This is a genomic window from Pseudomonas sp. NFPP12 (assembly GCF_900103205.1).
GTDB classification, from domain to species: Bacteria; Pseudomonadota; Gammaproteobacteria; order Pseudomonadales; family Pseudomonadaceae; genus Aquipseudomonas; species Aquipseudomonas protegens.
This window is the reverse complement of sequence record NZ_FMWW01000001.1, coordinates 1,475,519-1,586,298: the sequence shown is the minus strand read 5'-3', so window position 1 is coordinate 1,586,298 and position 110,780 is coordinate 1,475,519. Positions and strand designations below refer to the sequence as shown.

The window sequence follows — 110,780 nt, the reverse complement described above, 5'->3', positions numbered from 1 at the left end:
TCGCCCGGGTTGACGTCGGCACCGGCCTGCAACAGCGCACTCACCGCATCGGCCTGACCTTCGGAGGCGAACCACAGCAATTGCGGATAGCGACGCTTCTGGCCGTCCAGGGCATGCACGGTGATCACCCGGTCGGGGCGCTTCAGGTCCACCTTGATCCGGGCGATCTCGGCAGGGTCGAAAGCCAGGAAGGGCCGCTCCACCTGCAGTTCCTGGCGCTCGGCCTGGGGGAACAAACCCTGCGGCGGGAACAGCCGTGCGAAGACCTGTTTCAACTGAATGATTTCCCAGTCACTGATCACCGGGCCCTGCTCCATGCCCAGGGTGCTGAACAGTCCCAGCACCACGGCCTGATGTTTCATGCGCTTGAGCAGGATCTTGTCCTCCAGCGCCGCCGCCAGGCTCAGGGCTTCCTCCAGCAGGCCGAGCTGCAAGGGCCCGGCGCGATACAGGGCCGCGTCCAGGGCCTTGGCGTAATGCCGCAGGGCGGCAGGGAAGTTGCCCGAGAGCAACTGCCAGCGGCCCTCGTACCAGGCACTGAAATAGCCGGTGCGGTGATCTTCGTCATAACGGGTTTGCAGGGTGATGAAGTCGTCCAGCATCTGCCGGGTTCGGGCCTGGCAGGTACTGTCCTTGTCTCGGCTCGGGTCAAGGTGTTCGCTCAGCCATCGGGCCCCGGGTTTGAGGATGTTCAGGCGCTGGCCGGCCGCCAGATTCAGGCGCCGCAGCGCCTGCCGGCCGCTGTCCGGGGTGGGCATCAGCAACAGGGCCTGCAATACCGGCTGGCGAAAAGCTCCGCGCCCGGCGCCGAGCAGCTGTTGATCGAGGTAGCCAAGGGCCCGGCCAATCACCAGCCAGCGCCCCAGGTTGCGCACCAGCAGGGGCGGGCTGGCGGCCTGTTCCAGGGTCTTGAGCAGGACCTTGAGGCTCGACAGGTCGGCCAGCCGCGTGCCGTTGTGCCAGCGGGCCAGTTGGTCACGGGCATCCTTGCTCTCGGGATACAGGCGCTGGGCCAGTTGCTGGAGCGAGTCGCCACTGTGCTGCTGATACCACTGCAAGACCTGCCCGAAGGCCGTCTGGTCCGGGTCCAGAAGTTGCCCCAGGTTCGGGCCGCCGAAGCGTTGCTGCAGTTGCTGGAGGAAGCCGCCGACCAGGCCGGCATAGTGTTCGACCAGTGCCGGTAATGCCTGCTCGCGGCTCAGGCTATCGAGCTCCACGTTCTTGATCAGATCCAGGTAGTGCGCCTGCAGATAATCGATGAAGGCTTCCACGTACTGGGCGAACTCGCAGTCCAGCTGGGCCAGGGGTTCGATCAGCAGGTCACGCTTGATCGCGGGAAACAGGCTCCAGTCGTGATCGCTGTCTGCCAGCCTGGCCAGTTGCTTGCGCCGCGTTGGGTCGCTGGCCTTGGTATCGAACGCGGCGGTCAGCAGTTGGTAGCACTCACCCAGGCTGGGAAAGGGGGAACGGGCTATCGGCATTCGAGCCTCCGCAGCATCATTTTGAAGTTTTGCAGTGCCCGGCAGTCGCTGGGTGTGCAGGGCACAGGGATCGAGCCCTTGCCTGGGGCAGTGAGCTTCCCATGGCATTTGCCATGATGGAACAGCCAGCCCAGACGTAATTGCTGGCGGACCAGCCGGGCGATGTCCTTGTCATTGCTGTAATGGGTCATGTCGGCCTCCTGGCCTGACCCCACCGGCGAAGGCCGGTGGGGCGCGAGAGGATCAAGGATTGGCGTTTTTTGCCGCGGCGCGTTCGGCCCGGGCAGCGAAGCTGTCCGCCGCCACCTGGCCGTTGCCGGCCTTGGCGGTGGTGCTGGCGATACGCGAAGCTGCCGGCTGGTTCATCGGCGAGGGCTTGGCAGAAGGGGCTTTTTTAGCCATGTGAGTCATCTCCTTTAGGTACCGCCGGAAGTGGCAGTGAGGCGATAGTACTCAGGCAGTGAATGATGGGCGGCGGCGCCGGTGGCGCAAAAAAAACGAAAAATACTTACCCCCAGGCACGGCCCGCCAGAGGGGCGTTGCAGTGGCATGGAGCAGGACCGGACGCGTGGCGAACGGTACCGATCGGGTAAAAAAAAGCCGCGCTCCCAGGCAGGGAACGCGGCGTTGTTCAAGGCGGCAGGGCAGGGCTCAGTTGACCACGCGGTAGCACGGTACGTAGGCGGCGCCGCCGGGCAGCTTCATGCGGTGCTGCTCGACGAAGGCTTTGAGCAACTGGTCCAGGGGCTGCATGATCGCCGGGTCGCCGTGGATGCTGTACGGGCCCTTCTGCTCGATCAGGCGAATGCCCTGGTCCTTGACGTTGCCGGCGACGATGCCGGAGAACGCACGACGCAGGTTGGCCGCCAGTTCGTGGGGCGCCAGGGCATGGCTCAGTTGCAGGTTGGCCATATTCTCGTGGGTAGGATCGAAGGGACGTTGCAGGCTCTCGTCGATCTTCAGCAGCCAGTTGAAGTGGAAGGCGTCGTTGCGTTCGCGGCGGAACTGCTTGACGGTCTTGAGCCCCTCGGTCATCTGCCGCGCCACTTCCGGCGGGTTGTTGATGATGATCTGGTAGTGCTGGCGCGCCGCTTCGCCCAGGGTTGCCAGGACGAAGGCGTTGAGCTGCTCCAGGTAGGGCGCCGCGCTCTTGGGGCCGGTGAGGATCACCGGGAAGGGCAGGTCGCGGTTGTCCGGGTGCATCAGGATGCCCAGCAGGTAGAGGAACTCTTCCGCGGTGCCGGCGCCGCCGGGGAAGATGATGATGCCGTGGCCGACGCGGACGAAGGCTTCCAGGCGCTTCTCGATGTCCGGCAGGATCACCAGCTCGTTGACGATGGGGTTCGGCGCCTCGGCGGCGATGATCCCCGGCTCGGTCAGGCCCAGGTAGCGGCTGCCGCTCATGCGCTGCTTGGCGTGGGCGATGGTGGCGCCCTTCATCGGGCCCTTCATCACGCCCGGGCCGCAGCCGGTGCAGATGTCCAGTTTGCGCAGGCCCAGCTCGTGGCCGACCTTCTTGGTGTACTTGTATTCCTCGGTATTGATCGAGTGGCCTCCCCAGCACACCACCATCTTGGGCTCGACGCCGGGGCGCAGGGTGCGGGCGTTGCGCAGCAGGTGGAAGACGTAGTCGGTGATGCCCTGGGAGCTGTCCAGGTCAATGCGCTGGCTGTCCAGTTCGTTCTCGGTGTAGACGATGTCGCGCAGGGCGCTGAAGAGCATTTCCCGGGTGCTGGCGATCATCTCGCCATCAACGAAGGCATCGGCTGGCGCGTTCAGCAGTTCCAGGCGTACGCCGCGATCCTGCTGGTGAATGCGCACTTCGAAATCGTGGTAGGCGTCGAGGATGGTCTTGGCGTTGTCGACGTGGGCGCCAGTATTGAGGATGGCCAGGGCGCACTGGCGGAACAGGGTATAGATGCTGCCGGAACCGGCGGCGCTGAGCTGTTGCACTTCACGTTGCGAGAGGGTCTCCAGGCTGCCTTTCGGGCTCACCGAAGCATTGATCACTTGTCTTTGCGGCATTCATCCATTTCCTGAAAGCGACGCCACCGCGCCGTGTACGGCCAGTGGCGAAAAAATAGCGGGGCAGTGAACAGAGCCACCGGTACGGGGCTTGGTTTCCAGCGGCAGGGCAAGAAAGCAAACGTCGTCGCGAGATTGTTCGCTGCTTGAATCTACCTCATGCGGGCCCGCCGTGGCGGGAAAAATGACGATCCGCCCTGGTCGTGACGGATTTTTCACCGGCCTTCAGCACAGGCTGGCCCGGGTCGGGTCCAGCACCGGCGCAGCCCCGGCCAGGGCCAGGCGCTCCATCAGGGCCGGGTAGCCCTCGGCCTGGCCCCAGGCGTGTTCGGCCAGGGTCAGGCCGATGATCTGCAGAAATCCGAAGCGCCCGCTCAGCAATTGCCGGGGGCCGGCAAAACCCGGCGCGGTGATGAACAGCAGTGCCTGCAACAGGCTGTCGCCGCCATTGATCGGTTCGCCGGTACGCATGCGGTCCCATTCGCCCAACGGCGGCTGCTCGCCAAAACGGCCGGCGGCCAGCAGCAACTGGTAGGCGCAGAAATTGCGTAACAGGCGCAGGGCCCAGGGTGACTGTTCGCGGGTTTCCAGCAGCAGTTCGTGGCCCATGCCGGATTCGCCATCGGCATCGGGCCGGGCATCTTCCCAGGCATTGGACAGGCCCGAAGTGACGTATAGCCAACTGCTGCGCCTGGCATTGGGCGGTGATTCGAAGACCCCGTGGGTGAGCCAGCGCGGATCGACGTCGTGCTGGCCAAAGACCTGGCTGAACAGCGCCATGTCCAGGGGATAGATGCCCGGGCCCAGTGCGCCGAACAGCGCCGGGTAGATCTGTTCTTCACGTTGCGCCCAGGCGGCTTCGAGCCATGAAGAGTCGGGGGATTGCGGCATGTGAGAGCGTCCTTGAACAGAAGCAGCGGCCCGGCTTGAGCCGCCAGGGAATCAGGCAAAAGCCTGGCGCAATAGTTCCGGCAGCAACTGCCCGGCCTTGCCCTCCAGGCTGTATTCCTCGGCGCCGGTGCAAGCCTGGGGCTGGGGGTTGATATGCACCACGCAGGCGCCGTGCTGCAGCGCCAGTTGGGGAATTCGCGCCGCCGGCTGGACCAGCCCGGAGGTGCCCACCGACAGCAGCAGGTCGCATGCTTCGGCGGCGTTGAAGGCGGCCTTGAGGGTCGCCTGGGGCAGGGGTTCGCCGAACCACACCACCCCGGGGCGGATCTTGCCGTTGCAACCGGTGCAGCGCGGCGGCTCCAGGCTGGCGCCCTGTTCCGGCAAGTTCGGCAAGGGCAGTTGGCCCTTGAACGGGCGGTTGCAGGCAAAGCACTTGGGGGTGTGCAGGCTGCCGTGCAAGTGCAGCACCGAGGGGCTGCCGGCGCGTTCGTGCAGGTCGTCGACGTTCTGGGTGATCAGGGTCAGGCGCGGCACCCGCCGGGCCAGTTCGGCCAGGGCCAGATGGGCTGGATTGGGCTGGGCCTGGAGCACTTTCTGGCGTCGCCATTCATACCAGCCCCAGACCAGCGCCGGGTCTTCGCGAAAGGCTTGCACAGTGGCCAGGCGCGCCGGGTCGAAGTGTTCCCACAGGCCGGTCAGGGCGTCACGAAAGGTCGGGATGCCGCTTTCCGCCGAGACCCCGGCACCGCTGAATACCACCACATGCCGGGCCTGGGCCAGGCGCTTGGGATCGAACTGCATGGTTGAAGATGTTCCTGCCGTGGGTGAAAGAACGGGGCGCCCGCTTCCGCGTGCGGATCGGACCGGTACTAAAAAACGCGCCAGCCTTGCAGCGTAAATGAATTTATCGTCAAGGCGCCGCTCATAACTCTTGTCAGCGGTCCTGTGTGTAGCCGCCTCAATCCGTCAGGGAGTGTCACCCTCATGAACCCAGCCACGCCAGTCAATCCCGGCGCCCAATCCCGTTTGATCCTGGTGGTGGAGGATGAGCCGACGGTGCTGGAGTTTCTCTGCGAGATCCTGCAGGACGAAGGGTTTGCCACCCAGGCGATGGACAGCGCGGATCGGGCCTGGGAATTCCTGCAGGAACAGGCCGCGGACGTGGCCCTGCTACTGACCGATATCACCATGCCCGGCACCCTCAATGGCGCGAGCCTGAGCAATTTGTGCGGCGAGCGCTGGCCGCAGTTGCCGATCGTGGTCATGTCGGGTTTCGAGACCCCCGAGAGTTCCGGGGTGCGTTATCCGGTGTCCTTCATCCGCAAGCCCTGGACCATCGGGCAGATCCTCGACTGCGTGGAAGGCGCGCTGAAATCGGCCCAGGGTTGAGGCGTGGCGCCTCACCCCGGCCAATCGCCGGTGTTACTCCTTGACGCTCATGAACTCCTTGGCCCAGACGATGTACTCCTCGGGCTGGGTGTAGGTGTGGGCCAGTTCGGTGGCGCTCAGGTCCGACGCCTGGGTGAAGATCTGCCGCTGCTCGCGCAGGCAGTCGTAGGTGGCCTTGATCGCGGCGAAGTAGGCGGCATGACCGTCCACGGCGATCTTCACGCCCAGCTCGGCCAGGCGCGCATCGTCCCGTAGCGCCGGGTTGCCGTAGGTCACCAGCATCAGCGGCACGCTCAGGTGCTCGGAGATCTGTTCCAGCTGTTCGAAATCACGGATGCCCACCATGCAGATGGCGTCGGCGCCGGCACGCTCGTACTGCTGGGTACGGCTGATGATTTCCTGCACCGGAAGGATGCCGGCGTTGGTCCGGGCGATGATCGCCAGTTCCGGATCAACCCGGGCTTCCAGGGCGGCGCGGATCTTGCCGACGCCTTCGGCCACCGAGATGAGATCGGTGGATTTGCGCCCGAACTGGGCCGGCAGCAGGGTGTCTTCGATGGTCAGCGCGGCAATGCCGGCGCGTTCCAGTTCGACCACGGTGCGCATCACGTTCAGCGCGTTGCCATAGCCGTGGTCGGCGTCGGCGATGACCGGCAACTGCGCCACGCGGCCGATGCGGGTGGCCTGTTCGGCGAATTCACTGAGGGTGATCAGGGCGAAGTCGGGGGCCGCCAGCACTTGCAGCGAGGCCACCGAGCCGCCGAGGATGCCCACTTCGAAACCCAGGTCGGCGGCGATACGGGCAGACATCGGGTCGAATACGGAAGCGGTGTGGTAGCAGGAGTTGGAAGCGATCAGTTCACGGAAACCGCGGCGCAAATCTTGATGGGAAAGCCTGGACATAACAGCTCCGAGATAGGATCGAGAGATCGACCTTGAGGTCGAGTCAAATTTTGCAATCAGTTCCCTTGGCGAGCCGGGGAAAGAGCGGCTCACAGCGAAACGTTAGTTGGGCAGATGAAGATGAAACAAGGTGGGTAGCAAGGCGTCTTTATCCCGTTCGGTTGCGCGAACCGACGGGTTTATTATGCGAGGCCGACATAGCAGGACGAGGCTATCACGCTCCAGGGCCGTAGATGATGAGGATTTTGCATAGCATTATGCCGGACCGGCATTGGCATTTTTTTCTAACTGAATATTACAAGCACTTGCCAGGGGCGTTTCGGGGGCATGTCGAAGGTTGGCGGGGGCTTGTCGAGCGCTGGCAAATCCACCAAGCTGCCGCGCCTCGAATGGCAGCGTTCACGCTGCGCAACGGCTTAGTTCAAGGATGCAGGCAATGGCGCTCAGGGTGTTGGTGGTGGGTGGTTATGGCAATTTCGGCAGCATCGTCTGCCGCTATCTGATCCATACCCCTGGGGTGCATCTGCTGATTTCGGGGCGCGACCCGCACAAGCTCGCGGCCAAGGTTCAGGCCTTGCAGGCTGAAGGCGGGCAGCCCTGCGAAGGCTGGTGCGGCGATGCCATGGGGCCGCAATGGGCGCCGGCGCTCAAGGCCCTTAAGGTGCACTGGGTGATCCATACCGGCGGGCCGTTCCAGGGCCAGTCCTACGCGGTGGCCCGGGGCTGCATCGAGGCCGGGGTCAACTACTGCGACCTGGCCGACTGTCGCCAGTTCGTGCGCGGCATTGGCACTCTGGATGAGGCCGCCCGGGCCGCCGGGGTGACGCTGCTCAGCGGCTGCAGCTCGGTGCCGACCCTGTCGGCGGCGATGATCGATGAACACCGTGAGCGTTTTTCCCGCATCGAGCGCATCGAGCACGGCATTTCCTCCTCGGCGAAGATGCCCGGCCTGTCCACCATCCAGGGCGTGCTGGCCTATGCCGGCAAACCCATCCTGCAACTCAAGGACGGCCGGCCGCACCCGGTGATCGGCTGGCAGGGCCTGACCCTGCGCAAGCTGCCCAGGCTGGGCACGCGGCTGGTGGCCAATGTCGATGTGCCGGACCTGGATCTGTTCGCCGAGCGCTACGGTGCCCACACCCTGAGCTTCCAGGCCGGCGCCGGGCTGAAGGTCGCCGGGCTGGCCAATGCGCTGCTGGCCCAGGCGGTGAAGCTCGGCCTGGTGCGCGACCCGGCGCCCTGGGCGGCGCGCCTGCATCGCTGCGGCACCTGGTTCGAAGGTTTCGGAGATGGGCTCAGTGCCCTGTACATCGATGTGCACGGCCTGGGCCAGGACGGCCAGCCACTGTCGATGAGCGTGCAGCTCACCGCAACCCATGACCACGGGCCGGAGATTCCCAGCTGCGCGGCGGTGGCGGTGGTGCACAAGCTGCTCGCCGGCCATGCGCCGGCCCCGGGGGCCCGGTCTAGTGCCGGCGAGGTCAGCGTGGAGGAGTACCTGCGGGCGATCGACGATCCGGATCACCTGCAACTGCAAGTGAGTTTCTCGCGCCCGCCGGTTTAACCCCCGGTCACCACAGCAGCGGCTTGGCGAAGTCTTTCCAGAACAGCCAGCGCTGCACTTCAAGGTGCTCGCCGGTGCCGATCTGCCAGTCCGGGCGCCCGGCGTCCAGGTCAAGCTTGACGATGATCCCGGCATAGGTGGCGGCCACCAGGGTCTTGCCATCGGGGCTGATGTCCATGGCGGTGAGGGTCGAGCCGATATAGTGCTGCCAGCGTTCCTCGCCGTTTTCGCTGAAGGCCCGCAGGTAGCCGTAGGCGTCGCCGATGATGAATTCGTCGCCCCGTGACGCCGCGGCATACACCCGGGCACCTTCCTGCAGCACCGGGGTGCGCGCATCGTCACTGTAGAAATCGGTGGACAGCCCTGGCAGGTCGGCCACCGCCACTCCCACGCTGGCGCCGCCATAGAAGTGGCAGGCGTTGAGCAGCAGGCGATCGCCGCGCTGGTTGAAATGGGCGAAATGCGGGTACTCGCTGGCGGGGCCGATCTGCGCTACCCGTTGCAACCTTGCATCGAACACCAGGTGCGAGCTGCTTTGCTCGCCCACGGCGATCCACTGGCCATCGGGCGACACCGCGCCATGCTCCATGCTCAGGCCGATGCCCAGGTCCTCGGGGGCGACGCCATCGGCCAGCTCTTGCTGCAGGTCTTCCAGGCTCGGCAGCAGGCGCGTGGCGCCCTCGGCCTGCAGGACGAAGATACCGTCGGAGCTCACCAGCAGTACCCGGCGCCCGTCGGGGAAGGGCATCAGGCTGCTGGGGCAGCAGCGCCCGGTGTCTTCAAGCGCCACCCCCGCCGGCAGGTTCGCGTGGGGATCGGGCCAGGCAAAACTTGCCACCTCTGGCCCGTTCCAGCCGTCGGTGAGCTGGATGCCGTCAGCCCGGGCCCAAGCGAAATAGCGCCGCTGGGGGCACATGCCGAAGCCTTCCACCTGCTCCAGGGTCTGGATCCTTGCGTCGTCGATATGCACCACCTCGCCAGCCTCGTAAGGTGCGCCGATGCGCGCCAGCAGGCTGCCGTCCGGCAACAGGGCCAGGGTCGGAATCATCCGTCCCTGGCTTTCCAGGCGTGGCGACAATGGGAAGTGCGCCGGCGGCCAGTCCTGGCGGAATGCCTGGCGCCGGGCTGCGTCGTAGGGCTCCTGGTTGCTCGCTTCCAGGGCCGCCTGCCAGTCTGGCAGCAGGTGCTCGGTATTGGGCAAGTGCGGTTCCTTCAAGCCCTTCCAACCGTCGCGGTTGCCGGTCTCGACATAGCGATTGATGTCGCGGGCATAGGTCAGCACGGCTTGCTGCCATTGCTCTTGCGGGGAGTGGTTCGAATTCGACTGGGACATGCGCGCAGGACTCCTTGTGGCGCTGGGAAAGGCGTAGCAGACCGGGGGATGGACCGGAAAAGCGCGCAGTTTATCCCTCGGGAGCGAGTTTTTTTCAGGTTTTTCCAGGGCTGCCGTTCAAGGCGCGTAGGTACTGACCCGGTTGCGCCCGGCGCGCTTGGAGGCGTACAGCGCCTGGTCGGCCCACTCGATCAGGCAGCGATGATCCCGGGCCGGACGGTCGAGGCAGGCGATGCCCAGGCTGATGGTGAAGGCGATGGCCTGGCCGTTGTGGATCACCTCCTGCTCTTCCACCGACTGGCGCAAGCGCTCGGCCAGGGTGCGGGCCCCGGCAAGGTCGGTGTGGGGCAGGAGAATGGCGAACTCCTCGCCGCCATAGCGCCCGGCCACATCGCTGTCGCGCACATGCTGGTGGATCAGCTCGGAGACGCGCTTGATCACTGCATCGCCGGCCTGGTGCCCATGGCGGTCGTTGATCGACTTGAAGTGATCGATGTCCAGCATCAGCAGGGCGATGCTGCTGCCGTGGCGGCTGTATTCGAACTGCAGGCGCTGCTCCCAGTGGCCGCGGTTGTAGAGCTGGGTCAGGTGGTCGGTGCGCGACAGGTGCTGCAACTGCTGGTTGGCCTTCTGCAAGGCCAGGCTGTTGATTGCCACGTCGGTCAGGTCGTAGATCACCAGGCAGACGTGGTGGATCTCGCTGTTGGAGGAACGCAGCGGCAGCAGGGTGGTGTTCTGGTACATGAACTCGCCCTGGCCGGTGATCGGCTGGTAGTTGTTGAAATGCACCAGGTACGGCCGCTGCTTCCAGATGGTGAAGGCCGGCGTGCCGAGGGCCACCACGCGCCCCACCTTGCGGGTGAACCAGGGTCGCTCGACCTCGGGGAACAGCTCGAAGAACGACTGGTCGATGGCCTGCTTGGAGGGCACCCCGGAGCGGTTCTCCATGAAGCTGTTCCACACCTGGACCCGGCACTCCAGGTCGAGCACGACGATACCCACGTCGATGCTCTGGACCACCGCCAGCAACCAGTGCAATTCACTGAAATCCATTCTCTTGGGCATGGCTCAACTCATCAGGTAGGCGAGCTTCTGTTCCAGCAAGGCCATGGAGCCTTCGGTGAACAACAGCAACAGGTCGAAGTGGATGTTCTGTTCTTCCAGGCTGTAGCTGATCTCCACCGCCTGGGTCTTTTTCCAGCGCTGCTGGTTGAGCACGATCAGCTCGTCGATGGTGGTGTGTTCCCCCAGTACCTGGGGATGGCCCACGGAAAAGAACACGTCCAGCTGGTCGGCGATGCTGCTCAGGCAGGCGCCGATCAGCACGCTGGAGAGGTCGATCAGCACTTCCATTTCCTGGTAGGGGTCGGTGCCTTGCTCTATCAACTGGGCGATGTCGGCCACTTCGGAGTCGTAGAACATCAACAAGGCTTCGCCGGCGATGCCGCTGCCGATGTAGCTCTGGCAGATGGCGGTCAATTGCCGGGCGCGGTTGGCATCGGCCAGCAGCATCTGCAACTCGCCGGCTTCCAGCACATTGACGTGGGGAATCGGCAGGTGCACGAAGACATCCAGGACCTTGGCGATCAGTGCCGCGGCGTAGCCCATGGAAACGTTGACGGTTTCCCGGAAGGCGTCGCGAAAGGTCACCACCGGTGCTGGCGAAGGGGCTGCCAGTGGCTTGGCGTCCGTGCTGTCCAGCAGTTGCAGTTCGTTGAGCAGGGCGCGCAGTTGCTGGGGGTCGAAGGGCTTCTTGAGGAAGGCCCGGGCGCCCAGCTCGCGGGTGCGGCGCACGGCTTCTTCTTGAATGTCGCCAGAGATGACAATGATCTGCGCCTCGATGCCTTCTTCCTGCACCGCACTCAAGACCTGGTAGCCGTCCATCACGGGCATGGTCAGGTCCAGCAGCGCCACCTTGCCCAGCCCGCGGCGCAGGGCTTCCAGGCCTTCGCGCCCGTTGCAGGCCTGGGTCACGGACACCCGCCACTCGCTGGGCAAGGTCCGCAGCACCTGCTTGCGGGCCATGCTCGAGTCATCGCAGATGAGGAGGGGGATCATCGGTATCGGACGCTCATTCGAAAAAACCCGTAAGGGATAGTGTTCGGTAATAGGGCGAGTTGCCGCTTTATAGTTGTGCTGTATCGGGCTGTCCGTGCCGCGCCGCACTATAGTTCCCTCGGCAATAAAAGAACAAGTAGTGATGGCTTCGGTTATTTGCTCCAGATCATTGTCTGCTGCAATTCAAGCAGGCCTGGGCATGTAACTTAGAGTTGTTGCAGGGCAGCAGTTAAAAGGCCGCGGCGGCCCGTGATGTGGGCTGTGGCAATAAACTGAGAGGCCTCTGTAAGCCTTGATATAGACCGATTTTTCTATCGGGGTAGGGGATTCGCGCCTGTTTTCTGACGTTTGAAAAATGACACTTGAGGCATAAGTTTCAAACTTTCGGAATCTTCTTGTTGATTGTTGCCGTAGGTTCTGCGAGTGGTTCGTTTCAATGGTTGTTAAGAGCGCTGGAATTGTGTGGGTTGAATGTGTCGTGCAGCGGTTCTTATAAACAACCCAGGGCCGCTGTTGTATTGATTCGAATATTAAAGAGTGGGCGCAAGGCTGTTGGAACGAGTGCGGCAGGAGCGTAGTTGTCGGCTGCGCTCCTGCCGCATGTGCAACAAAACCTTACCGCGAACCTGGTTGTGCCGACCGCTCGAAGGGCGCCAGCCCCGGTCGTGCGCGGCCTGTGGCAAGCCGATGACCAGCGCGGCGCCGTGGGCAAAAAAATGTCAGATTTTGAGTCCCGGCCTGGACCTTTTCCCGCAATGCGCAATCATTAGTGCGTGGAAAACATAAGGAGAGACGCATGTTCATTCGGTCATTGACCTTCGCTACTCTGCTCGCTGTTGCCGGCCCTGTCCTGGCGGCCGACAACGACGGCCCATTGACCCAGGACCTGGGCAAGTCACGGCCACTGATCGTGATTGCCCCCAGCACCGTGGACCCGACCCTGGTGAGCCTGAAGAAGTCCCTGGAAGAGCCGGCCACCCGTCAAGCCTTCAACGAACGCAACATGGTCCTGTACACGGTGATCAACACCATCGGCCAGCGCGATGGCAAGGACATCGACCCGCAATCCACCATGGCCCTGATCCGCAGCCTCAAGCTGGGCGCCGGGGCGCAGACCAAGGTGATCCTGGTGGGCAAGGACGGCGAGAAGAAGCTGGAGCACTCCGGGGCCATCGAGCTCAAGGAAGTCTTCAGTGCCGTCGACCAGTTGCCGGCGGCGGAGAAACAGGCCGCAGCGCCGGCTCCGGCCCCCGAGCCGGAGGCCAAGCCGGCCAATGCCAAGGCCGGCAAGGCGGCCAAGCCCGCCGCAGCGCCCAAGGCGCTGGACGACTGAAGCCCATGGGCGGAGGCCGGGGCAGGCGCTGACCGCCCCGGTGCCTGCCGACTGCATTGCCCCGCCTCGCCCAGGCTAGAGCGCCTCCAGGGTCTGACGCAGCCCATCGACGATCATCTCCACTTCCTGCCCATCGATCACCAAGGGTGGCAGCAGGCGGATGGTGGTGCCCCGGGTGACATTGATCAGCAGCCCGTGGTCACGGGCGGCGACCTGCACCAGCTCTCGGGCCGGCTGCCGCAGTTCGATACCCACCATCAGCCCCAGTCCGCGAATCTCCCGCACCGCCGGATGCGCCGCCAGTTCCTCGCGCAGCCGCCGCAGCAGTTGGGCACCGCGCTGTTCGGCGTTGGCCAGCAACTGCTGATCCTCGATGACGTCCAGTACGGTGCAGGCCGCGCGGCAGGCCAGGGGGTTGCCGCCGAAAGTGCTGCCGTGGCTGCCCGGGGTAAACACCTGGGCAGCCTTGCCCCGGGCCAGGCAGGCGCCGATGGGAATGCCGTTGCCCAGGCCCTTGGCCAGGGTCATCACATCCGGCACCACGTCTTCGTGCTGGCAGGCAAACCAGCGCCCGGTGCGGCCGATGCCGCTCTGGATCTCGTCGAGCATCAGCAGCCAGTTGCGCCGGGTGCACAGCTCGCGCACGGCCTTGAGGTAGCCGGGTGGGGCCAGCTGGATGCCGCTTTCCCCCTGGATCGGCTCCATCAATACGGCACAGATGCGTGGAGCATGCTCGGCGACGGCCGATTCCAGGGCGGCCAGATCGCCGAAGCGCACCTTGAGAAAACCGTCTGGCAACTGGCCGTAGCCCAGGCGCACTGCCGGGCCGTCGCTGGCGGCCAGGGTGGCCAGGGTCCGGCCATGAAAGGCGTTTTCCATGACCACCACCAGGGGCTGCTCGATGCCTTTGTGCCAGGCGTGCAGGCGTGCCAGCTTGAGGGCGGTCTCGTTGGCCTCGGCCCCGGAATTGTTGAAGAACGCCCGGTCCATGCCGCTCAACCGGGTCAGCTTGGCGGCCAGTTGCTGCTGCCAGTGGATGTCGTAGAGGTTGGAGCTGTGCAGCAGCAGGCCGGCCTGTTCGCTGATGGCGCCGACCAGCCGTGGGTGGCTGTGGCCGATGCCGGTCACCGCGACCCCGGCGATGGCGTCCAGGTATTCTCGCCCGGCCTGGTCCCAGAGACGGCTGCCCAGGCCTTTGCAGAAGCTCAGCGCGAGGGGTTGGTAGGTGCTCATCAGGCAGGCGGCGGTCATGGCGGGCGGCTCCATCTTGGGGGTGTGCTATCAGTATCGTTAGCCACTCAGGCTAGATAAACTCGCTATTTCTTTAATCATCTTGAAGTCAGGATTGATAATGGATCTGTTCCAGGCAATGTCGGTGTACGTCAAGGTGGTGGAGGCGGGGAACATGACCGCCGCGGCCCGGGAGTGCGGCATGTCCACCACCATGGTGGGCAATCACCTGCGGGCCCTGGAGCAGCGCCTCGGGGTGCGTCTGCTCAACCGCACGACACGGCGCCAGCGGCTTACCGATTTTGGCCGTGACTACTACCAGCGCTGCCTGGCGGTGCTGGGGCTGGTGGCGGATTCCGAGCGCCTGGCGGAGCAGGCCCAGGGCGAACCCACCGGCACCTTGCGCATCACCGCCCCCCTGACCTTCGGCACAGAACGGCTGGCACCAGCGCTGGACGAGTTCCGCCAGCGCTGCCCCCAGGTCAAGGTCGAGCTGACCCTGGCCAACCAGCGCTTCGACCTGACCGATGGCACCTTCGATGTGGCGGTGCGCCTGGGCAACCTGGACAACGCCTCGCTGATTGCCCGGCGCCTGCAGGACTACACCCTGACGATCTGCGCTGCGCCGGAGTATCTGGAACGCTGCGGCACGCCCCAGGTCCCCGAGGACCTGCAGCGGCACAACTGTCTGGCATTCGCCTATCCGGCCGGTGATGAGTGGAGCGCCACCGCCACCCTGTGGCCGTTGCGCGGGCCTGAAGGCGATGTGCAGATTCCGGTGTCGGGATCGTTGCTGGCCAACACCTCGTCCGGCCTGCATCGTGCGGCGCGGGGTGGCCTGGGGCTGGTGATGATGCCCGATGCGCTGGTGGAGGAAGACCTGCAGCAGGGCCGGCTGGTACCGGTGCTGCAGGACTATCAGTTGCCCTTTCGGACGATGCACCTGCTCTATGCCCAGGACCGCTATCGCCTGCCCAAGCTGCGCAGCTTTGTCGACTTTGCCCTGGAGAAATGGGGGCGTCAGGCCGACTCGCTGGCCAGCAGCATCATCGCCGCCGACAGCGTGTGACCATCGGTGATCTGGCCGGCGGCGATCATTGCCAGCAACTCCTGGCGGCTGGCCCACAGCACATCGTCCACTTCACCATCGGTGGCGGCGGCCTGCTGCTCGGCGATCTGCACCTGGCACACCGCCACGGCGCTGGCGATCAGCGAGGTGTTGCTGTGCAGCAGCCCCAGCTGGCGTACCTCTGAGGCTTGCCAGCCGGTTTCCTCCAGCAGTTCCCGGGCCGCCGCGTCGCAGGCGCTTTCACCGGCATCGATGGCGCCCCGGGGAAACTCGATGGACTGGCCACCGATGGCCCGGCGCCGCAGGTTGACCAGCATCAGTCGGCCATCGGCCAGGGTCGGCACGGCCACGACGCCGTTCACCGCCTGGGCTTCCTTGATGATGAAGTAGCCGTTTTCACGGACCACCTTGAAGTACGGGGTTTCCAGCAGGCACTGGGTGTCGGGGGTGGAACTCATGGGGGCTATCACTCCAGGAAACAACGATCGAACAAATACAGCTCGGCGGGCTTGAGCTGCTCCACGGTGGCCTGGGGCCGGCCGCCGTCGCCGCTCTTCTTGCGCCCGGTGTCGCGCAGGTAGCCGGCCTCGCTCATCTTCAGCAGGCGCTGGCGGATACTGGTCTTGAGTACCGGGCGTTGCAGCACCAGGGAGAAGATGCTCACCGCCTCGGGGGCGCTGAACTCGTTGCCGAGAAACATCAGCGGCAGGCTGCTGTACAGGGATTTGGAAAACAGCCGCTCGTGCACCTGGGCTACCAGGGCGTTGTGGTCGAAGGGCAGCTTGAAGGCACCGCTGGCCACCTCGCCGAGGGCGAAGAAGCCCTGTTGCGCGGCGGGCTCCATCGGCTCGCTGAGGATCCCCAGGTAGAAGGTCGAGGACGACCAGCAGCGCGGGTCGCGAAAGGCGTCGCCCACGGTGCCCACTTGTTCCAGCCAGGCAAGGGGCATGTCCACCTTGCTCGAACGGCGCAGGCGCTCCACCGCGTCGTTCAGGCTACGGTCCTCGACATCGCCGTTGACCACGATACCCGGTAGCGCCCAGTGCCCGGCAAAGGGCTCGGCGTCGCGTTGATGGAGGAGAATCTCCAATTCGCCGTGTTCGCGGTTGTAGCGCAGCAGGCACAGGTCGATGGTGTGCAGGTAGGCGCTGGGGAGGGTGGTGCGGTCGTGCATATCAACTTCCGTGGACGGCGTAGAGGCCGTAGTTTAGCGGATTCATTCCCGGGGCCAGCCATTGCCTGGGCGGCGTTTCGCCACGGGCCAGGCATTGGCGCAACACGCTGCTGCGCACCCCGGGCTGCTCTTCGATGCAGAGGATGGAAAAGCGCCGCAGCAGTTCCTCGCCGCGATGGAACCTGGGCAACTGGCGCGCCACGTCTTCGCCCACCACCAGGGCGATGCGTTTGCCGTCCAGGGCCAGGTCGTCGGCCAGGCGTTGCAACAGGGTGAAGCTGTAGACCGGACCCGGGTCGGCCAGGGCCAGTTGCCGTTCCAGGCGGCTGACCGCCAGCTCGGCGTCGCACTCTGGCTGCAGGTGCGCGGTGATTGCCTGCAACCAGCTGGCGCGCTGCTCGAAGTCGGCCATGCGCTTGCCGTCCGGGTGGCGGAAGCTGGGCACTACCAGTACCCGGCGGGCATGGCGGGCGGCTTCGAGCATCACCTGGGCGTGCCCGGCGTGGGGCGGGTTGAAGGCGCCGCCATAGAGGGCCAGTTCAAACATCTGCTTTTCCTCGGTTGGTACATGACGTGTACCTTAGCATCGCTTTTGTCAGTGGGAAATAATCTTCTGCACCTTATGTGTGCATGTTTATTGAATTTGGTTCGAGAAAAATAAAACCTGCAGGGTCTTGATATGAAAGTACATGACATGTACTTTGTGCTCCATGCAGAGGAGAGACCCAGCATGAACAGCCAAACGATGAAGACCGCTTCCTTCGATGTCGATGCGCAAAAGAGCTTCACCCCGCTGTGCCCGGACGAGTTGCCCGTGGCTGAAGGCGACCGCATCGGCGGCGAGCTGAATTTCATGGCGACCCTGGCCAGCCTGCGTATCGGCAGCAAGGACGCCCACAGCCCCCAGGCGCCCTGGGTGGTGGCCGGGCACGCCCAGATGCTCCAGCCCACGGGCCTTGAACATGCCGATCTGACCTGGGTCAGCCACTGCGTTCCGGGCACTGAAGGCTTCACCCTTTTGGACGAACTGCCTGCGCCCTATGACTACGACTACTTCGTGTGGAAGGGCGTGGAGCCGGACCTGCACCCCTACGGCGCCTGCTACCACGACCTGCACGGCAAGCTGTCCACCGGGGTCATCGAGTACCTCAAGGGCCAGGGCGTACAGCAAGTCATAGTCGGCGGCCTGGCGTTGGATTTCTGCGTCAAGACCACTGCCCTGCAACTGGCCGCTGCCGGTTTCAAGGTGCTCATTCACCTGCCGGCGTGCCGGGCCATCAGCGCCGAGGGCGCTACCCAAGCCATCGCCGACATGCAACAAGCGGGCATCACGGTTGCCGCGACCCGCGAAGAAACCGCCAGATTGGCCAAGGTTTGAGGAGTCACCATGGAAAGTGCATTTGACCGCAACAACGGCGTGATCCAGAGCCTGCTGGACACCGACTACTACACCTTCACCATGATGCAGGCGGTGTTGCACCAGCACCCCAATGTGGACGTGGAATACCAGTTCATCGTTCGTTCCAGAGAGTCCCTGGTGCACCTGATCCCCGAGATCCGCCAGGAGCTGGAAAAGCTTGCCGGCCTGCAGATGCGCGAAGGCGAACAGCGCTTTTTGTTCAGCAAGCGCTTTCGTGAATACCTGACCCCAGACTTCGAACAGTTCCTCGGCCTGTTCCGCTTCAACCTGCGCTACATCCACGTGGCGGCGGTCGACGGCCAACTGAGCATCCGCGTCCGTGGCCCGATGCTGCACTGCATCATGTTCGAACAGCCGGTGCTGGCCATGGTCAGTGAGCTGCGCAACCGCGACAAGTACCCGGAGGTAGAGCTTGAAGACGTCACCCGCCGGCTCTACCAGAAGTTCGAATGGCTGGAGAAAAACGCCAGCCGCGACGAGCTTGCCGAGTTCCGCGTTTCGGATTTCTCTACCCGCCGGCGCCTGTCGTTCAAGGCCCAGCGCGAAGTGGTGAAGATCATGCGCAGCGATTTCCCCGGGGTCTTCGTCGGCACCAGCAATGCGCACCTGGCCTATGAGTTCGACCTGCCGCTGATCGGCACCATGGCCCATCAATGGCTGATGGTGCACCAGCAACTGGGGCGGCTGCGCGAGAGCCAGAACGCGGCCCTGGAGAACTGGGTGCACGAGTACCGCGGGCGCCTGGGCATTGCCCTGACCGACTGCATCAGCACCGATTTCTTCCTCAAGGACTTCGACCTGTACTTCGCCAAGCTCTACGACGGCCTGCGCCAGGATTCCGGTGACCCGATCCTCTGGGCCGACAAGGTCCTGGCCCGCTACCGCGAACTGGGCATCGATCCACGGACCAAGGACCTGATGTTCTCCGATGGCCTGAACTTCGAGAAATGCCTGCCGATCCTGCGCCACGTGCGTGGCCAGGCCCGCTTCGGTTTCGGCATGGGCACCAGCCTGGCCTGCGATGTGGAGGGCGTGGAGCCGCTGAGCATCGTGATGAAGCTGGTGCGGGTGCATGGCGAACCGGTGGTGAAGTTCTCCGACGACCCGATCAAGAACGTCTGCGAAGACCCGTCGTTCCTCCGGTACGCGGCCCAGGTGTTCAACGTCGATCTTGCCCACTCGCCCCTGGAGGCCTGACATGAGCAATTCAACCCAAGCACGCATCGCCCGGGAACTGGGCATCGACCGGCAACTGGTTCGCGGTGGCGAGGCCGCCGAGATCGCCCGGCGTGTGGCCTTTATCCAGCAGGTACTGCGCGACTCCGGCTGCAGCACCCTGGTACTGGGTATCAGTGGCGGGGTGGATTCCCTGACTGCCGGCCGCCTGTGCCAGTTGGCGGTGGAGCAGATGCGCGCCGCGGGGCAGGAGGCCCGTTTCATCGCCATGCGCCTGCCTTATCGGCAACAGGCGGATGAAAGTGATGCCCAGGCTTGCCTGGACTTCATTGGCCCGGACGCGGTGAGCACTTGCAACATTGCCGACAGCGTCGAGGGCCTGATGGACCGGGTGCGGATCGACGGCCTGCAGCCTTCGCCGGCCCTCACGGACTTCGTCAAGGGCAACGTCAAGGCCCGGGCGCGGATGCTGGCCCAGTACGCGGTGGCCAACTTCAGCAACGGCCTGGTGGTGGGTACCGACCACGGCGCCGAGGCTCTGATGGGTTTCTTCACCAAGTACGGCGACGGCGCCTGCGACCTGGCCCCGCTGTCGGGGCTGACCAAGACCCAGGTGCGGCTGCTGGCCGAGGCCCTCGGCGCGCCAAGGCATCTGGTGTACAAGGCGCCCACCGCGGACCTGGAGGAACTGGCGCCGGGCAAGCTGGACGAAACGGCTTACGGTTGCAGCTACGCAGAAATTGACGCTTACCTGATGGGCGAGCCCGTTACCGACGCGGTGCGCCAGTTGATCGAGCGTGCCTACCTGCGCACTGCCCACAAACGCGCCTTGCCACGGACCCCGGCGATAGCTGGCCTGTAGCAACGGACTTGTGTTGTCCGCCGAATCGCCTTCGCCGGCAAGCCGGCTCCTACAGGCAGCGCTGCACTCAATACCGTAGGAGCCAGCTTGCTGGCGGAGGGGCCCGGAGCAGCACCGCCACCCTTTGAGCGTTCAATCCGGCCATCTGCGCAACGCCTCACGGCATTCTTCGGTCAGCTCCGGCATATGCTCCCGTACCTGCGACCAACCCAATATCTCCAGCGCCTCGCGGGCGCCTTCTCGCAGCGGTCGCCATTGCGGGTGTTCGAAGCCGTTGTCTTCCAGGGTCAGGCCGTAAGCTTCCCGACACAGTGCTTCACAGCCGCTTAACAGTGCTTGCAAGCGCGGCAGCAAGTGCGGCGCCAGATGCAGCGGAAACTGCTTCACAAAACCAGCGAGATAGTCCAGATAGCCAGACCACAGATTGCACTCGGCACAGCAACCGACCTCCACCCGTTGTCGCTTGGCGTCCAGGGCGAGAAATTCCAGGGCCACGCCCAGTTCTCCCAACAGGATGATCCTTCGGTATTCGTCCTGGCCGTACCAGGTCCAGACGTTCGAGGCGAGGGGGGAGGTGCAGCGCGACGGTGCTTCACTCATGCTGTCCGCCTTTATCCTGCGTTGTCGGTGCGGGCTGCCAGCCCTCGGGCCAGCGGTCGCTGAACGAATGGCTGTGCGGCATCAGCGCCGGGTCGCGGTTGTCATCGAAGCAGCCCAGGAGCAAGGCAATGGTCGGCTGATCATCGATGGCCCCCAGGGAGCTGCCGCAAGCCCGGCAGAAGGCCCGGCTCGAAGAGTCCGACGACCTGAAGGTCGCCGGTGCGCCGCCAGGGCCGGTCCAGGTCACCCGTTCTCGGGGGAATTCGACCCACGCCAGCGTCAGCGCGCCACTGTGGCGCTGGCACAGTTTGCACGAGCAGGTATGGGGATTGGCGGCAGGCCCCTGGGCCTCGAAGCGAATCTGCCCGCACAGGCAGCCGCCCTGGTACAGGCTGGCAGTCATCAGCGTGGGTTCTCCTGAGGAATCAAACGGTCCTTTTCCAAATCGCGCAGCAGTTCATCGAGCATCTCTCTGCGGCTTTCGATCTGCACCGGCGGTACATACCAGGCCGCCACACTATAGCCTTCACGACGGTAGTTGTAGGTCTTGAGCAGTTGGCCGTCCTTGAGCAGGCTGCCGCGCAAGTTGCTCTGGTAGGAGTAGGGCATGGGGAAGGTCAGCAGGGTGATGGCATTCAACGCGCCAAGCAGTCCCGCACTTTTGCCTCCAGGCTCGCTGATCAGGAGGCTGTAGCCGCTGCGACTGTAGCCACCATCGAGAAAGGAGAAGGCTCCGGTTTGACGCAGGGCAGCGATGGTTTCCCGTTGCTCCTGTTCGTCGAAGCGACTTTTCACCGGGCCCAGGTCCAGGGTCAGCGGTACATAGGGATGTTGACTGCGGTAGTCCAGCGGCGCCATTCGGGTGCCACAACCGGTGATGATCAGTACGCTGCACAGCAGGGTGGTCCAACTTATGGTGTTCATTGGGCCTGACTCGCGGTTGGCAACAGTTGATCCTGACGCAGATCGCCAGCAAAGGCACGGGCGATGCGCTGGATATTCTGCTCTTGCATTTCACCGCCCTGATCCAGCAGCCAGGTGTATTTATGCGTCAGGTTGCGATAGCTGTAGCGCTTGAGGAGCTTGCCCTCGTGCAGCAGGCTGATGTCGGTGTGGGTGTCGATGCCATTGGAGAGCGGCATCAGGAACAGAGTGGCGGCACTGAGGAAGATCAACGGCATTGGCGGCATGTCCCGCTCGGACTTGAATTGAATGCGGGCGCTGTAGTCGCCAGCTTGTCCGGCGCCGGTCTGGACATCTTCGAACACCCCGGTGGCACGCAAGGCGTTACGTAACTCAGCGGCGCGCAATGGGTCATCGACCATCACATGCAGGGGCATCAAATAGGCTTGGCCATCTGTCAGCGGACGGTCCGGCAAGGTGTCGGTTGCCGTGCAGCCCGCGAGCAGCAGAAGGGCGCAAAGGGTCAAGCAGGATTTCATGGATGATTCTCCGCAGTGGCGTTGGCTGGGCTGGTTTGCTTGTCGACGGGAAGGATGAAGGGCTTGGCCTTGTCCAGATCCAGCGGCATCCATTGCAGGTCCGGCAGCCCCGGCACCTGGCGCTGGGCAATCACGGCGTCACGGGGCATTTGATTGCTCCAGGCAAAGAAGCACTGGGTCACTTGGCTGCAGACCGAGCGAAACTCGCCGATGTAATATGCCTTGCCCGCCTCCAGGCGCAGCGGCAGTACGAACTCTTCGCGCGCTTCCTGGGATTGCAGGCGTGAGCCGAGCCCCGGGGTGTAGACCATGGACCAGAACTGGAAGTTGTAGAACTCGTAATCGCCCGGTTTGAGCGGCATGACAAATACACTGGCTGCGGCGCGGGGTTCATGGATGTCCTCTGGCGTTGGCCGTGGGTCGCCCTCCCAGAGTGCCGCGGCGCCATTGATTGAGCCGCGCTTGCGAATCAGCAGGCGCAGGTTGGTGGCGGCACCGCCGCCGCCCAGGTACTGCGGGCCAATAGCGCCCACCAGATAGGTCGTGGGTTCGTTGGCTGCGGGTTGCAGAGGGGCGCTGACGATGGCGGCGGGTTGGCTGATGCAGCCAGAAACTATGCTGGTGGCCAGCAGCAAGGACGAAGCCTTGATTACGCGGAACATGGGGAACCCTGAAAGTGACTTTGGACAAGGCGCAGGCAGGGAGGCATGAGTGTCTGTACATGGCCTTCCCTGGCGCCGCTCGTGAGCGGCGCGATGGTACGAGAACCTTAGGGCTTTGTGTAGCGCGTTACCCGGAATGACCTGCCCGGCAGCGCTATTGACCGAACCCCGGCGCTGCCTCTTCGACCTTTCTTTTGTACTGCACCTTGGCCTGGTCGGGGTTGCAGGACAGCAGGGCATCGACCTGGACAAAACCCTTGGACAGCACCTGCCTTTCTCGCCACAGGTTGCCGCACGCGCCGAATACCCCGGCGCTGAGCAGCCAGCCCAGGGCGAACCCGTGGTGGCCGGCGCCTGTATCAGGGATCAGCAGGATCAGGCCCAGGGCAGCCAGGGTGAGGCCGGTCACCCAGTACAGGCTGACGCAGTACGACCAGAGTACGGTGAGAAAGCAGGCGGCAAAATTGAAGCCGATGGCCACGGCTTCCAGTTCGCCCTGGGGGTTGCGATAGAGGCGGTAGAGGCGTTTGTGTTGTTCCTCTAGGTCCTGGTTGATCCGCTTCTCACGCTCGGCGATCTGGATTTTCTCCGTAGCGCTGAGGTCGCTGTCATCGAAGATTTCCTTGAAGGTTTCTTCCAGAAGGTAATAGCCGGTGTAGGCGCTGGAGCGGCCGGTGAGGTACAGGGCGTCGACGTGATAGCGGCGGTTGAGCTTCAACTGGGTGTCGCCACTGAAGAAGCTGCAGGCCGAGGTCTGGATGTGCAACCAATGCTTGCCAAAGCTGTATTCGATATAGGGCTTGCCGCCGTTCCGAACCCAGCGGCGGTCGAAGTAGCCTTCCAGTTGCTCCACTTTCACGCCCGTGATGTCGGTCCTGGGTTGCGCCTGGGCGTTGAGCCACTTGGCGGTGCACCAGCCACCGACCATCAGGCAGAGGAAGGTGCACAGGATGACCTTGGCGAACAGCGGGCCATCCAGCAGGCAGATGAGGATGAGGCAGGGGAGCAGCAGGATGCCCGAGAGGACGCAGGTGGTTTCAACATCAGCCTTCCAGGCGCGGGTGAGGTCTTGATTGATGCGGTCGATTCTTTCCTGGTCGAGGACTCGGATAACGGCGGTCTCGCTGGGCCCAAGCCTCAGGCTTGGGCGGGTCTTTACAAGACGAAGCACAGGGACCGCCCGCGGGTTCGGGGCGGTCCATGCCTTCGAGGGGCGGGCAGCCTACTGAACAAAGGGCCGGCTCATCAAGCTTTGCTGGAGCCTCGGCTGCCGCCCGACTCGCGTCGTGCCCTCAGCGCAATTTCTCCAGCATCTGGTAGTACCACATGCCCGCCGCCAGCATCGGGTTGCCCAACTGGTCGCCGAAGGGCACGCGGATGTGCTGGCAGGCGGCGAAGGTGTCGTAGTGGCCGAGGTGGCCGGTCAGGGCCTGGGCCATGATCTCGCCCATGATGTGGGTGGTGGCCACGCCATGCCCGGAGTAGCCCTGGCAGTACCAGACGTTGTCCGAGAGCTTGCCCAGCTGCGGGATGCGGTTGATCACGATGCCCATGGCGCAGCTCCACTGGAAATCGATGCCTACGCCCTTGAGCGCCGGGAAGGTGCGTTCGATGCACGGGCGCAGTTCGCCGGCGATGTCCCGCGAGTCCTTGCCGCTGTAGTTGGCGCCACCGCCGAACAGCAGGCGGCCGTCGGCGGTCATGCGGTAGTAGTCGAGCACGAAGCGGCAGTCGTAGACCGCCAGGTCCTCGGGGTTGAGGCGCTTGGCCAGGTCGCCCAGGGGCTCGGTGGTGACGATGCCGCCCATGGCGGGGAAGATCTTGCCCTTGAGTTTCTTCGGTTCCAGCTTGTGGTACACATCGCCCGCCAGCAGCACTTGCCGGGCATCGATGCGGCCCTGGGCAGTGACCACCGCCGGGCGCTCGCCGTGGATGATCTCCAGCACTTCGCTGTGTTCGAAAATCAGCGCCCCCAGGCTTTCGGCAGCCCGGGCTTCGCCGATGCACAGGTTCAACGGATGCAGGTGCAGGTTGCGGGTGTTCTTGATGGCGCCGTGGTAGAGCTCGCTTTCCAGCAGCCCGCGGACCTGGGCCCGGTCCAGCAGGCTGACCTCGTCGCCCATGCCGCGGCGCACCGCTTCTTCGTAGTCGGCGCGCAGGCCCGGCAGGTGGCTGGGCTTGTAGGCCGCGTGCAGGTGGCCGTGCTTGAGGTCGCAGGTAATGGCGTATTTTTCCACTCGCTGCTGGATGATCTGGTGCCCGCGCCAGCGCAGGTGCCAGATGAAGTCGTCGACTTCCTCGCCCAGGTGGCGGCGCATCTGCTTGCGCATGGCTTCGTCGCCGGAGAGGCTGCCGGTGACCTGGCCGCCATTGCGCCCGGTGGCGCCCCAGCCGATCTTGTGGCTTTCGACGATGGCGACTTTCAGGCCGCGCTCGGCCAGTTCCACCGCGCTGGCGACGCCGGTGAAGCCGCCGCCGATGATCACCACATCCACTTGATGAGTGCCTTGCAGGGTCGGGTAGTGGGTTTCCTGGTTCAGGGTGGCGCTGTAGTAGCTGGGGCAGCGCTCGGCTGCCGGGGTCCGCGGATCGAAGGCGGCTGTCATGGGGAGAACCTCGCAAAAAAGTGAGCCGGGCCGCTGCGGGCAGGGCTTTGAAATCGGTCGATGGGCCGGCGGGTCCGGCATGCAATGGATGCGCCTGAGCCCTGCGCGGCAGATCGGCAACGGACCTCAGGCCTGGGTCAGGTACCAGCGCCAGTCCTGCTCGCCGACTTCGGCCATGAACTGGCGGTACTCGGCACGCTTGACCGCCAGGTACACACCGAGGAATTCGGAGCCCAGGGCATCCCGTGCCCAGGCCGATTGCTCCAGGGCCACCAGCGAGGTCAGCCAGTCGGTGGGCAGCAGTTTGGTGGCCTGGGCGTAGCCATTGCCCTGTACCGGCTCGCCGGGGTCGAGGTTTTCCCGCAGGCCGCGATGGATGCCGGCGAGAATCGCCGCCGCTGCCAGGTAGGGGTTGGCGTCGGCACCGCAGATGCGGTGCTCGATGTGCCGGCTATTGGCCGGGCCGCCGGGCACCCGCAGGCTCACGGTGCGGTTGTCGACGCCCCAGGTGGGGGCCAGGGGCGCGTAGCTGTTGCTCTGGAAACGCCGGTAGGAGTTGGCGTTGGGGCAGAACAGCAGCAGCGACTCCAGCAGGGACGCGAGCATGCCGCCCACCGCCTGGCGCAACAGCGGGGTGCCGGCCGGGTCTTGGCTGGCGAACAGGTTGCGGCCCGCGGCGTCGGCGATGCTCACGTGCATGTGCATGCCGGTGCCGGCCAGGTGATCGAAAGGCTTGGCCATGAAGGTGGCCTGCATCCCGTGCTTGTGGGCCACGGCTTTGACCAGGCGCTTGTAGCGCACGGCCTGGTCCATGGCTTCCAGGGCGTCGCCGTGTTCCAGGGTGATCTCCACTTGCCCGGGGGCGTATTCGGAGATCGCCGTGCGCGCCGGAATGCCTTGCAGCTTGCAGGCGGCGTAGAGGTCGGCGAGGAACGGTTCGATCTGCTCCAGCTCGCGCAGGCCGTAGACCTGGGTGCTGCGCGGGCGACCGCCGTCGGCATCCAGCGCGGGTTGCGGCCGGCCGTTGCCGTCGCGCTTGGCGTCCAGCAGGTAGAACTCCAGCTCGCAGGCCATCACCGGGTGGTAACCCTCGGCCTTGAGGCCGTCGATCACCTTGATCAGCAGGTGGCGCGGGTCGGCGATGCTGGCGGGCAGGCCCTCCTGCGGGTGCATGCTGACCTGCACCGCGGCGGTAGGGATCTGCCGCCAGGGCAGGCGTACCAGGCTGCCGGCCAGGGGGTAGGCACGGCAGTCGATATCGCCCACATCCCAGACCAGGCCGGAGTTCTCCACGTCGTCGCCGTTGAGGGTCAGGCCAAGGATGGTGCTGGGCAGGGGCCGGCCGCTTTCGTACACCGCCAGCAGTTCTTCGCGGTGCAACAGCTTGCCCCGGGGCACGCCGTTGGCGTCGAGAATGAACAGCTCGATCATGTCGATATCGGGGTTGGCGGCGAGGAAACTCCGGGCTTCGTCTAGGGCTGCAAAATTCATGTTTGGACTCGCTTGGCGCCCGTGGGGCGCGCAGGTTTTCAGGTCCTGCAACGACGCCGCGCACGGGCCGGTTGCAAGGGCAGAAATCAGGTCTGGAAGGGACCACGCAGAAGCGCGATCAGGCCAGCGGCGAGTGATCCGGAGGGCGTGAGGAATGGCGCAGGCGGGAACGGCACAGGGCCATGGGCAGGTTGACCAGAAGCTTCATGGGCAGGGCCTGTCCAGGAAGAGAAAACCGATGACGCCAGCGCGCACCTCATGCACCTCACAAGGGCGTTGGGCAGGGTGCCGCGGGGAGTGGCAGGGCAGTGCGATACGAGCGTCGACAAGCGTACCACCGCCAAGGCGCGGGGCCGTGGAGCGGGTGCAGGCCAATCCGTGGAACGGGCTCTGGGGATGCATCTGCCGGGTGATCTCGCTGTCGAGTTCGGGGTGATTATTCTTGGTTTACACCGGGCGCTGGAGGATGCGAACTGCTGTGGCGAGCCTCCAGGGCGGATCAATACTGCAAGAAAGCGCAGGCCAATGTAAGGGGGGTAAAGGGCGCAAGCCCCTTGGCGAGAGGCTTGCGTTCATGATGAAAGCCACGTGCTAGAGCGGCGCGTCCCGGCTGCCAGGCGTGTCTGATTTTTTTTACAGAGCCTTAGTACAGGCCCGGCAGCAGGCGCCAGCTGCGGGCGCGATAGGCCTCGTATTCCTCGCCGAAATGCTTGAGCAACAAGGCCTCCTCGGCATGAATTCGCGCGATCAGCGGGACCAGGGTCAGTGCTGCCAGCAACAACCCCAGCCCCGAGCGAAACGCCAGGGCCCAACCCAGGGCATTCACCAGCAGGCCCAGGTAGCTGGGGTTGCGCAGGTGGCGGTAGAGGCCGTCCACCACCAGGTGGTGGTTGGGCTGGATCGCCACCAGCCCGCTGAAGCGCCGGCCGAGGATGAACACCGGCCACAGCCGCAGCCCGCCGCCGAGGATGAACAGCAAGGCCCCGAGCCAGCGCAGGCCTTCGCCGCCGAAGGTGCAGAAATCGATGCGGTCGCTGTAGGCCGGGACGAAGCCGCTCAACAGGCCGATCACCCCGAACACCGGCAGTACCCAGCGGTTGCCCTGGTCTTCCTGCTCGCCGCTGCTCAGGTTGACTTCGCTGTACAGCGCGGCGACCACCATCAGCAGGGTGGCGATGGCGATCAGGGTCAACTGTGGATGGCCGAAGAAGGCGGAGAAACCGCCCATGCCCCAGATCGCCAGGCCCAGGTAGGCGAGGGCACCGAGGATGCTGGAAACGGCCAGCCTGAGGGAGATTTTCATGATGCGCTGCGCCAGTAGCGGGAACCTGTGTTGAGTGTAGGAGCCCGCCTGCGGGTGAAGGCGTACGTTCGTCCGCTGAAAGGTTCAGCCCGCGGTTTTCTGGGTCAGGTGCCCCGCCAGAAAGTCGATGAAGGCCCGGGTCTTCTGCGGCACCCGCCGCGCCGAGGGGTAGACCACGTTGATGCTGATGGGCGGCGCCTGCCATTCGCAGAGCACCGGCACCAGGCGCCCGGCCGCCAGGGCGTCCTCGACGATGAAATCCGGCAGCAGGGCGATGCCCATGCCGGCCTCGGCGGCCTGAGCCAGCAGGTCGCCGTTGTTGGCGTGCAGCGGTCCGGTGACATGCACCCGCTGCACGTCACTGCCGTTGCTCAATTGCAGGCTGACGCCGCTTTGCAGGTAGCCGTAGTTCAGGCACTGGTGGCTGCTCAGGTCCTTGGGCTGGCGCGGGATGCCGGCCCGGGCCAGGTAGGTGGGGGAGGCCACCATGATCCGCGGTGCCGGTGCCAGCTGGCGGGCCACCATGGACGAGTCCGGCAGGCTGGCAATGCGCAGGGTGACATCGAAGCCGCCGCGCAGCGGGTCCACCTGCTGGTCGCTGAGCACCAGTTGCAACTCGATCAGCGGATGCTGTTCGTGGAACAGCGGCACCAGCGGCCCAAGCCGACGCAGACCGAAGGACATCGGTGCATTGACTCGCAGCACTCCGCGCAACTCGGCGATGCCATCGCGCGCGCGCTGTTCGGCCTCGTCCACCGTGGCCAGCACTTCCCGAACGCTTTCGTAGTACTCGGCGCCGGCTTCGGTCAGGCGCAGGCTGCGGGTGGTGCGTTGCAGCAGTTGCACGCCGATGGCCTCTTCCAGCGCCTGGATCTGTTTGCTGACCTTGGAACGGGGCACGTCCATGGCGCGGGCGGCTGCGGCAAAGCCGTTTTCGTCGACGGTGACGACGAAGGCGCGCATGCATTCGATACGGTCCATGATTGTCCCTATTTTAGAATCAATGATTCTCGATTTTAGGTAATTGTTCCTTTTTCTGCCAGGCCCTAGATTAGCCACCAAGCCGGACGCCACGGGGCGCAAGCAGCGCCATCAGCCGGTCATGTTCGACCCTCACTCTCTGACTGCAAAAGGAACGCGCCATGTCCATTCGTGAATTGCTCAACCCGACCAACTCCGCCCTGATCCTCATCGACCACCAGCCGCAGATGGCCTTCGGCGTGCAATCGATCGATCGCCAGACCCTGAAGAACAACACCGTGGCCCTGGCCAAGGCGGCCAGGATCTTCAACGTGCCGAGCATCCTCACCTCGGTGGAGACCGAAAGCTTCAGCGGCTACATCTGGCCGGAACTGCTGGCGGTGTTTCCCGGCCAGCAGCCCATCGAGCGCACGTCGATGAACTCCTGGGAAGACCGCAAGCTGGTGGACGCGGTGAAGGCCACCGGGCGCAAGAAACTGGTGATGGCGGCGCTGTGGACCGAGGTCTGCCTGACCTTCCCGGCGCTGGAGGCCATGGCCGAAGGTTACGAGGTGTACATCGTCACCGACGCTTCTGGCGGCACCAGCCAGGAGGCCCACGACATGGCCGTGCAGCGGATGATCCAGGCCGGCGCGGTACCGGTGACCTGGCAGCAGGTGCTGCTGGAGTACCAGCGCGACTGGGCGCACAAGGACAGCTACGACGCGGTCATGGGCCTGGTACTGGAACACAGTGGTGCCTACGGCATGGGCGTGGACTACGCCTACAGCATGGTGCACAAGGCCCCGCAACGTCAGCTGTAGGCGCCGCCTGGCCGGCGAATGCGATCGCACCGACCGCTTCGCTGGCAAGCCAGCGCTTACGGGCCTTAACTGTGATGCGCAAATGCATCTCCTCGCAGACCCTGGAGCCTTCTGATGAACATCGAACTCACCGACGGTGTCGTGACCCTGCTGGTCCGTCACCGGATCAAGCAGGGCCAGGATCAGGCCTATGAAACCTGGCTGCGGCAGATCATCGCCAAGGCCCGCAGCTATCCGGGGCACCTGGGCATCGACGTGGTGCGTGGCCACAGCGGCGGCCTCGGGTTGTTCACCAGCGTGCTGCGCTTTGCCAGCACCGAACAGTTGCAGCACTGGCTGGATTCCGCCGACCGCCGCGAGCTGGTGCAACAGGCCCAGCACCTGCTGGCCGACGGTGACCAGACCGAAATCAACGCCGATCGCGAATTCTGGTTCACCCCCCAGGACGGCGGTGCACCGACCCCGCCACCGCGCTGGAAACAGGCGTGTGTGACCTTCCTGGTGATCCTGCCGCTGAGCTTCCTGGTGCCGCAATTGTGGAAGCCGCTATTCGCCCAACTGCCCTGGCTTGGCGGCTATGTGCCGGCCACGGTGCTGATCACCCTGAGCATCGTGCTGCTGGTGGTCTACGTCTTCATGCCCCGGGTCACGCGCCTGTTCAGCCGCTGGCTGCAGCCGCGCAATGCGGCCTGATTCCTTCCCGACCTTCGTTTGGAGCAATGCCATGAAACCCGATGCAATTGCCGACCTGATTCTGTTCAACGGCCGCCTGCACACCGTGGACCGGGCCAAACCCCGGGCCAGCGCGGTGGCGATCAAGGACGGGCGCTTCATCGCCGTGGGCAATGACGCCCAGGCCATGGCCCTGCGCGGTGCCGGCACCCAGGTCATCGACCTTATGGGGCGCACGGTGATCCCCGGGCTCAATGACTCGCACTTGCACCTGATCCGCGGCGGCCTGAACTACAACCTGGAGCTGCGCTGGGAAGGCGTGCCGTCCCTGGCCGACGCCCTGCGCTTGCTCAAGGAACAGGCCCTGCGTACCCCGGCGCCGCAGTGGGTACGGGTGGTGGGCGGCTGGAACGAATTCCAGTTTGCCGAGAAACGCATGCCGACCCTGGAAGAGCTGAACCAGGCGGCGCCGGATACCCCGGTGTTCGTCCTGCACCTGTATGACCGCGCCTTGCTCAACCGCGCCGCGCTGCGAGTGGTGGGCTACGACCGCAACACGCCGAACCCGCCGGGGGGCGAGATCGTCCGCGATGGCAACGGCAACCCCACCGGCATGCTGATCGCCCGCCCTAATGCGATGATTCTGTACGCGACCCTGGCCAAGGGGCCCAAGCTGCCGTTGGAGTACCAGGTCAACTCGACCCGCCAGTTCATGCGCGAGCTCAACCGCCTGGGGGTCACCAGCGCTATTGATGCCGGCGGCGGCTTCCAGAACTACCCCGACGACTATCAGGTGATCAACCAGTTGGCGGCCCAGCAGCAACTGACCGTGCGCATCGCCTACAACCTGTTTACCCAGAAGCCCAAGGAAGAACTGGCGGACTTCAAGCACTGGACCTCCAGCGTCACCTACGGCCAGGGCGACGACTTCCTGCGGCACAACGGGGCAGGGGAGATGCTGGTGTTTTCCGCTGCGGATTTCGAGGACTTCCTCGAACCGCGTCCCGACCTGCCGCAGAGCATGGAGCAGGAGCTGGAACCGGTGGTGCGCCACCTGGTGGAGCAACGCTGGCCGTTCCGCCTGCACGCCACCTACGATGAATCCATCTCGCGGATGCTCGATGTGTTCGAGAAGGTCGACCGCGACATTCCCTTCAACGGCCTGCCGTGGTTCTTCGATCATGCGGAAACCATCAGCCCGAAGAACATCGAACGGGTGAGGGCCCTGGGCGGCGGCATCGCGATCCAGGACCGCATGGCCTTCCAGGGCGAGTACTTCGTCGAGCGCTACGGCGCCAAGGCCGCCGAAATGACCCCGCCGATCCAGCGCATGCTCGCCGAAGGCATTCCGGTGGGCGCCGGCACCGACGCCACCCGAGTCTCCAGCTACAACCCCTGGACCTCGCTGTACTGGATGGTCAGTGGCCGGACTGTCGGCGGGCTGGAGCTGTACCCCCAGGGCTTGAGCCGCGATACCGCGCTGGAGCTCTACACCCACGGCAGCGCCTGGTTCTCCTCGGAACAGGGCAAGAAGGGCCAGCTCAAGGTCGGGCAACTGGCGGACCTGGTGGCCCTGTCGGCGGACTACTTCAGCGTCGAGGAAGAGGCGATCAAGTGGATCGAGTCCCTGCTCACCGTAGTGGATGGCAAGGTGGTGCATGCCGCCGGTGACTTCGACCAACTCGCCCCACCGAGCCTGCCGGTGACCCCGGACTGGTCGCCGGTGGCCAAGGTGCCGGGTCATTGGAAACCCGGCGCACCGTTGCAGAACCAGGTGCACCAGTGCAGCGGACCGTGCGCGGTGCATGCCCACGGGCACCAGAAAGCGCGCATGTCCAATGTACCGGTGAGTGACTTCCAGGGGTTCTGGGGAGCGTTTGGGTGTTCGTGTTTTGCGTTCTGAGCTGTAGGAGCTGGCTTGCCAGCGAAGGCGGTTTCAAGGCTAACACCGCTTTCGCTGGCAAGCCGGCTCCTATGGGTTTGAAATTGGCTTCAATAAAAATGGGCGCTCATGAAGAGCGCCCATTCAATTGTTTAAACAACTAGTTGTTGATTAACGAATTGATCGTGTTACTTAGCAGAACCGATCAATAACCCGAACTTCCGATTTATCCCGCAGCGATTGCCATTCGGCTTTCAGGGTCTCCAGGACCCGGCCGATGAAGTCCTTGTCGGCGGCGGCTTTCTTGCCGACGTAGCCCTGGCCGCGGCGGTACATCTTCAGGCGGGCCGCGAGGTCCCGGTTGTTCTGGTCGAACTCTGCTTCATGGCTATGGGGCGACAGGCAGTCGATATGCACTTGGCCCGACTTGGCGATCCACAGGATGTGGCTGTCGTGGCTGTCTTTCTGTGCGGCGAACATACGTGCCAATTCATCAATAGTGGGTTGGTTATTAAGATTCATTTGTAGCCCCCTTGACCATTTATCGATCTATCTAAGTTGATTCGCTAATTCATCTTGCTACGTCGGTAAGTTGAACCCTGATACCGGAAACAGGGCGACAGAGGGTGTCTGTCGGATACAGATAAGGCCCAGAGCCTGATGCGTGTAGTTGCCTTGATTAACTGCTACGCAATAGCGTCACAACGAAGAGAAGCAGCGTAAACCTGGATGAAGCTGCCGACATTCCCACCATCGGCCACAAGCATCTTGAAGAGTTTTCGCCGGCTTCCCGTCTTGGTACTGGACGGTCAATGCCAGGTCAGTTTCATCAATCTGCCTTGTGGGCAGTACACATCCGGGTCACAGCTCGGCGGTCAGACGAGCTTGCTCATAACACCTTTGCCTCGTCCCCCGATCGGGGAGACGTCTGCATCATGCAAGGCCGAAATCCTCTCGTCAACGGTTTTGTAGTGAAAATTTTCAGGCACTACATATTGTCTGACAAAAGCCGAAAAGCCATCATCCGGCCCCCCCAACGCAGGGCTGGGCAGGTAGAATCGGCGCCTTGAAATGTTCTGAGGTTGCAGCGGTGGATGTACAACAAGGCTTCGTCCTGACTCGGCACTGGCGCGATACGCCGGCGGGCACGCAAGTCGATTTCTGGCTGGCCACCGACCAGGGGCCGCGCCAGATCCGCCTGCCGTTGCAGACTTCCGTGGCCTTTATCCCGGCGGCGCAGCGGGCCCAGGCCGAGCGCTTGCTGACCGACGACCCGGATGTGCAACTGCGCCCCTTGCAGCTGCGTGACTTCCACCAGCGTCCGGTGTTGGGCCTGTACTGCCCGCAGCACAATCAGCTGATGCGCCTGGAGAAGACCTTGCGGCGCGCCGGGGTGGAGGTATTCGAAGCCGATGTGCGGCCGCCCGAGCGCTACCTGATGGAGCGCTTCATCACCGCGCCGGTGTCCTTCGGCGGCCAGCCCGGCCCCGATGGCTTGTTGCTGGAGGCGCAGATGAAGCCGGCGCCAAACTACCGGCCGAGCCTCAAGCTGGTGTCCCTGGACATCGAGACCAGCGAGCGCGGCGAGTTGTATTCCATTGCCCTGGAAGGTTGCGGCCAGCGCCAGGTGTACATGCTCGGCAAGGCCCGGGACGACGACAGTGCGGTGGATTTCGACCTGGAGTTCTGCGCCAGCCGCGAGCAGTTGCTGGAGAGGCTCAACCAGTGGCTGGCCGAGCATGACCCCGACGCGATCATCGGCTGGAACCTGGTGCAGTTCGACCTGCGCGTACTCCACGAACATGCCCGGCGCCTGGCGGTGCCGCTGCGCCTGGGGCGTGGTGGCGAGGAAATGCAGTGGCGCGAGCACGGCAGCCGTACCCACTATTTCGCCTCGGCCGCCGGCCGCCTGATCATCGATGGCATCGAGGCATTGCGTTCGGCGACCTGGAGCTTCCCTTCCTTCAGCCTGGAAAACGTCGCCCAGACCCTGCTGGGGGAGGGCAAGTCGATCGACAACCCCTACCAGCGCATGGACGAGATCAACCGCATGTTTGCCGAGGACAAGCCGGCCCTGGCCCGCTACAACCTCAAGGACTGCGAGCTGGTGACGCGGATCTTCGCCAAGACCGAGTTGCTGACCTTTCTTCTGGAACGGGCCACGGTCACCGGCCTGCCCGCCGACCGCAGCGGCGGTTCGGTGGCGGCCTTTACCCACCTGTACATGCCGCTGATGCATCGCCAGGGCTTTGTCGCCCCCAACCTGGGCGAGCTGCCGCCCCAGGCCAGCCCCGGCGGTTTCGTCATGGATTCGCGGCCCGGGCTCTACGAGTCGGTGCTGGTGCTGGACTACAAGAGCCTGTATCCGTCGATCATCCGCAGTTTCCTGATCGACCCGGTGGGGCTGGTGGAAGGCCTGCGCCAACCGGACGAGCAGCATTCGGTAGCGGGCTTTCGCGGCGCGCGTTTCTCCCGCACCCGGCATTGCCTGCCATCGATCGTGACCCGGGTCGCCGAGGGCCGGGAAGTGGCCAAGCGCGAGCACAACGCGCCGCTGTCCCAGGCCCTGAAGATCATCATGAACGCCTTCTACGGCGTGCTGGGTTCCAGCGGTTGTCGCTTCTTCGACCCGCGCCTGGCGTCCTCCATCACCCTGCGTGGCCACGAGATCATGGCCCGTACCCGGCAGTTGATCGAAGCCCAGGGGCATCAGGTGATCTACGGCGACACCGATTCCACCTTCGTCTGGCTCGGCGGCCTGCATGACGAGGAACAGGCAGCCCTGATCGGCCGTGCCCTGGTGGCCCACGTCAACCAGTGGTGGCGTGATCACCTGCAGCAGCAATACGGCCTGGAAAGCGCCCTGGAGTTGCAGTTCGAAACCCACTACAAACGCTTTCTGATGCCCACCATCCGTGGCGCCGAGGAGGGCAGCAAGAAGCGCTACGCCGGCCTGGTGCAGCGCGCCGATGGCAGCCAGGAGATGGTCTACAAGGGCCTGGAGACGGTGCGCACCGACTGGTCGCCCCTGGCCCGGGAATTCCAGCAGGAGCTGTACCAGCGCATCTTCCACCGCCAGCCCTACCAGGACTATGTGCGCGACTACGTGCAACGCACCCTGGCCGGGCAACTGGATGACCTGTTGATCTACCGCAAGCGCCTGCGCCGCCCCCTGGACGACTACGAGCGCAACGTGCCGCCCCATGTCCGCGCGGCGCGCCTGGCGGACGAATACAACCGCGAGCAGGGCCGCCCATTGCAGTACCAGAACGGCGGCTGGATCAGCTACGTCATCACCCTGGCCGGCCCCGAGCCCCTGGAAAACCGCCGCGCGGCCATCGACTACGAGCACTACCTGACCCGTCAGTTGCAACCGGTGGCGGACGCCATCCTGCCGTTCGTGCAGGACGATTTCAGCACCCTGGTGGGTGGGCAGATGGGCCTGTTCTGAAGCGCTTCAATCCACCACGAACAGCTTGGCCCCCACGGCGGTGAAGGAGCGGTGCGGCTCGGCGTTGTCCGCCACCTGGTAGCTCATGCCCGGGGTCAGGACGAACCGCCGGCCGTCCTCCAGCTCGGTGTGCAGCTCGCCTTCCAGGCACAACAGGATGTGGCCCTTGGAGCACCAGTGGTCGGCCAGGTAGCCGGGGCTGTACTCCACCATGCGCACGCGAATTTCACCGAACTGCCGGGTGCGCCAGAAGGCGCTGCCGGTTTCGCCGCGATGCTCGGTGGGTTCGATGCTCGACCAGTCGGTGGTGGCGAAGGGAATTGCGCTGATGTGCATGCACGGCTCTTGAGGTTGTGAGGCAAAAGGGGAGAGGGCTCAGTCGTCCACGGCTTCGCAGAGACCACTGGCGCCATGCTTGTCGGTGTACTTGACGGTCACCGATTCGTCGTCCTCGACGCTGATGGACAGGCTGATTTCTGCCGTCTTGACCTGGAAATGCCGGTCATCCACGGCACTGTTCTTGACTGCTTTGCCGTTGATGTAAACCGGGCCGCCCTGGTCGGCGCTGACTGCCAGATTGCCCGGGCAGGAGACGTTGAACAGTGGAATGCCTTCGGCGTGGGCCGAGCCGGCAAGGATCAGCAAGGTGCCCAGAAACAGGATTTTGCGCATCACAGACTCCTATCCAAAGAGGGCCGCGGGGCCCCGGTGCGGTGTTTAGCCTATCCCTTGGCGCCCCCTCGTGCGAGTGGAAAATTTACCCCGTGCCAGAGCGTTCCGGGAGCTTTGTAGGACAAAAAAAACCGTGGACTCACGGCTGACGGATATGTCAGGTTTCCAGCGCCTCAATGGGCGAGTGATAGGACGATCTCGCAGGCGGGGTCGCAGCTGTCCTATCGGATTTTTTGTCTGGAACAAGGACGTAGCAATGTCAAAAGCACTCTCGGAAGCAGTCGGCAACGGCATCGATTCGGCCGCTCAGGCCAGCCATGCCTACCAGCAAGTTCTGGCCTTCAGCCACCTGTATGACCGTGGCGGCAGCGAGCTGGTGAACGGCAAGCCATCCTTCACCGCCGACCAGGCGGCGGATTCGATCCTGCGCAAAGGCCTGTCCTGGCACGACCAGAACGGCGACGGCAAGATCGACCTGAGCTACAGCTTCCTCACCGAAAAACCGGCCAACTACAACCCGGCCCTGGGTAGCTTCAGCGAGTTCAGCGCACTGCAAAAAGCCCAGGCGCTGCTGTCCCTGCAATCCTGGGCGGACGTGGCCAACGTGACCTTCACTGAAGCGGCCAAGGGTGGCGACGGCCACATGAGCTTCGGCAACTACAGTGTCAGCACCGGCGGCGCGGCCTTTGCCTACCTGCCTTCCGGCAGCAGCTACGATGGCCAGTCCTGGTACCTGATCAACGACCAGTACCGGGTCAACGAAACCCCGGGCAACGGCAACTACGGCCGCCAGACCCTGACCCACGAAATCGGCCACAGCCTGGGCCTGTCCCACCCGGGCGTGTACAACGCCGGCAGCGGCAGCCCGACCTACAACGACGTGACCTACGCCCAGGACACCCGCGGCTACAGCCTGATGAGCTACTGGAGTGAGAGCAACACCGGGCAGGACTTCAGCAAGGACGGCGGCGGTGCCTACGCCTCGGCGCCGTTGCTGGACGATATCGTCGCGGTGCAGAAACTCTATGGCGCCAACCTGGAAACCCGTGCCGACGACACTGTCTACGGCTTCAACTCCAACACCGGTCGGGACTTCTACAGCGCCCACAGCGCTTCGGACAAGCTGGTGTTCGCGGTCTGGGACGGCGGCGGCAACGATACCCTGGATTTCTCGGGTTTCACCCAGAACCAGAAGATCAATCTCAATGAAGGGGGCTTCTCCGATGTCGGCGGCCTGGTGGGCAACGTGTCCATCGCCCATGGCGTGACGGTGGAAAACGCCATCGGCGGCTCGGGCAATGACCTGCTGATCGGCAACGCTGCGGCGAACATCCTCGAAGGCGGTGCCGGCAACGACATCATCTATGGCGGTGGCGGTGGCGACACCCTGTGGGGTGGGGCGGGGGCTGATACCTTCGTCTACGGCGCGGCCGCGGATTCGACCTTCGACGCCCCGGACTGGATCATGGATTTCGTCAGCGGCGAGGACAAGATCGACCTCACCGGAATCCCGCAATTCGCCTCCGGTGGTGCCACCCTGAACTTCGTCAGCGGCTTCACCGGGCATGCCGGCGACGCGATCCTCACCTACTACGCCGAAACCAACCAGACCAGCCTGATGATCGACCTGACCGGTCATGGCGCGGTGGACTTCGCCGTGGGTACCGTGGGCCAGGCGGCGGTCACCGACATCATCGCCTGATCGACCCTGGGTAACGGGAGCGGCGCCTCAAGGTGCCGCTCTTTGGCGAATTTCAGTCACCACCCCCGCCGCCACAACCTCCGCCCCCGCAGCCACTGCTGTCGCCCCCGCCACCATCGCTGCCGCCACTGTCGCCATCACCGCCGAAACGCGAGCTGTCGCTGTCGCTGCTGCTGCCGGAAGAGTCGCTGTCCAGGGAGCTGCTGTGCAGCTCGCTGCCGCAGTGCACCAGGGTGGCGCTGCCGCCGTTGTCGGTCAGGCGGCGCAGGGACTGGCAGTCGGCGACGTAGTGAAAGCCCCCGGCAATCTTCAGCTTGGCGTCCAGGGCGAACAGCAGTGGCAGGCGGCTGGGCTGGGCCGGGTTGATGTTCTCTTCCAGGCAGGCCTGGCGCCAGACCCGGCGCAGGCCGTTGTCGCTTTGTTGCGCGGCGTTCTGGCCGAGCACCGCCGCCGGGGTGTGGTGGAGGAACTGGCCGAAGGCCTGGTTGCAGAACTGCTGGTAGTCCCGGGTATGCAAGATGAATTCGTGCCACAGGTCGTCCACCACCTGGGACGGCATCGACACGTAGCGCTGGCCGCTCTTGAGGTAGGCGAGAAAGAACTGGCGCAAGCCCTGGGCCACCAGCTGGCAGTCCTTGAGGTTCAGGTGCGGGTGCTGGGTGCGCAGGGGCTCGAACAAGCGCGGCGGCAGGGTGAAGTTGCGGATGTGGGCTTCCCGACGCAAAGCCGTGAGGGCTTTCTGACGGCGCCAGAACACCAGGATCAGGGCCAGGGCCACCGCTGCGGGCAAGATCAACAGCATGTTCGGTCTCCGCCGGAAAAAGTGCCGAGACAGTGGCGCAATGCGGCGTTTTATTCAAGCCATCGCCGTGCGCCTGCTGCCGGTGGTGGGGATCGGGGACACAGGCCGGGAAAAGTCCATCAGGGCCAACCAGCGCTTCTATCTTCTGCTTATTGCCGGACCACGACTTGGCTGGCCAGGGTTTACACACCACACGGAAGTCACCCCATGAAAGCACGCAGAACCCCCATTGCCGTTGCCATCGGCCTCGCCGGCCTGTGCCTGTTGCCCACGGTGCAGGCCGACCAGGGCAGCGACACGGTGGCCCGCCTCAACCAGTTGTACAACGACACTCGCCAGGATTGCGGCGGCCCGTCGAAACCGGCATTCCTGTGTTCCGGGGTGCTGTTTCGCGCCACCTGGCCGTCCACCGACTACCAGTTCTACAGCATCAGCCCGAAAAGCCAGGCCAGCGGCGGCGTATCGGCGTCCTACCTGCGCAAGGATTCGAAGTTCCGCAAGCTGGCCTACGGACTGCAGAGCGGCTTCATCTTCGACACCATCTTCGGCAACCCCAAGGATCACCAGGACTATGCGGTGCTCTGTTCCTTCCCCATCGACGCCGCCACCGACGACCGCGGGCAGCAGGGCTGCACCGACTCGCGGCGCACCCCGGGCAATGTCGAGAAGTACTGCCACGAGATCGGTGTGACCACCGCCGAGCAATGGGGCGCCAACTACCGACAGAACCGTGGCGACCACTCGCGCCAGTGTTCCTTCGATGTACGTGACGAACGCAACAGCGCCGCCGGCCCGGCGTTCTACCAGAGCATCCGCTCCATGGCGCAGATCGCCGCAGAATCCTTCGGCACTCAGAATGAGCTGCGCCTGGCCAAGTGGGAGGAAAAACCGCCGCAATCGCCCTCGATCCTGGCCCTGTTCTACACCGAGGATGGCGGCCTGGAAGGTGCGCGGCTGAACCAGATCCAGTGGTACAAGGCCGTGCAGCAGTACCTGCCGGTGATCAACATGAAGCTGCCGCAGACACCGGCGCAGGACGCGAGTTTCGTCTACGACAACAAGAAGCAGGTGATCTACCCGATCACCGAGAAGAACAGCTGCGATCGCTATGTGCAGAGTGCGGTGTGGATCGAACGTGATGACCCGGGCTTCGGCAAGAAAGTCATGACCCTGGAAGTCACGCCCACCGATTGCGGGCGCAACGTCAAGGACAACCAGACCAACAACTTCTTCAACGAACTGGCCAGCGACCACTACCTGGACGCCCAGTGGAAGAACAACCCGGATAACCGCGACAGCAGCGTGGGCAGCATGCGCCGGCAACTGGTCTGCCACTTCAACATCGCCCGCAACAAGCCGGAGTGGAACCTGGAGCCTTCACGGCCCTACACCTCCAACGAAGACTCCATCGCCAAGGGCTGCAACAACACCTGAGGCCCGCAAGACCGCCCCCGTCGGCAAGCCCGAGCACGCTGCTCAGTTGTGGTTGATGTCGACGTCCCGGGTTTCCCGCAGGCATAACAACCCCACCACCAGGCTGACCCCGGTAATCAGCACCGGGTACCACAGGCCATAGAAGATATCGCCGGTGTAGACCACCAGAGCAAAGGACACGGTCGGCAGGAAACCGCCGAACCAGCCGTTGCCGATGTGGTAGGGCAGGGACATGGAGGTGTAGCGGATACGGGTCGGGAACAGTTCCACCATCAGCGCCGCCAGCGGGCCGTAGCACATGGCGGCAATCAGGATCAGCGCGACGATCAGCACCACCACCATGGTCTTGTTGACGTTCTGGCTGTCGGCCTGCTGCGGATAACCGGCCAGGGTCACTGCGCCGCGCAGGGCGGCCTCGTCGAAGCCGTTGATCTTCACATCACCGACGCTGACCTGCACCGGGCTGCCGGCGGGGGCGGCGATGCTGCTGTAGGGCAGGCCCTGCTTCACCAGGAAGGTCTTGACCTTGTCGCAGGGGCTGTCGAAGCGCGCCTTGCCCACCGGGTCGAACTGGAAGGTGCAGGTGGCCGGGTCGGCGGTGACGCTGATGGGCGCCTGGCGGCTGGCCTGGTCGATGGCCGGGTTGGCGTAGTGGGCCAGGGCCTTGAAGATCGGGAAGTACAGCAGCGTGGCCAGCAGCAGGCCGAGCATCAGCACTGGCTTGCGGCCGATCTTGTCCGAGAGCCAGCCAAAGAAGATGAACATCGGCGCGCCGATCACCACGCTGATGATCAGCAGGCTGTTGGCCAGGGCCGGGTCCATCTTGAGGAACTGGGTGAGAAAGAACAAAACGTAGAACTGCGCGGCATAGAAGGTCACCGCCTGCCCGGCATTGATGCTGAACAGGGCGATCAGCACCACCTTGAGGTTTTCCCACTTGCCGAAGGATTCGCGGATCGGCGCCTTGCTGGCGCGGCCTTCCTCTTTCATTTTCAGGAAGGCCGGCGATTCGTGCAGGCTCATGCGGATCCAGGTGGAGATGCCCAGCAGCACGATGGACAGCAGGAACGGCAGGCGCCAGCCCCAGACCTCGAACTGGTCGCCGGTGAAGTAACGGCAGGCCAGCACCACTAGCAGCGACAGCAGCAGGCCCAGGGTCGCGGTGGACTGGATCCAGCTGGTGTGCAGGCCGCGCTTGCCCTGGGGCGCGTGCTCGGCCACGTAGGTGGCGGCGCCGCCGTACTCGCCGCCCAGGGCCAGGCCCTGGAGCATGCGCAGGGCCACCAGGATGATCGGCGCGGCGATGCCGATGCTGGCGTAGTTGGGCAACAGGCCCACGGCGAAGGTCGCGACGCCCATGAGGATGATGGTGGCAAGGAAGGTGTACTTGCGCCCGATCATGTCCCCCAGGCGGCCGAACACCAGGGCGCCGAAGGGGCGCACCACGAAGCCGGCGGCAAAGGCCATCAGGGCGAAGATGAAGGCCGTGGTGTCGTTGACCCCGGCGAAGAACTGCTTGCTGATCACCGCCGCCAGGGCGCCGTAGAGGAAAAAGTCGTACCACTCGAACACCGTGCCGAGGGACGACGCGAAGATGACCTTCTGGCTGCCCTTGGCAGTGGAGTCCTGCAGGGGCGCGTTCAGGGGCTGTGCGTGTTCTGACATAGGGGGCTTCCTTACAGTGATTATTGTTGTTGTTCCACTGCCGACGCCGTTTCCGGCGCCGCTGTTGCAGATTCACCGCGACTGCACGATGAACCCTCGTTTCCCTCATCCGTAGGAGCTGGCTTGCCAGCGAAGAGGCCCGTGAGCCAGGTGCCGGCCTTGGGGGTTCCTTCGCCGGCAAGCCGGCTCCTGCGCTCATGCCGGGGTGGCGGGCTCCTTGTGCTGGACGGTGCTCCTGGGGACGCTGGCAAGGATCAGTTCAGCGGCCTTTTCAGCGATCATCAAGGTCGGTGAGCAGGTATTGCCCGAGGTGATGCGCGGCATGATCGAGGCATCGGCGATGCGCAGCCCCGCAATGCCGTGCACCCGCAGTTGTGCGTCCACCACCGCCTGGGCATCGCTGCCCATGCGGCAGGTGCCCACCGGATGGAAGATGGTGGTGCCGATGCGGGCCGCGGCCTCATGCAGTTGCTCGGTGCTTTGCAGCTCGGGGCCGGGCAGGTATTCGCTGGGCTTGAAGGGTTGCAGGGCCGGGGCGCTGACGATGCGTCGCGTCAGGCGGATGGCGTCGGCGGCGACCCTCAGGTCCTCGGGGTGGCTCAGGTAGTTGGGCTGGATCAGCGGCGCATCGCCGGCCTCTACGGAACGGATCTCGACCCGGCCACGGCTCTGCGGGCGCAGGTCGCAGACCGAGGCGGTAAAGGCCGGGAAGGCGTGCAGCGGTTCGCCGAAACGCTCCAGGGACAGCGGCTGCACGTGGTACTCCAGGTTGGCCCGGGTCTGTTCCGGGCCCGAGCGGGCAAAGGCGCCGAGCTGGCTGGGGGCCATGGACAGCGGACCGCTGCGGTCATACAGGTAGCGCAGGCCCATGCCCATCTTGCCCCACAGGCTGCCCGCGATCTGGTTCAGGGTGCGGGCGTTCTCCAGCTTGTAGATCAGGCGCAGTTGCAGGTGGTCCTGCAGGTTGCCGCCCACCCCGGGCAGGGCATGGCTGACGCCGATCCCCAAGCGTTGCAGGAGCGGCGCCGGGCCGATCCCCGAGCGCTGCAGGATGCTCGGCGAGCCGACGGAGCCGGCGCAGAGGATGATCTCGCGGCGCGCCTTGAAGTTCTCCAGGCGCCCCTGGCAACTGGCCCGCACCGCTGTGGCGCGGCCGTCCTCGAGGATCAGCCGCTGCACCTCGATGCCGGTCAGCACCACCAGATTCGGGCGCTGGGCGATGGGTTTGAGAAAGGCCTTGGCGGCGTTCCAGCGCACCCCGGCCTTCTGGTTGACCTGGAAGTAGCCGCAGCCTTCGTTGTCGCCGCCGTTGAAGTCGTCGATGTTGCGAATGCCGCTCTGCTCGGCAGCGCTGCGAAAGGCATCGAGGATCGGCCACGACAGGCGCTGGCGCTCGACCCGCCATTCACCGGCGGCGCCGTGCAGTTCGCTGCCGCCGGCAAAGTGGTTCTCGCTTTTCTTGAACAGCGGCAGCACCTGGTCCCAGCCCCAGCCCGGGTTGCCTTCAGCGGCCCAGCTGTCGTAGTCGGCAGCCTGGCCGCGCATGTAGATCATGCCGTTGATCGACGAGCAGCCTCCCAGCACCTTGCCCCGCGGGTAGCTCAGGCTGCGGCCCTGCAGGCCGGGCTCGGCCTCGGTCTTGAAGCACCAGTCGGTGCGCGGGTTGCCGATGCAGAACAGGTAGCCCACGGGGATGTGGATCCAGGGATAGTTGTCGCGGCCACCGGCTTCCAGCAGCAGCACACGGTGCTGGGGATTGGCCGACAGGCGATTGGCCAGAAGACAGCCGGCGGGGCCGGCGCCGACCACGATGTAGTCGTAGGCGTCAAAGGCAGGGAGCATCCTTAACCTCGTTTTTCGTTCTTATTGGGAGCCATCCTAGTTGTTAGCTTTCGTTAAAAGAATGTTAGTTTTTACCCACCCGCTGTGTGTTTTCTAACAGCGTTGGCCTTCGACTCCGGCAAGGAAACCTCATGTTCGACTGGAATGACCTGCGCTTCTTTCTTGAGCTGCAACGCAGCGGCCGCCTGCTGACCGCCGCGCGACGGCTGAACACCACCCACGCCACGGTGGCCCGGCACATCGAGGCGGTGGAGAAGGCCCTGGGCGCCGCGCTGTTCGTCCAGCACGCCCAGGGCTACGAGCTGACCCCAGCCGGCGAAGCGCTGCTCAAGCACGCCGAGGCCATGGAAAACGTCGCCTTGCTGGTGCAGGAAGAGATCACCCAGTCCAGCGCGCCCCTGGGCAAGATCCGTGTGGGGGTCACCGAGGGACTGGGGGTGAAGTTTCTCGCCAGCCGCATGGTTGGGCTGTTCGAGCGGTATCCGGGGCTGGAAGTGGAACTGGTGGCGGTGCCGCGCTTTGTCAGCATTCTCAACCGTGAGGCGGAGATCAGCATCCACCTGGAGCGCCCCAGCGCCGACATGCTGGTGACCCGCAAGCTCACCGACTACCGCCTGGCGCTGTACGCCAGCCAGGCCTACCTGGACCGCGCGCCGCCCTTGCGCAGCCGCGAGGACCTGGGCCGGCATGCCTGGATCGGCTACGTCGATGATCTCTTGTTCAGCCAGGAGCTGATGTTCCTCAACAGCTTCTGCCGCAACCCCCAGGTGGTGTTCCACAGCACCAGTGTCATTGCCCAGCAGGAAGCGGCCCGTTCCGGCCTGGGGATCGCCGTGCTGCCGTGCTACATGGCCGCCGCCGACCCGCAACTGGTGCCGCTGCTGCCGGCGGAAAGCATCCAGCGCGCCTACTGGATCAGCACCCGCCGCGAGCTGCACAAGTCGGTGCGGCTGCGGGTGGTCTGGGATTACCTGGTGGAGCAGTGTGCGGCGCAGCAGCAGGTGCTGCTGGGGCCTGGGATCTAGCCTGGTTCAGAGGATCGGCCCGCAATGGACCGAGCTGCGGATCGGTGCCCCGGGCGTGATATCGACGAAGCGCGAGCCGTAGGACACTGGGTTCAGCGGGCCACCGTCCAGGCCCATGCCGAGGCCACCGGCGCTGCGGGTTTCGCCTTCCTGCATCAGTGGATCAAGGCATGCGCGCCAGTCCAGCAGGCGCAGGGTCACAGCCTGGCGGCGTTCCAGGTCGCCGGCCAGCAAGGGGCTGGAGCGGTGCCACAGGTACTTGCTGAACAGCAGGGCGTCGCCGGGTTCGAACGAGTCTTCGATGCGCTGTGCTTCGAAGCTGTCGGTGAGCATCCCGGGCGTGCAGTAGGTCTGGTGCAGGTGCGCGGAAAATTCGGCCACCGACTCGCCCCGTGCCAGTTTGCCTGCCAGCAGGCGCGAGAACTGAAAATTCTCCTGGGCCGAGAATTGCGACAGGGGCACCCAGGCCATGCCGCCACCTTGCACTTCGGGGCGGATCGGCTGCAACGGCATCCACAGGCTGAAGGCCGGGTCCTGGGGGCGGATGTAGCGAAAGTTCAGCGAGTCGTAGTGCCAGGCAAAGCCCGAGCGTCCCACCCCCAGCTCGAAACTCTGGGCCTCGCTCATGATCAGGCGGCAGCCGCTGAGGCGGGTCAGCACCTGGGCGAAGGCCGGTTGCCGGTAGAGGCGCTCGAGGATGCCGACCTGGGTCACCCGGTGGGTCAGGCGACTGAAACCGTCGCCATGGGCCGAGGTGCCCGAGGAGGTCGGGCGCAGTTGGCTGTTGGCCTGCTCGCGCAGTTGCAGGATGGCCGCAGGCGTCAACAACCCCCGCAGCTTGATGAAGCCACGCTCCTTGAAATGCCGTAGATCGTCCTGGCCCAGGCGTAGCGGGTTGACCAGGGCAGGGGTGGTGTCAGGCAGGACCGGTGGCAGGTTCACGGGGGTATTCCATTACCAGGGGACAAGGCCCTTGAGTATGGACAGTGCGCGCTGGGGCGGCAGGCTGGATTCGACCTTGAGCAACGCCTTTGCGACATCGGGCAGGGAGGACGGCGCCTTAGTCGTCAGGCCGGATGTAGCGGTCCCGGGCCTGGAGGGTCGGTGCCACCACGGCGCTTGTCAACGAGCCGGCCTGGTGCCGGGGCTGCCGGCAGGCTCGCGGACCGCTTGCTGGCGAGTTCCCAGCAACAGCCCCATGGCCAGCAGGCTGGCGCAACCGGCCAGGGCCATGGCCAGGCCAAATCCGCTGGTCATGGCGGCGCCATAGAGGTCGGCGAACAGCGGGTCGTGCAGCGGCAGGCGGTGTTCGGTCACCGCTTGCCGGGCCAGTTCGGCGGCGCCGTCGAACCCGGCCGCGGCGCCGGATTCGCTGAGCACTTGCACTGCCCGGGCGCTCATCAGGCTGCCGAGCAGGGCGATGCCGACGCTCATGCCGGTCTGGCGCAGGGCGTTCATGCTGGCCGAGGCGATGCCGGCGCGCTCTGCCGGTGCGCAGGCCATCACCACCAGCCCGGTGGCCGGCACCGCCAGGCCCATGCCCAGCCCCAGCAGACAGAACAGCGAACCCACCAACCAGTAGGGCGTGTGGGCATCGAAGCCGGCCATGGCGCTCATGGCCAGGCCTACCAGGCCATAGCCGCCAACCATCAGCCAGGGCAGGGGAATGCGCTGGTGCAAGCGGCCAAAGAACATCGATACAACACCTGTGACCACGAACTGCGGAAGCATGCGCAGGCCGGTGTCGGCGGCGGACCAGCCCTGGATCTGCTGCAGGAAGATCGAGAAGAAGAACAGGCTGCTGTAGCAGGAAAACCCGAGGATGAACGAGGCCAGGTTGGCCACCGCAAAGGGCCGCTGGCGAAACAGGGCGACGGGCACCAGGGGCCGCTGCACTCGACGCTCGACCTGGATCAGGGCCAGTAGCGCCAGCGTCGCCAGCAGCAATGAGGTGAGCGCCTCGCGGCTGCCGAAACCGTCCTCGCCAGCGACGATCAGGCCGTAGGTCAGGGCCCCGAGGCAGAGCACGCTGAGGATCTGGCCCAGGGGGTCGAGCGCGGCGTGCTGGGGGTGCTTGCGCTCGCTGATGCCCCAGCCGCCCAGGGCCAGGGCCAGCAGGCCGATGGGCAGGTTGATCAGGAAAATGCTCTGCCAGCCCAGGTGCTCCAGCAACAGACCACCCAGCAGCGGGCCGAGGATCAGGGCCAGGGCACTGAAGGCCGACCAGCCGCCGATCACGTGGGCCCGTTGCCGAGGCTCGGGAAAGGCGTGGCTGAGGATCGGCATCGCCCCGGGAATCAGCAGGGCCCCGGCCAGCCCCTGCACTGCGCGCCCGGCCAGCAGCAGCGAAAGCTCCTGGGCCAGCGCGCACAGCGCCGAGCCGAGGCAGAACAGCAGCACACCGATCAGCCAGCAGCGCTTGTGGCCGTAGCGATCCCCCAGGGGGCCTGCCGAGAGCATGAACGCCGAGAGGCAGATGGCGTAGGCATTGACCACCCATTGCAGGCCGCCCAGGTCGGTGGCCAGGGCCTGCTGCAAGGTTGGCAGGGCGACGTTGACGATGCTGATGTCGAGGGACGCCAGGAAGGTCCCGAGGTAGGCGGCGGCGACCAGGGCCGGGCGACGATAGCGCTGCATGGTGTATCTCCCGCAAGGTCTGGAATGGGCTTGCAGGGCGAGCATAGTATTTCGACTGACCGTCGGTCAATGGAGAATGAAAAAGATTCTCAACTCTCTTTTCCTCCACAAATCCCCTAGAATGGCGGCCTTTGTCGAACAGCCCGGATTCGTTCATGAGTGTCAAAACCTCCCCGGTTGCCAAGCGCGCTGCCCAGCCGCGGCCGCGCACCAAACCGGCCGAAGTGCGCCTGGAAGAGCTGATGGCCGCCGCCCAAGACCTGTTCCTCAGCCAGGGCGTGGAAGCCACCACCATCAGCGAGATCGTCGAGCGCGCCGAGGTGGCCAAGGGCACCTTCTATCACTACTTCCAATCCAAGAACGACATGCTGGTGGCCCTGGGGCAACGCTATACCCAGCACTACCTGCAGCGCCTGGAGCAGGCGGTGGCGGCCTGCCCCGAGGACGACTGGGTGGCGCAGCTCAGCAGCTGGATCCGCACCAGCGTGCAGGCCTACCTCGACACCTACCGCCTGCACGACATCGTCTACCCCAACCACCATCATCACGACCGCGGCAACCCGGAAAAGAACGCGATCCTCGAGCAGTTGCTGGGCCTTCTCGAAGGCGGCCAGCGCGCCGGCTGCTGGTCCCTGGCCCAGCCAGGGGTGATTGCTTCGCTGATCTACGCCGGGGTGCATGGCGCCACCGACGATGTGATCGCCGCCGGCGAGGACGATGGCCGGGCCCTGGCCGAGGCCATTGTCCAGGCGTGCCTGCGCATGCTGGGCCTGCCTCCTTCTTGATGTTTCCACGGGTAGAAGGAACGACCCTGCAATGAAAAAGATCAACCTCATTCTCGGCGCCGCGCTGGCGCTGTACCTGGCGTACCAGGCCTATGGCTCGTTCTACTACGGCACGCCGTATCAGGGCCGCGACTACAGCGCCGACCAGGCCTTCTACTACCAGAAGTACCGCTTGTTCAGCTGGCGCACCTGGATTCCCACCATGACCATGCCCGGCGATGGCGACAGCTCGCGCTACAGCGTTGGCGGCTACCTGCGGGTGTTCAAGGCCGACGGCACGCTGGTAGGGCAGTCCTATGACGGCTGCATCGCGGTGGTGGAAGTGTTCTGGTACGACGACGCAGTGGGCGGCTTCGGCTGCAGCGAGCACTTGATCGCGCTGCCCACGAAGGCCACGACGGGCTGAGCGCCCAGTCGCGGTTTGCGGGCCCTGTCGATCGCTTCAGGCCCCGGCCTTCCACAAGCCGAACTTGCCCGCCAGATCCAGCTTGGGATCACGCACCCGGGTCAGGTTGATCGCGGCGCCGGACCAGCCGCCCTCCATCTCTTCAGTCAGGTGGTATTTCAACAGGTTGTACTGGATCGCCGTCCCCCCCAGTTGCTGGTAGCCGATGCGTGAGGTCACCGCCTCCAGCAAGCTGGAAATCAGGTATTGCAGCGGCGTTTCGTAGGCCTTGATGGCGATGCCGTAGTCGAAGCTCTCAGCGTTGCTTTCGCGAAAGCAACCGAAGAATTCCTGCTTGCTCATGCTGCTGGACATGGCCGTGTTGTAGCTCTGGCGACAGGCCTCCAGGTCGGCGGCGCCGGGCCGAGGCAGGGCCAGGTGGTTGTTGAGGTTCTTCAGGGTCACACAGCCCTGGGTGGCAATGACCTCGGGCATCAGGGTCACGTCCAGTTCACCGGCACGGTCGGGGATGTTGTGCCAGGCGTTCAGGCTGTTGCGCAAAAGCTCCAGGCTGCTGCCGGGGTAACCTCGATACCCGTACACATAGGCTGGCGGCAGCACCAGGCCCATGACCGAATTCATCTGCGACACCGTCAGGTTCTGATAGTCGCGTCCATAGATGCGGGCGCTGTACTCGTCCAGGGAGTGGCGCAGCACCGAGGGCTTGAGGTTGCGCACCGACTTGCCGTTCTCCAGCGCCTCGAACAGGCTCTTCTCGTTGAGTTGGGACTTGACCTCCACGGTGGCGATCACCCCTTCGATCAGGTACACGTCCGCCGAGCCGAAGGTACGCAGCGTGGGGAAGTCGTTGCGGTAGATGATCAGGTCGATCTGCTTGGAGATGCTCCCTTCGGAGTCGATGATCTGCCCGGCACCGATGCTGATGTTGCTCGGCAGAAAGCGCTTGAGGACGTCACGGATGAAACTCTCCCGGGCGTCACCGAGGACGCCGGAGTGGCTGGCGATGGTGCTGCTGACGCTGAAGCTGCTTTCCAGGACCCGGGCGATGGATTTCGCCCATTTGCTGATGATTGCCATGGGGCTTCCTTGGGGATCAGGGGACGAGCAAGTCGAAATGGTCTGTGGCCAGGGGTTCGCCGTTGACCAGCAATCGCACGCCGTGGCGCCCCGGATAGTGGCGGCGGGTGGTCAGTTCGCGGATCTGCTGGCTGCGGCCAAGCTCCACCTGGGCCAGGCCTTGCAGGGTGAAGGTCTTGAGCTTGAACACCTTGCTCGCGGTGGCGCCGGAGGCCTTGACGTAGTCGATGGCGTAATCCACCACCAGGCGCTGTTCGTGCGAGCAGGTGGAGACCAGGGTCAGGGACAGGTTGAGGCTGTCCCCCAGGCGCAATTGCCCGGGGGCCACCTGGAAGCGGCAAACCTGGACCTCGGCCCGGGCCCCGGCGCCGATCAGCGCCAGGGCCCGGCGGTCGCCCTGCTTGATCAGGCTGCGCAAGGCATGACGGGCGATCCAGGCACTGTGCGGCTGCTCCAGGGGCCAGCCTTCAAGACGTTCCAAGACCCACTGCGGGTGCTCTTTGGTGATGTCGTTGAGGTGGTTGGCCACCGACTTGCGCACGTACAGGCTGGGGTCATTGCGCAGGCGTTCGAGGATCGGCGCCGCCAGTTGCGGGTCGGCCTGCAACTGTTCCAGGCGGAACGACCAGGGCAGGCGCGGGCGGCTGCCTTCGCTGGCCAGGCGGCGTACGTGTTCATCGCTGTCCGTGGCCCACTCGTGCATCACGGCCAGCGTGCGCTGGCAGTCCTGGCGCAAGAAGTGGCGCACGGCGAACTCCGATGAGCCGAAGCCGGTGAAATACTTCAGCGCCGCCATGGACAGCTCGAAGTCATGCAGGCCGTAGCTGGCCACGTAGTGGGGCAGGAAGATGCACACGAAGCGGCTGTTCAGGCGCGGCGCCAGGGCTTTCAGCAGCTCCAGGCTGCTGGGGTAGTCCAGGTCCAGCACCTGGTGCAGGCTCTCGCTGACCCGGGCCAGGCGCTGCATCAGCGACAGCTCGGCGAGGCCGTGGCCGGCCCGTTGCAGGAACCCCTGGCGGTCGAAGGCCGGATGCACCGTGTGCATGGCGTCGGCGATATGCATCAGGCGCTGCTGGTTGAAGATTTCCTTGAGGGCGGGGGCTTGCTCTTGGGTAGAACTCATGGGGCGTATCCATTCAAAGCCGGGGCGGCGTCCACTCTACACGCCCTCTGCTGACAGAATCTGTCGGTAGCCGCCGGAGGGCGTGTTGCGTCATGCAGATCGTTTTCCGGTGTTGCTGAGGCCGCCTTCGCCGGCAAGCCGGCTCCTACGGTGTGTCGTGCCGGGCCTGTAGGAGCTGGCTTGCCAGCGAAGGGTACACCACGGCCCTCAGATCATTCCCCGGCGTCCTTGAGACCGCCTTCGCCGGCAAGCCGACTCCTGCGAGGTGGCGCAGGGCCTGGCGCCTCAGCGCATCGGCGGCAGCGGGCTTTCGATCTGTTCGTCCTGTTCGTCGGCTTCGAACAGCCGGGCCAGTTCGGCGCGGGCTTCCTGGGCGCTTTGCAGGACCTTGGCGGCGTCGTCGTAGACGGCATGCTGGGCCGCCAGCAGTTGTTCGTCGTGCTGGGTGAAACGCTGGATCCGCGAATCGGCCTGGGCCTGGCTCAAGCCCAGCCCCACCAGGGTGCGGCGGCTCATTTCCAGGCTGGAATAGTAGGTCTCCCGCACCGCCTGGGCCCCCAGGTCCACCAGCCGGTGCACGTGCTGGCGGTTGCGCGCCCGGGCGATGATCTTCAGGTGCGGGTAGAGCCGGCTGACCTGCTCGGCGGTCTTGATATTGGTTTCCGGGTCGTCGGTGGCAATGACGAAGTACTCCGCTTCGCCGACCTTGGCCGCGCTGAGGATCTCCGGGCGCAACGGGTCGCCGTAGAACACCGGCATGCCGCCGAAACTGCGGATCAGTTCGATGGTTTCCACCGAGGTGTCCAGGGCCACGAAGGGCACTTTCTGTGCCCGCAGGATACGCGCCACGATCTGCCCCATGCGGCCCATGCCGGCAATTACCACCCGCGGCCCGTCGGAATCGATCCGGCGGTACTCGGCGGGCATTTCCACCGGCTTGGCCTTGGGTTTCAGCCAGCGGGTGCAGGCCAGCAACAGCAGTGGGGTGAGGGCCATGGACAGGGTGATGGTCAGCACCAGCAGGTCATACAGGCGGGGCTCGAACAGGCCCTGGTCGCGACCGATCTTGAACACCACGAAAGCGAACTCGCCGCCCGCCGCCAGCACCACCCCGAGGCGCACCGCACTCTCGCGTCCCAGGCCACCGGCCAGGCGCCCGACCACGAACAGCAGCGGCAGCTTGAGGGCGATCAGCAGCAGGGTCAGGCCCAGCACCGCGATGGGCGCGCTGAGCAGCAGGCTGATATTGGTGCCCATGCCGACGCTGATGAAGAACAGCCCCAGCAGCAGGCCCTTGAAGGGTTCGATCTGCGCTTCCAGCTCGTGGCGGTATTCCGAGTCCGCCAGCAGCAGGCCGGCGAGGAAGGCGCCCAGGGCCATGGACACGCCCACCAGGTCCATCAGCCAGGCGGTGCCGATCACCACCAGCAAGGCAGTGGCGGTGGAGACTTCCGGCAAGCGGGTCTTGGCCACGATGCGAAACACCGGGCGCAGCAGGTAGCGCCCGCCCACCACCACCACGGCGATGCTGCCCAGCACTTGCAGGCCGTGGCGCAGGTCCTCGGCGCTGCTGGTGTGGTGATCGCCACCGGCCAGCACCGGGACCATGGCGATCAGTGGAATGGCGGCGATGTCCTGGAACAGCAGGATGGCGAAGGCCATGCGCCCATGAGGGCTGTTCAGCTCCTTGCGTTCGGCCAGGCTTTGCAGGCCCAGGGCGGTGGACGACAGGGCCAGGCCCAGGCCCAGGACAATGGCACTGTTGAGCGACTGGCCGAACAGAAACAGCGCCACCACGCCGATCAGCATCCCGGTCAGCAGCACCTGGGCCAGGCCGACGCCGAACACCGCCTTGCGCATCACCCACAGGCGCTTGGGCGACAGCTCCAGGCCGATGATGAACAACAGCAGCACCACCCCCAGTTCGGAGATATGGCTGACGCTCTGGGGGTTGCCCACCAGGCCCAGCACCGAGGGGCCGATCAGCACCCCGGCCAGCAGGTAGCCGAGCACGGCCCCCAGTTGCAGGCGCTTGGCCAGGGGCACGATGAGCACGGCGGCGCAGAGGAACACGACGGCGGCTTGTAGCAGGTTGCCTTCATGGGGCATGGGCAGGACTCCAGGTAAAACGCTGCGCGGAAGGTTCCATGGCTGATGATAGACAGCCATCGGTGACGCTTTCAGCGGCGGTTGATCGCCGCGATGATCGGCGCAAAAAAATGAATGCAGGACAAAGGCCGTGGCCGGGTTTGCGGTCCTTCAGAGCAGGTCGCGCCAAAGGCTGTGGGCCCCCTGGGTGTCAGATGGCAATTGGTTGAGCAGGGCAGTGGCGTCATCGCCCTGGTTGTAGAAAACCACAAAGTCGCCGCTGTCGAAGTCGATCCGGAAACCGCAGAGAAAGGTGCGTCCCAGTTCTGGCCAGTTGTCGAACAGCCCCTGCACCCGAACGATCAATGCGCCCTGCAGGTGGCTGGCCGCCAGCCTGGGCAAGAGGTCGCGGGCCTCCCACGCACAGCGCACGCCGGCCTCGAGTTCAAAGCCCTCAGGCAGGCGCATGGGCCTTTGTGCGGCGCCGACGCTTTCCCCGTCAGCGAGCAGGAACAGGCTGACCTGGCTGCCGTCCTGGCCATCCAGTTGCAGGGCGCCACAGTCATCGGTCAGCACCTGCCCGTTGTACAGATACTGGGCGTGGGTCAGTGCCTGCAGGCGCCGGCCCAGCAGACTGGCGGCGGCCTGGAGGTGCTCGGGTTGTGCGGCGGGATTCAGGCGTGGATCGTCAGGCACGTGGGATTCCTACAGGGGGGCAAAGCGCCCATCCCACTGCGGGTCCAGGCGCTGGATGCGCGCAGCCAGCGGTGGGTGGGTGGCCATAAGGCGGCCCAGGCGCAGTTTCACCCCCTGGTGAAAATACAGGTGGCTGTACTGCGCGGCGGCGAAGGCGCGCAGGCGCGAACCGGCGCTGCTGCCGCCGATCTTTTTCAGGGCGCCGGCAATGCCCTGGGGGTTGCGGGTGAACTGCACCGCCGAGGCATCGGCGAGAAACTCGCGCTGGCGGCAGATGGCGGCCTTGATCAGGTTGCCCAGCAGGCTGCCCAGGGAGCCGAAGACCAGCAGGGCCAGGCCCAGCACGGCGAAGATGATCTGCCAGAAGAAGCGGTGGCGGTCGCTGCCCAGGTGCTGCTTTTCAGCCTGGTGCAGCACCGCGATGCCCGCCAGGCTGAACACCAGTAGGCCGTGGATCACGGCCAGCAAGCGGGTGTTGAGGCGCATGTCGCCGTTGTGAATGTGGCTGAACTCATGGGCCACCATGCCCTGCAACTCGTCGCGGTCCAGGTGGATGAGGGCTCCGCGGGTGATGCCGAGCACGGCCTGCTGTGGGGTCAGTCCGGCGGCGAAGGCGTTGATTGCGTCTTCCGGCAGCACATACACCGCAGGCATGGTGGCGCCCGAGGCCAGGGCCATTTCCTCGACGATATTGAGCAGGCGCTGTTCCTCGCTGCCCCGGGGCGAATCGTTGATCAGGCGCCCCCCCAGGTGCTCGGCGATCACCTTGCCGCCGGCCCGCAGGCGCCAGGTCTTGTACCAACTGCCCAGCAGCACCACCAGCAGCATCAGCAGCGCCACGACGGCCACTGCGGTCCAGCTCAAGACCTTGGGCTGCTTGTATTCCTGGCTCAGCTCGCGCCATGCAAGGCCCAGCCCCAGGCTGCTGAGGCTGACCAGGGTGGCTACCGCCAGGATCATCAACAGCACCAGCTTGAGGGTGTGGCGCCGGGCTCGGGCCTGGTGTTGAAAGAACTTCATGCAGGTTTCCGGGGGCAGGTGCAGTTACTGGAAGGAGACTTTGCTGGCGTCTTGAATGCGCGCGCTGTCGGCAAATTGCAGCAGGGCGGCATCGGCCCGGTGGCCGAACAGCCCGGCGAAAAACAGTGCCGGCACCCGCTGCTTGCACAGGTTGTAGTCGGTCACTGCATCGTTGAAGGCCTGGCGCGCGTAGGCGACCTTGTTCTCGGTGCTGGTGAGCTCTTCGCTGAGTTGCGCCATGTTCTGCGAGGCCTTGAGTTCCGGGTAGGCCTCCAGGCTCAGGTGCAGGCGGTCGAGGACCTGGTCCAGGGCACCCTGGTCCTGGCCCAGGCGGGCGATGCGTGCGCTGTCGCCGGGTTGCGCGGCGGCGGCTTGCAGGCTATCCCGCGCGCTATTGCGCGCCTCGGCCAGGGCAGTCAGGGTCTGGCGCTCGTGCTGCAGGTAGCCCTTGACGGTTTCCAGCAGGTTGGGGATCAGGTCGTAGCGGCGCTTGAGTTGCACCTCGATCTGGGCGAAGGCATTGCGCAGACGGGTACGCCGGGTGGTCAGGCGGTTGTAGAGGCTGACCAGGTACAGCGCCAGAGCGGCGAGCAGCACCAGGGCGACGATATCGGCGGTGGCCATGGGATGTCCTTATCGAGTGAGGCGTGGGGGCGGCAATGGTAACGGAATCTTCCTGTTCGGTGACACACCTTCGCTGGCGACTCGTCAATGATTGCCAAGGGCCGGCAATTCTGCGAAAAAGCGCTCGGCTTGCGCGGGGGCCGAAGGGCACCGCTGCCTTTTATTCAATGAACCAGGGACAGGTGATGGACAAGATCATGCTCAGGTTGACGGTGGTGGACGACTATCCGCCGGTGGCCAGCGAAGGGGTCTGGGCCGAACGCCAGCCCGATGGCCTGTACCGTATCGCCAACCTTCCGTTCTACTCCCAGGATGCCTGTTACGAGGACGACGTCGAAGTCCAGGAGGAGGCCGATGGCCTGAAGTGGTTCAGGCGGGTCGGGCGCAGCAGTGGCAACAGCACGTTGCGCCTGGTGTTCTTTGACGTTGGCAGGGCCCGGACCCCCGAGGTGCTGGCGCGGATCAACGCCCTGGGCTGCAGCTGGGAGGGCATGAGCAAGGCGTTCTTTGCTGTCAATGTGCCTGCCTCGGTGTCGCTGGACAGCGTGCTGGAGTACCTGCAGGAGTGCTTTGAGCAGGGTTGGCTGGATTATGAAAGCGGGCTGTTGCGCCAGTGACCGCGAATAAGGAGCAAGGAGCGATGAGTTTGAAATTTCATGCCACTGGCTACAGTGCCTGCACTGAAGACGAGGTGCAGATCCTGGGCTTTGCCGACGACGGGCAGCAGCCCGAGCACTACCTGCTGTTGCAGCGCGCCGAATGCTTTGACGAGCAGGACCGGCAGTTGGGCATGGATACTTACCATGTGGAACTGGGCGGCCAGGCAGTGTCCGGCTATGGCGGCATCCGCCAGGTGCTGCTGGCCCCGGGCCGCCTGACCCTGCATTTTGGCGATTCCCAGGCCTGGTGCCGGGGCTTGCCCAGCCTTGAGATCAGCTGGAAGCCGGGGCTCGCCAGCGTCGAGGAGGTCGCGATGGCGCTGGGGGCGATCTTTCTCGATACCGATACCCTGATCGAGGTGGCGCCACAGTGATTGCCAAGCCGGGGCAATTCTGCGAAAAAGCGCGCCGCAGTCCCGTGACGGGGCAATGCTTGAACGGGAGTGAACCATGAGCGACGAATTGCAGGTCATCGATATCCAGCCGGGCGACGGCAAGGCTGTGGTCAAGGGCGCCTTGATCACCACCCAGTACCGGGGCTTTCTGGAGGACGGCAGCAGCTTCGACTCCTCCTATGATCGTGGCAAGCCGTTCCAGTGCGTGATCGGCACCGGCCGGGTGATCAAGGGCTGGGACCAGGGCCTGATGGGCATGCAGGTGGGCGGCAAGCGCAAGCTGCTGGTGCCGGCGCACCTGGGTTATGGCGAGCGTTCCATGGGCGCCATCCCGCCCAATTCCAACCTGATCTTCGAGATCGAGTTGCTGGAAGTGCTGACCCGGGACGATTGAAGGCTTGAGGAGCGAGGGGCCGATGCGTGCCAATAAAGCCTGCCCGGTGGTGCTGCGCCATTCCACCGAGCTGGAGATCCTGGCTTTCCGCCATCCGCTGGCCGGCCTGCAACTTGTCAAGGGCACGGTGGAGGCGGGGGAGTCCACGGCTACTGCAGCCGTTCGCGAGCTGGCGGAAGAGGCCGGTGTCCAGGCCGGGGAAAGCGGTTTCCTGGGGCTCTGGCATTCGGGTTTCTGCGGCCAGGTGTGGGCTTTCCATGAATGCCGGGTGCCAGCGCCGTTGCCGGAAAGCTGGAGCCATTTCACCGCGGATGACGGCGGCCATCGGTTCGAGTTTTTCTGGCAGCCCCTGGCCAGCCTGCCGTCGGAGCAATGGCACCCGCTGTTCCAGGGCGCCCTGGGATTCCTGCGCCAATGCCTGCTGGGCGAAGGCGCCGAGGCCTAGGCAGCGGCTTATTGCCCGAGACGGTAGTGGTTGTTGCCGCTGCGCTTGGCCTCGTACATCGCCTGGTCGGCGACGTGCAGCAACTGGTCTATGCGCCCGCCATGGTCGGGAAACATCGCCACTCCCAGGCTGCTGCCGATGCTGTGGCGATGGCTGTCCACTTCCACCGGCGGCGACAGCTGGCTGAAGATCTGCTCGCCGATGCGCCGGGCCTCTTCGGCCAGGTCGAGCCCCGGGGCCAGGCCTTCGAGAATCACCACGAATTCGTCGCCGCCGATACGCGCCACGGTGTCGCTGGCCCGCAGGATGCCTTGCAGGCGCTGGGCGGTAGCGCTCAGCACCTGGTCCCCGGCGGCATGGCCGTACTGGTCGTTGATCGCCTTGAAGCCATTGAGGTCGACGAACACCAGGGCCACCCGGGTCTGGTCGTGACGGGCCTGTTCCAGGGCCCGGGACAGGCGCTGTTCGAGCATCAACCGGTTGGGCAGCCCGGTCAGCCGGTCGAAATGAGCCAGTTGCTGCAACTGGCTGGTGGAGACCTTTTCGTCGGTGATGTCGCGCACCACACCCATCATCTTGATGGTGGCGTCGTGCACGTTCTTCACCACATTGCCGGTTTCCCGCAGCCAGTGGACGCTGCCATCGGGCCACACCACGCGGTACTCCTCATCATGGTTCTCGCCCGTCTCCAGGCAGCGCAGCTCGCCGGCGCGGACCCGTTCCCGGTCCTCGGGGTGCACGCAGGAACAGAACAGCTCGTAGGAGGGCACTACCTGGCCAACCTGGAAGCCGAACATGCCGTAGATCGCCTCCGACCAGTACAGGCGCTGGGTATCGACCTCCCAGTCCCAGGTGCCGATCCGCGCAAAATACTGGCTGCGCTTGAACCGTTCGGCGTCGTCGGGTCGACCTTCGGCGAGCCGTCGATAGACCTGCAACTGGGCCTGGGCCCGGCGTTCACGGCGCCATAGCCACAGCGCCAGCAGCACCAGCAGGAAGATCACGCACAGCAGGGACCAGACGGCAATCATCGGAGACTGGACAACATGGAAAGGCAGGGTCCTGAGGGGGAGAGTGGCACTTGGCTATGTTAATCCACCGCATCGGTTGCGCCGCAGCTTTTTTCGCTTGCCGGGCAGGGCGTTTGTGCGAATGACCGGACTGCCTTGATCAAGTCCAGCGCCGCGGTGCTGCTCGATGCCAGCGATGAGCAGGTGGCCGGGCAGATCCGCGCATCGGTGGAAGGGCCGGGGGATGCCAGTATCGTCGACCTGCACGTGTGGCAGGTGGGGCCCGGGGCCCGGGCGGCGATTGTCAGTGTGGTGGCCCGGGCCTCGCTCAGTGCCGAGACCGTGCGTGCGCGCCTGGCCGCGCTGCCCGGGCTGTCGCACCTGACCCTGGAATTGCGCAGCGTCTGAAGCCGGGCGCCTCAGGTGGCGCCCGGGCGGTACAGTTCCAGCAGCGAATAGGCCAGCCCCACCACGGCCACTGCCAGCAGCACCAGGCTCGACACCCCCGTCACCAGGCGCTTGTACTTCAGCGAGAAGCCCTGTCGCGCCACCAGGATATAGGCCCCCAGCACCGCCAGGTCGATCAGTACCCAGACCAGGGTCAGCAGCAGTGCGCTGTGTTCGAAGGTGCGGCCGACCTGGATGAACTGGGGGAAGAACGAGACAAAGAAGATGATGTCCTTGGGGTTGCCGATGCCCACCACAAAGCCGGTTGCCAGGCCCCTGCCGCGTCCGGCCAGGTTTTTTTCCGGTGCTTGTGCAGCGGGTTGGGCGGCGGCCTCGCGCAACCCCTGCACGGCCAGCCAGGCAATGAAGCAGCAGCCCAGCACGCTGATCCAGTGGATCAGCCGTGGGTCCAGGGCCAGCCCGCCGGAGAGCATCAGCACCGCCAGCAGGGCCAGCAGCAACGACGCCGCGTTGGTGCCCAGGGCGGTCAGCAGCGCCTGGCGCGGGCCGGCGTTCATGCTGGTGCTGACGATCAGCGCCACCACCGGCCCCGGGGTCGCCACCAGCATCAGCACGCTCAGGGTATAGGCCAGCAATAACGACATGTTCACATCCACCCGGCAACTCCTCGATCAATGGCAAAGGCCCTAGCCTGAAGGCTTGAGCCTGCGTTGAAAAACGCAAAAAGCTGTGACCTACTATGATTTTTAATCATGCTGAGTGCTTGCCGATGGTCGAGTCCCTGCCGCCGCTCTATGCCTTGCGCGCCTTTGAAGTGGCGGCCCGTTCCAGCTCCTTCACCCGGGCCGCAGAGGAGCTGTCCCTGACCCAAAGCGCCATCAGCCGGCATATCCGCACCCTGGAAAGCCAGTTCGGCTGCCGCCTGTTCGAGCGCCACGGCCCCAGGTTGGTACTCACTGACGTCGGGCAGCGCCTGGCCCGGGAGCTCAAGGCGGGGTTCCGGATCATCGAGGACGCCTGTCTGCCGCTGCGCAGCGGCAGTGGACAATTACGCCTCAAGGCCCCTTCGACACTGACCATGCGTTGGCTGCTGCGGGCCCTGGACCAGCTCAAGCACCAGCAGCCGTCGCTGGCGGTGCAACTGGCCAGCGTGTGGATGGATTTCGATCATGTGGATTTTCATGCCGAGCCCTATGACTGCGCGATTCTGCTGGGCAACGGGCAGTTCGGCGCCGGGGTCGAGGCCTGCAAGCTGTTCGATGAGTGGCTGATTCCCATCGGCCCTCCGGAGGCTGTGGATGCGCCGCCCTGGACCCTGGAACGGCTCAGGGAGGCGCCACTGATCCACCCTTCGGCGGACCGCCGCGACTGGCGGCGCTGGCTACAGGCCCAGGGCCTGCTGGGGCAGGTACGGCTGGACCGGGGCAACGTCTTCGACACCCTGGACCAGGCGATCTGCGCGGCCATGCGTGGCCACGGGCTGTCCATCGCCGACCTGTACCTGGTGGCCGAGGATATCCGCCAGGGCCTGGTCAGCCTGCCGTTTCCCCGTGCGCTGGCCTCGGGGGACGGCTATTACCTGGTGTGGCTGCGGGACAGCCCGCGCCGGGAACAGATCGACGGCCTGCGCGCCTTTCTGCTGGAGCAAGTGGTATCCATCGATGACCTTGAACTGGCTGACCTGACGCCTGGCGCGGGCTGATGGCGGGGCCGCTTCAACGGCGCAGCATGACCCAGTCGCGGTGCAGGTCGGCGCCGCAGGGGAACAGGGTTTCGCCGACCCTCACAAAGCCGTTGCGCTGGTAGAAACGGATCGCCCGGGCATTGTGTTCGTTGACGGTCAGGCGCAGGGGGCCGGGTTGTTGTGCCAGGGTCTGTGCCAGCAGGAACTGGGCGGCGCCACTGCCATGGTGGGCGGCATCCAGGTAGCAACGGGTCAGCTCGGCGATGCCGTCGGCACCGGCCACCCCGAGGTCCTGCGGGTGCAGGTTGACCAGGCTGTAGCCGATGACCCGGTTGTCATCGAGCAGCACCCGCAACTGTTTGCCGGGGGCTTCCAGCAGTGCGCTGAAATGTTCGGGCAGCAGGTTTTCCTGGATAAAGGCCTCGATCTCCGTTGCCGGGGTGTCCGGCGGGCAGGCGAGGGCAAAGGTCTGGCGGGCGATCTGGCTCAGGCGCTGGGTGTCGTCTTGCTGTGCGTTGCGCAAACATAGCGGCATGGCTCTGCTCCCTGAAGAAAAACGCCAGCATAGCCGGCCTGCGCGCGCTTCACTGGCCAGTCAGCCGGTTGCCACAGGATCACACCGCCCCTGTAGGAGCTGGATTGCCAGCGAAAGGGCCCGCAAGACCGCCTTCGCCGGCCAGCCGGCGGCTACAGGATGATGTAGTCGTTGTGCTGCACGATGCCCTGGTGAGGGCCCTTCACCAGGTGCACGTAGCGGCCGTCCGCCAGGTCGATGGGCAGGCAGTCGTCGACGTCCAGCAGGGCATCGGTGTGGGATTTGTGCCAGTGGGCAAGCATCTGCTGCTTGCCTTTGGCCTTGGCCTGCGCCTTGTCCCGGGCCACCACCAGCAGGTAACGGTGGGCTTCGCCGAAGGTCGCTGCTTCATAGCCGCCCAGGTTGATGAAGTACAGGCGCGGCGCATCCGCCGCCGGGGCCAGGGCGCTGAGTTCGAGCCTGTAGTCGTCGATACCGTCCACCCGCATCCATGAGTCGATGTGCAACCCCGCCGGGCTGCCGAACCAGCCTTCGCGCAGTTGCGGGTAGGCCGCTTCGAGGCTGTCGGCGACCACGAACTGCACATCATGGACTTCGATTTTCGCTCTGGGGTGCTTGCCCCCCAGCATCACCACAAACAGCATGCAGGCTCCTTGTTCCGGGCTAGGTGGTGGCGCGTGCCGCCACCGCGGGCGCACGTTTTACCTCAAGCCGGGCGCCGGGCCAAGGCCAACGGTGTCAGCGGCCATGCAACCGGCGGCTGTCCGCAGGGGCCTGGCAACGCTCTTGCAGTCCATAGTCGCGCAGCACCGTCGCCACCCGAAGCCGGTAGTCGGCAAATACCTCACCGCGGCCCCGGGCCTGCGCCTGGCGGTGGCATTCCAGGTTGCGCCACTGGGCCACGGCCTGCTCGTCACGCCAGAACGACAGGGACAGCAGTTTTTCCGGCTGGGCCAGGCTCTGGAAACGTTCGATGGAGATGAAACCGTCGATCTCCTCCAGCTGGTTTTTCAGCCCGGCCGCCAGCTCCAGGTAGGCGTCGCGCTGGCCCGAAGCTGGCAGTACTTCGAAGATCACCGCGATCATTGTTCGGCCTCCCCGCGGTCGCTGAACAGCGGAATGCGCCCGTTGACCGAGGCCTGGTACTGCCAGTCCAGGGCCAGTGCATCCAGGCCGGGGCCTTGCAGCAGGGCGTGCAACAGGCACCGGACTATGCCCAGGGCCAGCTCCCGGCCAGGGCAGCGGTGGGCTCCGGCGCCGAAGCTGAAGCCCTGATGCGCCGGGTTGCTGCCGGTAATGGCGGCTAGCGCCGGGTCCTGGTTGGCCGCGGCCAGCAGCACCAGAATGGTTTCGCCGGCTTGCAGTTCCACGCCGTGCACGGTGCAGGGTGCGGTGACGAAGCGCCGGGTGTTCTGCACCGGCGGGTCCAGGCGCTGGCGCTCCAGCAGCCAGTCGCCCAGCAGGCCCGGTTCCTGGCGCAGGCGCTGCTGCATGGCCGGTGCAGCCAGCAGGGCGACCAGGCTGTTGCCGACCAGGCCGGCGCAGGCGTCATGGGTCTGCGCCAGCAGGCCCGCCAGATTGGCCCGCAGGTCCGCTGGAGCAAGCTCACCACTGCGGTCGAGAATCTGCCGCAGCAGCGGGCTGTGTTGCGGGGCCTGCACCAGGGCCTGCATCTGCGCGTCCAGCTCCAGTGCTGCCCGGTCGGCGGCCTGCAATCGGGGCTGATCGCTCAGGGGCGAGAAGCAGGCGACGAATTCCCCGGTGCGCCGGGCGAGTGTTTCGCACTGTCCGGCGGGTACGCCAAGCAGGCTGGCCAGCAACGCCACCGGCAGTACGAACTGCCAGCGTTGCAGGTCGGCGGCGCAGGCCGGAGCCACGAGGGCCGGTTGCCACCTGGCCAGATGGGCCTCCAACCCGGCGGTACAGAGACCCTGCAAGGCCGGCTCGATGGCCGTACGCGGGCAACGCTGGCGCGGGCCATCGTTCATCCGCATCAGGCGGCCGAACAGTTGCCCGGCCGGCCTTCCGGCAATTGCCTGGGGTACCGGCTCGGTACTGGGGCGCACCTGGCAGGCCGGGTGGTCGAGCACCGCTGCCACCGCCGCGGCGCTGCTGGCGACCCATAGCCTGAGGGCGCAATCGTAGGTCAGGCCGCCCCGGGCGCGGAGGCGGGTGTAGTAGAAGTACGGGTCTGAGTGAGTAGCAGCGCTGATCGCGTCCATGATTTATCTCTTTGTTCTGCAGATATCCAGGCTGCTACTATCCTGACCCTTTCGAAGACACGATTCGTCAGGGAGCGAAATATGAATGTAGTGCAGAACGACATAGGGGTATCCCAAGTGGCGGCGGCCATCGCCGAGCCGGCGCGCACCCGCATGCTCTGTGCGCTGATGGACGGCCACGCACGCACCAGCACCGAGCTGGCGGCGATTGCCGAGGTCAGCACCTCTACCGCCAGCGCCCATCTGGCCAAGCTCAAGGAGGCGGGGCTATTGCGGGTGCAGGTCCAGGGCCGGCACCGTTACTACTGCCTCGGCGACCCGCTGGTGGCCCAGGCCCTGGAGGCGCTGATGGTGATCGGCCAGGGCCGCGCACCCAGCTTCACCCCGCGCACCCCGGACCGCCTGCAGTTCGCTCGTACCTGCTACGACCACCTGGCGGGCACCCTGGGGGTGCAGTTGCACGACCGGATGTTCGAGGCCGGCTGGCTGCTGGCGGCCGAGGAGGGCGAGGCCTACCGGGTCAGCGACAGCGGCGAAGAGTTTTTCCGCAGCCTGGGGATCGAGGTGGCCGGGCTCAAGGCCTTGCGTCGACGCTTTGCCTGCCCGTGCCTGGACTGGAGCATGCGCCGTCCGCACCTGGGGGGCGCCCTGGGGGCGGCGCTGTTGCAGGCCTTGCTGGAGCGCAAATGGCTGATCCGGGACCTGGACAGCCGCGCCCTGAGCCTGACCGGCACCGGCGGACGCTACATCAGCAAGCGCTTTGGCATGGCCCTGATCCAGCCGGCCCGGCCGCTGTCGTCCTCGGCCGTCATTGAATTGCAACGCCTCGGCGGCTGAAGCCTGCAAGCTCCAGTTCGAGAGCCCGGGCCGTGCATCATTCGGGCTGCAGGGCATCGAGCAGGTCGCGATCGAGCCCCAGCATGGCCTGTTCCAGGCGAGCCAGTGCGGCCTTGATCTCGGTGCTGGCGGCCCCCTGCAGGCAGGCTCGCTCCAGGTATTCGCATTCCTGGATCAGTACCTGCGCCTTGATGATTTGCGCCGCGCCGCGAATCCGGTGGGCCAGGTCGGCAACCCCCTGGTGGGTCTCGCTGGCCAGCTGCTCGCGGATGTCCATGAGGTCTTTCTGGTTGCTCTGGTGCAAGCCGCGCAGTACTCGCTGGATGACCTTGGGGTCGCCATTGGTGAGGTAGTCGAGCTGCTGGATGTCGTAGCGCTCGCGGGGGGGCTGCGATTGCACGCGGGGCAGGGCGGCCAGGGAGCGCAGGCGCAGATCGAGGTCGGGTAGGGCGATGGGCTTGAACAGGCAGCCGTTCATTCCGGCATCGCGGCAGCGCTGTTCCTCTTCGGGCTGGACATTGGCGGTAAAGCCGAGGATGTGCACGGGCGCGCTCTGCTGTTCGCGTTCGCTCGCGCGAATATGCCGGGCCAGTTGATAGCCGCTCATGACCGGCATGTTGCAGTCGGTGATGACCAGGTCGAAGCGCTCCTCTCGCCAGATCTTGAACGCCTCGGCGCCATTGCTCGCCTGGCTCAACGAGTAGCCGAGGTACTTCAACTGCTCGCAGAGCAACTGCCGGTTGGCCTGGCTGTCATCCACCACCAGGATGTGCAGCGCCTGCCGCGCGGCGACCGCTGGCGCGGCAGGCGGGAGCACGGTGGGGGCCTGCGGCAGAGCGGGCAGGCGGCTCAGGCGCAGTTGCACCCGCACCTCGGTGCCCAGCCCGGGCTGGCTGTGCAGGGTCAGGGTGCCGCCCATCATTTCGCACAGGGTGCGACAGATCATCAGCCCCAGGCCAGTGCCGGAACGGGCATCCTGATGCTGCCCGAGCACCTGGCTGAAAGGCTTGAACAGCTGTTGCAGATCGTCGGCGGCGATGCCGATGCCGCTGTCCTTGACCGTCAGCAGCAACGCCAGGTACTCCGGTTCGCTGGGCCCGGTTGCCAGGCGCACCTGTACACCGCCTTGCTGGGTGAACTTGATGGCATTGCTGATCAGGTTGGAGAGGATCTGCTTGAAACGCAGTGGATCCACCAGCACGTCGTCACCGGCGTGGCTGTCCAGCTCCAATTCCAGGCGCAGGCCCTTTTGCCGGGCCAGGCCGTCGAAGACCCGGAACACCGGCTCCGCCAGCCCCCGCAGGTTGGCCCGCTCCGGGCTCAGGCTCAGGTGGCCGCTCTCGATCCGGGCGATGTCGAGGATATCGCCGATCAGTTCCAGCAGGGTTTGCGCCGAACTGTAGGCCACCTCGATCGAGGGCCGGTCGAACTGGCCCTGATCGGCGCGCTTGAGCGCCAGTTCGAGCATGCCCAGCACCGCGCTCATGGGCGTGCGGATCTCATGGCTCATGGTGGCCAGGAAGGTGGTCTTGGCCCGGTTGGCCTTGTCTGCCTCATCCTTGGCCTGGGTCAGCTCTTGCAGCAGTTGCTGGCGTTCGCTGATGTCCAGCCAGCCGCCGATGATGCCCTGGATTTCGCCCTCGGCATTTCGATAGGGCAGCATCCAGTGGTAGATCCGCATCTCCTGGCCGCGGATATGCACCGTACGGTCGATCAGCAAGGGCGGGCCGCCGTCGAAGATGCTTTGGAAGTCCTTGGAGAACTGCTCGGCTTCGGGCACCGCCAATTGTTCGAGATCGGTCCCCAGCATGCTCTGGCGATCGGTGCCCATGCTCTTCAGGTAGCTGTCGTTGCAGATCACCAGGCGCCGCTTCAGGTCGCGCACGTAGATCGGGTTGGGCGTGCCGTTGATCAGTGCGTCCATGAAGCGCAACTGATCGTTGAGGGCGTGTTCGGCCTTTTCGCGCTGGCGAACCTGGCGTCGCATGGCGTAGCCCCAGGCCAGGGAGATCAGTAACAGGAGTATCGAACCGGCCCCGGCCAGGTAGAGGGTGGTGCGGTAGTCGCGCCAGGAGGGCGGGGCGACGGCGGCCTTGGAGCGCCAGCGATTGTTGAGCTCGGTAATGGCGTCGGGCGAGATGCTGCGCAGGGACTTGTCGATGATGCTGAACAACTCCAGCTGGTCACGGCGCACGGCAAAGGATTCATTGAGCAACGGCAGGTCGAGGGCTGGCCTGACCTTGAGCTGGTCCTCCTTGATGCGCGGCAGGTTGAAGCTGACGGCGATTTCCGCCTGCACCGTGCCGTCTGCCTTTTGGTCGCGCAGCAGCGACAGGGCTTCGAAGTTGGTCTGCACCTCTTTGATGCGGATCTGTGGATAGCGCTGGTGCAGCTGCGATACCAGGGCATGGCCGCTGCCGATCAGCAGGGTCTTGCCGGCCATGTCTTCGAGGCTTTTCGGCGCATCCGCGGCGTCGCTGGTGACCAGCATGTAGGGCCCGACCAGATAGGGCCGGGTGAATTGCAGGTAGGTTTCGCGCTCTGGGGTGCGCGCCCGGTCGGCAACCATCTGCACCTGGCCGTTGCGCACGGCCTCGTTGAGGTCCTTGAAGCTGGGCAGCGCCGTGATGTCGAAGCTCAGCCCGGTCTTGGCCTCCAGCATGGTCAGCAGGTCGGCGGTAATGCCCAGGTAATTGCCGTTGGCGTCGAAGTAGGACATTGGCGGCAGGTAGCGGTGAATGCCAATGCGCACCACCGGGTTTTTTTCGATCCAGCGCTGTTCCTCGACCGTCAGGCTGGTCTTCTCCATGCTCAGCAGCAGGCGGTCGCCCCAGCGATTGCGGATGCTGGTGCCCTGTTCCTTGTGGACCGCTTGCAACGCGTTGTCGAGCAGATGCTGCAAGCGTTGGTTGTCGGGGGCCACTGCAAAGCTGAAGCCGCTGGTGCTGGCCGGGCCGCTGTAGATGATCCGCAGGTAGTCGCTGTAGTTGCGCGAGATCAGAAACTGTGCCAGCACTGCGTCGCCAAGCAGCATGTCGGCATCGCCGAAGGCTACCGCGGCCATGGCCGCATCGGCACTGGCGTAGCTTTCGATCCGAGCCTTGGGGTACATGGCCTGGGCCACGGGCAGGCTGATACTGTCCAGGGAAATGGCCAGCCTGTACCCCTGCAAACCGTTTTTCAGCGACGGTGAATCCCCCAGGCGAGCGACCAGTGTCGGGCGATTGGCCAGATAGATCTGGCTGCGCAACAGTTGACGTCGCTCGGCCTCGCCCTGGGTGACGCTGCCCATGAAGTCGATCTCGCCCTTGGCCAGGGCGCTGAACACCTGCTCGCGGGTGGCATAGGCGCGAACGCTGATCTTCACGCCCAGGGCATCGCCCAGCAGGCCGGCATAGTCGGCGGTGATGCCTTCGTATTCCTTGGCTTCGTTGACCATTTCCAGCGGTGGCAGGTTTTGCTGCGAGGTGCCCAGAACCAGTTCACGCTTGTGGCGCAGCCATTGCCAATCGTCGCCGCTCAATGGCAGTGGCTGGTGGTGGGGAGATTCATAGTTGAGCAGTTGCAAGGAGGGCGCGGGGTCGGCCATCGCCGGGAGGCATGTCAGCCACATCAGCATGGGCAGGATGAAGCGAGGCATCGGGGCTCCTGAACGAATTACGGCACACGGGTGAGTCGAGAAGGAGTGGCAGGCTGTGTGGCCCGCCATACAAGGGCCTACCGTCAATGCTGGACGTTAGTGTAGATCACGGGAGGGCGCAGAAAAGCGGCCCATTTTCCTGGGTTGCCGGGGCTTGGGCAAGTGCGCTGCCGGGCGGTGGTCGGGCGTCCCTGGATCAGGGCTAGTGGCGGCCCGTCCTCAAGCCCGGGGCTGGACGCGTGTGGCAATAGTGGTAAAGCTGTGCGTCCTTCAACGTTGGCAGGGCCTTGCATGCTCATCGTTTTCAGCGGCTTGCCGGGCACCGGCAAGACCACCATCGCCCGTACCCTGGCGCCACACCTGGCGGCCACCTACCTGCGCATCGACAGCATCGAACAGGGCCTGCGTGACGCTGGCCTGGCGCAGGTGGGCAAGGCCGGCTACCAGATTGCCCTGCAACTGGCCGAGGCCAACCTGGCCCTGGGCAACCGGGTACTGGCCGACTGCGTCAATCCGGTGCAGGAAAGCCGCCAGGCCTGGCAGGCTCTGGCCAGCAGACAGGGGGTGAGGCTGCTGGAGATCGAGGTGGTGTGCTCCGATCTTGCGGAGCATCGGCGCCGGGTCGAGACCCGCCAGTTGGACGTGCCGGGCCTGCGCCCGCCCAGCTGGCAATCGGTGCTCGAGCATGACTATCAGCCCTGGGCGAGCTCGCCGCTGCGCCTGGACACCGCGCAGCTCTCACCGCAGCAGGCGCTGGCCCTGATTCTGGCGTGCCTGCCGGGCGCCTGAGGTTGCCGGGGGCAGCGGCGCCAAGTCTTTGAACCTTGATGGTGCGCTGATGGTCAGTGCTCAGGGCCCCGCGATGGCGCCTCAAGGCCGCGCTGTGGGGCGGCATTGGCCGGAAAACTCCCGATAACGGGGCAAAACATTCAGCGCGGGGGCTTTGTGCACCGATTCTGTTCGCGCAGAGCCGCGAACGGCGCCGGCTACGCTGCTGGGGCTTTGCTGCTGGGTGTTCTCCAGGTTTCTTTGTGTCTCTTTTTTGAATCTATTTGTCGCTAAACGGTCATTTTTGCCACGGGCCACCTCCGGGGCGGCGCACCGTGCATTTGCGGCATAGCGATTGCTATCACTCTTTCAGGGGGGCTGGGCCCCTCACGCTCGAAGCCGGGTCACGCACACACAGGGTTCAAATAAAAAGCCGTTCACGTCACGGCAAGGAGTTGGCTATGTCCCGCGCTTTCTTTGATGAAATGTATGCTGCCGATGGCGTCTGCCGGCCTCACTACCAGGGGTTTGCCCGCTGGCTGGCGGACACTCCTCTGGAACTTTTGGACCAGCGCCGGCGCGAAGCCGACCTGCTGTTCCACCGCGCCGGTATCACCTTCACCCTGTACGGCGACGAGCAGGGCACCGAGCGCCTGATTCCCTTCGACATCATTCCCCGCAGCATCAAGGCCAGCGAATGGCGCACCGTGGAGCGCGGCTGCATCCAGCGGGTGCAGGCGCTGAACCTGTTCCTCGCCGACCTCTATCACGGCCAGCGGATTCTCAAGGAAGGCATCATCCCCGCCGAACAGGTGCTGGCCAACGAGGGCTACCAGGTGGCGATGCAGGGACTGGACCTGCACCGCGGCATCTATGCCCATATCGCCGGGGTCGACCTGGTGCGCGACGGCGACGGCAGCTACTACGTGCTCGAAGACAACCTGCGCACCCCCAGCGGTGTCAGCTACATGCTCGAAGACCGCAAGATGATGATGCGCCTGTTCCCCGAACTGTTCGCCGCCCAGCGCATCGCGCCCATCGACCATTACCCGAACCTGCTGCTGGACACCCTGAAAAGCTCCAGCCCCCTGGATAACCCGACCGTGGTGGTGCTGACCCCGGGGCGCTTCAACAGTGCCTATTTCGAACATGCGTTCCTGGCCCGGGAGATGGGCGTGGAACTGGTGGAAGGCGCCGATCTGTTCGTGCGTGACGACCGGGTGTACATGCGCACCACCGCCGGTGCCCAGGCGGTGGACGTGATCTACCGACGCCTGGATGACGCCTACCTGGACCCGCTGTCGTTCAACCCCGATTCCATGCTCGGGGTGCCCGGGCTGATCGCCGCCTACCGCTGCGGCAACGTGGTGCTGGCCAATGCCGTGGGCACCGGGGTGGCCGACGACAAGTCGATCTACCCCTATGTGGACGAGATGATCCGCTTTTACCTCAGCGAGGAACCGATCCTCAAGAACGTGCCCACCTGGCAGTGCCGCAAGCCCGCCGAACTGTCCCACGTGCTGGCCAACCTGGCGCAGTTGGTGGTCAAGGAAACCCAGGGTTCCGGCGGCTACGGCATGCTGGTGGGGCCGGCGGCGACGGCGGCGCAGATCGAGGAATTCCGCGTGCGGATCAAGGCCCGGCCCGAGGCCTATATCGCCCAGCCGACCCTGTCGCTGTCCACCTGCCCGACCTTTGTCGAAAGCGGCATCGCGCCGCGGCATATCGACCTGCGGCCGTTCGTGCTTTCGGGCCGGGAAACCCGCCTGGTGCCCGGCGGCCTGACCCGGGTCGCGTTGCGCGAGGGCTCGCTGGTGGTCAACTCGTCCCAGGGCGGCGGGACCAAAGACACCTGGGTGGTGGAGGACTGAACCATGCTTTCAAGAACCGCAGCCGATCTGTACTGGATGTCCCGCTACCTGGAGCGTGCCGAGAACCTGGCACGCATGCTCGAAGTCAGTTACTCGCTGTCGTTGATGCCCCAGGCCGGGCGCGGCGACGGCCAGGCCGAACTGGCCATGTCGCTGCTGGCCGCCGGCACCCTGGACGATTACCACCAGCGCCACGGCGAACTCAACAGCGAGCGCATGCTGCATTTCTTCGCCCTCGACGAGAGCAACCCGGGCAGCATCTACTGCTGCCTGCGCGCGGCACGCAGCAATGCCCACGCGGTGCGCGGGCGGATCACCGCCGACATGTGGGAAAACATCAACGCCACCTGGCTGGAGATGCGCAACATCGCCCGCAACGGCCTGGGGCGCTATGGCATCAGCCAGTTCTGCGAGTGGGTCAAGGAGCGTTCGCACCTGTTCCGCGGCGCTACCGCCGGCACCATCATGCGCAACGATGCCTATCGCTTCATCCGCCTGGGAACCTTTATCGAACGCGCCGACAACACCCTGCGCCTGCTGGATGCGCGCTATGAAATGTTCGGCGAGGAGTCCGAGGAGGTCAGCGACGATTCGGCCCGCGGCTACTACCAGTGGAGCGCCTTGCTCCGCGCCTTGTCCTCCTTCGAGGCGTTCAACGAGATCTACCGCAATGCCCCGGGGGCCGAGCAGGTGTCCGAAATGCTGCTGCTGCGCGCCGATGTGCCGCGCTCGCTGCACGCCTGCGTCGAGGCGCTGGACCAGATCCTCGCCGCCCTGCCGGGGGACAACGGCCGCCCGGCCCAGCGCCTGGCCGCCGAGCTGAATGCGCGGCTGCGCTACACCGGGATCAACGAGATTCTCGACTCCGGGCTGCACCAGTGGCTGACCGACTGCATCGCTCAGATCCGCCACCTGGGGCAAACCGTGCACGAGTCCTATCTGGAGGTGGTATGAAACTGTCCATTCGTCACGACACGACCTACAGCTACACCGATGAAGTCTGCACCAGCATCCAGTTCCTGCGCCTGACGCCCCAGAACAGCCTGCGCCAGCAGATCCTCCAATGGCACCTGGAGCTGCCGCGGCGGGTGCGTGCCCAGCGCGATCCCTACGGCAACATCCTCCACGTCATGACCCTGGACGAGCCCCACGGCGCGATCGTCCTCAGCGCTTTCGGCGAAGTGCAGATCGACCCGCTGCGCGAAGTGGAGGGCGACAGCCAGTCGCCGCTGCCGTTCCTGCGCAGCAGCCACCTGAGCAAGGCCGACCCGGCCCTGAGCGACTTTGCCCGACAGCATTGTGGCGAGCGCCGCGATCGCGCCGCGCTGATCGAGCTGATGCAGGCCCTGGCCGAGCACATGCCCTACAGCCCTGGCGCCACCGGGGTCGGCAGCACCGGCGCGCAAGCCTTTGCCGGCGGCGCCGGCGTCTGCCAGGACCACACCCATGCGTTCCTGGCCTGCGCCCGCAGCCTGGGCATACCGGCGCGCTACGTGTCCGGCTACCTGTGCACCGAGGACCAGAGCCACCTGGCCAGCCATGCCTGGGCCGAAGCCTGGCTGGATGACGGCTGGTACAGCTTCGACGTGACCAACCGCCTGGACCGCCCCGAGCGCCACCTGAAACTGGCGGTGGGCCTGGATTATCTGGACGCCTGCCCGGTACGCGGCATGCGTCGCGGTGGCGGGGCGGAGCAGATGCACGCGCAGGTGCAGGTCAGTTCCATGATGCAGGTGCAGCATCAATAGGCGCGCCGGGCTCAGTCGCGCCCCATGGCTTGGCGGCGGTATTCATCCGGGGTGGTGCCCATCATCCGCCGGAACATGCTGATAAAGGCCGAGGCGCTGCTGTAGCCCAGGTCCAGGCCGATGCTTTCCACGGTCCGTCCCTGTTCCAGCAGGGCCAGGGCCTGCACCACTTTCAGGCGCTGGCGCCATTCCACCAGTGACATGCCCAGCTCGCGCTGGCTGCGCCGCATCAGCGTGCGTTCGCTGGTGTTGGCGGCATGGGCCAGTTGCGGCAGCGAGCGCGGGTCGCCGGGGTTGGCCTTGAGGGTGCGCAGCACCGGGCCCAGCAGCGGGTCGTCGGAAGAGGGCAGGTAGCTGCCGGCGCAGGAGGCATGCCCCAGCTTGTCCACCAGCACCTGCAGCAGGCGCTGTTGCTCGTCGCTCTGGGGCAGGCCCGGTGGCGCCTGGCGCAAGTCGTCCAGGAGCGCCAGGACCAGCGGGCTGAGGCTCAGGGCGCAGTGCCGGGCGGGCAGGGCGGTGCACAGCTCGGGCGCCAGGTACAGCGAGCAGTGGCAGGCTTCGTGGCGGTTGAAGCCCATATGCTCGACATTCGGCGGCAGCCAGATGCCGTACTGCGGCGGCGCCAGGTAATGGTGGTCACCCAGCTCGATTTCCATCACCCCGCTGTAGGCATAGACGAACTCGCCCCACGGATGGCGGTGGCGCGGGTAGGTGGCGTGGGCCGGCAGATTGGCCGCGCGAAAGAAGATCGGCGCCGGCAGGGCTTCGCTGAAAGGCGGCAGGTGCAACTGTTGCGCGGCTTTGTTCATGTCGGGCACCGGTTGGCGGATAAGTGCTATGGGCTGGCGGATTAAAACTATATCTAGGAAAACTGTCAGGCGGACAATCCTTCATCACGTTTTCTCGATGAAGGATCTGCCATGGCCACTCGCCAACCCCTGGATGCCACCGCCTGCAGCCTGATGGTTGGCCTGTGCGCGATCTGGGGCCTGCAGCAGGTGGCGCTCAAGGCCACTGCGTCGGACATCGCCCCGGTGCTGCAGATTGCCCTGCGCTCCGGCGGCGCGGCGCTGCTGGTGGGCCTGCTGATGTGCTGGCGCGGCGAGCGCCTGGGGCTGGGTGACGGCCATTGGCGCCCGGGCCTGCTGGTGGGCGGGCTGTTCGCCCTGGAGTTTCTGCTGGTGGGTGAAGGGCTGCGCTACACCACGGCCTCGCACATGGCGATCTTTCTCTATACCGCGCCGATCTTCGCCGCCCTGGGGCTGCACTGGCTGATGCCGGCCGAGCGGTTGAAACCCGCGCAGTGGCTGGGTATCGGCGTGGCCTTTGGTGGCATAGTCGTGGCCTTTAGCGGCCCCGCCGCGGCCGGGCACGGCGGTGGCAGCCATGTGCTGCTGGGGGATTTTCTCGGGGTGCTGGGCGGGGTCGCCTGGGGCGCGACCACCGTGGTGGTGCGCTGTTCGCGGCTAGCCTCCAGCCCCACCACCCGGACCCTGCAGTATCAACTGCTGGGGGCCTTTGTCTGGCTCGGGCTGGCGGCGCTGCTGACCGATCAGACCAGCATCCGTTTCACTCCGTTGGTGGTCGCCAGCCTGGGCTTTCAGGTGTTGGTGGTGTCGTTCGCCAGCTTCCTGATCTGGTTCACCCTGCTGCGCCGCTACCCGGCCTCGCGGTTGGGCGTGCTGTCGTTCATGACCCCGCTGTTCGGCATCGGTTTCGGGGTCTGGCTGCTGCATGAGCCGCTGGAGCCGAACTTCATTTTCGGCGCGTTGCTGGTGCTGGCGGGGATTGTCATGGTCAGCGGCTACGAATGGCTGCGCCAGCGTTTCAAGCGCAATCGCGAAAGCCCGGTGGCGCCGCGCAGTTCTTGAACGCCCGGGCGCTGGCAAGTCGGCTCCTGCCAGCGAGACCGTTCCCGGGACGATTCAGCGTTTCGCCGCTTCAAGGGCGTTGCGAATGTCTTCCTGCAACTGGCGGGCACCGCTGCAGGCAGGGTCGGCGGGGCCGTGCTTGCAGGATTTATCCAGCACCTTCAGCGCCAGATCGGCGTCGGGCGCTACGCCTATGCCCCGGCTCAGGTGGAAGCCGTACATGGTGCAGGCCCAGGGGTCATCCAGCTCACAGGCCTTGTTGAAGGTCTGCACTGCACAGTGCCGGGTGCCCTGGCTGTCGGCGTCGGCCGTGAGCATGCCGGCGGCGCGGTTGGTGCAGCCGGAGACCAGGCCCAGGCTGCAAGCGCGCTGGTACAGCGGTTCATAGCCTTCGGCAGGCCCTTTGGCCTGTTGCAGGGTGGTTGCCAGCCAGTAGCAATCGTTGCCGTCGCCGGCTTCGCAGCGCTGCAGGCAGGCCCCCAGCTGCTCCGGGGTTTCGCAGCGGTTGGCCTGCGTGGCCCGTATCGCGGCCCTGGCCGGCATGTTGTCGCCGGGGCATTGCCTGGCCTGGGCCTGCCAGTCCTGACGGGCCTGGACTTTGGCGTACAGGGCAGCGATCAGTTCCTGGTCGGTGGGCGCGGCGCTGGCGGCAATGCTCGACAGCAAGGCCATGCCGAACAGGCAGAAACGGTAGAGGCGATGCATGGGGCAGAGTCCTTTCCAGGGGGCGTGGGCGCGGGGGTATCTTAAGGATTTTCGCCAATAGCTCCAGGCTGCCGACGGGGTGGCGAGAGGTTTTTTTTCAATTTGCCCCCTGCAGCTCTCTTGTGGTCCCGGGGTTTTTCTCTGTACTGTATATAAAAACAGTATCCGGGCCTAGCCATGCAACTGATCGACAAGCTGAGCATCCTCGCCGACGCCGCCAAGTACGACGCTTCCTGCGCCAGCAGCGGCGCGCCCAAGCGCAGTTCCGAAGGCAAGAGCGGGCTGGGTTCGAGCAATGGCATGGGCATCTGCCACAGCTATACGCCGGACGGGCGCTGCGTCTCGCTGCTCAAGGTGCTGCTGACCAATTTCTGCCTCTACGACTGCCAGTACTGCGTCAATCGCCGTTCCAGCGACGTACCCCGGGCACGCTTCAGCCCCGAGGAAGTCGTGCACCTGACCCTGGATTTCTACCGGCGCAATTGCGTCAGCGGGCTGTTCCTCAGCTCGGGGATCATCCGCTCGGCGGACTACACCATGGAGCAACTGGTGCAGGTGGCCAGGCTGCTGCGCGAAGAGCACGAGTTCCGTGGCTACATCCACCTCAAGACCATCCCCGACGCCGATCCGTTGCTGATCGAGCAGGCCGGGCGCTACGCCGACCGCCTCAGCGTCAACGTCGAGCTGCCCACCGACCAGGGCCTCAAGGCCCTGGCCCCGGAAAAGCACCTGGGTTCGATCAAGCAGGCCATGGGCACCATCTATACCGGCGAGCAGACGGTGCTCAACGAGCCCCGGGCGCCGCGCTTCGCCCCGGCCGGGCAGAGCACCCAGATGATCGTCGGCGCCGATGACACCGACGACAGCACCATCCTCCACAGCGCCGAGGCGCTGTACGGCAACTTCCGCCTGCGCCGGGTCTATTACTCGGCCTTCAGCCCGATTCCCAACAGCCCGAAAAGCGTACCCCTGGCCGCGCCACCGCTGATGCGCGAGCACCGCCTGTACCAGGCCGACTTCCTGCTGCGCGGCTATGGCTTCAGCGCCAACGAACTGTTCCAGGGGCCGGGGCACCTGGCCCTGGACATGGACCCCAAGCTGGCCTGGGCCCTGGACAACCGCAGCGTGTTTCCCCTGGACCTGAACCGTGCCGAACCGGCGCTGATCTCGCGCATTCCGGGGATCGGCCTGCGCACTACCCAGCGCCTGGTGGAACTGCGCCGCGAGCGGCGTATCCGCTACGAGGACCTGGCGCGCATGCGCTGTGTGCTGAGCAAGGCCAGGCCGTTCTTTATCACCAGCGACTATCACCCGCAGCAGGCGGAGACCAGCAGCACGCTGCTCTACCAGCAACTGCGGGAACGCCCGCAACCGCAGCAGATGGGGCTCTGGGGATGATCAGCCTGGACTGTGACGACCTGTTCGACACCTGGCGCCAGCAGGCGCGCTGGCTGCTCAGCCATTCCATCGACCCGAGCCGGGTCAGTTGGTCCGGGACGCAGGAGGCCGATCTGTTCGCCAGCGATGAGGCTTGCCCTGAGCAGCCCGGTCCGTTTCGTGCACGGATTCCCCTGGCCCTGCTGGAGCTGCTGGAACGGGCCGCCTGCTATCGCGGCGAGCAGCGCTGGAGCCTGTTGTACGAGGTGCTGTGGCGGGTCAGCCATGGCGACCGCACGGCCATGCTCAGCGGCGATCAACTGGGCAGCGAGTTGCAGCGGCGAATCAAGCAAGTCGACCGCGAGACCCATCACCTGCATGCCTTCGTGCGCTTCGTAAGCTTGCCCGCGGGCCGCTCACAGCTGGCCGAGCAGCCTGAATACGTGGCCTGGCACGAGCCGGCCCACGACATCCTGGCCCAGGCCAGCCGGCATTTCATCGGGCGCATGGGGCGCCACCGCTGGATGATCGCCACGCCCCGGGACGGGGTGTATTTCGACGGTACGCAACTGCACCACCAGAGGCGCTGCCCCAGCGCCTGGCGGCAACTGGCCCAGGCCGGCGAAGACCCCGGGGGCGAGCTGTGGCTGGCCTACTACAGCCATATCTTCAACCCGGCGCGGCTCAACCCCCGGGTGATGCAGGGGCACTTGCCGGCGCGCTTCTGGAAGCACCTGCCGGAGGGGCCGCTGATTCCGGCACTGATCAACCAGGCTCGCCACGGCAAACAGCGCGACGGGCAGGCCAGCCAGGTGGCAGCCCGGCCAGGCAAGCGGATCGGCCAGCCGCGCGGCGATAGCGCTGGGCAGGCCCCAGGGCCTTCCCTGACAATGAGCGGCTTTGAACAATGAGGCAGGCAGCCAATGGATGACGGCTTGGATGACGGCAAGGGCATTACCGAGGAATTCTGGTCGAAGGGAGTGACTGACGACGCGAAGATGATGTGGCGGGTGGGCAGCCGCGGCGTGACCTTCCTGGCGGCGCTGCTGCTGCCCAAGACCGGGTTCAAGGTCGTGGACATCGCGGTTGGAGTGCTGACCATGCTGATCCCCTTGCTGGTGATCGAAACCCAGAGGGCCTATTCGAAGTTTTCCCCCGGGTTCCTCGCCTGGGTGATCCGCATCAGTGTGTTTGCCAGCGGTGTGGCCATGGCCAGCCTGGGGCTGGTGGTCTACTTCGGGGTCGTGATGCCTTTGGTTTCAGCGGTGGGCATGCATTTTTTTCAACAGAGCGCCAGCCTCCAGTCCCAGGGGCAGAGCGGGGTGGAACTGGTCGGTTTCTGGTGGATGGCGGCTGTCACCGGCTTTGCCGTGATGTATGCAGTGTTCAAGAACTTTCGCGAGACCAAGGTGTTCGAGATCGTCTATCACCTGCCACGCAACGGCGTGAGGCAGCTCATGCAGGAGCGGCCGCTGCGCGCCAGCAATTGGCCGATGTTCGTCTGGTTCGAGCTCTGCGTGTTGATCGCGAGCTTTTTCTACACCTTGATGGCATCCCAGGCCGCGTTGCTGGTGGTGGATGGGTCGCGACGGGTACTGGCGCTGTTCGGTATCGGCCTCTAGCACCGAACCTGCCTTCGTCATGACGAAGGCAGGTTGCGCAGGCCGCGACGGGCTCAGCCCCGGCGCGGTTCGGCGGTCATCAGAAGCTGTACTTGAAGCTGGTCATCAGGTTGCGCGGTGCACCGTAGTTACCGTAGGAACCCGCGTTGCTGTAGTAGGTGCGATCGAACAGGTTGTTCAGGTTGAGGGAGGCACTGAGGTTGCGGCTGATGTCATAGCGTGTCATCAGGTTGGTTACCGCGTAGCTGCCCTGGGTGAAGGTGTGCAGGTCGCCGCCGATCTTGCTCTGCCAGTTGACTCCTGCGCCCACGGTCAGCTTGTCCAGCGGACCTTGCAGGCGATAGCTGGTGAAGGTCTTGAAGCTGTTGCGCGGTACACCGGTGGTGATCCTCTGGTCATCAGCGTCAGTGGTGACCGAGTAGGTGTAGCCGGCGGAGGCTTGCCAGCCTTCGGCCAGCTCACCGTTGAACTCCAGTTCCACGCCCTTGGAGGTGGTGTCCTGCTCGGAGCTGTAGACGTTGTCGTGCTGCCAGATCGCCAGGTTGTCCTGTTGCAGCTTGTACAGCGCCAGGCTGGAGTTCAGGCGGCCGTCGAAGTGGCTGCCCTTGATCCCGACTTCGTAGCCCTTGCCTTCCATCGGGTCCAGGGGCTTGTTGTCTTCGCTGCGCACCCAGGACGCCTGGGGGTTGAAGATGCTGGTGTAGCTGGCGTACACCGACCAGGTGTCGTCGAGGTCGTAGACCACCCCGGCGTAAGGAATGAACACGCCGTTTTCTTCACGCTTGACCTTGGTTTCGTCGCCGCCGTAGGGGCGGTCGGAGCTGTCGCTGCTCCAGTTGATGACCCGGCTACCGAGGATCAGGCTCAAGTCGTCGGTCAGGCTCAGGCGCGAGGTCAGGTAGGCGGCGTACTGGTTTTCATCGATCGACGCCTTGCCGCTCACGTTCTGACTGGGCTTGGGCGAGTGGCCGTCCCAGTCGAACAGGTTGTCGATGGGGCCGGCAGGGGAGCCGGCGTAGTCATAGCGCCAGCCGCCCCAGCTCGGGGTGCGCTCCTTGTATTGGGACAGGGTCATGCCGCCGATCAGCTCATGCTCGCGGCCGAACAGGCTGAAGGGGCCGGTGAGGTAGAGGTCGAGGTTGTCCTGGCGCGGGGTACCGGAGAAACGCACCGGCAGTTGGGTAAGGCCGCTGCCGTCCTTGTTGACCGAGCCCATGGCGAAGTTGAACAGCTCGTCGAACTGGTTCTCGGCGTGGGTGAACTCCACCTTGCCGCTCCAGCCGTTGCCCAACTGCTGTTCGATGGAGGCGAAGTAACTGGTCTGCTGGTGGTCGTTGTAGGACCAGTCCGGGGAGGTGTTGGTGGAGCGCTTGAAGTCGGTACGCTCACCGCTGCTGAAACGCGTCGGCAGGCCGGTGCGTAGCGGCGAGTCGACGTCGGTGCGCTGGTAGCTCAAGCCCAGGGTCAGCAGGGTGTCCTCGCTGAGGTCGAACTCACTGATGCCGTACAGCAGTTGGGTCTGTTGTTTGAAACGGTCGACCCAGGCGCTTTCGGTCTTGTAGTCGGCCACCAGGCGCCCGCGCACATTGCCGCTGTCGGTCAGTGGGCCGGAGACGTCGACCCCGCCGCCATAGCGGTCCCAGGTGCCGGCCTGGCCGGTGATACTGGCCTGGGCCTCGCTGGTAGGGCGCTTGCGGATCAGGTTGATGGTCGCCGACGGGTTGCCCATGCCACTGATCAGGCCTGTGGCGCCGCGCACCACTTCCACCCGGTCGTACATGGCCATGCTCTGGGAGTAGTTGTCCAGGCGGGTGTTGGTGGGGACGCCGTCGATCTCGTAGTTCTGGATGGCGAAGCCTCGGGACCAGTAGCTGTCGGTTTCCGCCCCCAGGCCGTCGCGGGTGACGATGATCCCCGGGGTGGCTTCCAGGGTGTCGGTGAGGGTGCTGAGGTTCTGGTCGTCCAGGCGCTGGCGGGTCATCACGGTGATCGACTGCGGGGTCTCCCGGGGCGTCAGGTTCAAGCGTGTGGAACTGCTGGAGGAATAGGTGGTGTATTCGCCGGTGCCTTCGGTGGTGGAGCCCGGCGCCTTGCCGGAGATCGATACTGGGCTCAACTCCAGGCTGGCACCGTTGCCGCGGGTTTGCAGGGAGTAGTCGCCGTTGGCGCCGCGCACCGCTTGCAGCCCGGTGCCGCTGAGCAGCAGGGCCAGGCCGCTGTCGACATCATGTCGGCCGCGCAGCCCGGGGCTGCTGCGGCCCTCGGTCAGGCTCGCCGGGTAGGACAGCAAAATGTGCGCGCTCTGGCCGAAGCGGGTGAGGGCGCTGGCCAGGTTGCCGGGGGCAATATCGAACTCGACCTGGGCCTGTTCTGCTGCCAGCGCCCAGGTGGGCAACAGCGCGGTCGCGGTGCTTGCGCCAAGGCAGACCAGGCCCTGGGCCACGGCGCCGGCCAGATTCTGCTTGAGTGAAAAGGTTCGGTGGCGGCGCTGCGTTACTGCAGATGACATGTGTTGCTCCCCATGCAAATGAATGTTCTGGGGGGTAAGTCTCGCCAGCACGAAAAACAGACCACCTTGTTGCAACATTATTTTCAGCTCAGGGCGGTATGGGGCTTGAGGGTGACCCAGTAGCGAGTGAACTGGCGCACCTCCAGTTGCAGGGTCCGGGCCACGGCGAACAGCACGCGGTCGGTGTCGGCCAGGGGGAAGGTGCCGGAAACCTTCAACTGGGCGAGGCTTGGATCGCAGCCCAGGTGCCCGTGACGGTAGCGGCCCAGTTCTTCCAGGAACTGCGCCAGGGCCTGGCCCTGGGCCACCAGCATGCCCTGGCTCCAGGCCGGTTGCGTGGCGTTCTGTGCCTGGCGCAGCAGCAAGCCCTGGCGGTTGAAGCGTGCCTGTTCGCCGGCTCCCAGGGACAGTGCTGGCTGCCCGCCATCCCGGGGGCGCAGGGTGAGGTTGCCCTGGTACACCGACAGTTCGGTGCGCCCGGCCAGCTGGCGCACACTGAAGCGTGCTGTGCTGGTTTCAATCCAGCCTTCGGCGGTTTCCACGTGGAGGGCCGGGAGCGAATCCTGGCGTGCCAGGGTCAGCAGCAGTTCGCCACGCAGTAGCTTGATGCGCCGTTGCTCGCGGTCGAAACGCAGGGCAATGGCGGTATCGGTGTTGAGCTGGACCCGGGTCTGGTCCGCCAGGGTGATACGCCGCTGTTGGCCGACCCGGGTGCTGTAGTCGGCACTCCAGTCCTGTACCAGGGCTGTGTCCCGCGCGGCCCAGGCACCGGCGCCGGTGACCAGCAGCAGCCCCAGTTGCTTGAGGGCACGACGGCGGCCGAGGTTTGGCACCAGGGTGGCCCGGGCCAGCTCGCTGTGGCCCTGGCTGCGCACCTGCTGCAGGCGTTGAGCTAGGGTTTCGGCCCGTTGCCAGGCTTTTTCGTGCAAAGGGTGGGCCTGGCGCCAGCGGTGCCAGGCGGCGAGGGTGGCGGCACTGACCTGGGGTTCCTGCAGGTCCAGTTGCCATTGCATGGCCTGTTCGGCCATGGCGATGTCGATGGACTGGGGTTCTGCATTTGCGTTGCTGCTCAGTGGATGATTCACAGCGAGCCCAGGCTGTCGTCGAGAAGGATGCACTGGGCACCGGCCTTGATGATGTAGCGCTTGACCGTGGTCACCGAGACTTGCAGGCGCTCGGCGATCTGCTCATGGCCCAGGCCCTCGAGTTGCCACCAGAGGAATGCCTGGCGCACCGCAGGTTCCTGACGTTCAAGCACGGCGTCCAGCTGCATCAGGGTTTCCAGGAGGATGGCCTGGGTTTCCAGGTCCGGCACCACGTGCGCGGGGACGTGCTGCAAGGCCTCCAGATAGGCCCGCTCCAGCTTCTGGCGCCGGTAGTGGTTGCTCAGCACGCTCTGCGCCACCTTCGCCAGGAAGCTGCGGGGCGCCTGGATCTGCACCGGCTCAGGCTTGGCCAGTAGCCGCAGGAAGGTGTCCTGGGCCAGGTCGGCAGCGCTGTGGGAACAATTCAGTCGCAGGCGCAGCCAGTTCTTCAGCCACTGATGTTGCTGGCGATACAGCTGGGTCAGATCGCTGGCTTGGGCGGGAGCAGGCATGGCGGAAAATTACCGGGGTCGGGAGGCTGCAAATGATAACGCTTATCATATAGATCGTTGCCAGAGCTCCGCAAGAAAAGTCTGACGCTGGTCTGCCCGGAACGAAGAGGCAGATTCCAGGCATGAAAAAGCCCGCCCCTGGCAACCAGGGGCGGGCTCGGCTGAAGCAGGGGGGGAATCAGACCTTGACGATCCAGCCCGCTGGCGCTTCGACGTCGCCGGTCTGCACACCGGTCAGCTCTTTGTAGAGCTTCTGGGTGATCGGGCCGACTTCTTTTTCGCTGTAGAACACGTGCAGCTTGTTCTGGTACTCGATGCCGCCGATCGGCGTGATCACCGCGGCAGTACCGCAGGCACCGGCTTCCTTGAAGTCCGCCAGCTTGTCGATGAACACGTCGCCTTCGACCACTTCCAGGCCCAGGCGGGTCTTGGCCAGCTCGATCAGCGACAGGCGGGTGATGCCCGGCAGAACCGATGGCGAGTTGGGGGTGACGAATTTGTCGTCGTGAGTGATGCCGAAGAAGTTGGCCGAACCCACTTCCTCGATCTTGCTGTGGGTCAGCGGGTCGAGGTAGATGCAGTCGGCGAAGCTGGCCTTCTTGGCCTGGGCGCCGGGCATCAGGCTGGCGGCGTAGTTGCCACCGACCTTGGCCGCGCCGGTGCCCTGAGGCGCCGCGCGGTCGTAGCTGGAGATCAGGAAGTTGTGCGGGGTCAGGCCGCCCTTGAAGTAGGCGCCGACCGGGATGGCGAAGATCGAGAAGATGAACTCCGGCGCGGTGCGCACGCCGATGTTGTCGCCGACGCCGATCACGAATGGGCGCAGGTACAGCGCGCCGCCGGTGCCGTAGGGCGGGATGAAGCGTTCGTTGGCCTTGACCACGGCCTTGCAGGCTTCGATGAACTGTTCGGTGGAGACCTGCGGCATCAGCAGGCGGGCGCAGCTGCGCTGCATGCGTGCGGCGTTCTGGTCCGGACGGAACAGGTTGATCGAACCGTCCTTGCAGCGGTAGGCCTTCAGGCCTTCGAAACATTGCTGGCCATAGTGCAGGGCGGTGGAGCCCTCGCTGATGTGCAGCACATTGTCTTCAGTCAGGGTGCCTGCGTCCCACTCGCCGTTACGCCAGTGCGACAGATAGCGCTTGTCTGTCTTGATGTAGTCAAAACCCAGCTTGTCCCAATTGATGCTTTCGTTACCCATGACACCCTCTATCGCTTAACAACCGTCGGAACGGCTCAAGGCTTCTGACGTTTTTTTGGATGGGCACAACAATACTGCATTCCGGGGGCGTGCCGCATCCCGGACGATGGGAGGGGGCGCAAAAAAACTTAGCCTGCTTATGAAGCTTCCCCCCTAACAGCCCCATACCCCCTGTAGGAGCGAGCTTGCTCGCGAAGGCCCCGGCGCGGACGCTTGGCTATCCCCGTCAGCCCTTTCGCGAGCAAGCTCGCTCCTACCTGGGCACTGTCCTGTGTGCCCCTTGAGTGGTTACAGATGCAGGGCGTGGCCCAGTGCCCGTAGCGCCGCTTCCTGGACCGCTTCACCCAGGGTCGGGTGGGCGTGGATGGTGCCGCCGATGTCTTCCAGGCGCGCGCCCATTTCCAGGGATTGGCCGAACGCCGTGGACAATTCGGAGACTCCGACTCCCACTGCCTGCCAGCCGACAATCAGGTGATTGTCACTTCGGGCCACCACCCGCACGAAACCGCTTTTCGATTCCAGGGTCATGGCCCGGCCATTGGCCGCGAACGGGAAGCTGCTGACGATGCAATCCAGGCCGGCAGCGCGGGCCTCGTCCGGGGTCTTGCCCACCACCACCAGTTCCGGGTCGGTGAAGCACACCGCGGGGATCGCTGCCGGGTTGAATTCCCGGTGCTTGCCGGCGATCAGCTCGGCGACCATCTCGCCCTGGGCCATGGCCCGGTGCGCGAGCATCGGCTCACCGCTCAGGTCGCCGATGGCCCAGACGTTGCGCATGCTGGTCTGGCACCGGTGGTCGATCTTGATGGCCGCGCCGTTCATGTCCAGGTTCAGGCTTTCCAGGTTCCAGCCCTGGGTGTTGGGCTTGCGGCCCACGGCCACCAGCACCTGGTCGGTGGCCAGGTTCAGGGTATCGCCATTGGGTTCGCGTACCTGCAGGCTGCTGCTGGCGGCATCGAAGCCCAGCACGCTGTGCTTGAGGTAGAGCTTGATCCCCAACTGCTTCACCGAGTCCAGCACCGGCTGGGTCAGTTCGCCGTCGTAGGCGGGCAGGATACGTTCCTGGGCCTCCACCACGCTGACTTCGACCCCGAGCTTGCGGTAGGCGATGCCCAGTTCCAGGCCGATGTAGCCGCCGCCGACCACGGTCAGGCGCTTGGGCAGGGTCTTGGGTGCCAGGGCCTCGGTGGAGGAAATGATCGGCCCGCCGATGGGCAGCATCGGCAGGTTGACGCTTTTCGAACCGGTGGCCAGCAGCAGGTGCTCGCACTGGATGCGGGTATCGGCGCCTTCGATTTCCACGGTCTTGCCGTCGATGACCCTGGCCCAGCCCTGAATCACCTGGACCTTGTTTTTCTTCAGCAGCGCGGCGACCCCGGTGGTCAGGCGGTCGACGATGCCGTCCTTCCATTCCACGCTCTTGCCGATGTTCAGGGTTGGCGCCGCCACTTCGATGCCCAGGGCCGAGCCCTGGCTGTGGTGGCGGGTCTGGTGGAACTGCTCGGCGACATGGATCAGCGCCTTGGACGGGATGCAACCGATGTTCAGGCAGGTGCCGCCCAGGGACTGGCCCTCCACCAGAATGGTGGAGATGCCCAGCTGGCCGGCGCGGATGGCCGCCACATAACCGCCAGGGCCGCCGCCGATGATCAACAGTTGGGTATTGAGAGTCTGTTGCATGTCTTACTCCACAAACAGCGTGGCGGGTTGTTCGAGCAGGCCGCGAATGGCCTGGATGAATTGCGCAGCGTCCATGCCGTCGACCACCCGATGATCGAAGGAGCTGGAGAGGTTCATCATCTTGCGGATCACGATCTGGCCCTTGATCACCATGGGCCGCTCGACGATGCGGTTGACCCCGACAATCGCCACTTCCGGCAGGTTCAGCACCGGCGTGCTGACGATCCCGCCCAGCGCGCCGAGGCTGGTGAGGGTGATGGTGGAACCGGAGAGTTCATCCCGGGCGGCCTTGCCGCTGCGAGCGGCCTGGGCCAGGCGCGCGATTTCCTCGGCGTTGCCCCACAGGCTGCGGGCTTCGGCGTGGCGCACCACCGGCACCATCAGGCCGACGTCGCTCTGGGTGGCGACCCCGACGTGCACCGCGCCGTGGCGGGTGATGACCTGGGCCTCGTCGTCGTAGCGGGCGTTGATCTGCGGGAAGTCGCGCAGGGCGACGACCATGGCCCGCACCAGGAACGGCAGCAGGGTCAGCTTGCCGCGGGTGGCGCCGTGCTTTTCATTGAGGTGGATGCGCAGCTCTTCCAGGGCGGTGACGTCCACTTCCTCGACATAGCTGAAGTGCGCGGCGCGATGCTTGGACTCCTGCATGCGCTGGGCGATCTTGCGGCGCATGCCAATGACCTGGATCTGCTCTTCATCATGGCGCTCGGCATAGCCGGCCCCTGGCGCCGAGTAACCCTTGAGCGGCTGGCTGTCCTGGGCCAGGTAGGCGTCCAGGTCTTCGTGCAGGATGCGCCCGGCCGGGCCGCTGCCTTGCACCAGGCGCAGCTGGATGCCCAGGTCCAGGGCGTGCTTGCGCACCGCCGGCGAGGCCAGCGGACGCTCGTCGGCTTCCCGGGCCACCGGTGCCTGGGGCGCTGGGCGGCAGGCTGCTGCTGGACTGGCGACGGGTTTTTCCGCTTTGGGGGCTTGGGCCACTGGCGCGGCGGCCACGGGCTTATTAATAGCTGCCGGCTCTTTTGCCGCCGGTGCGGCTGCCTGGGCGGATTCCTTGAGGTTGCCCGCGCCTTCGACCTCGATGCTGATGAGGATACTGCCCACCGCCATCACTTCACCGGGCTCGCCGCCCAGGGAGATGACCTTGCCGTGCACCGGGGAGGGGATGTCGACCATCGCCTTGTCGGTCATCACGTCTGCCAGAACCTGATCTTCCACTACCTGATCGCCGACCTTGACGTGCCACTGCGCCAGTTCAACTTCCGCGATGCCTTCGCCGATGTCCGGCATCTTGATTACGTGCGTGCCCATTCAGACCTCCATGACCCGTTGCAGCGCCGCGCCCACTCGGGACGGCCCTGGGAAATATGCCCACTCCTGCGCGTGGGGATACGGCGTATCCCAACCGGTGACGCGCTCGATCGGGGCTTCCAGGTGGTGGAAGCAGTGTTCCTGCACCAGCGACACCAGTTCGGCGCCGAAACCGCAGGTACGGGTGGCTTCGTGTACCACCACGCAACGGCCAGTCTTTTTCACCGACTTGACGATGGTGTCCAGGTCCAGGGGCCACAGGCTGCGCAGGTCGATGACCTCGGCGTCGATGCCGGTTTCCTCGGCCGCCACTTGCGACACGTAGACGGTGGTGCCGTAGGTGAGGATGGTCACGTCCTTGCCCGGGCGGGCGATGGCCGCCACGTCCAGCGGCACCTTGTAGTAGCCGTCCGGTACCTGGGCCGCCGGGTGTTTCGACCAGGGGGTTACCGGGCGATCGTGATGGCCGTCGAACGGGCCGTTATACAGGCGCTTGGGTTCGAGGAAGATCACTGGGTCATCGTTCTCGATGGAGGCGATCAGCAGGCCCTTGGCGTCGTAGGGGTTGGAAGGCATCACGGTGCGCAGGCCGCAGACCTGGGTGAACATCGCCTCGATGCTCTGGCTGTGGGTCTGCCCGCCGTAGATGCCGCCGCCGCAAGGCATGCGCAGGGTCATGGGCGCGGTGAACTGGCCGGCGGAGCGATAGCGCAGGCGCGCGGCTTCGGAAATGATCTGGTCCGAGGCCGGGTAGACGTAGTCGGCGAACTGGATTTCCGCCACCGGGCGCAGGCCGTAGGCGCCCATGCCGATGGCCGCGCCGACGATGCCGCTTTCCGAGATCGGCGCGTCGAACACCCGCGAGGTGCCGTACTTGGCCTGCAGGCCTTCGGTGCAGCGGAACACGCCGCCGAAGTAGCCCACGTCCTGGCCGAATACCACGACGTTGTCGTCACGCTCGAGCATCACATCCATGGCCGAGCGCAGGGCCTGGATCATGGTCATGGTGGTGGTGGTCATGGCGGTGTCCAGCTGGATATTGTTGTTGTGATCGTTCATTTCAGATCCCCAGTTCCTGGCGTTGGCGTTTCAAGTGCTCGGGCATGTCCTTGTAGACATCCTCGAACATGGTCGCGGCGCTGGGGATCTGGCCGCCGGCGAGGGTGCCGTACTGCTCGGCTTCCTTCTGGGCGGCGATGACCTGGGCTTCCAGCTCGGCACTGACCGCGGCGTGTTCCTCTTCGGACCACTGGCCGATCTTGATCAGGTGCTGCTTGAGGCGGGCAATCGGATCGCCCAGGGGGAAGTGGCTCCAGTCGTCGGCCGGGCGGTACTTGGACGGGTCGTCGGAGGTGGAGTGCGGGCCGGCGCGGTAGGTGACCCACTCGATCAGGGTCGGGCCAAGGTTGCGGCGGGCACGTTCGGCGGCCCAGCGCGAGGCGGTGTAGACAGCGATGAAGTCGTTGCCGTCGACCCGCAGCGAAGCGATGCCGCAGCCCACGCCGCGTCCGGCGAAGGTGGTGGCTTCACCGCCGGCGATGGCCTGGAAGGTGGAGATCGCCCACTGGTTGTTGACCACGTTGAGGATCACCGGTGCGCGGTACACGTGGGCGAAGGTCAGGGCGGTGTGGAAGTCCGACTCGGCGGTGGCGCCGTCGCCGATCCAGGCCGAGGCGATCTTGGTATCGCCCTTGATCGCCGAGGCCATGCCCCAGCCCACGCCCTGCACGAACTGGGTCGCCAGGTTGCCGGAGATAGTAAAGAACCCGGATTCCTTCACCGAGTACATGATCGGCAACTGGCGCCCCTTGAGCGGATCGCGCTCGTTGGACAGCAGTTGGCAGATCATCTCCACCAGCGGCACTTCCCGGGCCATCAGGATGCTTTGCTGGCGGTAGGTGGGGAAGCACATGTCGTCGATGTTCAACGCCAGGGCCTGGGCACTGCCGATGGCTTCCTCGCCCAGGCTCTGCATATAGAAGGACATCTTCTTCTGCCGTTGGGCGACCACCATGCGGTTGTCGAAGATCCGCGTCTTGAGCATGGCGCGCATGCCCTGGCGGAGGATCTCCACAGGCACGTCCGCGGCCCAGTCGCCCAGGGCGTTGCCCTGATCGTCGAGCACGCGGATCAAGCCACGGGCCAGGTCGGCGCAGTCGGCAGGTTCGATATCGATAGGAGGTTTGCGGGCCAGGCCGGCATCGTTCAGACGCAGGTAGGTGAAGTCGGTCTTGCAGCCGGGACGCCCCGAGGGCTCGGGAACGTGCAGGCGTAGCGGTGCATACGCTGGGGTCATGGCTTTCTACGCTCGATCTTGTGGATTTCTTGTAATTGGGCGCGCTAGCTGACAGTCATTCCCTGGGTAAGAGAAATCTTGTCCTACAAACATCATAGGCCGGGCGTAGAAGAATATTTATCTCTGTTTCATTGCGCTGGACGGTATTTGCAGATAAAAAATCTGCATAAACATAAAAAACAGGTTGTTTTGTCTCATGCGCAAACTGGACCGTACCGATATCGGCATTCTCAACAGTCTTCAGGAGAATGCCCGCATCACCAACGCTGACCTTGCCCGCTCGGTGAATCTTTCTCCCACCCCGTGCTTCAACCGGGTCAAGGCCATGGAGGAGCTGGGGCTGATCCGCGAGCAGGTGACCCTGCTGGATGCCGACCTGTTGGGGTTGCACGTCAATGTGTTCATCCACGTCAGCCTGGAGAAGCAGGTGGAAGAGGCCCTGCAGCACTTCGAGGAGGCCATCGCCGACCGCCCGGAGGTGATGGAGTGCTACCTGATGGCCGGTGATCCGGACTATCTGATCCGGGTGCTGGTGCCCAGCATCCAGTCCCTGGAACGCTTCATGATGGATTTCCTGACCAAGGTCCCCGGGGTGGCCAATATCCGTTCCAGCTTTGCCCTCAAGCAGGTGCGCTACAAGACCGCGCTGCCCTTGCCGGCCAACGGCCTGACCCTGGGCACCTGAGGTTCAGGCCGGGACCTCGCTCCAAAGCTGTTGCAGTTGCTTGAAGTCCCAGGCCTCTTGCGCTTCCCGGGCGACGATGTGTTCCTCGCCCTGCAGCCGTGAAAGGTCCAGGACCCGTTGCGGCAGGGGCATCTTCGAGCGTGTGGAAAAGAACACCTTGACCTTGGGCAGTAGCAGCGACTCGCTGTTCTGCTCCAGGACCACCGCCAGCTTGCCGCTGTTCAGGCGCACCAGGGAACCCACCGGGTAGATGCCCACGCACTTGACCAGGGCCTGCAACACCCGCGGGCCGAAATGCCCGGTCCAGCCGGACATGCGCTGCAAGGCTTCGGCCGGGTCCCAGCCACGGTTGTAGGGGCGGGTCGAGGTCACGGCGTCATACACGTCGCAGACCGCGCCCATCTGTGCGAACAGACTGATCTGCTCCCCTGCCAGGTGGTGCGGGTAGCCACTGCCGTCGATCTTTTCGTGATGGTGCAGGCACACATCCAGCACCAGCGCGTCCAACTGCGGGTTCTGGCGCAGGATGGCACCACCGGCGGCGGGGTGCAGCTTGATCCGCTCGAACTCGTCGGCGGAGAGTTTTTCCGGTTTGTTGAGGATGCTGTCGGGGATGGTCAGCTTGCCGATGTCGTGCAGCAGCCCGGCGACTCCGGCCTGGTGCACCTGCTCCACCGGCAGCTCCAGTTGCCGGGCCACCGCCACCATCAGCGCGCAGACCGCCACCGAGTGCATGTAGGTGTAGTCGTCGGCGGTCTTGAGCCGGGCCAGGCTGATCAGCACGTCGGGGTGGCGCAGCAGCGAGCTGGAGATGTTGTGCACCAGCTCGTCCACCTGGACCAGCTCGATGGCCTGGCCCATGCGCACCTCCTGGAACATCTGCATCACCGCCTTCTTGGAGTGGGCGCAGATCTTCAGCGCACGCTGGATTTCCTCGGCCCGCTCGACCCGCAGCGGGGCTTCGCTCTTGAGCGACGGCAGGGCGGCCGGCGCGCTGGGATGCGGGTTCGCCGGCAGGTCCAGGCCCTTGTCCGAGTCGATCCACAGGCTGCTGACATTGGACTGGCGCAGGCGCTGCAAGTCGGCGTGGCTATTGAGCACGAAGCCGGCTTTCCAGAACGAATGGTCCAGCCACGAACCGCAGAACTGGTGGATATACATGCCCATCTGCAACTGCTGCACGGAAATGAGTTTGAGCACGGTCGAGCCCCCCACCTGATTCAGACCGGCCCGGGCGCCAAGAGGCGGCCCGGGCTGGCTGATCGATAACGCTCCTTGCCGTTACTTATCCTGAACCGCTTGACCGGTCACGCCCGGTCAGAGGGAGAAGCGTGCCACCAGTTTGTTCAGACTGACCGCCAGTGACGACAGTTCACTGCTGGCGATGGAAGTCTGGCTGGCGGCGGACGAGCTTTGCAGCGACAGGTCGCGGATGCTCATCAGGTTCTGGTCCACCGAGCGTGCCACCTGGGCCTGTTCCTCCGAGGCGGTGGCGATCATCAGGTTGCGTTCGTTGATTTCGCTGATGGCCTGGGTGATATGACCGATGGCGGCGCCGGCCTCGTGGGCGATGGCCAGGGTCTGGCTGGCGTCCTCGCTGCTTTGCTGCATAGACAGCATAGCCTTGCTCGAACCGCTCTGGATGCCCTGGATCATCTGCTCGATCTCCTGGGTCGAGAGCTGGGTGCGGTGGGCGAGGGCGCGCACTTCATCGGCCACCACGGCGAAGCCGCGGCCCTGTTCCCCGGCCCGGGCGGCCTCGATCGCGGCGTTCAGGGCCAGCAGGTTGGTCTGCTCGGCAATGGCGCGGATCACATCCAGGACCTTGGTGATGTCCTGGGCCTGCTGGGCCAGGCCGGCCATTTCCAGCCGGGTGTGTTCCACGGTGCCGGTGAGTTTCTCGATGGAGTGGATGGTCTGCTCGACCCGCTCTTTGCCCAGCCCGGCCGAGCGCTCGGAGGCCTGGGTGGATTGCGAGGCGGACACCGCGTTGCGCGCTACTTCCTCCACCGCAGCGGTCATTTCATTGACCGCGGTGGCGGCCTGGTCGGTCTCCATGCTCTGTTGCTGGATGCCGGCGTTGGACTCGCGGGTGATGGCGCTCATTTCCTCGGCCGCGGAAGCCAGCTGGGTGGACGAATCGGCGATGTGGCGGATGGTGGATTTCAGGCTGTCGAGCATGGCCTGGGTGGATTTCTGCAGGTCGGTCAGCTCGTCCTGGCCGCTGACGTCCACCTGGGCCCGCAAGTCGCCCTCGGCGATCTTCTGGGTGGTGGCCAGCAGCGACAGCACCGGGCGGATGATGCTGCGGGTGAACAGGGTGGCGATGAGGATCGTCAGGACAATCGCCAGGACGATGATCACCGAGGTCAGAGTCAGGCCGGTGTCGAACTGTTGGCCGGCCTGGTTGGCGGAGTGCTCGGCGCCGTTTTCGTTGATGGCGATCAGTGCCTCGATGGCGGACTGCAGGGTGTTGGCCAGGGGCACGGTGACCTGGTTGATGTAGTCGCTGGTCTGTTGTGCAGTGTTGGTCTTGCTGTTCTCGATCAGCACCGCCAGCTTGTCCAGGTAGTCCTGGGCGCCGCGCTTGACCTGATCAAAGGTGGTTTTTTCCTCGGCGCTGGAAACCAGCGGTTCGTAATCCTTGATGGCCTGGGCCAGGCTGGCCTTCAGGGTGCCCAGCTTGTCCAGGGAAGCGGCTTTCTGGGCATCGTTCTCAGTGGCGTAGTGCAGTGCTTCCAGGCGCACGCGCAAGGTGCCGGATTCGATTTTCGTGGCTTGCCTGACGCTGGGCAGCCAGTTGGTTTGCAGATCCAGTGCCGCGTCGTGAATCTGTCCCATTTTCCACAGTGCCAGCCCTCCCAGACCAATCAGCAGTACACAGATAGCGCCGAAACTCAGTAGCGCCCTGGAAGTCAGTTTCATGTTTCTTGTCACCATAAAGGCACCTTGCAGGTTGGAGTGATACAGCCAAGTACGTTTCGACTCCTTGTCGCCTTGATATCACTCTGATCTCAAAGATGTGAAAAATCTGCATAGATGTAAAAAAATATTTCTACGGGTGTTTTCCCGTTCAGCCCGCAGACAGCGTGAGCCCTTGCAGGACGCCGTGCTTGACCTTCATCAAGGCGCTTTCGGGGGTTTTGCGCCATGCTCGGCGCCTGTCCAATTGAAAAGGAAAAGGCCCATGACCAAGCCTGAAACAACGGCGCCCACGGCCAAGGCTGTATTACCGATTGGATTGCTGATCGCCGTGCTGGCGATGGTTGCCGTGCTGCTGTTGCCACTGCCCGCCGACCTGCCGGTGGCGGGGCACCGGATGCTGGCGATCCTGGCCTTTGCCGTGGTGGTGTGGATCAGCGAGGCGGTGTCCTACGAGGCCAGCGCGATCATGATCACCGCCTTGATGGCCTTCCTCATCGGCACCGCGCCGACCCTGCAGGACCCGAGCCAGCTCTATGGCAGCTCGGCGGCCATCGGCCTGGCTCTGACCGGGTTCTCCAATTCGGCCCTGGCCCTGGTGGCCGGTGCCTTGTTCATCGCCGCCGCCATGACCCACACCGGCCTCGACCGGCGCATCGCCCTGGTGACCCTGACCCGGGTCGGCACCAGCACCCGGCGCATCCTTATCGGCGCCATCGCCGTGACCATCCTCCTCAGCCTGCTGGTGCCCAGCGCCACCGCGCGCAGTGCCTGCGTGGTGCCGATCATGATGGGAGTGATTGCCGCCTTCGGCGTCGACAAGCGTTCCAATATCGCCGCCGGGCTGATGATCGTCGTGGCCCAGGGCACCAGCATCTGGAACGTCGGGATCCAGACCGCCGCGGCGCAGAACCTGCTGACCGTGGGTTTCATGGACAAGATGCTCGGCCAGCGCGTGGCCTGGCTCGACTGGCTGATCGCCGGGGCGCCCTGGGCGGTGATCATGTCTTTGGTGCTGCTGTGGCTGGTGCTGAAACTGCTGCCGCCTGAAACCGACAGCATTCCCGGCGGCAAGGAGGCGGTGGCCCAGTCCCTGGCGGACATCGGGCCCATGACCGGGCCGCAGAAACGCCTGCTGACGGTGTCGGTGCTGCTGTTGTTGGCCTGGTCCACCGAAGGCAAGCTGCACCCCTTCGACACCACGACCACCACCTACGCCGGGCTGGTGATACTGCTGCTGCCGCGGATCGGCATCATGACCTGGAAGGATGTGCAGTCGCGCATTCCCTGGGGCACGGTGATCGTCTTCGGCGTCGGCATCAGCCTGGGGTCGGCGCTGCTCAGCACCCAGGCCGGGCAATGGCTGGGGAGCCAGGTGGTGGCCCATACCGGCCTGGACCAGGTGGGGCCTTTGGCGGTGTTCGCGATTCTCGCGGCGTTCCTGATCCTCATCCACCTGGGGTTCGCCAGCGCCACGGCGCTGACTTCAGCCTTGCTGCCGATCCTGATCGCCGTGCTGCAGACCCTGCCGGGTGAGTTCAGCCGCCTGGGCATGACCATGCTCCTGGGCTTTGTGGTCAGCTACGGCTTCATCCTGCCGATCAACGCGCCGCAGAACATGGTCTGCCTGGGTACCGAGACCTTCAATGCCCGGCAGTTCGCCAAGGTCGGGCTGCTGGTGACGCTGATCGGCTACCTGCTGATGCTGGTGTTCGCCATGACCTGGTGGAAATGGCTGGGCTGGATGTAGGAAAAGTAAATCCCTTCACAGTGACCCGCTGAACACCCGGGTCACGCTGCCGGCCAGGCGCACCTTGCCCTGGCCGTCCCAGCTCACCGTCACCGGCCCGCCATCGCACAGCACCTGCACCGGGCTGTCCAGCAGGCCGCGGCGGATGCCGTTGACTGCCGCTGCGCAGGAGCAGGAGCCGGAACCCAGGGGGATGGCGCCATTGCGCTCCCAGATGCGCAGGCGGATGGTCTGGCGGTCGATCACCTGGATGAAGTGCACATTGGTCTTGTGCGGAAATAGCGGGTCGCTCTCGATCTGTGGGCCCAGCGTGGCAATGTCCAGCGGTGCCAGGTCGTCGACGAAAAAACTGCAATGGGGGTTGCCCATGCTGCACGCCGCCGGTGTTCCCGGCAGTGGCAGGTGCAGGCTGTCCAGCTCTCGGACCAGGGGGATGGACTGCCAGTCGAACGAAGGCAGGCCCATTTCCACCGACACCGACCGATCCTCAAGGCGCAGGCATTGCTGCAGGCCGCGGGCGGTTTTCACCTGCACCGAGGTGACGCCGCTTTCCTGCATCAGCAGGTCGGCGGCGCCCCGGGTGGCACTGCCGCAGGTGTCCAGGCTGGAACCATCGGCGTTGAAGAAGGTCAGTTGCGCCGCGCTGTCGCTGCAATCGCCGAGCACCACCAACTGATTGAAACCGATGCCACGCCGGCGGTCCCCCAGGGCCCTGGCCAGCTCGCGGGTGATCGGGTTGGTGCGGCCACGGGCATCGATCAGCACGAAGTCGTCACCATTGGCGTGCATCTTCACAAAGTTCAGGGGCATTCGGGCTCCAACAGGCGAGGGCAGGGAAGGGCGGGGGCCAGCGCATGCAGGATTCCGAAAAAAAGCCACCGACGCCAGCGCCTTAAAATAAAATTCATCCTGCAAGCCCGGGCATTGCCTGGGCGGCGGGATTTTCCGGCACACTGCCGGACCACCGGGAATATCGCCGACCGCCGCAACAGCGGCCGGCACAGCACAAGGTCATGGCATGGATCACTACGCCCCGCGCAACTGGCAGCCCCACGAAAAGCCCAGCTTGCCCGGCTCTCCCTCGACACCGTTGCACCCTACCCACAAGCGCCTGGCCTACGCGCTGGTGGGCTTGCTGGTGGCCATCACCGGTGGCCTGGGCAACTCGTTGGTGATCGCCAACCTGCCGTACCTGCAGGGGGCGCTGGGGGCGACCACCGCGGAAATGGCCTGGCTGCCGGCCGCCTACGTGATGACCAACGTGTCGATGAACCTGTTGCTGGTGAAGTTTCGCCAGCAGTTCGGCCTGCGCGCCTTCACCGAAGTGTTCCTGGTGCTCTACGCCCTGGTGACCTTCGGCCACCTGTTCGTCAACGACCTGAGCTCGGCCATCGCCGTGCGCGCGGCCCACGGCATGGTCGGCGCGGCGCTGAGCTCCCTGGGCCTGTACTACATGGTCCAGGCCTTCCCGGCGAAGTGGCGGCTCAAGGCCCTGGTGCTGGGGCTGGGCGCCTCGCAACTGGCCTTGCCCCTGGCCCGGCTGTTTTCCGAGGACCTGCTGCAGATCGCCGAATGGCGCGGCCTGTACCTGTTCGAACTGGGCCTGGCGCTGACCTCCCTGGGCTGCGTGTTCATGCTCAAGCTGCCGCCGGGGGATCGCTTCCGTACCTTCGAGAAACTCGATTTCCTGACCTTTGCCCTATTGGCCACTGGCGTGGCCCTGCTGTGCGCGGTGCTGTCCCTGGGGCGCATCGACTGGTGGCTGGAGGCGCCGTGGATCGGCTACGCCAGCGCCGCCTCGATCCTGCTGATCATGGCGGGGCTGTGCATCGAACATAACCGCAGCAACCCGATGCTGATGACCCGCTGGCTGGGCAGCGGGGCGATAATCCGCCTGGCCCTGGCAGTGATACTGATTCGCATGGTGCTGTCGGAACAGTCCACCGGCGCCGTAGGCTTTCTCCAGGCGCTGAACATGAGCAGCCAGCAGATGCGCATGCTCTACGGGGTGATGCTGCTGGGCAGCATTGCCGGGCTGGCCACCAGCGCCCTGACCATCAACCCGGCGCACCTGCTGATGCCACTGGTCATTTCCCTGGCGCTTATGGCCGTGGGGTCGGTAATGGACAGCTTTTCGAGCAACCTCACGCGCCCGGCCAACATGTACTTCAGCCAGTTCCTGCTGGCCTTCGGCGGTACGTTCTTTCTTGGCCCGACCATGGTCCTGGGCACCCGCAACGTGCTGACTAACCCGCGCAACCTGGTGAGCTTCTCGGTGCTGTTCGGCATCTGCCAGAACCTCGGCGGGCTGATCGGCTCGGCCTTGCTCGGGACCTTCCAGATCGTGCGCGAGAAGTACCATTCCAGCCATATCGTCGAGCAGTTGACCCTGCTCGATCCCCAGGTCCTGGCCCGGGTACAGAGCGGCGGGGCGGCCTACGGCAAGGTCATCGCCGACCCGGACCTGCGCACCCTGCAAGGCATACGCAGCCTGGCCACCGCGGCCACGCGCGAAGCCAACGTACTGGCCTATAACGATGTATTCATGCTGATCGCGGTGATTGCGGTACTGACCATGATCTGGATATTCATTCGCAGCCTGTGGCTGATGAGCACGACCCAAGCGGTCGCGCCTGCCGCCCCGGCTCCCGTTCAACAAAGTGGTGCCTCTTCTTCATGAGCGAAACCGTCAACCCCACCACCAACGCCATTGCCTCGACTCCCGAGCCCAGCGGCCCGCCGACCATGCCGGCCACCGAGCCACGGCCGCTGGCGGTGCGCATCATCTCGTCCCTGGGCTTTGCCGCCATCGCCATCGTCGGTGTGCTGATCGTGCTCTACGCCTGGCAACTGCCACCCTTCTCCAGCGCCATCGAAAGCACCGAGAACGCCCTGGTGCGGGGGCAGGTGACCATCATCGGCCCGCAGCTCAGTGGCTACGTGTTCGAAGTGCCGGTGCAGGACTTCCAGCAGGTCAAGGCCGGCGACCTGCTGGTGCGCCTCGACGACCGTATCTACCAGCAGCGCCTGGACCAGTCCCTGGCGCAACTGGCGGTGCAGAAGGCGGCCCTGGCCAATGCCCTGCAACAGCGCAACAGCGCCGAAGCCACCATCAAGCTGCGCCAGGCGGCCCTGGCCGACAGCCAGGCCCAGGCGCGCAAGAGCGCGGCCGACCTGCAACGCAACGAAGCACTGATTGCCGACGGCTCGGTGTCCCGGCGTGAACTGGACGTGACCCGCGCGGCCAATGCCCAGACCGTGGCCGCCGTGGCCCAGGCCCAGGCGCAACTGGAAATAGCCCGCCAGGACCTGCAGACCGTGATCGTCAACCGCGGCTCCCTGGAAGCGGCGGTGGCCAGCGCCGAAGCCGCGGTGGAACTGGCGCGGATCGACCTGTCCAACACCCGCATCCTCGCCCCGCGGGACGGCCAGCTGGGGCAGATCGGCGTGCGCCTGGGGGCCTACGTCAACTCCGGCGCCCAGCTCATGGCCCTGGTGCCGAACCAGCTGTGGGTGATTGCCAACATGAAGGAAACCCAGATGGACAACGTCCGGGTCGGGCAGCCGGTGAGCTTTACCGTGGACGCCCTGAACCACCGCAAATTCACCGGCAAGGTGCAGCGGATCTCCCCGGCCACCGGTTCCGAGTTCGCCTTGCTGCAGGCCGACAATGCCACCGGCAACTTCGTCAAGATTGCCCAGCGGGTGCCGGTGCGGATCACCGTCGACCCGGACCAGCCAGAGCTTGAACGCCTGCGCCCGGGGTTGTCGGTGGTGGTCAGCATTGATACCAGCCAATAGCCGACACAGCACCTCACGTAGGAGCCGGCTTGCCGGCGAAGGGGCCGGCAAGATTTGCACCGATGCTGCAAACGCCTTCGCTGGCAAGCCAGCTCCTGCAAGGGCTGGGTTTTCCCAAGGCTCGATGCTTTGCGTAGGAGCCGGCTTGCCGGCGAAGCGGTTCGTAAGATTTGCAGCGATGCTGCCGACGCTTTCGCTGGCAAGCCAGCTCCTACAGGCTGAGGTTTAGACCGCCTGCATCGGCGGCAAGGTGCCCAGCAACGAGACCGCCGCCACTGCGGCCACACCCAGCAGCCATTCCACCTGCACGCTGTTGCGCAGGCTGGCAAGGCGCTGGTCGCAACCGCGGATTCGCAGGCGGTTGAACAGCGCCAGCCCCAGCATCCCCGCCACCAGCAGCACCTTGATCAGCAGGATCAGGGCAAAACCATTGAACAATGGAGTCGGCCACCATTGCCCGGTGAGCACCCGCACGTTGATCAGGCCGGTTAGCAGCAAGCCGGTTACCAGCCCATAACCCACGCCGCTGAAGCGCTTTAACAAGGGCTCGACAGACAGCCCGGCGGATTGCCGCAACACCAGCAACAACACCAGCAAGCCCCCCAACCAGATGGCGACGCAGCTTAAATGCACGATCTGATTGAGGATCAGCATCTGCCCCGCCAACCCATCGAGCATGGCGCCGTGGCCCACCGGAGCCAGGGTTGCCAGGAGCAGGGCGCCCAGGCCCAGTTGCAGTGGCAGGCGCCGGCCCAGCGGGGTCAGCAGCAGCCCCAGCAACAGCAGGTTGAGCAGCAGGTGCCAGGTCCAGACCTGGCCGAAGAAGGTCTTGCCCAGCACCAACTGCACGGTCGCCGGGTCCAGCGCCGCCGACCAGGAGCCGGCCATGCTGGCGGTGATCAGCAGCAGCCAGCACAGGCCGCTGGCCAGGCCGATCAGCGTCAACCAGCGGCTGAGTCGATCGAGCTGTCGATGCACGGCGCCATGGCCGCTCTGCGCGGAATCTCGGCCCAGCAACAGCGGGCGAAACACCCAGGCCCCGACCAGGGTCAACACCACCGCAAAGTGCACGAAGCGGCACAGCACCAGCCATGACGCCATGGATTACTGGCTCACCTTGAAGCTGTAGCTGCCTTCGCTCTTGTGGGTATCCACCGACACGGCGTGCCATTCCACCTTGTACTCGCCGGCGCGCAACGGCGTGGCGGCCGGGGTGACCACCAGGGTCTTCTTGTCCGCGCCTTCGGTGGCGACGCTTTTGACCTCCACCGGGGCGCCGTCCTTGCTCAGCTTGACCTGGGTGAAGGCCGCTTCCACGCCTTCGGTGAATACAAGACGCAGCTCGCTGGGCGCGCTGACACTGCCTTGGGCCGCCGGGGTCGAGCTTTTCAGGTGGGCGTGGGCGAACACTGAACTGGCGGCCAGCAGGGAAGTCAGCAGGGCGGTGGTGGTGAAGAGGTTTTTCAGGGACATGGCAGGTTTACCTTTAAAGAGAATGGGGCTCATTGGTCTTGCAACTGCATGTGAATGATCGGAAACGGCCGGCCTTCACCGTCGGTTTCCGAACGACCGCAGTCGACGAAGCCGTAGCGACGGTAGAAACCATGGGCCTGGGGGTTCTGTTCGTTGACGTCGACCTTGAGGCCGGGACGGCGTACGTGATCCAGGAGCTTTCGACCGATGCCCTGGCCCCGTTGGGCCGGTTCGATGAACAGCATTTGTACCGTGTCGTCGCTGGTGGCGATAAAACCGCCGGGGCTGGCGTCGGGGTTCTCCCAGACCCAGGCCTCAAGGGCCGGCAGGTAGCTGTCGCGTACCAGCGGGTACAGGCGCTGGATATCGTCTTCAGCGATAAAGTCATGGGTGGCGCGGACCGAACGCTCCCAGAGCGCGGTCAGCAGGGCGTCGTCCGCAGCGACGCGAGGGCGAATCTTCATGAGCATGTTCCATCGGTAACAGGACAGATGGCCGGCGATGGTGCAGGGCCGGCATTCGGGCAGAGACCTGTATGCCCGTGTCGCGAATTAACGCCTGGACGGAGCACCGCAGTGGCTGCTGCAAATGAGCGGGAGGCCGATCCTACCCAATATGGCCGGGTGGTGAAAGACCGACACAGGCCGGCGATGTCGCAGGCTTGACAGCTCCCCGCAGCGGGCGGGCGGATGCTAGTCTTGCCCCAGACTGTTTTCGTAGGAGCCCTCATGGGCAATCACAAGATCGAGATTCGTCGCAGCAACGTGGAAAAGATCCTCCTGGGGGCCGAGAAAATCTTCGCTGAAAAGGGCTATGCCGGCACCGCCATGGCCGACATCGCCGAAGAAGTGCAACTGCCGCGCTCCAACCTGCATTACTACTTCAGCACCAAGAACGAGCTGTACAGCGCTGTGCTCCTGGACCTGCTGGATGTGTGGAAACAGGACGCATTGTGCTTCGAGATGTTCGATGACCCGCGGGTGGTGCTCAGCAGCTACATCCGCGCCAAGATGCAGCATTCACGCAGCCGGCCCTATGGCTCCAAGGTCTGGGCCAACGAAATCATGCACGGCGCCCCGACCCTGGGCGAGACCCTGGATGCCAGCCTGTACGACTGGGCGAAGATGAAGGAAGCGAAGATCCGCCAGTGGGTGGAGGACGGGCGGATCCTGCCGGTGGAGCCGTCGAGCCTGCTGTACATGATCTGGGCCTCGACCCAGCATTACGCCGACTTTGATCATCAAGTGATGATCCTCAACGACCACCAGCCCCTGTCGGACCTGCAATTCGAACGGGCGGTGCAGACCGTCACCAGCGTCATCCTGCGGGGTATCGGGCTGGAACCCTGAACCTGCATCGCCGCTTCCCGTAGGAGCTGGCTTGCCAGCGAAGGGGCCCGCAAGACCGCCTTCGCCGGCAAGTCGGCTCCTACAGAACCTCCCGCGATATTCCTGCCAGCCGTAGGAGCTGGCTTGCCAACGAAGAGGCCCGCAAGACCACCTTCGCCGGCAAGAGCAGGCCTCTCTCTCAAACAGCTTCGCGGTAGGGGTTGCGCGGGTCGTGCAGCCAGTCGAGGAACGGTTTGCCCGTGTCCTGGGGCACCATCTCGATGCAGTCCTGCACCGGGCAGGTGATCTGGCACAGGTTGCAGCCCACGCATTCGTCGTCGATCACTTCATATACATGGCTGCCGTCGGCTTGCCGGAGGCTGGCAATCGCCTGGTGCGAGGTGTCTTCGCAGGCGATATGGCAGCGGCCGCAGCCAATGCAGGCCTGCTGGTCGATCCTGGCGATCACCTGGTAGTTGATGTCCAGGTACTTCCAGTCGGTGGTGTTGCCCACCGCGCGCCCGGAGAAGTCCTGCAGGCTGTGGTAGCCCTGGCTGTCCATCCACCGCGACAGCCCATCCTTCATTTCCTCGACGATGCGAAAGCCATGCAGCATTGCCGCCGTACACACCTGCACGGCGCCACAGCCCAGGGCCACGAACTCGGCGGCGTCGCGCCAGTTGCCAATGCCGCCAATGCCGCAGATCGGCAGGCCGCGGGTCTGCGGATCGCGGGCAATTTCCGCGACCATGTTCAGGGCGATCGGCTTGACCGCCGAGCCGCAATAACCGCCGTGGGTGCTCTGGCTGCCCACCATCGGGTGGGCCACCATGCGCTCCAGGTCGACGCTGGTGATGGAGTTGATGGTGTTGATCAGCGACACCGCGTCGGCCCCGCCACGATGGGCGGCGCGGGCGGCCATGCGAATGTCGGTGATGTTCGGCGTCAGCTTGACGATCACCGGCAGCGAGCAGTAGGTCTTGCACCAGCGGGTCACCTGCTCGACATACTCCGGCACCTGGCCCACCGCCGCGCCCATGCCCCGTTCCGGCATGCCGTGGGGGCAGCCGAAGTTCAGTTCGATGCCGTCGGCACCGGTGGCTTCCACCAGCGGCAGGATGGCTTTCCACGACTCTTCGACGCAGGGCACCATCAGCGAGACGATCAGCGCCCGGTCCGGCCAGTCCTTCTTCACCTGGGTGATTTCCTTGAGGTTGATCTCCAGGGAGCGGTCGGTGATCAGCTCGATGTTGTTGATCCCCATGACCTCGCGGTTGGGCCCGAAGTGCGCGGAGTAGCGCGACGACACGTTGACCGCCGCCGGGTCTTCACCCAGGGTTTTCCAGACCACGCCGCCCCAGCCGGCCTCGAACGCGCGGACCACGTTGTAGGCCTTGTCGGTGGGCGGCGCGGAGGCCAGCCAGAACGGGTTGGGCGCCTTGATACCGGCGAAGACAATCGACAGATCGGCCATTTACGCAGCCTCCACATTGAGCATGAGTTGAGCATGCATGGCTTCTGCGGCCAGCTTGCCGTGTTGTACCGCCTGCACGGTGAGGTCCTGGCCGAGGCTGACGCAGTCGCCGCCGGCGTAGACTCCAGGAATGCTGGTGCGCAGGTGTTCGTCCACCTGGATACGTTCGCCGCTGCGTTGCAGCTCCCGGGCCAGCGGGTCGCTCAGGGCTGTAGCGTCGAAGCTCTGGCCGATGGCCTTGAAGATCGCATCGGCGGCCAGTTCGAAGGTGTCGCCGGTGGTTTGCAGGCGACCTTCCACCATGCGGGTACGGGCGAAGCGCATGCCGCGCACCCGGCCCTGGTCATCCAGCAGCACCTGTTGCGGCGCGGCCCAGGTCAGCAGGCGCACCTGATTGGCCTTGGCGATGTCCTGTTCATGCTCGGTGGCGCCCATGTCCTCGACGCCCCGGCGGTACACCAGGTTGACGTCACTGGCACCCAGGCGCGCCATCTGCACCGCCATGTCGATGGCGGTGTTGCCGGCGCCGAGCACGATGCAGCGCTCGGCCAGGGGCAGTTGGCTGAGGTCGTCGGCCTGGCGCAATTCGCGAATGTAGTCGGTGGCGGCCAGCAGACCGGGGGCGTCTTCATGCTCCAGCCCCAGTTGCTTGCTGGCGGCCAGCCCGAGGCCGAGGAACACCGCGTCGAACTGCTGGTGCAGCTCGGTCAGGCTCAGGTTGGCGCCCAGCTTGTGCCCGTGGCGGATCTCGATGCCGCCCACTCCGAGGAGAAATTCCAGCTCCTGCTGGGCGAAGTCGTCCACCAGCTTGTACTTGGCGATCCCGTATTCGTTGAGGCCGCCGGCCTTGTCCCGGGCTTCGAAAATCACCACGTCATGGCCGTGCAGGGCGCAGCGGTGGGCGCAGGACAAACCCGCCGGGCCGGCGCCGACCACGGCAATGCGCTTGCCGGTGGGCGCGGCGCGCTGGAACGGGTGCTGGGTGAAGTGCGCGTTGTCCAGGGCATAGCGCTGCAACAGGCCGATCAGCACCGGCGCGCATTCCTGGGCGTTGTTGCGCACGCAGGCCTGCTGGCAGAGGATTTCCGTGGGGCAGACCCGGGCGCAGCTGCCGCCGAGGATATTGGCCGAGAGAATCTTCTGCGCCGCACCCTGGACGTTGTCGGTGTGGATATTGCGGATGAACGAAGGAATGTCGATCTCGCTGGGGCAGGCGTTGACGCAGGGCGCGTCGTAGCAATACAGGCAGCGCGAAGCTTCCAGGTGGGCCTGGCGGGCGTTGAGTGGCGGCGCCAGGTCGCTGAAGTGGCCGGCCAGGGTGGCGTTGTCCAGGGTCGGGTGGGGCAAGTGGTTCAAGGTCTTGATCACGGTTTTGGCCTCACGGTTCGTTTCTTGGTTGCCTCTGACGGGCATTTTCTATAGCTGGGATCACCCATATCCGTAGGAGCCGGCTTGCCGGCGAATAGGCCTTTGACTCTTACAAGGGATTTGCGGGCGCCTTCGCTGGCAAGCCAGCTCCTACAGGGGGCATGGGTTTCTGTAGGAGCGAGCTTGCTCGCGATAGGGGGGCAACGCCCCCCCCGGTCTCAGCGTTTAACCGCCGTCGGCTTGTGCCGCTCGGCGCGCTTGCTCAAGAGGTCGAACACCGCCGGGTAGGCCGGGCGCTCGATGTAGCGCCCGGCGCCGCGTTCGGCCCGCAGGTCGCCGTCGGCCCACACCAGCTTGCCCTGGCTGATGGTGTGGCTGGGCACGCCGCGCACGGTCTTGCCCTCGAAGATGTTGAAGTCCACCTGCTGGTGGTGGGTCTTGGCGGAAATGGTGCGCGTGCCTTGCGGGTCCCAGAGCACCAGGTCGGCATCGGCGCCGACGCGGATCGCGCCCTTGCGCGGGTAGAGGTTGAAGATCTTCGCGGTGTTGGTGGAGGTCAGGGCGACGAATTCCTGCATCGACAGGCGCCCGCTGTTCACCCCTTCATCCCAGAGCACGGCCATGCGGTCCTCGATGCCGGCGGTGCCGTTGGGGATCTTGCTGAAGTCGTCGCGGCCGGCGGCTTTCTGTTCGGCGCAGAAGCAGCAGTGGTCGGTGGCGGTGGTGTGCAGGTTGCCCGATTGCAGGCCGCGCCACAGGGCCTCCTGATGGCCACGGGGGCGGAAGGGCGGGCTCATCACGTAGCCGGCGGCGGTTTGCCAATCCGGATCGCGGTACACGCTGTCGTCCAGTAGCAGGTGTCCGGCCAGCACTTCACCGTAGACCGGCTGGCCCTTGCCTCGGGCGTAGCTGATTTCGTCCAGGGCTTCCTGGGTCGAGACGTGCACCAGGTACAGCGGCGTGCCCAGGGTCTCGGCGATGCGAATGGCCCGGCTGGCGGCTTCGCCTTCGACTTGCGAAGGCCGCGACAACGGGTGGGCTTCCGGCCCGGTAATGCCTTGGGCCAGCAGCTTGCGTTGCAGGTGATACACCAGCTCGCCGTTTTCAGCGTGCACCGTGGGTACTGCCCCCAGTTCCAGGCAGCGCTCGAAGCTCGCCACCAGGGTGTCGTCGGCGGCCATGATGGCGTTCTTGTAGGCCATGAAGTGCTTGAAGCTGTTGATGCCGTGGTGCTGCACCAGCTCGGCCATTTCCTCGCGCACCTGCTCGCTCCACCAGGTAATGGCCACGTGGAAGCCGTAGTCGCTGGCGGATTTTTCCGCCCAGCCGCGCCACTGCTGGAAGGCCTCCAGCAACGACTGCTGGGGGTTGGGAATCACGAAGTCGATGATCGAGGTGGTGCCCCCCGCCAGGCCCGCCGCCGTGCCGCTGAAGAAGTCTTCGCTGGCCACGGTGCCCATGAAGGGCAGCTGCATGTGGGTATGGGGGTCGATGCCGCCGGGCATCAAGTATTGGCCGCTGCCATCGAGCACTTCGCAACCGACGGGAATATCCAGATTGTTGCCGATGGCGCGAATTAGACCGTCTGCGCAGAGCACATCGGCCTTATAACTTTCATCATGGGTAATAACGGTGGCGCCACGGATCAACAGAGACATTCCGAGTTCCTCGCAGGCATGACCGACTTGTGCCGGTTCTAACTTTTTTATTGAACGCACTGATAACTTAAACAATCCTGTCATCGGTGACAGGATTAGAAGCTAGTCGCACTTCAAAGAAACATCAAGAATATTTTTTATAAGCTTATATTAAATATAACTTGTTGAAATATAACGATTAAAAGTTCAAATCTGCAAAATGGTGCAGCCTCTCACCATTTTGACGCACTTGACAGGATCGAAAAATAGTCGAGATTTCCTATGTCAAATCAGCTGCTTGAGGAGGCGCTGGGAAGACCGGGAAATAACTAGAAAAATAACCGTGCACTGCTTTGGGTCCTGATCGAATGGACAACTTGCCAAACACCCGGCCTGAGTGGATTGGCAACTAACCAGGGGCTTGAAAGTTGCTTGCATAAAACCCAATGACATCAGTTGTTTACATGGATTCCGCCAGCCGTGCAGCAACGACCGCGCAAGTACTTGGCATCTTTATTGAGTACCGCCGCAGGTCGATGTGCCGGAGGGTGGAAGTCGTAAGTTCTCCGGCCATCGTCCGGCGCGCTGTCCCTTGGTGCGCCGGCCTGATGAGCAAAATAATCAGAACAACAGTGGAGCGGCCATGCAACAGATCAGATCCCAGGTGACCGAGCGCGCCGGCTTGTACGAGCTGGACGCCGGCAGCGACGTACTCGACAGCCCCCGTTACAACCACGACATCGCACCGACCAAGGTTCAGGAACGCACCTGGAACAAATGGCACATCACCGCACTGTGGATCGGCATGTCGATCTGCGTGCCCACCTACACCCTGGGCGGGGTGCTCACCGCCTACTTCGGCCTCAGTGTCGGCGAGGCGCTGCTGGCGATCCTGCTGGCCAATATCGTGGTGCTGGTGCCCCTGACCCTCAACGCCTTTGCCGGCACCAAGTACGGCATTCCGTTCCCAGTGCTGCTGCGCTCCTCGTTCGGCATCATCGGCTCCAACGTGCCGTGCCTGATCCGCGCCCTGGTGGCCTGCGGCTGGTTCGGCATCCAGACGATGTTCGGCGGGCTGGCGATCCACCTGTTCCTGGGCTCGATCTTCGAGGGCTGGAAGGCCCTGGGCGGCACCGGCGAGGTGATCGGCTTCATGATTTTCTGGACCCTCAACCTGTGGGTGGTGCTGCGCGGCGCCGAGTCGATCAAGTGGCTGGAAACCCTGTCCGCGCCGCTGCTGGTGGCGGTGGGTATCGGCCTGCTGGTGTGGGCCTTGCCCAGCGTGTCGCTGACTGAGCTGTTGGCGATCCCGCCCAAGCGTCCCGAGGGCGCCAGCGTCACCGGCTACTTCATGGCCGGGCTCACGGCGATGGTGGGTTTCTGGGCCACCTTGTCGCTGAACATTCCCGACTTCAGCCGCTACGCGAAAAGTCAGAAGGACCAGATCCTCGGACAGATCTTCGGCCTGCCGCTGACCATGTTCCTGTTCGCCGCCCTGGGGGTGGTGATGACCGCCGCCTCGGTGAAACTGGTGGGGGTCACGGTGTCCGATCCGGTGAGCCTGATCGGCCATATCCAGAGCCCGGGCTGGGTGGCTCTGGCCATGGCGCTGATCATCATCGCCACCTTGTCCACCAACACCGCGGCCAACATCGTCTCGCCCACCAACGACTTCCAGAACCTGGCGCCCAAGCTGATCGGTCGCACCACCGCGGTGATCCTCACCGGCCTGGTGGGGCTGGCGCTGATGGGCCACGAGCTGCTGAAAAAGCTCGGCCTGCTGATTTCCGACGTCAGCCTGGAGACCGTGTATTCCAACTGGCTGCTGGGTTATTCCAGCCTGCTGGGGCCGATTGCCGGGATCATGGTGGTGGACTACTTCATCATCAAGAAACAGCGCCTGGACCTGGCCGGCCTGTACCGCGACGACGTCTACCCGGCGTGGAACTGGCACGGTTTCATCGCCTTCGGCGTACCGGTGGCCCTGACCCTGATGTCCCTGGGCAGCAGCGCCTTCAACTGGTTCTACAGCTACGGCTGGTTCACCGGCTCGGCCCTGGGCGGGTTGATCTACTACGGCCTGTGCAGCTGGCGCAGCCCCCAGGTGGCGACCGCCAAGACCCCAACATGAACACCCAGCCACCGCCCTTGCGGGCACCAGGTGCGCGCGGTTTGCAGGAGCTGGCCTGCCAGCGAAGGCGTCGGCACGGGCGATGCACCTCTTGCGGGCTCCTTCGCCGGCAAGCGGTACGCCGCCCGGCCGACTCCTGGGCAAGAGCAGGTTTTTGCTAGGCCGTTATCCCGGGCGTTGCGCCACGCATCCCCCGACAAAACCAGAAGAAACGCCTGAGGAAATCACCATGAACGCTGCCGTCGAGGTTCTGCAATCCAGCCATCAGCACATCAACCGCGACCGCCTGTGGCAGTCGCTCATGGAACTGGCCAGGCTCGGCGCCACGGTCAAGGGCGGCGTCTGCCGTTTGGCCCTGACCGACCTCGACCGCCAGGCCCGGGATCTGTTCGTGCAATGGTGCGAGGAGGCCGGTTGCGCGGTCACGGTGGATGGCATCGGCAACATCTTCGCCCGCCGCCCCGGGCGCAATCCGCACCTGCCGCCGGTAATGACCGGCAGCCATATCGACACCCAGCCCACCGGCGGCAAGTTCGATGGCTGCTTTGGTGTGCTGGCCGGGGTGGAAGTGCTGCGCACCCTCAACGACCTCAAGCTGGAAACCGAGGCGCCCCTGGAAGTGGTGGTGTGGACCAACGAAGAAGGCTCGCGCTTTCCGCCGTGCATGATGGGCTCCGGGGTGTTCGCCGAGAAGTTCACCCTGGAGGACACCCTGGCCAAGACCGACGTCGATGGCATCAGCGTCGGCGAGGCGCTGAACGCCATCGGCTACGCCGGCACGCGCCCGGTCAGCGGGCATCCGGTGGGCGCCTATTTCGAGGCGCACATCGAGCAAGGCCCGATCCTGGAAGATGAGTGCAAGACCATAGGCGTGGTGCTCGGCGCCCTGGGGCAGAAGTGGTTCGACCTCAAGCTGCGGGGCGTCGAAGCCCATGCCGGCCCGACCCCCATGCACCTGCGCAAGGACGCCCTGGTGGGCGCCGCCGCCGTGGTGGCGGCGGTCAATCGCGCCGCCCTCGGCCACCAGCCTCACGCCTGCGGCACCGTCGGCTGCCTGCAAGCCTACCCGGGTTCGCGCAATGTGATTCCGGGCGAGGTGCGCATGACCCTGGACTTCCGCCACCTGGAGCCGGCGCGCCTGGACTCGATGATTGCCGAGGTGCGCCAGGTGATCGACAACACCTGCGAAGAGCACGGCCTGAGCTACGAACTGACCCCCACCGCGGACTTCCCGCCGCTGTACTTCGACCCGGTGTGCGTCGATGCGGTGCGCGGCGCCGCGCAGGGTTTGGGGTTGTCCCACATGGACATCGTCAGCGGCGCCGGGCACGACGCGATCTTCGTCGCCGAGCTGGGCCCGGCGGGGATGATCTTCGTGCCCTGCGAAGGTGGCATCAGCCACAACGAAATCGAAAACGCCGACCCCGACGACCTCGCCGCCGGCTGCGCGGTGCTGCTGCGCGCCATGCTCGCCGCCTCCCAGGCCATCGCCCAGCGCCAAGCGTAGGAGCCGACTTGCCGGCGAAGAGGCCGGCAAGACATGCATCGCCCGTTTCGGCGCCTTCGCTGGCAAGCTAGTTCCTGCAAGGGGCATCGTGGTGGGTTTTGCCTGGCGTACACTGGCGAACTTTTCCCATGGGATGCCGAATATGCACAGGATGGTGCTCTGTCTGGCCCTGGCTCTGAGCCTCGGCGGTTGTATCGATTACAAATGGGGCCACGACTGGAAGGCCGACAGTCCGGGCGATTGGCAAGACGCAAGCGTTGTCGGTTTCGACAAAGGCACGGCGTTCCAGCTGGCCTGCGGGGGCAGCCCACTCTATGTGAACGTGGAGACCCACGCCTCCCATCAACTTTTATCGCTGTTCTTCATCCCGTTGTTTTCCGCGTCGGACGATGACGGCCATGTATGGATCAGGGTCAGTCACCCCAGCCTGATGGCATGTGCTTCGCCTGCGCAAAACCCTCTGCTGCTGAAGCTGGACAACCGGCCCATTCAGGCAGTTGGCTTCTCGCGGCGTAGCGGCGAAGGCCTGTGCATCATCGACCTGGGCCCGCGCGAGTTGCAGGGCGAACAGCTGTCGATCGAGGTCAACCAGGCCTTGCTGTCCTGCGCAGTGGCGCCGATGACCCTGAAAAAGGACAGTTTCTTCTGCCTGCGGGCTACAAAGTTCGGCGGTTCGACACCGTGCGGTCGGTAGCCAAAAGCAAGGCCCTGCGTACCGAACGCGGCCCGACCTTTCGCAGCCTCGCGGGCTCGGCAGCGGCTACAGGGTCCATGGCGAGCTGGTTTTTTGTAGCCGCTGCCGCAGGCTGCGCACGCCCGGCACGGGCGTAGGGGGCAGGGCCGAGATAGAGCTGCCAGCCGAACCTAAGCTAATTCCTAAAAAGTATTTATTTTAGATTTGTTAGATCGTTTAGCTTTTAGCGACTTTCCTGTCTCCCAGAAGGTTCGCCCCCATGCGCCTGCCCTTTGCTTTGCGTCGTAGCTTGTCGATCACCGCCCTGGCCGGCCTGGCGCTGGGCATGGCCCTCAATGCCCAGGCCGATACCGACCTGCGCATCGGCTACCAGAAATCCTCGACCCTGCTGGCCTTGCTCAAGGCCCAGGGCACCCTGGAAAAACAGCTGGCGGGGCAGGGCGTCAACATCACTTGGCACGAGTTCACCAGTGGCCTGCCGTTGGCGGAATCGCTGAATGTGGGCAATGTCGATATCAGCGCCGATGTCGCCGACACGGTGCCGGTCTTCGCCCAGGCCGCCGGGGCCCAACTGACCTATTTCGCCAGCGAAACTCCCTCCCCGGCGGCCCAGTCCATCGTCATTCCCAAGGATTCGCCGCTCAAGTCCCTGGCCGACCTCAAGGGCAAGCGCATCGCCGTGACCAAGGCCGCCGGCAGCCACTACCTGCTGATCGCCGCCTTGCGCGAAGCGGGCTTGAGCTTCGCCGATATCCAGCCGGTGTACCTGACCCCGGCCGATGGCCGCGCGGCGCTGGAAACCGCCAAGGTCGATGCCTGGGTCACCTGGGAACCCTTTGTCGCCAGCGCCCAGCGCCAGCAGGGCGCGCGGGTGCTGCACGACGGCCAGGGGCTGGCCAGCTATCGCCGTTACTACCTGGCTTCCAACGACTACGCCAAGGCCCATCCCGAGGTGCTGCAGCAAGTGTTCGCCGAGTTGCAGAAGACCGGCACCTGGGTCAAGGCGCACCCGGCCGAGGCGGCAAAACTGCTGGGCCCGCTGTGGGGCAACCTGGATGTGCCGACGGTGGAACTGGCCAACAGCCGCCGCACCTACAAGGTGGAAGCGGTCAAGCCCGACGCCCTGGGCGAGCAGCAGAAAATCGCCGATGCCTTCTACCAGGAAAAGCTATTGCCCAAGCCGGTGGATGCCCGGGCGGTGCAGTTGTGGAGCCCGAAATCGTTGTAATTGACCGTTAGATCGCTTTCGCCGGCAAGCCGGCTCCTACAGCGAAGCAGGTCCCCCCCTTTTTCTTGTTCACCGCCGGCTACGCCATCCCGCGCCCGGCGTCAGGAGTTCCCGTGTCTGCCGTTCACCCCCAAGAGGCCTTTGCCGTCCCAGCCTCCGTCAGCCCGCCCGCGGATAACGCCGACGTGGTGCTGGAATTGCGCCACCTGACCAAGCACTACGCCCGCCGCCGTGGCCAGTCCGCTCCGCCTGCGGTTGAGCAGGTCAGCCTCAAGGTGCGCCGTGGCGAAGTGCTGTGCCTGATGGGCACCTCCGGCAGCGGCAAGTCCACCTTGCTGCGGCATATCAACCGGTTGATCGAGCCCAGCAGCGGCGAGGTGCTGATCGACGGTTCGGCCATCAGCCAGCTTTCGGCCAGGGAACTGCGCACCCTGCGTTCGCGGCGCATCGGCATGGTGTTCCAGCACTTCGGCCTGCTGCCCCATCGCAGCGTGCGCGACAACGTCGCCTTGCCCCTGGAACTGCGCGGCGAACCCGAGGCCCTGCGCCACGCCGCGGCCGACGTGCAATTGCAAGCCATGGGCCTGGAAGGCTGGGGCGAGCA

At 64.9% G+C, this 110,780-nt stretch carries 104 protein-coding genes and 1 pseudogene (2 of these 105 running past the window's edge); 41 read left to right on the top strand and 64 right to left on the bottom strand.

Annotated elements, in window-relative coordinates; translation table 11 throughout:
- The 6 genes from BLS75_RS06850 to BLS75_RS06830 all read right to left on the bottom strand — a co-directional run.
- Positions 1 to 1,481 carry the 5' portion of an ankyrin repeat domain-containing protein gene (locus BLS75_RS06850; protein ID WP_072452338.1) on the bottom strand. 730 nt of this gene lie to the left of the window's left edge, so only the first 1,481 of its 2,211 coding nucleotides appear in the window; it begins with the start codon at positions 1,479 to 1,481; its stop codon lies off the left edge, out of view.
- Positions 1,472 to 1,672 (bottom strand): hypothetical protein, encoded by a 201-nt coding sequence (locus BLS75_RS06845; RefSeq protein WP_072452337.1) that lies wholly within the window; start codon positions 1,670 to 1,672, stop codon positions 1,472 to 1,474. Before BLS75_RS06845 ends, BLS75_RS06850 begins: the two co-directional genes overlap by 10 nt.
- A 52-nt stretch (positions 1,673 to 1,724) precedes the next feature.
- Positions 1,725 to 1,883, bottom strand: a complete 159-nt coding sequence (locus BLS75_RS32360; protein WP_174394982.1) for a hypothetical protein — start codon at positions 1,881 to 1,883, stop codon at positions 1,725 to 1,727.
- 249 nt (positions 1,884 to 2,132) lie between these two features.
- Entirely contained in the window at positions 2,133 to 3,506 is a 1,374-nt protein-coding gene (ppnN, locus tag BLS75_RS06840; RefSeq protein ID WP_072452336.1) for a nucleotide 5'-monophosphate nucleosidase PpnN, read from the bottom strand.
- Between the two features lie 225 nt (positions 3,507 to 3,731).
- Positions 3,732 to 4,397, bottom strand: a complete 666-nt coding sequence (locus BLS75_RS06835) for a suppressor of fused domain protein (RefSeq protein WP_072452335.1) — start codon at positions 4,395 to 4,397, stop codon at positions 3,732 to 3,734.
- A 51-nt stretch (positions 4,398 to 4,448) separates the two neighbouring features.
- On the bottom strand, positions 4,449 to 5,198 hold the full coding sequence (locus BLS75_RS06830; RefSeq protein WP_072452334.1) for an SIR2 family NAD-dependent protein deacylase: 750 nt from the start codon (positions 5,196 to 5,198) through the stop codon (positions 4,449 to 4,451).
- A gap of 183 nt (positions 5,199 to 5,381) precedes the next feature.
- Between BLS75_RS06830 and BLS75_RS06825 the strand changes: the two genes are divergently transcribed.
- Entirely contained in the window at positions 5,382 to 5,786 is a 405-nt protein-coding gene (locus BLS75_RS06825; RefSeq protein ID WP_011060751.1) for a response regulator, read from the top strand.
- 33 nt (positions 5,787 to 5,819) lie between these two features.
- Here the strand turns inward: BLS75_RS06825 and BLS75_RS06820 are convergent, their stop codons facing one another.
- The gene (locus BLS75_RS06820) at positions 5,820 to 6,689 is read right to left on the bottom strand and encodes an isocitrate lyase/PEP mutase family protein (RefSeq protein WP_011060752.1); all 870 of its coding nucleotides are present in this window, start codon (positions 6,687 to 6,689) and stop codon (positions 5,820 to 5,822) included.
- Positions 6,690 to 7,125: 436 nt separating this feature from the next.
- On the opposite strand from BLS75_RS06820, the gene BLS75_RS06815 reads away from it, so the two are divergent.
- Complete coding sequence (locus tag BLS75_RS06815) at positions 7,126 to 8,253, top strand: saccharopine dehydrogenase family protein (protein WP_072452333.1); 1,128 nt, start codon at positions 7,126 to 7,128, stop codon at positions 8,251 to 8,253.
- A 7-nt stretch (positions 8,254 to 8,260) separates the two neighbouring features.
- Here BLS75_RS06815 and BLS75_RS06810 read toward each other — a convergent pair whose 3' ends face one another.
- From BLS75_RS06810 to BLS75_RS06800, 3 genes are all read right to left on the bottom strand, one after another.
- Positions 8,261 to 9,586 carry a YncE family protein gene (locus BLS75_RS06810; protein WP_072452332.1) on the bottom strand — a complete coding sequence of 442 codons (1,326 nt, stop codon included), beginning with the start codon at positions 9,584 to 9,586 and terminating at the stop codon, positions 8,261 to 8,263.
- Between the two features lie 117 nt (positions 9,587 to 9,703).
- Entirely contained in the window at positions 9,704 to 10,651 is a 948-nt protein-coding gene (locus BLS75_RS06805; protein WP_011060755.1) for a sensor domain-containing diguanylate cyclase, read from the bottom strand.
- 3 nt (positions 10,652 to 10,654) lie between these two features.
- Positions 10,655 to 11,644: a response regulator gene (locus BLS75_RS06800; protein ID WP_011060756.1), complete on the bottom strand. Its 990-nt coding sequence runs from the start codon at positions 11,642 to 11,644 to the stop codon at positions 10,655 to 10,657.
- A 796-nt stretch (positions 11,645 to 12,440) separates the two neighbouring features.
- Between BLS75_RS06800 and BLS75_RS06795 the strand changes: the two genes are divergently transcribed.
- Positions 12,441 to 12,977 carry a DUF4174 domain-containing protein gene (locus tag BLS75_RS06795; RefSeq protein ID WP_011060757.1) on the top strand — a complete coding sequence of 179 codons (537 nt, stop codon included), beginning with the start codon at positions 12,441 to 12,443 and terminating at the stop codon, positions 12,975 to 12,977.
- A 75-nt stretch (positions 12,978 to 13,052) separates the two neighbouring features.
- Here the strand turns inward: BLS75_RS06795 and BLS75_RS06790 are convergent, their stop codons facing one another.
- Complete coding sequence (locus BLS75_RS06790) at positions 13,053 to 14,228, bottom strand: aspartate aminotransferase family protein (protein WP_072452331.1); 1,176 nt, start codon at positions 14,226 to 14,228, stop codon at positions 13,053 to 13,055.
- 100 nt (positions 14,229 to 14,328) lie between these two features.
- On the opposite strand from BLS75_RS06790, the gene BLS75_RS06785 reads away from it, so the two are divergent.
- Complete coding sequence (locus tag BLS75_RS06785) at positions 14,329 to 15,276, top strand: LysR family transcriptional regulator (RefSeq protein WP_019094420.1); 948 nt, start codon at positions 14,329 to 14,331, stop codon at positions 15,274 to 15,276.
- On the opposite strand, the gene BLS75_RS06780 is transcribed toward BLS75_RS06785, so the two are convergent.
- The 3 genes from BLS75_RS06780 to BLS75_RS06770 are packed head-to-tail and all read right to left on the bottom strand — an operon-like array spanning position 15,228 to position 16,997.
- Positions 15,228 to 15,734, bottom strand: coding sequence for an NUDIX hydrolase (locus BLS75_RS06780; protein WP_072452330.1), 507 nt, complete (start codon positions 15,732 to 15,734; stop codon positions 15,228 to 15,230). The two genes, BLS75_RS06785 and BLS75_RS06780, sit on opposite strands and share 49 nt — an antisense overlap.
- Positions 15,735 to 15,742: 8 nt before the next feature.
- Positions 15,743 to 16,450, bottom strand: coding sequence for an NUDIX hydrolase (locus BLS75_RS06775; protein ID WP_072452329.1), 708 nt, complete (start codon positions 16,448 to 16,450; stop codon positions 15,743 to 15,745).
- 1 nt (position 16,451) lies between these two features.
- On the bottom strand, positions 16,452 to 16,997 hold the full coding sequence (locus BLS75_RS06770) for an adenylyltransferase/cytidyltransferase family protein (protein ID WP_072452328.1): 546 nt from the start codon (positions 16,995 to 16,997) through the stop codon (positions 16,452 to 16,454).
- 183 nt (positions 16,998 to 17,180) lie between these two features.
- Here BLS75_RS06770 and BLS75_RS06765 point away from each other — a divergent pair, with 183 nt between their 5' ends.
- From BLS75_RS06765 to nadE, 3 genes are read left to right on the top strand one after another with little or no spacing between them, the layout of a single operon-like run.
- Positions 17,181 to 17,828, top strand: coding sequence for a nicotinamidase (locus tag BLS75_RS06765; RefSeq protein WP_011060763.1), 648 nt, complete (start codon positions 17,181 to 17,183; stop codon positions 17,826 to 17,828).
- Positions 17,829 to 17,837: 9 nt separating this feature from the next.
- Positions 17,838 to 19,067 (top strand): nicotinate phosphoribosyltransferase, encoded by a 1,230-nt coding sequence (gene pncB / locus BLS75_RS06760; protein ID WP_072452327.1) that lies wholly within the window; start codon positions 17,838 to 17,840, stop codon positions 19,065 to 19,067.
- Position 19,068: 1 nt separating this feature from the next.
- Positions 19,069 to 19,908 (top strand): ammonia-dependent NAD(+) synthetase, encoded by an 840-nt coding sequence (gene nadE, locus BLS75_RS06755; protein ID WP_072452326.1) that lies wholly within the window; start codon positions 19,069 to 19,071, stop codon positions 19,906 to 19,908.
- A gap of 132 nt (positions 19,909 to 20,040) precedes the next feature.
- Here nadE and BLS75_RS06750 read toward each other — a convergent pair whose 3' ends face one another.
- The 10 genes from BLS75_RS06750 to BLS75_RS06700 all read right to left on the bottom strand — a co-directional run bounded on the left by BLS75_RS06750 (position 20,041) and on the right by BLS75_RS06700 (position 28,993).
- Entirely contained in the window at positions 20,041 to 20,508 is a 468-nt protein-coding gene (locus BLS75_RS06750; RefSeq protein WP_072442321.1) for a hypothetical protein, read from the bottom strand.
- The gene (locus BLS75_RS06745) at positions 20,501 to 20,911 is read right to left on the bottom strand and encodes a GFA family protein (RefSeq protein WP_072452325.1); all 411 of its coding nucleotides are present in this window, start codon (positions 20,909 to 20,911) and stop codon (positions 20,501 to 20,503) included. The genes BLS75_RS06750 and BLS75_RS06745 overlap by 8 nt, the downstream gene beginning before the upstream one ends.
- Positions 20,911 to 21,432 carry a hypothetical protein gene (locus tag BLS75_RS06740; protein WP_072452324.1) on the bottom strand — a complete coding sequence of 174 codons (522 nt, stop codon included), beginning with the start codon at positions 21,430 to 21,432 and terminating at the stop codon, positions 20,911 to 20,913. The genes BLS75_RS06745 and BLS75_RS06740 overlap by 1 nt, the downstream gene beginning before the upstream one ends.
- Complete coding sequence (locus BLS75_RS06735) at positions 21,429 to 21,950, bottom strand: hypothetical protein (RefSeq protein WP_072452323.1); 522 nt, start codon at positions 21,948 to 21,950, stop codon at positions 21,429 to 21,431. The genes BLS75_RS06740 and BLS75_RS06735 overlap by 4 nt, the downstream gene beginning before the upstream one ends.
- The gene (locus BLS75_RS06730; protein ID WP_072452322.1) at positions 21,947 to 22,612 is read right to left on the bottom strand and encodes a hypothetical protein; all 666 of its coding nucleotides are present in this window, start codon (positions 22,610 to 22,612) and stop codon (positions 21,947 to 21,949) included. Before BLS75_RS06730 ends, BLS75_RS06735 begins: the two co-directional genes overlap by 4 nt.
- Before the next feature lie 154 nt (positions 22,613 to 22,766).
- A complete protein-coding gene (locus BLS75_RS06725) occupies positions 22,767 to 23,783 on the bottom strand; it encodes a hypothetical protein (protein WP_072452321.1) in 1,017 nt (338 codons plus the stop codon).
- A gap of 121 nt (positions 23,784 to 23,904) precedes the next feature.
- Positions 23,905 to 25,218, bottom strand: a complete 1,314-nt coding sequence (locus BLS75_RS06720) for an NAD(P)/FAD-dependent oxidoreductase (protein WP_072452320.1) — start codon at positions 25,216 to 25,218, stop codon at positions 23,905 to 23,907.
- Between the two features lie 126 nt (positions 25,219 to 25,344).
- Positions 25,345 to 26,709, bottom strand: a complete 1,365-nt coding sequence (locus BLS75_RS06715) for a glutamine synthetase family protein (protein ID WP_072452319.1) — start codon at positions 26,707 to 26,709, stop codon at positions 25,345 to 25,347.
- A 643-nt stretch (positions 26,710 to 27,352) separates the two neighbouring features.
- Complete coding sequence (locus BLS75_RS06705; RefSeq protein ID WP_072442317.1) at positions 27,353 to 28,012, bottom strand: methyltransferase family protein; 660 nt, start codon at positions 28,010 to 28,012, stop codon at positions 27,353 to 27,355.
- Between the two features lie 84 nt (positions 28,013 to 28,096).
- A complete protein-coding gene (locus tag BLS75_RS06700) occupies positions 28,097 to 28,993 on the bottom strand; it encodes a LysR family transcriptional regulator (RefSeq protein WP_019094407.1) in 897 nt (298 codons plus the stop codon).
- A gap of 161 nt (positions 28,994 to 29,154) precedes the next feature.
- Between BLS75_RS06700 and BLS75_RS06695 the strand changes: the two genes are divergently transcribed.
- The 3 genes from BLS75_RS06695 to BLS75_RS06685 all read left to right on the top strand — a co-directional run bounded on the left by BLS75_RS06695 (position 29,155) and on the right by BLS75_RS06685 (position 32,371).
- On the top strand, positions 29,155 to 29,796 hold the full coding sequence (locus BLS75_RS06695) for a hydrolase (protein WP_015635223.1): 642 nt from the start codon (positions 29,155 to 29,157) through the stop codon (positions 29,794 to 29,796).
- Positions 29,797 to 29,910: 114 nt separating this feature from the next.
- Positions 29,911 to 30,489 carry an antibiotic biosynthesis monooxygenase gene (locus tag BLS75_RS06690; RefSeq protein WP_053157816.1) on the top strand — a complete coding sequence of 193 codons (579 nt, stop codon included), beginning with the start codon at positions 29,911 to 29,913 and terminating at the stop codon, positions 30,487 to 30,489.
- Between the two features lie 31 nt (positions 30,490 to 30,520).
- Positions 30,521 to 32,371, top strand: coding sequence for an amidohydrolase (locus BLS75_RS06685; RefSeq protein ID WP_072452317.1), 1,851 nt, complete (start codon positions 30,521 to 30,523; stop codon positions 32,369 to 32,371).
- Positions 32,372 to 32,542: 171 nt separating this feature from the next.
- Here BLS75_RS06685 and BLS75_RS06680 read toward each other — a convergent pair whose 3' ends face one another.
- Complete coding sequence (locus BLS75_RS06680) at positions 32,543 to 32,872, bottom strand: hypothetical protein (RefSeq protein ID WP_011060776.1); 330 nt, start codon at positions 32,870 to 32,872, stop codon at positions 32,543 to 32,545.
- Positions 32,873 to 33,440: 568 nt separating this feature from the next.
- Here BLS75_RS06680 and BLS75_RS06675 point away from each other — a divergent pair.
- Positions 33,441 to 35,801 (top strand): DNA polymerase II, encoded by a 2,361-nt coding sequence (locus tag BLS75_RS06675; RefSeq protein ID WP_072452316.1) that lies wholly within the window; start codon positions 33,441 to 33,443, stop codon positions 35,799 to 35,801.
- Positions 35,802 to 35,807: 6 nt separating this feature from the next.
- On the opposite strand, the gene BLS75_RS06670 is transcribed toward BLS75_RS06675, so the two are convergent.
- Entirely contained in the window at positions 35,808 to 36,137 is a 330-nt protein-coding gene (locus tag BLS75_RS06670) for a DHCW motif cupin fold protein (protein WP_053150870.1), read from the bottom strand.
- Positions 36,138 to 36,176: 39 nt separating this feature from the next.
- Positions 36,177 to 36,473 (bottom strand): hypothetical protein, encoded by a 297-nt coding sequence (locus BLS75_RS06665; RefSeq protein ID WP_053150873.1) that lies wholly within the window; start codon positions 36,471 to 36,473, stop codon positions 36,177 to 36,179.
- Between the two features lie 256 nt (positions 36,474 to 36,729).
- On the opposite strand from BLS75_RS06665, the gene BLS75_RS06660 reads away from it, so the two are divergent.
- Positions 36,730 to 38,175: a serralysin family metalloprotease gene (locus BLS75_RS06660; RefSeq protein ID WP_072452315.1), complete on the top strand. Its 1,446-nt coding sequence runs from the start codon at positions 36,730 to 36,732 to the stop codon at positions 38,173 to 38,175.
- Between the two features lie 52 nt (positions 38,176 to 38,227).
- On the opposite strand, the gene BLS75_RS06655 is transcribed toward BLS75_RS06660, so the two are convergent.
- A complete protein-coding gene (locus BLS75_RS06655; RefSeq protein ID WP_072452314.1) occupies positions 38,228 to 38,977 on the bottom strand; it encodes a glycine-rich domain-containing protein in 750 nt (249 codons plus the stop codon).
- 207 nt (positions 38,978 to 39,184) lie between these two features.
- Between BLS75_RS06655 and BLS75_RS06645 the strand changes: the two genes are divergently transcribed.
- Entirely contained in the window at positions 39,185 to 40,411 is a 1,227-nt protein-coding gene (locus BLS75_RS06645; protein ID WP_011060782.1) for a DUF2599 domain-containing protein, read from the top strand.
- Between the two features lie 42 nt (positions 40,412 to 40,453).
- Here the strand turns inward: BLS75_RS06645 and BLS75_RS06640 are convergent, their stop codons facing one another.
- Positions 40,454 to 42,076: an MFS transporter gene (locus BLS75_RS06640; protein WP_011060783.1), complete on the bottom strand. Its 1,623-nt coding sequence runs from the start codon at positions 42,074 to 42,076 to the stop codon at positions 40,454 to 40,456.
- Between the two features lie 195 nt (positions 42,077 to 42,271).
- Positions 42,272 to 43,918: a GMC family oxidoreductase gene (locus BLS75_RS06635; protein ID WP_072452313.1), complete on the bottom strand. Its 1,647-nt coding sequence runs from the start codon at positions 43,916 to 43,918 to the stop codon at positions 42,272 to 42,274.
- 131 nt (positions 43,919 to 44,049) lie between these two features.
- Between BLS75_RS06635 and BLS75_RS06630 the strand changes: the two genes are divergently transcribed.
- Positions 44,050 to 44,943 carry a LysR family transcriptional regulator gene (locus BLS75_RS06630; RefSeq protein WP_072452312.1) on the top strand — a complete coding sequence of 298 codons (894 nt, stop codon included), beginning with the start codon at positions 44,050 to 44,052 and terminating at the stop codon, positions 44,941 to 44,943.
- Positions 44,944 to 44,949: 6 nt separating this feature from the next.
- Here BLS75_RS06630 and BLS75_RS06625 read toward each other — a convergent pair whose 3' ends face one another.
- Both BLS75_RS06625 and BLS75_RS06620 read right to left on the bottom strand, forming a co-directional pair.
- Positions 44,950 to 45,885: a phytanoyl-CoA dioxygenase family protein gene (locus tag BLS75_RS06625; RefSeq protein ID WP_072452311.1), complete on the bottom strand. Its 936-nt coding sequence runs from the start codon at positions 45,883 to 45,885 to the stop codon at positions 44,950 to 44,952.
- A 180-nt stretch (positions 45,886 to 46,065) separates the two neighbouring features.
- Positions 46,066 to 47,580, bottom strand: a complete 1,515-nt coding sequence (locus BLS75_RS06620) for an MFS transporter (protein WP_176876714.1) — start codon at positions 47,578 to 47,580, stop codon at positions 46,066 to 46,068.
- Between the two features lie 155 nt (positions 47,581 to 47,735).
- Between BLS75_RS06620 and BLS75_RS06615 the strand changes: the two genes are divergently transcribed.
- A complete protein-coding gene (locus tag BLS75_RS06615; protein ID WP_015635232.1) occupies positions 47,736 to 48,365 on the top strand; it encodes a TetR/AcrR family transcriptional regulator in 630 nt (209 codons plus the stop codon).
- A gap of 31 nt (positions 48,366 to 48,396) precedes the next feature.
- The gene (locus tag BLS75_RS06610) at positions 48,397 to 48,771 is read left to right on the top strand and encodes a hypothetical protein (protein WP_019094398.1); all 375 of its coding nucleotides are present in this window, start codon (positions 48,397 to 48,399) and stop codon (positions 48,769 to 48,771) included.
- 36 nt (positions 48,772 to 48,807) lie between these two features.
- On the opposite strand, the gene BLS75_RS06605 is transcribed toward BLS75_RS06610, so the two are convergent.
- The 6 genes from BLS75_RS06605 to BLS75_RS06580 form a co-directional block, all read right to left on the bottom strand.
- Positions 48,808 to 49,848, bottom strand: coding sequence for a DUF6602 domain-containing protein (locus BLS75_RS06605; RefSeq protein WP_011060790.1), 1,041 nt, complete (start codon positions 49,846 to 49,848; stop codon positions 48,808 to 48,810).
- A 16-nt stretch (positions 49,849 to 49,864) separates the two neighbouring features.
- Positions 49,865 to 50,971 (bottom strand): DNA alkylation repair protein, encoded by a 1,107-nt coding sequence (locus tag BLS75_RS06600; protein WP_072452309.1) that lies wholly within the window; start codon positions 50,969 to 50,971, stop codon positions 49,865 to 49,867.
- A 285-nt stretch (positions 50,972 to 51,256) separates the two neighbouring features.
- Positions 51,257 to 53,080: a monovalent cation:proton antiporter-2 (CPA2) family protein gene (locus BLS75_RS06595; RefSeq protein WP_072452308.1), complete on the bottom strand. Its 1,824-nt coding sequence runs from the start codon at positions 53,078 to 53,080 to the stop codon at positions 51,257 to 51,259.
- 150 nt (positions 53,081 to 53,230) lie between these two features.
- Positions 53,231 to 53,755: a hypothetical protein gene (locus BLS75_RS06590; protein WP_072452307.1), complete on the bottom strand. Its 525-nt coding sequence runs from the start codon at positions 53,753 to 53,755 to the stop codon at positions 53,231 to 53,233.
- A gap of 9 nt (positions 53,756 to 53,764) precedes the next feature.
- On the bottom strand, positions 53,765 to 54,775 hold the full coding sequence (locus BLS75_RS06585) for a M48 family metallopeptidase (RefSeq protein ID WP_072452306.1): 1,011 nt from the start codon (positions 54,773 to 54,775) through the stop codon (positions 53,765 to 53,767).
- A 24-nt stretch (positions 54,776 to 54,799) separates the two neighbouring features.
- Positions 54,800 to 55,399, bottom strand: coding sequence for a LemA family protein (locus BLS75_RS06580; RefSeq protein ID WP_072452305.1), 600 nt, complete (start codon positions 55,397 to 55,399; stop codon positions 54,800 to 54,802).
- A gap of 185 nt (positions 55,400 to 55,584) precedes the next feature.
- Here BLS75_RS06580 and BLS75_RS06575 point away from each other — a divergent pair, with 185 nt between their 5' ends.
- The 4 genes from BLS75_RS06575 (at position 55,585) to BLS75_RS06560 (ending at position 57,292) form a co-directional block, all read left to right on the top strand.
- Positions 55,585 to 56,016, top strand: a complete 432-nt coding sequence (locus BLS75_RS06575) for a DUF4265 domain-containing protein (RefSeq protein ID WP_072452304.1) — start codon at positions 55,585 to 55,587, stop codon at positions 56,014 to 56,016.
- Between the two features lie 23 nt (positions 56,017 to 56,039).
- Positions 56,040 to 56,432: an Imm10 family immunity protein gene (locus BLS75_RS06570; RefSeq protein ID WP_072452303.1), complete on the top strand. Its 393-nt coding sequence runs from the start codon at positions 56,040 to 56,042 to the stop codon at positions 56,430 to 56,432.
- Between the two features lie 76 nt (positions 56,433 to 56,508).
- Positions 56,509 to 56,847, top strand: coding sequence for an FKBP-type peptidyl-prolyl cis-trans isomerase (locus BLS75_RS06565; RefSeq protein ID WP_011060802.1), 339 nt, complete (start codon positions 56,509 to 56,511; stop codon positions 56,845 to 56,847).
- Positions 56,848 to 56,869: 22 nt separating this feature from the next.
- On the top strand, positions 56,870 to 57,292 hold the full coding sequence (locus BLS75_RS06560) for an NUDIX hydrolase (protein WP_072452302.1): 423 nt from the start codon (positions 56,870 to 56,872) through the stop codon (positions 57,290 to 57,292).
- Between the two features lie 8 nt (positions 57,293 to 57,300).
- Here BLS75_RS06560 and BLS75_RS06555 read toward each other — a convergent pair whose 3' ends face one another.
- Complete coding sequence (locus BLS75_RS06555) at positions 57,301 to 58,323, bottom strand: sensor domain-containing diguanylate cyclase (protein ID WP_072452301.1); 1,023 nt, start codon at positions 58,321 to 58,323, stop codon at positions 57,301 to 57,303.
- Positions 58,324 to 58,455: 132 nt separating this feature from the next.
- Here BLS75_RS06555 and BLS75_RS06550 point away from each other — a divergent pair.
- Positions 58,456 to 58,710, top strand: a pseudogene (locus tag BLS75_RS06550) (cation transporter); the annotation flags it as partial.
- Between the two features lie 11 nt (positions 58,711 to 58,721).
- Here the strand turns inward: BLS75_RS06550 and BLS75_RS06545 are convergent.
- On the bottom strand, positions 58,722 to 59,360 hold the full coding sequence (locus tag BLS75_RS06545; protein ID WP_011060806.1) for a LysE family translocator: 639 nt from the start codon (positions 59,358 to 59,360) through the stop codon (positions 58,722 to 58,724).
- A 119-nt stretch (positions 59,361 to 59,479) separates the two neighbouring features.
- On the opposite strand from BLS75_RS06545, the gene BLS75_RS06540 reads away from it, so the two are divergent.
- Positions 59,480 to 60,412 carry a LysR substrate-binding domain-containing protein gene (locus BLS75_RS06540; RefSeq protein ID WP_053150902.1) on the top strand — a complete coding sequence of 311 codons (933 nt, stop codon included), beginning with the start codon at positions 59,480 to 59,482 and terminating at the stop codon, positions 60,410 to 60,412.
- A gap of 13 nt (positions 60,413 to 60,425) precedes the next feature.
- Here BLS75_RS06540 and BLS75_RS06535 read toward each other — a convergent pair whose 3' ends face one another.
- The 4 genes from BLS75_RS06535 to BLS75_RS06520 all read right to left on the bottom strand — a co-directional run bounded on the left by BLS75_RS06535 (position 60,426) and on the right by BLS75_RS06520 (position 63,151).
- Positions 60,426 to 60,929 (bottom strand): GNAT family N-acetyltransferase, encoded by a 504-nt coding sequence (locus BLS75_RS06535; protein WP_011060808.1) that lies wholly within the window; start codon positions 60,927 to 60,929, stop codon positions 60,426 to 60,428.
- Between the two features lie 152 nt (positions 60,930 to 61,081).
- Positions 61,082 to 61,573, bottom strand: coding sequence for a DUF1543 domain-containing protein (locus tag BLS75_RS06530; RefSeq protein ID WP_019094385.1), 492 nt, complete (start codon positions 61,571 to 61,573; stop codon positions 61,082 to 61,084).
- A 94-nt stretch (positions 61,574 to 61,667) separates the two neighbouring features.
- Positions 61,668 to 62,015, bottom strand: a complete 348-nt coding sequence (locus BLS75_RS06525) for an antibiotic biosynthesis monooxygenase family protein (RefSeq protein ID WP_015635252.1) — start codon at positions 62,013 to 62,015, stop codon at positions 61,668 to 61,670.
- Positions 62,012 to 63,151, bottom strand: a complete 1,140-nt coding sequence (locus BLS75_RS06520) for a cytochrome P450 family protein (protein WP_072452300.1) — start codon at positions 63,149 to 63,151, stop codon at positions 62,012 to 62,014. The genes BLS75_RS06525 and BLS75_RS06520 overlap by 4 nt, the downstream gene beginning before the upstream one ends.
- Positions 63,152 to 63,232: 81 nt before the next feature.
- Between BLS75_RS06520 and BLS75_RS06515 the strand changes: the two genes are divergently transcribed.
- Positions 63,233 to 63,988 carry an ArsR/SmtB family transcription factor gene (locus tag BLS75_RS06515; protein WP_072452299.1) on the top strand — a complete coding sequence of 252 codons (756 nt, stop codon included), beginning with the start codon at positions 63,233 to 63,235 and terminating at the stop codon, positions 63,986 to 63,988.
- 37 nt (positions 63,989 to 64,025) lie between these two features.
- Here BLS75_RS06515 and BLS75_RS06510 read toward each other — a convergent pair whose 3' ends face one another.
- Positions 64,026 to 67,628, bottom strand: a complete 3,603-nt coding sequence (locus BLS75_RS06510; RefSeq protein WP_072452298.1) for a transporter substrate-binding domain-containing protein — start codon at positions 67,626 to 67,628, stop codon at positions 64,026 to 64,028.
- A 291-nt stretch (positions 67,629 to 67,919) separates the two neighbouring features.
- Here BLS75_RS06510 and BLS75_RS06505 point away from each other — a divergent pair, with 291 nt between their 5' ends.
- The 4 genes from BLS75_RS06505 to BLS75_RS06490 all read left to right on the top strand — a co-directional run bounded on the left by BLS75_RS06505 (position 67,920) and on the right by BLS75_RS06490 (position 72,015).
- Positions 67,920 to 68,417 carry a P-loop nucleotide/nucleoside kinase family protein gene (locus tag BLS75_RS06505; RefSeq protein ID WP_047336485.1) on the top strand — a complete coding sequence of 166 codons (498 nt, stop codon included), beginning with the start codon at positions 67,920 to 67,922 and terminating at the stop codon, positions 68,415 to 68,417.
- A 440-nt stretch (positions 68,418 to 68,857) separates the two neighbouring features.
- Positions 68,858 to 70,267 (top strand): circularly permuted type 2 ATP-grasp protein, encoded by a 1,410-nt coding sequence (locus BLS75_RS06500; RefSeq protein WP_011060815.1) that lies wholly within the window; start codon positions 68,858 to 68,860, stop codon positions 70,265 to 70,267.
- A gap of 3 nt (positions 70,268 to 70,270) precedes the next feature.
- On the top strand, positions 70,271 to 71,221 hold the full coding sequence (locus tag BLS75_RS06495) for an alpha-E domain-containing protein (protein ID WP_072452297.1): 951 nt from the start codon (positions 70,271 to 70,273) through the stop codon (positions 71,219 to 71,221).
- Complete coding sequence (locus tag BLS75_RS06490) at positions 71,218 to 72,015, top strand: transglutaminase family protein (protein ID WP_011060817.1); 798 nt, start codon at positions 71,218 to 71,220, stop codon at positions 72,013 to 72,015. Before BLS75_RS06495 ends, BLS75_RS06490 begins: the two co-directional genes overlap by 4 nt.
- A gap of 11 nt (positions 72,016 to 72,026) precedes the next feature.
- Here the strand turns inward: BLS75_RS06490 and BLS75_RS06485 are convergent, their stop codons facing one another.
- Positions 72,027 to 72,824 (bottom strand): AraC family transcriptional regulator, encoded by a 798-nt coding sequence (locus BLS75_RS06485; RefSeq protein WP_019094321.1) that lies wholly within the window; start codon positions 72,822 to 72,824, stop codon positions 72,027 to 72,029.
- A 111-nt stretch (positions 72,825 to 72,935) separates the two neighbouring features.
- On the opposite strand from BLS75_RS06485, the gene BLS75_RS06480 reads away from it, so the two are divergent.
- Positions 72,936 to 73,886 (top strand): DMT family transporter, encoded by a 951-nt coding sequence (locus BLS75_RS06480; protein ID WP_072452296.1) that lies wholly within the window; start codon positions 72,936 to 72,938, stop codon positions 73,884 to 73,886.
- Positions 73,887 to 73,940: 54 nt separating this feature from the next.
- Here BLS75_RS06480 and BLS75_RS06475 read toward each other — a convergent pair whose 3' ends face one another.
- A complete protein-coding gene (locus BLS75_RS06475; RefSeq protein ID WP_019094320.1) occupies positions 73,941 to 74,591 on the bottom strand; it encodes an SEL1-like repeat protein in 651 nt (216 codons plus the stop codon).
- 177 nt (positions 74,592 to 74,768) lie between these two features.
- Here BLS75_RS06475 and BLS75_RS06470 point away from each other — a divergent pair, with 177 nt between their 5' ends.
- From BLS75_RS06470 to BLS75_RS06460, 3 genes are read left to right on the top strand one after another with little or no spacing between them, the layout of a single operon-like run.
- Entirely contained in the window at positions 74,769 to 75,989 is a 1,221-nt protein-coding gene (locus tag BLS75_RS06470) for a putative DNA modification/repair radical SAM protein (RefSeq protein ID WP_019094319.1), read from the top strand.
- Positions 75,986 to 76,879, top strand: a complete 894-nt coding sequence (locus BLS75_RS06465; RefSeq protein WP_072452295.1) for a TIGR03915 family putative DNA repair protein — start codon at positions 75,986 to 75,988, stop codon at positions 76,877 to 76,879. The genes BLS75_RS06470 and BLS75_RS06465 overlap by 4 nt, the downstream gene beginning before the upstream one ends.
- A gap of 12 nt (positions 76,880 to 76,891) precedes the next feature.
- The gene (locus BLS75_RS06460; RefSeq protein WP_072452294.1) at positions 76,892 to 77,590 is read left to right on the top strand and encodes a hypothetical protein; all 699 of its coding nucleotides are present in this window, start codon (positions 76,892 to 76,894) and stop codon (positions 77,588 to 77,590) included.
- A 79-nt stretch (positions 77,591 to 77,669) separates the two neighbouring features.
- Here BLS75_RS06460 and BLS75_RS06455 read toward each other — a convergent pair whose 3' ends face one another.
- The 8 genes from BLS75_RS06455 to BLS75_RS06420 all read right to left on the bottom strand — a co-directional run bounded on the left by BLS75_RS06455 (position 77,670) and on the right by BLS75_RS06420 (position 88,178).
- On the bottom strand, positions 77,670 to 80,099 hold the full coding sequence (locus tag BLS75_RS06455) for a TonB-dependent siderophore receptor (protein WP_083533739.1): 2,430 nt from the start codon (positions 80,097 to 80,099) through the stop codon (positions 77,670 to 77,672).
- Positions 80,100 to 80,182: 83 nt separating this feature from the next.
- Complete coding sequence (locus tag BLS75_RS06450) at positions 80,183 to 81,184, bottom strand: FecR domain-containing protein (protein WP_239690644.1); 1,002 nt, start codon at positions 81,182 to 81,184, stop codon at positions 80,183 to 80,185.
- Positions 81,181 to 81,696 (bottom strand): sigma-70 family RNA polymerase sigma factor, encoded by a 516-nt coding sequence (locus BLS75_RS06445; RefSeq protein ID WP_011060825.1) that lies wholly within the window; start codon positions 81,694 to 81,696, stop codon positions 81,181 to 81,183. The genes BLS75_RS06450 and BLS75_RS06445 overlap by 4 nt, the downstream gene beginning before the upstream one ends.
- A gap of 178 nt (positions 81,697 to 81,874) precedes the next feature.
- A complete protein-coding gene (locus tag BLS75_RS06440) occupies positions 81,875 to 82,894 on the bottom strand; it encodes a branched-chain amino acid aminotransferase (protein ID WP_011060826.1) in 1,020 nt (339 codons plus the stop codon).
- Between the two features lie 288 nt (positions 82,895 to 83,182).
- Positions 83,183 to 84,574, bottom strand: coding sequence for a dihydrolipoyl dehydrogenase (lpdA, locus tag BLS75_RS06435; RefSeq protein ID WP_041117646.1), 1,392 nt, complete (start codon positions 84,572 to 84,574; stop codon positions 83,183 to 83,185).
- A 3-nt stretch (positions 84,575 to 84,577) separates the two neighbouring features.
- Entirely contained in the window at positions 84,578 to 85,882 is a 1,305-nt protein-coding gene (locus BLS75_RS06430) for a dihydrolipoamide acetyltransferase family protein (protein ID WP_053150929.1), read from the bottom strand.
- Complete coding sequence (locus BLS75_RS06425; RefSeq protein WP_011060829.1) at positions 85,883 to 86,941, bottom strand: alpha-ketoacid dehydrogenase subunit beta; 1,059 nt, start codon at positions 86,939 to 86,941, stop codon at positions 85,883 to 85,885.
- Position 86,942: 1 nt separating this feature from the next.
- On the bottom strand, positions 86,943 to 88,178 hold the full coding sequence (locus tag BLS75_RS06420; protein WP_065363800.1) for a 3-methyl-2-oxobutanoate dehydrogenase (2-methylpropanoyl-transferring) subunit alpha: 1,236 nt from the start codon (positions 88,176 to 88,178) through the stop codon (positions 86,943 to 86,945).
- Between the two features lie 196 nt (positions 88,179 to 88,374).
- Here BLS75_RS06420 and bkdR point away from each other — a divergent pair, with 196 nt between their 5' ends.
- Entirely contained in the window at positions 88,375 to 88,863 is a 489-nt protein-coding gene (bkdR, locus tag BLS75_RS06415) for a Bkd operon transcriptional regulator BkdR (RefSeq protein WP_011060831.1), read from the top strand.
- Between the two features lie 3 nt (positions 88,864 to 88,866).
- On the opposite strand, the gene BLS75_RS06410 is transcribed toward bkdR, so the two are convergent.
- Positions 88,867 to 90,063, bottom strand: coding sequence for a cyclic di-GMP phosphodiesterase (locus tag BLS75_RS06410; protein ID WP_072452457.1), 1,197 nt, complete (start codon positions 90,061 to 90,063; stop codon positions 88,867 to 88,869).
- A gap of 117 nt (positions 90,064 to 90,180) precedes the next feature.
- Positions 90,181 to 91,803: a methyl-accepting chemotaxis protein gene (locus BLS75_RS06405; protein ID WP_011060833.1), complete on the bottom strand. Its 1,623-nt coding sequence runs from the start codon at positions 91,801 to 91,803 to the stop codon at positions 90,181 to 90,183.
- A gap of 247 nt (positions 91,804 to 92,050) precedes the next feature.
- Between BLS75_RS06405 and BLS75_RS06400 the strand changes: the two genes are divergently transcribed.
- On the top strand, positions 92,051 to 93,535 hold the full coding sequence (locus BLS75_RS06400; protein ID WP_011060834.1) for a DASS family sodium-coupled anion symporter: 1,485 nt from the start codon (positions 92,051 to 92,053) through the stop codon (positions 93,533 to 93,535).
- Between the two features lie 15 nt (positions 93,536 to 93,550).
- Here BLS75_RS06400 and dapF read toward each other — a convergent pair whose 3' ends face one another.
- Positions 93,551 to 94,345, bottom strand: coding sequence for a diaminopimelate epimerase (gene dapF / locus BLS75_RS06395; protein ID WP_072452293.1), 795 nt, complete (start codon positions 94,343 to 94,345; stop codon positions 93,551 to 93,553).
- A gap of 208 nt (positions 94,346 to 94,553) precedes the next feature.
- Here dapF and BLS75_RS06390 point away from each other — a divergent pair, with 208 nt between their 5' ends.
- Entirely contained in the window at positions 94,554 to 96,215 is a 1,662-nt protein-coding gene (locus BLS75_RS06390) for an MFS transporter (RefSeq protein ID WP_011060836.1), read from the top strand.
- Positions 96,212 to 97,336, top strand: coding sequence for an HlyD family secretion protein (locus BLS75_RS06385; protein ID WP_019094312.1), 1,125 nt, complete (start codon positions 96,212 to 96,214; stop codon positions 97,334 to 97,336). Before BLS75_RS06390 ends, BLS75_RS06385 begins: the two co-directional genes overlap by 4 nt.
- 225 nt (positions 97,337 to 97,561) lie before the next feature.
- On the opposite strand, the gene copD is transcribed toward BLS75_RS06385, so the two are convergent.
- From copD to BLS75_RS06370, 3 genes are read right to left on the bottom strand one after another with little or no spacing between them, the layout of a single operon-like run.
- Positions 97,562 to 98,437, bottom strand: a complete 876-nt coding sequence (gene copD, locus BLS75_RS06380; RefSeq protein WP_072452292.1) for a copper homeostasis membrane protein CopD — start codon at positions 98,435 to 98,437, stop codon at positions 97,562 to 97,564.
- A gap of 3 nt (positions 98,438 to 98,440) precedes the next feature.
- Entirely contained in the window at positions 98,441 to 98,809 is a 369-nt protein-coding gene (copC, locus tag BLS75_RS06375; protein ID WP_011060839.1) for a copper homeostasis periplasmic binding protein CopC, read from the bottom strand.
- 29 nt (positions 98,810 to 98,838) lie between these two features.
- Entirely contained in the window at positions 98,839 to 99,273 is a 435-nt protein-coding gene (locus tag BLS75_RS06370; RefSeq protein WP_011060840.1) for a GNAT family N-acetyltransferase, read from the bottom strand.
- Positions 99,274 to 99,537: 264 nt separating this feature from the next.
- On the opposite strand from BLS75_RS06370, the gene BLS75_RS06365 reads away from it, so the two are divergent.
- Positions 99,538 to 100,158, top strand: a complete 621-nt coding sequence (locus BLS75_RS06365) for a TetR/AcrR family transcriptional regulator (RefSeq protein WP_011060841.1) — start codon at positions 99,538 to 99,540, stop codon at positions 100,156 to 100,158.
- Positions 100,159 to 100,336: 178 nt separating this feature from the next.
- On the opposite strand, the gene preA is transcribed toward BLS75_RS06365, so the two are convergent.
- The 3 genes from preA to hydA form a co-directional block, all read right to left on the bottom strand.
- Positions 100,337 to 101,611 (bottom strand): NAD-dependent dihydropyrimidine dehydrogenase subunit PreA, encoded by a 1,275-nt coding sequence (gene preA, locus BLS75_RS06360; protein WP_072452291.1) that lies wholly within the window; start codon positions 101,609 to 101,611, stop codon positions 100,337 to 100,339.
- Positions 101,612 to 102,979, bottom strand: coding sequence for an NAD(P)-dependent oxidoreductase (locus BLS75_RS06355; protein ID WP_176876710.1), 1,368 nt, complete (start codon positions 102,977 to 102,979; stop codon positions 101,612 to 101,614).
- A gap of 218 nt (positions 102,980 to 103,197) precedes the next feature.
- On the bottom strand, positions 103,198 to 104,637 hold the full coding sequence (hydA, locus tag BLS75_RS06350) for a dihydropyrimidinase (protein WP_072442236.1): 1,440 nt from the start codon (positions 104,635 to 104,637) through the stop codon (positions 103,198 to 103,200).
- A 622-nt stretch (positions 104,638 to 105,259) separates the two neighbouring features.
- Here hydA and BLS75_RS06345 point away from each other — a divergent pair.
- From BLS75_RS06345 to BLS75_RS06325, 5 genes are all read left to right on the top strand, one after another.
- Complete coding sequence (locus BLS75_RS06345) at positions 105,260 to 106,747, top strand: NCS1 family nucleobase:cation symporter-1 (protein WP_072452289.1); 1,488 nt, start codon at positions 105,260 to 105,262, stop codon at positions 106,745 to 106,747.
- 229 nt (positions 106,748 to 106,976) lie between these two features.
- Entirely contained in the window at positions 106,977 to 108,254 is a 1,278-nt protein-coding gene (locus BLS75_RS06340; RefSeq protein WP_072452288.1) for a Zn-dependent hydrolase, read from the top strand.
- Between the two features lie 91 nt (positions 108,255 to 108,345).
- Complete coding sequence (locus tag BLS75_RS06335) at positions 108,346 to 108,948, top strand: hypothetical protein (RefSeq protein ID WP_239690643.1); 603 nt, start codon at positions 108,346 to 108,348, stop codon at positions 108,946 to 108,948.
- Positions 108,949 to 109,207: 259 nt separating this feature from the next.
- Positions 109,208 to 110,176: an aliphatic sulfonate ABC transporter substrate-binding protein gene (locus BLS75_RS06330; protein WP_019093858.1), complete on the top strand. Its 969-nt coding sequence runs from the start codon at positions 109,208 to 109,210 to the stop codon at positions 110,174 to 110,176.
- A gap of 113 nt (positions 110,177 to 110,289) precedes the next feature.
- Positions 110,290 to 110,780 carry the start of an ATP-binding cassette domain-containing protein gene (locus BLS75_RS06325; RefSeq protein WP_072452286.1) on the top strand. Its footprint extends 1,582 nt past the window's final position, so only the first 491 of its 2,073 coding nucleotides appear in the window; its start codon is at positions 110,290 to 110,292; its stop codon lies off the right edge, out of view.

Bases quoted from the DNA above. Each gene is read 5' to 3' on its own strand.
- BLS75_RS06845 (WP_072452337.1), bottom strand. From the start codon at position 1,672: ATGACCCATTACAGCAATGACAAGGACATCGCCCGGCTGGTCCGCCAG.
- BLS75_RS32360 (WP_174394982.1), bottom strand. From the start codon at position 1,883: ATGGCTAAAAAAGCCCCTTCTGCCAAGCCCTCGCCGATGAACCAGCCG.
- ppnN (WP_072452336.1), bottom strand. From the start codon at position 3,506: ATGCCGCAAAGACAAGTGATCAATGCTTCGGTGAGCCCGAAAGGCAGC.
- BLS75_RS06835 (WP_072452335.1), bottom strand. From the start codon at position 4,397: ATGCCGCAATCCCCCGACTCTTCATGGCTCGAAGCCGCCTGGGCGCAA.
- BLS75_RS06830 (WP_072452334.1), bottom strand. From the start codon at position 5,198: ATGCAGTTCGATCCCAAGCGCCTGGCCCAGGCCCGGCATGTGGTGGTA.
- BLS75_RS06825 (WP_011060751.1), top strand. From the start codon at position 5,382: ATGAACCCAGCCACGCCAGTCAATCCCGGCGCCCAATCCCGTTTGATC.
- BLS75_RS06820 (WP_011060752.1), bottom strand. From the start codon at position 6,689: ATGTCCAGGCTTTCCCATCAAGATTTGCGCCGCGGTTTCCGTGAACTG.
- BLS75_RS06815 (WP_072452333.1), top strand. From the start codon at position 7,126: ATGGCGCTCAGGGTGTTGGTGGTGGGTGGTTATGGCAATTTCGGCAGC.
- BLS75_RS06810 (WP_072452332.1), bottom strand. From the start codon at position 9,586: ATGTCCCAGTCGAATTCGAACCACTCCCCGCAAGAGCAATGGCAGCAA.
- BLS75_RS06805 (WP_011060755.1), bottom strand. From the start codon at position 10,651: ATGCCCAAGAGAATGGATTTCAGTGAATTGCACTGGTTGCTGGCGGTG.
- BLS75_RS06800 (WP_011060756.1), bottom strand. From the start codon at position 11,644: ATGATCCCCCTCCTCATCTGCGATGACTCGAGCATGGCCCGCAAGCAG.
- BLS75_RS06795 (WP_011060757.1), top strand. From the start codon at position 12,441: ATGTTCATTCGGTCATTGACCTTCGCTACTCTGCTCGCTGTTGCCGGC.
- BLS75_RS06790 (WP_072452331.1), bottom strand. From the start codon at position 14,228: ATGACCGCCGCCTGCCTGATGAGCACCTACCAACCCCTCGCGCTGAGC.
- BLS75_RS06785 (WP_019094420.1), top strand. From the start codon at position 14,329: ATGGATCTGTTCCAGGCAATGTCGGTGTACGTCAAGGTGGTGGAGGCG.
- BLS75_RS06780 (WP_072452330.1), bottom strand. From the start codon at position 15,734: ATGAGTTCCACCCCCGACACCCAGTGCCTGCTGGAAACCCCGTACTTC.
- BLS75_RS06775 (WP_072452329.1), bottom strand. From the start codon at position 16,450: ATGCACGACCGCACCACCCTCCCCAGCGCCTACCTGCACACCATCGAC.
- BLS75_RS06770 (WP_072452328.1), bottom strand. From the start codon at position 16,997: ATGTTTGAACTGGCCCTCTATGGCGGCGCCTTCAACCCGCCCCACGCC.
- BLS75_RS06765 (WP_011060763.1), top strand. From the start codon at position 17,181: ATGAACAGCCAAACGATGAAGACCGCTTCCTTCGATGTCGATGCGCAA.
- pncB (WP_072452327.1), top strand. From the start codon at position 17,838: ATGGAAAGTGCATTTGACCGCAACAACGGCGTGATCCAGAGCCTGCTG.
- nadE (WP_072452326.1), top strand. From the start codon at position 19,069: ATGAGCAATTCAACCCAAGCACGCATCGCCCGGGAACTGGGCATCGAC.
- BLS75_RS06750 (WP_072442321.1), bottom strand. From the start codon at position 20,508: ATGAGTGAAGCACCGTCGCGCTGCACCTCCCCCCTCGCCTCGAACGTC.
- BLS75_RS06745 (WP_072452325.1), bottom strand. From the start codon at position 20,911: ATGACTGCCAGCCTGTACCAGGGCGGCTGCCTGTGCGGGCAGATTCGC.
- BLS75_RS06740 (WP_072452324.1), bottom strand. From the start codon at position 21,432: ATGAACACCATAAGTTGGACCACCCTGCTGTGCAGCGTACTGATCATC.
- BLS75_RS06735 (WP_072452323.1), bottom strand. From the start codon at position 21,950: ATGAAATCCTGCTTGACCCTTTGCGCCCTTCTGCTGCTCGCGGGCTGC.
- BLS75_RS06730 (WP_072452322.1), bottom strand. From the start codon at position 22,612: ATGTTCCGCGTAATCAAGGCTTCGTCCTTGCTGCTGGCCACCAGCATA.
- BLS75_RS06720 (WP_072452320.1), bottom strand. From the start codon at position 25,218: ATGACAGCCGCCTTCGATCCGCGGACCCCGGCAGCCGAGCGCTGCCCC.
- BLS75_RS06715 (WP_072452319.1), bottom strand. From the start codon at position 26,709: ATGAATTTTGCAGCCCTAGACGAAGCCCGGAGTTTCCTCGCCGCCAAC.
- BLS75_RS06705 (WP_072442317.1), bottom strand. From the start codon at position 28,012: ATGAAAATCTCCCTCAGGCTGGCCGTTTCCAGCATCCTCGGTGCCCTC.
- BLS75_RS06700 (WP_019094407.1), bottom strand. From the start codon at position 28,993: ATGGACCGTATCGAATGCATGCGCGCCTTCGTCGTCACCGTCGACGAA.
- BLS75_RS06695 (WP_015635223.1), top strand. From the start codon at position 29,155: ATGTCCATTCGTGAATTGCTCAACCCGACCAACTCCGCCCTGATCCTC.
- BLS75_RS06690 (WP_053157816.1), top strand. From the start codon at position 29,911: ATGAACATCGAACTCACCGACGGTGTCGTGACCCTGCTGGTCCGTCAC.
- BLS75_RS06685 (WP_072452317.1), top strand. From the start codon at position 30,521: ATGAAACCCGATGCAATTGCCGACCTGATTCTGTTCAACGGCCGCCTG.
- BLS75_RS06680 (WP_011060776.1), bottom strand. From the start codon at position 32,872: ATGAATCTTAATAACCAACCCACTATTGATGAATTGGCACGTATGTTC.
- BLS75_RS06670 (WP_053150870.1), bottom strand. From the start codon at position 36,137: ATGCACATCAGCGCAATTCCCTTCGCCACCACCGACTGGTCGAGCATC.
- BLS75_RS06665 (WP_053150873.1), bottom strand. From the start codon at position 36,473: ATGCGCAAAATCCTGTTTCTGGGCACCTTGCTGATCCTTGCCGGCTCG.
- BLS75_RS06660 (WP_072452315.1), top strand. From the start codon at position 36,730: ATGTCAAAAGCACTCTCGGAAGCAGTCGGCAACGGCATCGATTCGGCC.
- BLS75_RS06655 (WP_072452314.1), bottom strand. From the start codon at position 38,977: ATGCTGTTGATCTTGCCCGCAGCGGTGGCCCTGGCCCTGATCCTGGTG.
- BLS75_RS06645 (WP_011060782.1), top strand. From the start codon at position 39,185: ATGAAAGCACGCAGAACCCCCATTGCCGTTGCCATCGGCCTCGCCGGC.
- BLS75_RS06640 (WP_011060783.1), bottom strand. From the start codon at position 42,076: ATGTCAGAACACGCACAGCCCCTGAACGCGCCCCTGCAGGACTCCACT.
- BLS75_RS06635 (WP_072452313.1), bottom strand. From the start codon at position 43,918: ATGCTCCCTGCCTTTGACGCCTACGACTACATCGTGGTCGGCGCCGGC.
- BLS75_RS06630 (WP_072452312.1), top strand. From the start codon at position 44,050: ATGTTCGACTGGAATGACCTGCGCTTCTTTCTTGAGCTGCAACGCAGC.
- BLS75_RS06620 (WP_176876714.1), bottom strand. From the start codon at position 47,580: ATGCAGCGCTATCGTCGCCCGGCCCTGGTCGCCGCCGCCTACCTCGGG.
- BLS75_RS06615 (WP_015635232.1), top strand. From the start codon at position 47,736: ATGAGTGTCAAAACCTCCCCGGTTGCCAAGCGCGCTGCCCAGCCGCGG.
- BLS75_RS06610 (WP_019094398.1), top strand. From the start codon at position 48,397: ATGAAAAAGATCAACCTCATTCTCGGCGCCGCGCTGGCGCTGTACCTG.
- BLS75_RS06605 (WP_011060790.1), bottom strand. From the start codon at position 49,848: ATGGCAATCATCAGCAAATGGGCGAAATCCATCGCCCGGGTCCTGGAA.
- BLS75_RS06600 (WP_072452309.1), bottom strand. From the start codon at position 50,971: ATGAGTTCTACCCAAGAGCAAGCCCCCGCCCTCAAGGAAATCTTCAAC.
- BLS75_RS06595 (WP_072452308.1), bottom strand. From the start codon at position 53,080: ATGCCCCATGAAGGCAACCTGCTACAAGCCGCCGTCGTGTTCCTCTGC.
- BLS75_RS06585 (WP_072452306.1), bottom strand. From the start codon at position 54,775: ATGAAGTTCTTTCAACACCAGGCCCGAGCCCGGCGCCACACCCTCAAG.
- BLS75_RS06580 (WP_072452305.1), bottom strand. From the start codon at position 55,399: ATGGCCACCGCCGATATCGTCGCCCTGGTGCTGCTCGCCGCTCTGGCG.
- BLS75_RS06575 (WP_072452304.1), top strand. From the start codon at position 55,585: ATGGACAAGATCATGCTCAGGTTGACGGTGGTGGACGACTATCCGCCG.
- BLS75_RS06570 (WP_072452303.1), top strand. From the start codon at position 56,040: ATGAGTTTGAAATTTCATGCCACTGGCTACAGTGCCTGCACTGAAGAC.
- BLS75_RS06565 (WP_011060802.1), top strand. From the start codon at position 56,509: ATGAGCGACGAATTGCAGGTCATCGATATCCAGCCGGGCGACGGCAAG.
- BLS75_RS06560 (WP_072452302.1), top strand. From the start codon at position 56,870: ATGCGTGCCAATAAAGCCTGCCCGGTGGTGCTGCGCCATTCCACCGAG.
- BLS75_RS06555 (WP_072452301.1), bottom strand. From the start codon at position 58,323: ATGATTGCCGTCTGGTCCCTGCTGTGCGTGATCTTCCTGCTGGTGCTG.
- BLS75_RS06540 (WP_053150902.1), top strand. From the start codon at position 59,480: ATGGTCGAGTCCCTGCCGCCGCTCTATGCCTTGCGCGCCTTTGAAGTG.
- BLS75_RS06535 (WP_011060808.1), bottom strand. From the start codon at position 60,929: ATGCCGCTATGTTTGCGCAACGCACAGCAAGACGACACCCAGCGCCTG.
- BLS75_RS06530 (WP_019094385.1), bottom strand. From the start codon at position 61,573: ATGCTGTTTGTGGTGATGCTGGGGGGCAAGCACCCCAGAGCGAAAATC.
- BLS75_RS06525 (WP_015635252.1), bottom strand. From the start codon at position 62,015: ATGATCGCGGTGATCTTCGAAGTACTGCCAGCTTCGGGCCAGCGCGAC.
- BLS75_RS06520 (WP_072452300.1), bottom strand. From the start codon at position 63,151: ATGGACGCGATCAGCGCTGCTACTCACTCAGACCCGTACTTCTACTAC.
- BLS75_RS06515 (WP_072452299.1), top strand. From the start codon at position 63,233: ATGAATGTAGTGCAGAACGACATAGGGGTATCCCAAGTGGCGGCGGCC.
- BLS75_RS06510 (WP_072452298.1), bottom strand. From the start codon at position 67,628: ATGCCTCGCTTCATCCTGCCCATGCTGATGTGGCTGACATGCCTCCCG.
- BLS75_RS06505 (WP_047336485.1), top strand. From the start codon at position 67,920: ATGCTCATCGTTTTCAGCGGCTTGCCGGGCACCGGCAAGACCACCATC.
- BLS75_RS06500 (WP_011060815.1), top strand. From the start codon at position 68,858: ATGTCCCGCGCTTTCTTTGATGAAATGTATGCTGCCGATGGCGTCTGC.
- BLS75_RS06495 (WP_072452297.1), top strand. From the start codon at position 70,271: ATGCTTTCAAGAACCGCAGCCGATCTGTACTGGATGTCCCGCTACCTG.
- BLS75_RS06490 (WP_011060817.1), top strand. From the start codon at position 71,218: ATGAAACTGTCCATTCGTCACGACACGACCTACAGCTACACCGATGAA.
- BLS75_RS06485 (WP_019094321.1), bottom strand. From the start codon at position 72,824: ATGAACAAAGCCGCGCAACAGTTGCACCTGCCGCCTTTCAGCGAAGCC.
- BLS75_RS06480 (WP_072452296.1), top strand. From the start codon at position 72,936: ATGGCCACTCGCCAACCCCTGGATGCCACCGCCTGCAGCCTGATGGTT.
- BLS75_RS06475 (WP_019094320.1), bottom strand. From the start codon at position 74,591: ATGCATCGCCTCTACCGTTTCTGCCTGTTCGGCATGGCCTTGCTGTCG.
- BLS75_RS06470 (WP_019094319.1), top strand. From the start codon at position 74,769: ATGCAACTGATCGACAAGCTGAGCATCCTCGCCGACGCCGCCAAGTAC.
- BLS75_RS06465 (WP_072452295.1), top strand. From the start codon at position 75,986: ATGATCAGCCTGGACTGTGACGACCTGTTCGACACCTGGCGCCAGCAG.
- BLS75_RS06460 (WP_072452294.1), top strand. From the start codon at position 76,892: ATGGATGACGGCTTGGATGACGGCAAGGGCATTACCGAGGAATTCTGG.
- BLS75_RS06455 (WP_083533739.1), bottom strand. From the start codon at position 80,099: ATGTCATCTGCAGTAACGCAGCGCCGCCACCGAACCTTTTCACTCAAG.
- BLS75_RS06445 (WP_011060825.1), bottom strand. From the start codon at position 81,696: ATGCCTGCTCCCGCCCAAGCCAGCGATCTGACCCAGCTGTATCGCCAG.
- BLS75_RS06440 (WP_011060826.1), bottom strand. From the start codon at position 82,894: ATGGGTAACGAAAGCATCAATTGGGACAAGCTGGGTTTTGACTACATC.
- lpdA (WP_041117646.1), bottom strand. From the start codon at position 84,574: ATGCAACAGACTCTCAATACCCAACTGTTGATCATCGGCGGCGGCCCT.
- BLS75_RS06430 (WP_053150929.1), bottom strand. From the start codon at position 85,882: ATGGGCACGCACGTAATCAAGATGCCGGACATCGGCGAAGGCATCGCG.
- BLS75_RS06425 (WP_011060829.1), bottom strand. From the start codon at position 86,941: ATGAACGATCACAACAACAATATCCAGCTGGACACCGCCATGACCACC.
- BLS75_RS06420 (WP_065363800.1), bottom strand. From the start codon at position 88,178: ATGACCCCAGCGTATGCACCGCTACGCCTGCACGTTCCCGAGCCCTCG.
- bkdR (WP_011060831.1), top strand. From the start codon at position 88,375: ATGCGCAAACTGGACCGTACCGATATCGGCATTCTCAACAGTCTTCAG.
- BLS75_RS06405 (WP_011060833.1), bottom strand. From the start codon at position 91,803: ATGGTGACAAGAAACATGAAACTGACTTCCAGGGCGCTACTGAGTTTC.
- BLS75_RS06400 (WP_011060834.1), top strand. From the start codon at position 92,051: ATGACCAAGCCTGAAACAACGGCGCCCACGGCCAAGGCTGTATTACCG.
- dapF (WP_072452293.1), bottom strand. From the start codon at position 94,345: ATGCCCCTGAACTTTGTGAAGATGCACGCCAATGGTGACGACTTCGTG.
- BLS75_RS06390 (WP_011060836.1), top strand. From the start codon at position 94,554: ATGGATCACTACGCCCCGCGCAACTGGCAGCCCCACGAAAAGCCCAGC.
- BLS75_RS06385 (WP_019094312.1), top strand. From the start codon at position 96,212: ATGAGCGAAACCGTCAACCCCACCACCAACGCCATTGCCTCGACTCCC.
- copD (WP_072452292.1), bottom strand. From the start codon at position 98,437: ATGGCGTCATGGCTGGTGCTGTGCCGCTTCGTGCACTTTGCGGTGGTG.
- copC (WP_011060839.1), bottom strand. From the start codon at position 98,809: ATGTCCCTGAAAAACCTCTTCACCACCACCGCCCTGCTGACTTCCCTG.
- BLS75_RS06370 (WP_011060840.1), bottom strand. From the start codon at position 99,273: ATGAAGATTCGCCCTCGCGTCGCTGCGGACGACGCCCTGCTGACCGCG.
- BLS75_RS06365 (WP_011060841.1), top strand. From the start codon at position 99,538: ATGGGCAATCACAAGATCGAGATTCGTCGCAGCAACGTGGAAAAGATC.
- preA (WP_072452291.1), bottom strand. From the start codon at position 101,611: ATGGCCGATCTGTCGATTGTCTTCGCCGGTATCAAGGCGCCCAACCCG.
- hydA (WP_072442236.1), bottom strand. From the start codon at position 104,637: ATGTCTCTGTTGATCCGTGGCGCCACCGTTATTACCCATGATGAAAGT.
- BLS75_RS06345 (WP_072452289.1), top strand. From the start codon at position 105,260: ATGCAACAGATCAGATCCCAGGTGACCGAGCGCGCCGGCTTGTACGAG.
- BLS75_RS06340 (WP_072452288.1), top strand. From the start codon at position 106,977: ATGAACGCTGCCGTCGAGGTTCTGCAATCCAGCCATCAGCACATCAAC.
- BLS75_RS06330 (WP_019093858.1), top strand. From the start codon at position 109,208: ATGCGCCTGCCCTTTGCTTTGCGTCGTAGCTTGTCGATCACCGCCCTG.